At 33.0% G+C, this 108,169-nt stretch carries 100 protein-coding genes, 4 tRNA genes and 1 other RNA gene (1 of these 105 running past the window's edge); 55 read left to right on the top strand and 50 right to left on the bottom strand.

Going from position 1 to position 108,169, the window contains the following annotated elements; genetic code table 11:
- The first annotated feature begins 229 nt into the window (after nucleotides 1–229).
- Together A9G07_RS04265 and A9G07_RS04260 are read left to right on the top strand one after the other, a co-directional pair.
- The gene (locus A9G07_RS04265; protein ID WP_065734154.1) at nucleotides 230–907 is read left to right on the top strand and encodes a hypothetical protein; all 678 of its coding nucleotides are present in this window, start codon (nucleotides 230–232) and stop codon (nucleotides 905–907) included.
- Nucleotides 908–1,477: 570 nt separating this feature from the next.
- On the top strand, nucleotides 1,478–1,828 hold the full coding sequence (locus A9G07_RS04260; protein ID WP_065734153.1) for a hypothetical protein: 351 nt from the start codon (nucleotides 1,478–1,480) through the stop codon (nucleotides 1,826–1,828).
- 222 nt (nucleotides 1,829–2,050) lie between these two features.
- Here the strand turns inward: A9G07_RS04260 and A9G07_RS04255 are convergent, their stop codons facing one another.
- Nucleotides 2,051–3,106 (bottom strand): bifunctional transcriptional activator/DNA repair enzyme AdaA, encoded by a 1,056-nt coding sequence (locus A9G07_RS04255; RefSeq protein WP_065734152.1) that lies wholly within the window; start codon nucleotides 3,104–3,106, stop codon nucleotides 2,051–2,053.
- 301 nt (nucleotides 3,107–3,407) lie between these two features.
- On the opposite strand from A9G07_RS04255, the gene A9G07_RS04250 reads away from it, so the two are divergent.
- Nucleotides 3,408–4,058, top strand: coding sequence for a DUF421 domain-containing protein (locus A9G07_RS04250; protein WP_081299555.1), 651 nt, complete (start codon nucleotides 3,408–3,410; stop codon nucleotides 4,056–4,058).
- Nucleotides 4,059–4,140: 82 nt separating this feature from the next.
- Here A9G07_RS04250 and ispE read toward each other — a convergent pair whose 3' ends face one another.
- Both ispE and lolB read right to left on the bottom strand, forming a co-directional pair.
- The gene (gene ispE / locus A9G07_RS04245) at nucleotides 4,141–4,980 is read right to left on the bottom strand and encodes a 4-(cytidine 5'-diphospho)-2-C-methyl-D-erythritol kinase (protein WP_065734151.1); all 840 of its coding nucleotides are present in this window, start codon (nucleotides 4,978–4,980) and stop codon (nucleotides 4,141–4,143) included.
- 11 nt (nucleotides 4,981–4,991) lie between these two features.
- Nucleotides 4,992–5,612, bottom strand: a complete 621-nt coding sequence (gene lolB / locus A9G07_RS04240; protein WP_065734150.1) for a lipoprotein insertase outer membrane protein LolB — start codon at nucleotides 5,610–5,612, stop codon at nucleotides 4,992–4,994.
- Between the two features lie 150 nt (nucleotides 5,613–5,762).
- Between lolB and hemA the strand changes: the two genes are divergently transcribed.
- From hemA to A9G07_RS04215, 5 genes are all read left to right on the top strand, one after another.
- Nucleotides 5,763–7,034 (top strand): glutamyl-tRNA reductase, encoded by a 1,272-nt coding sequence (gene hemA, locus A9G07_RS04235; protein WP_065734149.1) that lies wholly within the window; start codon nucleotides 5,763–5,765, stop codon nucleotides 7,032–7,034.
- A gap of 30 nt (nucleotides 7,035–7,064) precedes the next feature.
- On the top strand, nucleotides 7,065–7,313 hold the full coding sequence (locus A9G07_RS12175) for a DUF1289 domain-containing protein (protein WP_065563430.1): 249 nt from the start codon (nucleotides 7,065–7,067) through the stop codon (nucleotides 7,311–7,313).
- Nucleotides 7,314–7,426: 113 nt separating this feature from the next.
- Nucleotides 7,427–7,669 carry a zinc ribbon domain-containing protein gene (locus A9G07_RS04225; RefSeq protein ID WP_065563429.1) on the top strand — a complete coding sequence of 81 codons (243 nt, stop codon included), beginning with the start codon at nucleotides 7,427–7,429 and terminating at the stop codon, nucleotides 7,667–7,669.
- A 99-nt stretch (nucleotides 7,670–7,768) separates the two neighbouring features.
- A tRNA-Leu gene (locus tag A9G07_RS04220) sits at nucleotides 7,769–7,855 on the top strand.
- A 136-nt stretch (nucleotides 7,856–7,991) separates the two neighbouring features.
- Complete coding sequence (locus A9G07_RS04215) at nucleotides 7,992–8,786, top strand: acid phosphatase (protein WP_081303342.1); 795 nt, start codon at nucleotides 7,992–7,994, stop codon at nucleotides 8,784–8,786.
- Nucleotides 8,787–8,851: 65 nt separating this feature from the next.
- Here the strand turns inward: A9G07_RS04215 and A9G07_RS04210 are convergent, their stop codons facing one another.
- Nucleotides 8,852–9,733, bottom strand: a complete 882-nt coding sequence (locus A9G07_RS04210) for a LysR family transcriptional regulator (protein WP_065734148.1) — start codon at nucleotides 9,731–9,733, stop codon at nucleotides 8,852–8,854.
- A 154-nt stretch (nucleotides 9,734–9,887) separates the two neighbouring features.
- Here A9G07_RS04210 and A9G07_RS04205 point away from each other — a divergent pair, with 154 nt between their 5' ends.
- Nucleotides 9,888–10,850: an aldo/keto reductase gene (locus A9G07_RS04205; RefSeq protein WP_065734147.1), complete on the top strand. Its 963-nt coding sequence runs from the start codon at nucleotides 9,888–9,890 to the stop codon at nucleotides 10,848–10,850.
- 121 nt (nucleotides 10,851–10,971) lie between these two features.
- On the opposite strand, the gene A9G07_RS04200 is transcribed toward A9G07_RS04205, so the two are convergent.
- Both A9G07_RS04200 and A9G07_RS04195 read right to left on the bottom strand, forming a co-directional pair.
- The gene (locus A9G07_RS04200) at nucleotides 10,972–11,724 is read right to left on the bottom strand and encodes a hypothetical protein (RefSeq protein WP_065734146.1); all 753 of its coding nucleotides are present in this window, start codon (nucleotides 11,722–11,724) and stop codon (nucleotides 10,972–10,974) included.
- Between the two features lie 29 nt (nucleotides 11,725–11,753).
- Nucleotides 11,754–12,518 (bottom strand): hypothetical protein, encoded by a 765-nt coding sequence (locus A9G07_RS04195; RefSeq protein ID WP_065734145.1) that lies wholly within the window; start codon nucleotides 12,516–12,518, stop codon nucleotides 11,754–11,756.
- 284 nt (nucleotides 12,519–12,802) lie between these two features.
- On the opposite strand from A9G07_RS04195, the gene A9G07_RS04190 reads away from it, so the two are divergent.
- The 3 genes from A9G07_RS04190 (at nucleotide 12,803) to A9G07_RS04180 (ending at nucleotide 15,991) form a co-directional block, all read left to right on the top strand.
- Nucleotides 12,803–13,627, top strand: a complete 825-nt coding sequence (locus tag A9G07_RS04190; protein ID WP_065734144.1) for a MetQ/NlpA family ABC transporter substrate-binding protein — start codon at nucleotides 12,803–12,805, stop codon at nucleotides 13,625–13,627.
- 172 nt (nucleotides 13,628–13,799) lie between these two features.
- Entirely contained in the window at nucleotides 13,800–14,762 is a 963-nt protein-coding gene (locus tag A9G07_RS04185) for a hypothetical protein (RefSeq protein WP_065734143.1), read from the top strand.
- A gap of 329 nt (nucleotides 14,763–15,091) precedes the next feature.
- Entirely contained in the window at nucleotides 15,092–15,991 is a 900-nt protein-coding gene (locus tag A9G07_RS04180; RefSeq protein ID WP_081299517.1) for an endonuclease/exonuclease/phosphatase family protein, read from the top strand.
- Between the two features lie 75 nt (nucleotides 15,992–16,066).
- On the opposite strand, the gene cmoB is transcribed toward A9G07_RS04180, so the two are convergent.
- Together cmoB and cmoA are read right to left on the bottom strand one after the other, a co-directional pair.
- On the bottom strand, nucleotides 16,067–17,035 hold the full coding sequence (gene cmoB, locus A9G07_RS04175; protein WP_065734142.1) for a tRNA 5-methoxyuridine(34)/uridine 5-oxyacetic acid(34) synthase CmoB: 969 nt from the start codon (nucleotides 17,033–17,035) through the stop codon (nucleotides 16,067–16,069).
- A 34-nt stretch (nucleotides 17,036–17,069) separates the two neighbouring features.
- Nucleotides 17,070–17,840 carry a carboxy-S-adenosyl-L-methionine synthase CmoA gene (gene cmoA, locus A9G07_RS04170; RefSeq protein WP_065734141.1) on the bottom strand — a complete coding sequence of 257 codons (771 nt, stop codon included), beginning with the start codon at nucleotides 17,838–17,840 and terminating at the stop codon, nucleotides 17,070–17,072.
- Nucleotides 17,841–17,872: 32 nt separating this feature from the next.
- Between cmoA and A9G07_RS04165 the strand changes: the two genes are divergently transcribed.
- A complete protein-coding gene (locus A9G07_RS04165) occupies nucleotides 17,873–19,024 on the top strand; it encodes a metallophosphoesterase (protein ID WP_065734140.1) in 1,152 nt (383 codons plus the stop codon).
- A 14-nt stretch (nucleotides 19,025–19,038) separates the two neighbouring features.
- Nucleotides 19,039–20,127 (top strand): ribonuclease D, encoded by a 1,089-nt coding sequence (rnd, locus tag A9G07_RS04160; protein ID WP_065734139.1) that lies wholly within the window; start codon nucleotides 19,039–19,041, stop codon nucleotides 20,125–20,127.
- A 40-nt stretch (nucleotides 20,128–20,167) separates the two neighbouring features.
- Here rnd and A9G07_RS04155 read toward each other — a convergent pair whose 3' ends face one another.
- Nucleotides 20,168–20,860 carry a 5'-methylthioadenosine/adenosylhomocysteine nucleosidase gene (locus A9G07_RS04155; protein WP_065734138.1) on the bottom strand — a complete coding sequence of 231 codons (693 nt, stop codon included), beginning with the start codon at nucleotides 20,858–20,860 and terminating at the stop codon, nucleotides 20,168–20,170.
- A 102-nt stretch (nucleotides 20,861–20,962) separates the two neighbouring features.
- Here A9G07_RS04155 and A9G07_RS04150 point away from each other — a divergent pair, with 102 nt between their 5' ends.
- Both A9G07_RS04150 and A9G07_RS04145 read left to right on the top strand, forming a co-directional pair.
- Nucleotides 20,963–21,733 (top strand): SDR family oxidoreductase, encoded by a 771-nt coding sequence (locus A9G07_RS04150; protein ID WP_065734137.1) that lies wholly within the window; start codon nucleotides 20,963–20,965, stop codon nucleotides 21,731–21,733.
- A 27-nt stretch (nucleotides 21,734–21,760) separates the two neighbouring features.
- Complete coding sequence (locus A9G07_RS04145) at nucleotides 21,761–22,630, top strand: co-chaperone YbbN (protein WP_065734136.1); 870 nt, start codon at nucleotides 21,761–21,763, stop codon at nucleotides 22,628–22,630.
- A 169-nt stretch (nucleotides 22,631–22,799) separates the two neighbouring features.
- Here A9G07_RS04145 and map read toward each other — a convergent pair whose 3' ends face one another.
- Nucleotides 22,800–23,588 carry a type I methionyl aminopeptidase gene (map, locus tag A9G07_RS04140; protein WP_065734135.1) on the bottom strand — a complete coding sequence of 263 codons (789 nt, stop codon included), beginning with the start codon at nucleotides 23,586–23,588 and terminating at the stop codon, nucleotides 22,800–22,802.
- Between the two features lie 208 nt (nucleotides 23,589–23,796).
- Here map and rlmC point away from each other — a divergent pair, with 208 nt between their 5' ends.
- From rlmC to A9G07_RS04110, 6 genes are all read left to right on the top strand, one after another.
- Nucleotides 23,797–24,951 carry a 23S rRNA (uracil(747)-C(5))-methyltransferase RlmC gene (rlmC, locus tag A9G07_RS04135; protein ID WP_141677469.1) on the top strand — a complete coding sequence of 385 codons (1,155 nt, stop codon included), beginning with the start codon at nucleotides 23,797–23,799 and terminating at the stop codon, nucleotides 24,949–24,951.
- A 263-nt stretch (nucleotides 24,952–25,214) separates the two neighbouring features.
- On the top strand, nucleotides 25,215–27,410 hold the full coding sequence (locus tag A9G07_RS04130; protein ID WP_065734134.1) for a TonB-dependent hemoglobin/transferrin/lactoferrin family receptor: 2,196 nt from the start codon (nucleotides 25,215–25,217) through the stop codon (nucleotides 27,408–27,410).
- An 89-nt stretch (nucleotides 27,411–27,499) separates the two neighbouring features.
- Nucleotides 27,500–29,158, top strand: coding sequence for an ABC transporter ATP-binding protein/permease (locus A9G07_RS04125; protein WP_141677468.1), 1,659 nt, complete (start codon nucleotides 27,500–27,502; stop codon nucleotides 29,156–29,158).
- A 45-nt stretch (nucleotides 29,159–29,203) separates the two neighbouring features.
- Complete coding sequence (locus tag A9G07_RS04120; RefSeq protein ID WP_065562842.1) at nucleotides 29,204–29,731, top strand: HugZ family pyridoxamine 5'-phosphate oxidase; 528 nt, start codon at nucleotides 29,204–29,206, stop codon at nucleotides 29,729–29,731.
- 200 nt (nucleotides 29,732–29,931) lie between these two features.
- Nucleotides 29,932–31,494: a glutamate--cysteine ligase gene (gshA, locus tag A9G07_RS04115; protein WP_065734133.1), complete on the top strand. Its 1,563-nt coding sequence runs from the start codon at nucleotides 29,932–29,934 to the stop codon at nucleotides 31,492–31,494.
- 1 nt (nucleotide 31,495) lies between these two features.
- Entirely contained in the window at nucleotides 31,496–32,275 is a 780-nt protein-coding gene (locus A9G07_RS04110; RefSeq protein WP_065562840.1) for an endonuclease/exonuclease/phosphatase family protein, read from the top strand.
- On the opposite strand, the gene A9G07_RS04105 is transcribed toward A9G07_RS04110, so the two are convergent.
- From A9G07_RS04105 to rnhA, 3 genes are read right to left on the bottom strand one after another with little or no spacing between them, the layout of a single operon-like run.
- The gene (locus tag A9G07_RS04105) at nucleotides 32,256–33,506 is read right to left on the bottom strand and encodes a transglycosylase SLT domain-containing protein (RefSeq protein ID WP_081303339.1); all 1,251 of its coding nucleotides are present in this window, start codon (nucleotides 33,504–33,506) and stop codon (nucleotides 32,256–32,258) included. The genes A9G07_RS04110 and A9G07_RS04105 overlap by 20 nt on opposite strands.
- A gap of 42 nt (nucleotides 33,507–33,548) precedes the next feature.
- On the bottom strand, nucleotides 33,549–34,277 hold the full coding sequence (gene gloB, locus A9G07_RS04100) for a hydroxyacylglutathione hydrolase (RefSeq protein WP_065734131.1): 729 nt from the start codon (nucleotides 34,275–34,277) through the stop codon (nucleotides 33,549–33,551).
- 40 nt (nucleotides 34,278–34,317) lie between these two features.
- A complete protein-coding gene (rnhA, locus tag A9G07_RS04095) occupies nucleotides 34,318–34,791 on the bottom strand; it encodes a ribonuclease HI (RefSeq protein WP_065562837.1) in 474 nt (157 codons plus the stop codon).
- Between the two features lie 158 nt (nucleotides 34,792–34,949).
- Between rnhA and dnaQ the strand changes: the two genes are divergently transcribed.
- The 3 genes from dnaQ (at nucleotide 34,950) to A9G07_RS04080 (ending at nucleotide 36,330) form a co-directional block, all read left to right on the top strand.
- Nucleotides 34,950–35,681, top strand: coding sequence for a DNA polymerase III subunit epsilon (gene dnaQ, locus A9G07_RS04090; RefSeq protein WP_065562836.1), 732 nt, complete (start codon nucleotides 34,950–34,952; stop codon nucleotides 35,679–35,681).
- A 123-nt stretch (nucleotides 35,682–35,804) separates the two neighbouring features.
- Nucleotides 35,805–35,881: transfer RNA gene (locus A9G07_RS04085), tRNA-Asp, on the top strand.
- Nucleotides 35,882–35,967: 86 nt separating this feature from the next.
- Nucleotides 35,968–36,330, top strand: a complete 363-nt coding sequence (locus tag A9G07_RS04080; protein ID WP_065734130.1) for a YbaN family protein — start codon at nucleotides 35,968–35,970, stop codon at nucleotides 36,328–36,330.
- A gap of 95 nt (nucleotides 36,331–36,425) precedes the next feature.
- Here A9G07_RS04080 and A9G07_RS04075 read toward each other — a convergent pair whose 3' ends face one another.
- A complete protein-coding gene (locus tag A9G07_RS04075) occupies nucleotides 36,426–37,478 on the bottom strand; it encodes a dihydroorotate oxidase (protein WP_065734129.1) in 1,053 nt (350 codons plus the stop codon).
- A gap of 513 nt (nucleotides 37,479–37,991) precedes the next feature.
- Here A9G07_RS04075 and A9G07_RS04070 point away from each other — a divergent pair.
- From A9G07_RS04070 to A9G07_RS04060, 3 genes are all read left to right on the top strand, one after another.
- Nucleotides 37,992–40,763, top strand: coding sequence for a flavocytochrome c (locus tag A9G07_RS04070; protein WP_065734128.1), 2,772 nt, complete (start codon nucleotides 37,992–37,994; stop codon nucleotides 40,761–40,763).
- Nucleotides 40,764–40,792: 29 nt separating this feature from the next.
- The gene (locus tag A9G07_RS04065) at nucleotides 40,793–41,752 is read left to right on the top strand and encodes an FAD:protein FMN transferase (protein WP_065734127.1); all 960 of its coding nucleotides are present in this window, start codon (nucleotides 40,793–40,795) and stop codon (nucleotides 41,750–41,752) included.
- A gap of 91 nt (nucleotides 41,753–41,843) precedes the next feature.
- The gene (locus tag A9G07_RS04060; RefSeq protein ID WP_065734126.1) at nucleotides 41,844–43,304 is read left to right on the top strand and encodes a DASS family sodium-coupled anion symporter; all 1,461 of its coding nucleotides are present in this window, start codon (nucleotides 41,844–41,846) and stop codon (nucleotides 43,302–43,304) included.
- Nucleotides 43,305–43,350: 46 nt separating this feature from the next.
- Here the strand turns inward: A9G07_RS04060 and A9G07_RS04055 are convergent, their stop codons facing one another.
- From A9G07_RS04055 to A9G07_RS04040, 4 genes are all read right to left on the bottom strand, one after another.
- Nucleotides 43,351–44,874, bottom strand: coding sequence for a Ppx/GppA phosphatase family protein (locus tag A9G07_RS04055; RefSeq protein ID WP_218059991.1), 1,524 nt, complete (start codon nucleotides 44,872–44,874; stop codon nucleotides 43,351–43,353).
- Between the two features lie 10 nt (nucleotides 44,875–44,884).
- On the bottom strand, nucleotides 44,885–46,942 hold the full coding sequence (ppk1, locus tag A9G07_RS04050) for a polyphosphate kinase 1 (protein ID WP_065562829.1): 2,058 nt from the start codon (nucleotides 46,940–46,942) through the stop codon (nucleotides 44,885–44,887).
- A gap of 112 nt (nucleotides 46,943–47,054) precedes the next feature.
- Nucleotides 47,055–48,467 carry a pyruvate kinase PykF gene (gene pykF, locus A9G07_RS04045; protein WP_065562828.1) on the bottom strand — a complete coding sequence of 471 codons (1,413 nt, stop codon included), beginning with the start codon at nucleotides 48,465–48,467 and terminating at the stop codon, nucleotides 47,055–47,057.
- Nucleotides 48,468–48,798: 331 nt separating this feature from the next.
- Nucleotides 48,799–49,218: an META domain-containing protein gene (locus A9G07_RS04040; RefSeq protein WP_065734124.1), complete on the bottom strand. Its 420-nt coding sequence runs from the start codon at nucleotides 49,216–49,218 to the stop codon at nucleotides 48,799–48,801.
- A gap of 73 nt (nucleotides 49,219–49,291) precedes the next feature.
- Here A9G07_RS04040 and hrpA point away from each other — a divergent pair, with 73 nt between their 5' ends.
- Nucleotides 49,292–53,161: an ATP-dependent RNA helicase HrpA gene (hrpA, locus tag A9G07_RS04035; RefSeq protein ID WP_065734123.1), complete on the top strand. Its 3,870-nt coding sequence runs from the start codon at nucleotides 49,292–49,294 to the stop codon at nucleotides 53,159–53,161.
- A 49-nt stretch (nucleotides 53,162–53,210) separates the two neighbouring features.
- Here hrpA and A9G07_RS04030 read toward each other — a convergent pair whose 3' ends face one another.
- From A9G07_RS04030 to A9G07_RS04020, 3 genes are all read right to left on the bottom strand, one after another.
- Nucleotides 53,211–54,254: a YdgH/BhsA/McbA-like domain containing protein gene (locus A9G07_RS04030; RefSeq protein ID WP_065734122.1), complete on the bottom strand. Its 1,044-nt coding sequence runs from the start codon at nucleotides 54,252–54,254 to the stop codon at nucleotides 53,211–53,213.
- A gap of 47 nt (nucleotides 54,255–54,301) precedes the next feature.
- Entirely contained in the window at nucleotides 54,302–55,015 is a 714-nt protein-coding gene (locus A9G07_RS04025) for a helix-turn-helix domain-containing protein (RefSeq protein WP_065562825.1), read from the bottom strand.
- Between the two features lie 324 nt (nucleotides 55,016–55,339).
- A complete protein-coding gene (locus tag A9G07_RS04020) occupies nucleotides 55,340–55,759 on the bottom strand; it encodes a phage/plasmid replication protein, II/X family (protein WP_081303338.1) in 420 nt (139 codons plus the stop codon).
- Nucleotides 55,760–55,855: 96 nt separating this feature from the next.
- Between A9G07_RS04020 and A9G07_RS04015 the strand changes: the two genes are divergently transcribed.
- Nucleotides 55,856–56,053, top strand: a complete 198-nt coding sequence (locus A9G07_RS04015; protein ID WP_065734120.1) for a hypothetical protein — start codon at nucleotides 55,856–55,858, stop codon at nucleotides 56,051–56,053.
- A 420-nt stretch (nucleotides 56,054–56,473) separates the two neighbouring features.
- Here the strand turns inward: A9G07_RS04015 and A9G07_RS04010 are convergent, their stop codons facing one another.
- From A9G07_RS04010 to A9G07_RS03985, 6 genes are all read right to left on the bottom strand, one after another.
- Nucleotides 56,474–57,415: a zincin-like metallopeptidase domain-containing protein gene (locus A9G07_RS04010; protein WP_141677467.1), complete on the bottom strand. Its 942-nt coding sequence runs from the start codon at nucleotides 57,413–57,415 to the stop codon at nucleotides 56,474–56,476.
- Nucleotides 57,416–57,418: 3 nt separating this feature from the next.
- Nucleotides 57,419–57,703 carry a hypothetical protein gene (locus A9G07_RS04005; RefSeq protein ID WP_065734118.1) on the bottom strand — a complete coding sequence of 95 codons (285 nt, stop codon included), beginning with the start codon at nucleotides 57,701–57,703 and terminating at the stop codon, nucleotides 57,419–57,421.
- Nucleotides 57,704–57,923: 220 nt separating this feature from the next.
- A complete protein-coding gene (locus A9G07_RS04000) occupies nucleotides 57,924–58,865 on the bottom strand; it encodes a zincin-like metallopeptidase domain-containing protein (RefSeq protein ID WP_065734117.1) in 942 nt (313 codons plus the stop codon).
- Between the two features lie 3 nt (nucleotides 58,866–58,868).
- On the bottom strand, nucleotides 58,869–59,153 hold the full coding sequence (locus tag A9G07_RS03995) for a hypothetical protein (protein WP_065734116.1): 285 nt from the start codon (nucleotides 59,151–59,153) through the stop codon (nucleotides 58,869–58,871).
- 263 nt (nucleotides 59,154–59,416) lie between these two features.
- On the bottom strand, nucleotides 59,417–60,361 hold the full coding sequence (locus A9G07_RS03990) for a zincin-like metallopeptidase domain-containing protein (RefSeq protein WP_065734115.1): 945 nt from the start codon (nucleotides 60,359–60,361) through the stop codon (nucleotides 59,417–59,419).
- Nucleotides 60,361–60,645 carry a hypothetical protein gene (locus tag A9G07_RS03985; protein WP_065734114.1) on the bottom strand — a complete coding sequence of 95 codons (285 nt, stop codon included), beginning with the start codon at nucleotides 60,643–60,645 and terminating at the stop codon, nucleotides 60,361–60,363. Before A9G07_RS03985 ends, A9G07_RS03990 begins: the two co-directional genes overlap by 1 nt.
- Nucleotides 60,646–60,815: 170 nt before the next feature.
- On the opposite strand from A9G07_RS03985, the gene A9G07_RS03980 reads away from it, so the two are divergent.
- The gene (locus A9G07_RS03980; RefSeq protein WP_065734113.1) at nucleotides 60,816–61,043 is read left to right on the top strand and encodes a hypothetical protein; all 228 of its coding nucleotides are present in this window, start codon (nucleotides 60,816–60,818) and stop codon (nucleotides 61,041–61,043) included.
- A gap of 5 nt (nucleotides 61,044–61,048) precedes the next feature.
- Nucleotides 61,049–61,882 carry a zeta toxin family protein gene (locus A9G07_RS03975; protein ID WP_065734112.1) on the top strand — a complete coding sequence of 278 codons (834 nt, stop codon included), beginning with the start codon at nucleotides 61,049–61,051 and terminating at the stop codon, nucleotides 61,880–61,882.
- Nucleotides 61,883–62,208: 326 nt separating this feature from the next.
- Here A9G07_RS03975 and A9G07_RS03970 read toward each other — a convergent pair whose 3' ends face one another.
- From A9G07_RS03970 to thrS, 10 genes are all read right to left on the bottom strand, one after another.
- Nucleotides 62,209–64,149, bottom strand: coding sequence for a peptidase U32 family protein (locus tag A9G07_RS03970; protein ID WP_065734111.1), 1,941 nt, complete (start codon nucleotides 64,147–64,149; stop codon nucleotides 62,209–62,211).
- A 101-nt stretch (nucleotides 64,150–64,250) separates the two neighbouring features.
- Entirely contained in the window at nucleotides 64,251–65,120 is an 870-nt protein-coding gene (gene htpX / locus A9G07_RS03965) for a protease HtpX (RefSeq protein ID WP_065734110.1), read from the bottom strand.
- 205 nt (nucleotides 65,121–65,325) lie between these two features.
- An RNA gene (gene ffs / locus A9G07_RS03960) (signal recognition particle sRNA small type) lies at nucleotides 65,326–65,421 on the bottom strand.
- Between the two features lie 141 nt (nucleotides 65,422–65,562).
- Nucleotides 65,563–65,856 (bottom strand): integration host factor subunit alpha, encoded by a 294-nt coding sequence (locus A9G07_RS03955; protein WP_034882129.1) that lies wholly within the window; start codon nucleotides 65,854–65,856, stop codon nucleotides 65,563–65,565.
- Between the two features lie 5 nt (nucleotides 65,857–65,861).
- Nucleotides 65,862–68,249, bottom strand: a complete 2,388-nt coding sequence (pheT, locus tag A9G07_RS03950; protein WP_065734109.1) for a phenylalanine--tRNA ligase subunit beta — start codon at nucleotides 68,247–68,249, stop codon at nucleotides 65,862–65,864.
- 16 nt (nucleotides 68,250–68,265) lie between these two features.
- Nucleotides 68,266–69,249 carry a phenylalanine--tRNA ligase subunit alpha gene (gene pheS, locus A9G07_RS03945; protein WP_065734108.1) on the bottom strand — a complete coding sequence of 328 codons (984 nt, stop codon included), beginning with the start codon at nucleotides 69,247–69,249 and terminating at the stop codon, nucleotides 68,266–68,268.
- A gap of 204 nt (nucleotides 69,250–69,453) precedes the next feature.
- The gene (gene rplT, locus A9G07_RS03940) at nucleotides 69,454–69,807 is read right to left on the bottom strand and encodes a 50S ribosomal protein L20 (protein ID WP_024496189.1); all 354 of its coding nucleotides are present in this window, start codon (nucleotides 69,805–69,807) and stop codon (nucleotides 69,454–69,456) included.
- A 31-nt stretch (nucleotides 69,808–69,838) separates the two neighbouring features.
- Nucleotides 69,839–70,036, bottom strand: coding sequence for a 50S ribosomal protein L35 (gene rpmI, locus A9G07_RS03935; protein ID WP_034882133.1), 198 nt, complete (start codon nucleotides 70,034–70,036; stop codon nucleotides 69,839–69,841).
- A gap of 83 nt (nucleotides 70,037–70,119) precedes the next feature.
- Nucleotides 70,120–70,659 (bottom strand): translation initiation factor IF-3, encoded by a 540-nt coding sequence (infC, locus tag A9G07_RS03930; protein WP_065562102.1) that lies wholly within the window; start codon nucleotides 70,657–70,659, stop codon nucleotides 70,120–70,122.
- Nucleotides 70,660–70,686: 27 nt separating this feature from the next.
- Complete coding sequence (gene thrS, locus A9G07_RS03925; RefSeq protein WP_065562103.1) at nucleotides 70,687–72,612, bottom strand: threonine--tRNA ligase; 1,926 nt, start codon at nucleotides 72,610–72,612, stop codon at nucleotides 70,687–70,689.
- Nucleotides 72,613–72,886: 274 nt separating this feature from the next.
- Between thrS and A9G07_RS03920 the strand changes: the two genes are divergently transcribed.
- Nucleotides 72,887–73,612 carry a hypothetical protein gene (locus A9G07_RS03920; RefSeq protein WP_081303337.1) on the top strand — a complete coding sequence of 242 codons (726 nt, stop codon included), beginning with the start codon at nucleotides 72,887–72,889 and terminating at the stop codon, nucleotides 73,610–73,612.
- A 93-nt stretch (nucleotides 73,613–73,705) separates the two neighbouring features.
- Here the strand turns inward: A9G07_RS03920 and recO are convergent, their stop codons facing one another.
- On the bottom strand, nucleotides 73,706–74,398 hold the full coding sequence (gene recO, locus A9G07_RS03915) for a DNA repair protein RecO (protein ID WP_065734106.1): 693 nt from the start codon (nucleotides 74,396–74,398) through the stop codon (nucleotides 73,706–73,708).
- Nucleotides 74,399–74,548: 150 nt separating this feature from the next.
- Here recO and A9G07_RS03910 point away from each other — a divergent pair, with 150 nt between their 5' ends.
- The 15 genes from A9G07_RS03910 (at nucleotide 74,549) to A9G07_RS03840 (ending at nucleotide 87,791) form a co-directional block, all read left to right on the top strand.
- Complete coding sequence (locus A9G07_RS03910; protein WP_065562106.1) at nucleotides 74,549–76,177, top strand: Na+/H+ antiporter; 1,629 nt, start codon at nucleotides 74,549–74,551, stop codon at nucleotides 76,175–76,177.
- Complete coding sequence (gene ubiT, locus A9G07_RS03905; protein ID WP_065734105.1) at nucleotides 76,178–76,684, top strand: ubiquinone anaerobic biosynthesis accessory factor UbiT; 507 nt, start codon at nucleotides 76,178–76,180, stop codon at nucleotides 76,682–76,684.
- 260 nt (nucleotides 76,685–76,944) lie between these two features.
- A complete protein-coding gene (locus A9G07_RS03900) occupies nucleotides 76,945–78,006 on the top strand; it encodes an alpha/beta fold hydrolase (RefSeq protein ID WP_065734104.1) in 1,062 nt (353 codons plus the stop codon).
- 232 nt (nucleotides 78,007–78,238) lie between these two features.
- Nucleotides 78,239–79,675 (top strand): exodeoxyribonuclease I, encoded by a 1,437-nt coding sequence (gene sbcB, locus A9G07_RS03895; protein WP_065734103.1) that lies wholly within the window; start codon nucleotides 78,239–78,241, stop codon nucleotides 79,673–79,675.
- A 106-nt stretch (nucleotides 79,676–79,781) separates the two neighbouring features.
- The gene (locus A9G07_RS03890; protein ID WP_081303336.1) at nucleotides 79,782–80,225 is read left to right on the top strand and encodes a CidA/LrgA family protein; all 444 of its coding nucleotides are present in this window, start codon (nucleotides 79,782–79,784) and stop codon (nucleotides 80,223–80,225) included.
- On the top strand, nucleotides 80,222–80,911 hold the full coding sequence (locus tag A9G07_RS03885; RefSeq protein ID WP_065734102.1) for a CidB/LrgB family autolysis modulator: 690 nt from the start codon (nucleotides 80,222–80,224) through the stop codon (nucleotides 80,909–80,911). The genes A9G07_RS03890 and A9G07_RS03885 overlap by 4 nt, the downstream gene beginning before the upstream one ends.
- A 1-nt stretch (nucleotide 80,912) precedes the next feature.
- Nucleotides 80,913–81,560 carry an ElyC/SanA/YdcF family protein gene (locus tag A9G07_RS03880; RefSeq protein WP_065734101.1) on the top strand — a complete coding sequence of 216 codons (648 nt, stop codon included), beginning with the start codon at nucleotides 80,913–80,915 and terminating at the stop codon, nucleotides 81,558–81,560.
- 293 nt (nucleotides 81,561–81,853) lie between these two features.
- Nucleotides 81,854–82,582 (top strand): arginine ABC transporter ATP-binding protein ArtP, encoded by a 729-nt coding sequence (artP, locus tag A9G07_RS03875; RefSeq protein WP_065562112.1) that lies wholly within the window; start codon nucleotides 81,854–81,856, stop codon nucleotides 82,580–82,582.
- Between the two features lie 29 nt (nucleotides 82,583–82,611).
- Nucleotides 82,612–83,346, top strand: coding sequence for a transporter substrate-binding domain-containing protein (locus tag A9G07_RS03870; protein ID WP_065562113.1), 735 nt, complete (start codon nucleotides 82,612–82,614; stop codon nucleotides 83,344–83,346).
- 84 nt (nucleotides 83,347–83,430) lie between these two features.
- On the top strand, nucleotides 83,431–84,201 hold the full coding sequence (artQ, locus tag A9G07_RS03865; protein ID WP_218059990.1) for an arginine ABC transporter permease ArtQ: 771 nt from the start codon (nucleotides 83,431–83,433) through the stop codon (nucleotides 84,199–84,201).
- A 9-nt stretch (nucleotides 84,202–84,210) separates the two neighbouring features.
- Nucleotides 84,211–84,888 (top strand): arginine ABC transporter permease ArtM, encoded by a 678-nt coding sequence (gene artM, locus A9G07_RS03860; protein ID WP_065562114.1) that lies wholly within the window; start codon nucleotides 84,211–84,213, stop codon nucleotides 84,886–84,888.
- Between the two features lies 1 nt (nucleotide 84,889).
- Nucleotides 84,890–86,725, top strand: a complete 1,836-nt coding sequence (uvrC, locus tag A9G07_RS03855) for an excinuclease ABC subunit UvrC (protein ID WP_065734100.1) — start codon at nucleotides 84,890–84,892, stop codon at nucleotides 86,723–86,725.
- A gap of 107 nt (nucleotides 86,726–86,832) precedes the next feature.
- Nucleotides 86,833–87,387: a CDP-diacylglycerol--glycerol-3-phosphate 3-phosphatidyltransferase gene (gene pgsA / locus A9G07_RS03850; protein ID WP_065734099.1), complete on the top strand. Its 555-nt coding sequence runs from the start codon at nucleotides 86,833–86,835 to the stop codon at nucleotides 87,385–87,387.
- 221 nt (nucleotides 87,388–87,608) lie between these two features.
- Nucleotides 87,609–87,696 (top strand) — tRNA-Leu (locus A9G07_RS03845).
- A 19-nt stretch (nucleotides 87,697–87,715) separates the two neighbouring features.
- Nucleotides 87,716–87,791, top strand: a tRNA-Gly gene (locus A9G07_RS03840).
- Between the two features lie 222 nt (nucleotides 87,792–88,013).
- Here the strand turns inward: A9G07_RS03840 and A9G07_RS03835 are convergent.
- From A9G07_RS03835 to A9G07_RS03820, 4 genes are all read right to left on the bottom strand, one after another.
- Entirely contained in the window at nucleotides 88,014–88,475 is a 462-nt protein-coding gene (locus tag A9G07_RS03835; protein ID WP_065734098.1) for a hypothetical protein, read from the bottom strand.
- A 240-nt stretch (nucleotides 88,476–88,715) separates the two neighbouring features.
- Entirely contained in the window at nucleotides 88,716–89,006 is a 291-nt protein-coding gene (locus tag A9G07_RS03830) for a hypothetical protein (protein ID WP_065734097.1), read from the bottom strand.
- A 251-nt stretch (nucleotides 89,007–89,257) separates the two neighbouring features.
- The gene (locus A9G07_RS03825; RefSeq protein WP_065734096.1) at nucleotides 89,258–89,941 is read right to left on the bottom strand and encodes a DKNYY domain-containing protein; all 684 of its coding nucleotides are present in this window, start codon (nucleotides 89,939–89,941) and stop codon (nucleotides 89,258–89,260) included.
- A 469-nt stretch (nucleotides 89,942–90,410) separates the two neighbouring features.
- Nucleotides 90,411–90,791: a VOC family protein gene (locus A9G07_RS03820; RefSeq protein WP_065734095.1), complete on the bottom strand. Its 381-nt coding sequence runs from the start codon at nucleotides 90,789–90,791 to the stop codon at nucleotides 90,411–90,413.
- 126 nt (nucleotides 90,792–90,917) lie between these two features.
- Between A9G07_RS03820 and A9G07_RS03815 the strand changes: the two genes are divergently transcribed.
- The gene (locus A9G07_RS03815; protein ID WP_065734094.1) at nucleotides 90,918–91,877 is read left to right on the top strand and encodes a helix-turn-helix transcriptional regulator; all 960 of its coding nucleotides are present in this window, start codon (nucleotides 90,918–90,920) and stop codon (nucleotides 91,875–91,877) included.
- 17 nt (nucleotides 91,878–91,894) lie between these two features.
- Here the strand turns inward: A9G07_RS03815 and A9G07_RS03810 are convergent, their stop codons facing one another.
- Both A9G07_RS03810 and A9G07_RS03805 read right to left on the bottom strand, forming a co-directional pair.
- Nucleotides 91,895–92,749 carry an aldo/keto reductase gene (locus tag A9G07_RS03810; RefSeq protein ID WP_065734093.1) on the bottom strand — a complete coding sequence of 285 codons (855 nt, stop codon included), beginning with the start codon at nucleotides 92,747–92,749 and terminating at the stop codon, nucleotides 91,895–91,897.
- A 460-nt stretch (nucleotides 92,750–93,209) separates the two neighbouring features.
- On the bottom strand, nucleotides 93,210–95,540 hold the full coding sequence (locus A9G07_RS03805; protein ID WP_065734092.1) for a TonB-dependent hemoglobin/transferrin/lactoferrin family receptor: 2,331 nt from the start codon (nucleotides 95,538–95,540) through the stop codon (nucleotides 93,210–93,212).
- A gap of 365 nt (nucleotides 95,541–95,905) precedes the next feature.
- Here A9G07_RS03805 and A9G07_RS03800 point away from each other — a divergent pair, with 365 nt between their 5' ends.
- Both A9G07_RS03800 and A9G07_RS03795 read left to right on the top strand, forming a co-directional pair.
- Complete coding sequence (locus tag A9G07_RS03800) at nucleotides 95,906–96,352, top strand: LexA family protein (RefSeq protein ID WP_065734091.1); 447 nt, start codon at nucleotides 95,906–95,908, stop codon at nucleotides 96,350–96,352.
- Complete coding sequence (locus A9G07_RS03795) at nucleotides 96,349–97,608, top strand: Y-family DNA polymerase (RefSeq protein WP_065734090.1); 1,260 nt, start codon at nucleotides 96,349–96,351, stop codon at nucleotides 97,606–97,608. Before A9G07_RS03800 ends, A9G07_RS03795 begins: the two co-directional genes overlap by 4 nt.
- Nucleotides 97,609–97,719: 111 nt before the next feature.
- Here A9G07_RS03795 and A9G07_RS03790 read toward each other — a convergent pair whose 3' ends face one another.
- Genes A9G07_RS03790 through A9G07_RS03780 form a run of 3 tightly spaced genes read right to left on the bottom strand, consistent with a single transcriptional unit; the run spans nucleotide 97,720 to nucleotide 102,735 of the window.
- A complete protein-coding gene (locus A9G07_RS03790) occupies nucleotides 97,720–98,850 on the bottom strand; it encodes an ABC transporter permease (RefSeq protein WP_065734089.1) in 1,131 nt (376 codons plus the stop codon).
- 5 nt (nucleotides 98,851–98,855) lie between these two features.
- Complete coding sequence (gene rbbA / locus A9G07_RS03785) at nucleotides 98,856–101,654, bottom strand: ribosome-associated ATPase/putative transporter RbbA (protein WP_141677466.1); 2,799 nt, start codon at nucleotides 101,652–101,654, stop codon at nucleotides 98,856–98,858.
- Between the two features lie 13 nt (nucleotides 101,655–101,667).
- Nucleotides 101,668–102,735: an HlyD family secretion protein gene (locus A9G07_RS03780; RefSeq protein WP_065734088.1), complete on the bottom strand. Its 1,068-nt coding sequence runs from the start codon at nucleotides 102,733–102,735 to the stop codon at nucleotides 101,668–101,670.
- 519 nt (nucleotides 102,736–103,254) lie between these two features.
- Between A9G07_RS03780 and argE the strand changes: the two genes are divergently transcribed.
- Nucleotides 103,255–104,412 (top strand): acetylornithine deacetylase, encoded by a 1,158-nt coding sequence (gene argE / locus A9G07_RS03775; protein WP_065734087.1) that lies wholly within the window; start codon nucleotides 103,255–103,257, stop codon nucleotides 104,410–104,412.
- 45 nt (nucleotides 104,413–104,457) lie between these two features.
- Here argE and A9G07_RS03770 read toward each other — a convergent pair whose 3' ends face one another.
- On the bottom strand, nucleotides 104,458–104,805 hold the full coding sequence (locus A9G07_RS03770; protein ID WP_065734086.1) for a winged helix-turn-helix transcriptional regulator: 348 nt from the start codon (nucleotides 104,803–104,805) through the stop codon (nucleotides 104,458–104,460).
- A 107-nt stretch (nucleotides 104,806–104,912) separates the two neighbouring features.
- On the opposite strand from A9G07_RS03770, the gene A9G07_RS03765 reads away from it, so the two are divergent.
- Complete coding sequence (locus A9G07_RS03765; protein ID WP_065734085.1) at nucleotides 104,913–105,473, top strand: NAD(P)H-dependent oxidoreductase; 561 nt, start codon at nucleotides 104,913–104,915, stop codon at nucleotides 105,471–105,473.
- A 383-nt stretch (nucleotides 105,474–105,856) separates the two neighbouring features.
- On the opposite strand, the gene rnz is transcribed toward A9G07_RS03765, so the two are convergent.
- Nucleotides 105,857–106,774: a ribonuclease Z gene (gene rnz / locus A9G07_RS03760; protein WP_065734084.1), complete on the bottom strand. Its 918-nt coding sequence runs from the start codon at nucleotides 106,772–106,774 to the stop codon at nucleotides 105,857–105,859.
- A 6-nt stretch (nucleotides 106,775–106,780) separates the two neighbouring features.
- Nucleotides 106,781–107,008, bottom strand: coding sequence for a YccJ family protein (locus tag A9G07_RS03755; RefSeq protein ID WP_065562077.1), 228 nt, complete (start codon nucleotides 107,006–107,008; stop codon nucleotides 106,781–106,783).
- A gap of 76 nt (nucleotides 107,009–107,084) precedes the next feature.
- Between A9G07_RS03755 and yaaA the strand changes: the two genes are divergently transcribed.
- Entirely contained in the window at nucleotides 107,085–107,852 is a 768-nt protein-coding gene (gene yaaA, locus A9G07_RS03750; protein ID WP_065734083.1) for a peroxide stress protein YaaA, read from the top strand.
- A gap of 7 nt (nucleotides 107,853–107,859) precedes the next feature.
- Nucleotides 107,860–108,169: the 5' end (the start) of an AEC family transporter gene (locus A9G07_RS03745; protein ID WP_065562079.1), read on the top strand. It continues 644 nt past the right edge of the window; only the first 310 of its 954 coding nucleotides appear in the window; its start codon is at nucleotides 107,860–107,862; its stop codon lies off the right edge, out of view.

Genomic DNA, 108,169 nt, shown 5'->3' with positions numbered 1-108,169 from the left:
CTGAAACTGGCTTATATATTAGCCTAGACCCTATAAAACTTGAAGGATACAACCCAAATTTTTATGCAAATGTGTATGATTCGAATACGATGGTTGATCCTCTGGGGTTGGATTTACATCATATTATACTCAATCAGATATTTAAGGAATTTAGAAAAAATTTAGAATGGTAGTTGTTATATACAAAATGTATCTAAAAAAGCACAAAATTTAAATAATATAGAAAAAAATGAAATATAAAAAATTCGATGTTTCTTATGATCCAGTAATTACTGGAATTAATAATGGTGGAGCACAATTAAAATTAAAAGAAAATAAATCTTTCATCTCTAAAGAGGAAAAAAATAAATTTAACAAATATATTGATGAGAATTTAAATAATAGAGACAGAGTTTTTTTAAAAACTTTCAAATCTATTAATGAGGAACAAATATCTTCAATAAAATATTATCCAACGCGAAAAAAAATAAAAAGAACAGATTTTATAAGTTATTTGCCTTATGAATTTGGATTAAATTATATAATTTCAGAAAAGGCTTATGATGTAATTAAAATGTATAAAATCCCATCATTATTAAATAAAATTAATATAGGTATTGAAGGATGGGAAAATGATAAATTTTATTTGATAGGTTTTCCGATGATTCCTGATACCGAAATAGATTTAAAAAAATCCATTTTTTATGACACACAAAGAAATGAAAAAGTTAACTTCAAAAGTTATCAAGATTATAACGAGATAAATTTTAATCTAGTAGCATTGAATCTATTTCTACTTAATAAGTATCATTATGATATTATTAATATACAAGGAAAAGGTATGTTTTTTTCAGAAGACCTAATTTATGCATTAAAAGAAAATAATATTATTGGTTTTGAAATTAGAGAAATTATTTTAGAAAATTAGATAATACATTAATAACTAAATAAAAAAGCCTACTCAATGAGTCGGCTTTTTAAATTTAGAATATTATTCAACTGGTCTAAAAGTTCTCATTCCGAATTAGGGAGTAAGGATTTAACAAGCAAAAAAAGGTTATAAAAATCTAACGTAGAATGGCAGAGAGTAAGTCCTTTACACTCCGTTTCCGCTAAAAGGTCTGTTTACTCGATAATACAAATAGAGTTAAGCATAAAACCTAAATTCTTGTCATCAGGAATCAATAAGATTTGGTAAATTAGTTAAGAATTCTTGAGGATTAATGAGTAAATTTATACCTAAATACGATTTAGAAAAAGCACCAGCTAAAAATTAGTTCCTAAAGCAGGGTTATACAATAAAAAATCTTATAACAAACACTGTAATTTCAAGGAGTATAAAAGGAATTAATAAGGCAAAAATTTATTAGCTAGAGACATTAAAGAACTTAAAAGAGTATATCCAGATATTCCAAATTCAAAGCTAAAAGAACTCATAGCGTTTAAAGAGATGTAAACTGAAGCGTTTAAAAAAGCCTGAAATAAGATGAAAATAAATATGAACGATGTAGAATTTGTAAATAATATAATTTTAGAAGTATTAAAAAATAATTTAGATCAGTATAAAGTTAATTTGAGTAATTTGGATAATAAACAAGATGAATTACCTGAAGGGGAATGGAAAAATGGAGTATCTCTTTATAATAAGTTAGATGTAAAAGACAAAGATAAATTTATATCTTTTTTAAAATTATCAATTACAGATACAATTTCTAATTTATTAGGTATTATTGACGGTGTCAGTTATCTGAAAGGGCAAGAGGAAGATTTCCAATTTTTATATAAAGGAAAAAAACTTAATGGTAATCTACAGGATATATTTTTAGAGGAAATAGAAGATGAAAGTTAATAATTAAATTATAACATTGGAACATGAAACGGGGCTTTATCATAATTAGTTACGATATTATAATTCTGCAACCAGCTTATATATTAGCCAAGACCCGATAAAACTTGAAGGAAACTATTATTTTCATGGTTAAGAATCCTCAATCCTGCAGTTCTCATCAATCCTTTTAATATACTCTTTTAACTTCGTTAAATTAATCTATTTTTTAGATAAAAATAGTTATTAATTTGAGAGTGTATCTGATTTTATGATTCTATTTTCATGTTCAATTAACCATTTTTTTCTTTCTAATCCACCACCATATCCAATAAGTTCTCCATTTGTTCCGATTACTCGATGGCAAGGTATAATGATCGCAACTCGGTTATAACCATTTGCGCTGGCTACGGCTCGGATTGCTTGTGGTTTATTAATCTTTTGCGCTTGTTTTTTATAGGTGGTTAATTCGCCATAAGGAATTTGCTTTAAGCAATCCCAAACGGTTTGTTGAAATAACGTACCTGGGGTATGTAAGGCAATGGTAAAATCTTTTCTTGTTCCCTTAAAATATTCGGCAATTTGAACTTTAGTTTGTTTAATATGTTCATTTTCACCAAATATAATCTTCATTTTAAGTAGAGATTGTAGTTGTTCAAATTCGGTTTCTAGCATTCTTCGATCTACAAATTCTAGTAGACAAACTCCGAGACTAGTTGCGCAAACAAACATTGGACCGAGCGGGGTATTAAAACGGTCAATTAAAATGATATCTTGTTGATTGTTAGTTGAAGGTAATTTTTTCATGATTTTTTTGTAGGTGTAACCAAATCCACTTAAGGAGTTGTAGCCGCTATCCATTGCTGTATTAATCACATTTTTTCCTGATTTTAATTCTTGAAAAGCATTGTTAATTCGATACATTCGTTGATAGGCATGGAAGGTGATCCCATAATGTTTTTTGAACCATCTGCGAATAATTTCAGGGCTTAATTGATTTTGTCTTAATTGATAATCGGTAATCTTATTTTTAGGATTATTGCTAATTAATGATATTGCTTTAATTATTTCGTTAGGTGCAGCGTTTTCAGTGGGTCTACATATTTTGCAAGGTCGATAACCCGCATCAAGCGCTGATTTGAATGAAGAGAAAAATTCAACATTTTCAAATTTTGGTTTTCTGGCTCGGCATGTAGCAATACAAAAAACTGAAGTGGTTTTAACACCAGTATAGAAAACTCCAACATAACTTTCATCTTTTTCAAGTAACGCTTTGTAATAAATTTCTTTTTGATTAAGCATTTTTTATCTTAATTTTGAACTGTTAAATGATGGATCAAGCTTATTAAAAAAAGCTTTTGTTTCGCAAAATTGACAACTATTTTTATTCAATCTTTTATTATATTTTTTATCAATATGAAAAAAATAGATTGATAAATTGATCAATATCAATCTAATATTAAAGCGTCACTCAATTACTCACGATTTATATAATCAAATTTTCTAATTTATTAAAATCTCTTCTAAAATTTTATAGGTTTTCAGTATTAACTTTAATATTTATTGTTTTACTAGCTTAGGTCTTTAACATTTGGAGAGTACTATGCTTAACTATCTGGATTTTATTATTATTGCTTTAAAGTTATTGGTTGTTTTTATATGTATTGTTTTATTTCTAAAAATAACAGGTAAAACTTCACTGTCGCAAATGTCGAGCATTGATTTTATAGGGAATATGATATTAGGTGGGATTGCTGGTGGAATTATCTATAATCCTAAATTGACCATATATGATTTTATTGTTGTCTTGTTGATGTGGACAGCAATCATGTATACCTCTAATTATTTAAAAAAACGAAGTCAAAATGCTAAAGCCTTTATTGTTGGTAATCCAATTATATTAATGGATCATGGAAAATTAAAATTAGATGCTTTCACCTCGATTAATTTAGATTTGGCTAGTTTTGCAGTACTACTCAGAATGAAGAATGTTTTCAACATTCATTGTGTTGAAAAAGCTATTTTGGAGCCTAATGGGCAATTATCAATAGTTAAAAAAGGGGATAAGGACATATCCGTCATTGTATTAGAAAACGAACAACCCGTTGATAATGTTTTAGAGCAACTAGGTAAAGATGAAAAATGGTTAAAATCCGCGTTAGCTGATCAAGGTTATAAAAGTTTTGAAGGGCTTTATTGCGTTGAGTATTATGATCATCATCTTTTTGTTATACCAAATGATGCTATACACTAAGGTTGGGACTTTTTCGATTTTATGGTGATTAACCATATAAATTAGTTATATTTATATGGTTAATCATGTTAAGCAAAATTAATTAATCTGCATACAGCGGTGATAAGTTTAGTGATTTAGTTATAAAGTTTTTGACTGAGAGGGACTTCAGCTCATTTTGTATCGACAATGCTTGTTCTTTAGAATCACAACGAGTGAAAACACATGCTCCTGTCCCAGTTAGCCTTGTTGGAGCAAATTTGGACAAATACGATATAAGCTGATCGACTTGAGGATAACGTTCACGCACAATAGGTTCACAATCGTTAGTAAACTTATCAAAAGGAAATGACATTAATTGTTCAATAGTTCGTTTAGGTGTGTCACGCTGTAATTTAGGATCGTTAAATACTTTAACTGTTGAAATTTCAATATTAGGACAACTAACTAAATACCAATATTGAGGAATATCAACTTGTTGAAACTGATCGCCGATACCTTCAGCAAATGCTGAGTGACCATAAATGAAAATAGGCACATCGGCTCCAATTGAACTGCCTATTGTTATTAAAGTTTGTTGCTCAATATTTAAATTCCATAATTGGTTTAAAGCAACAAGAACTGTTGCAGCATTGGAAGACGCACCGCCAAGTCCTCCTCCCATTGGGATCATTTTCTCTATAGCAATATCCACACCGAGTTCACTATTATTTGCATAGGATTTTAACCGCTGAGCTGCAATAGTGATTAGATTTTTATCTTCAGGGACTTGTTCAAATTGAGTTAATAATCTTATTTTACCATCATTGCGAACATTAAAAGTCAGTTTGTCGCAAACATCAATAAACTGGAATAATGTTTGTAAATTGTGATAATTGTCTGGACGACGTCCAGTAATGTATAAAAATAAATTTAATTTAGCTGGCGATAACCAATGTTTCATATTCTGTTCCGTTAGTTTAACGTCCAGTTGCTAATTTTTAAGCGAATAAGTTCATCATCATGTGAAAGTTCAATGATGGCGGGTAAATCAACTTTTTTATTTTTGAAAGTATAAGTTGCATAGCTCAAAATCTTTAATGTCCATTTATTGTTATTTTGCATAAAAGATGTTGATGCAAGCCTACCTGAGTTATCTAATTTATCTGTTTGGTTATCATCAGAAAAGCCTTTTAACCAATTATGTAAAGAGTTAAGAGGAATGTTGATGTTAGAAACTTTTTTCATTAATCTTTCAATATTAACATCATTATAACGTCCACCATTTTTATCCACTAATTCGGCATAGTTTGGTTCCGACTTTAGTGTTAAAATATTGGTGCCTACAGGTGTCGTTAATTTGACCTCATAATTATCTTGTGATTGTTGAATAATAAGGAAACGACCATAGTTTTTCGTTTTTGTTCCAGTATGAGCAATACTACCATTAACCTTAAAAGAATTAATTTGTTCAAGTATCTGTTTATGGCTTTGCCATTGTTGCTCGATTGATGCATTAGATTGGTATTTTGTTGTTTGACATGCAGTAATCATTAATGGCAATATAAAAAGTAACGCAAATTTGATTTTTGTCATAAAATAACTCTTAAATGGTCAAAAGTAGGGCATATTATAGCTGATAATTTTGCGAATAAGAAAAAGTAACTGTAATTAACCTTTATTATTTTTTTAGCTATAATATTTAAATTTAGACGCTTTATAAACTATTATAAAAGAATCAATGCAATGTCTATTACAGTATTGGGTGTAAACCATAAAAGTGCGTCAGTCGCTTTAAGAGAAAAAATTGCTTTTTCTAATGAGATTATTGATAAGGCATTATACAGTCTATATCAGCATCCTTTAATTACTGGGTGCGCCATTTTATCAACTTGTAATCGCACAGAAATTTACCTAAGTTATGAGGATGAGGCAGATTTTTTTCGAGTAAAGCAATCTGTTGAAAATTGGTTAGGACAATTTCATCACGTTGATTTGGATGTTTTTAATAAGTCACTATATTGCTATGAAGGCCAGAAAGCTGTCGAACATCTTATGTCTGTTGCTTGTGGTATTGATTCGTTAATTATTGGTGAGCCTCAAATTCTTGGCCAAGTAAAACAAGCTTATAATTTTGCTCAACAAAATAATTGTTTGTCAGTTCAGCTTGAAAAACTCTTTCAATCTATCTTTCATGTAGCAAAAATTGTTCGGACTGAAACTAATATTGGAGCAAATACCGCTTCGGTAGCTTACGCGGCGTGTTTAGTTGCGCGTGATCTTTTCTCTGATGTGTCTGAATTAAGTGTAATGCTAGTGGGAGCAGGTGAGACCATTGAGCTTATTTCTCGCTACTTAAAGCCTCATGGATTCAAACATGTTATTGTTGCTAATCGAACAAGAGATAAAGCGCTAAAATTAGCATCTATTATTGATGCTGAGATCATCTCTTTACCCGATATTGCTAATCGACTCAAAGAGGTTGATATTGTCATTAGTTCAACTGCTAGTCCTTTACCTATTATTGGCAAAGGGATGGTTGAACGGACACTACATGAACGAAATAATAATCCAATGTTATTTATCGATTTAGCCGTTCCTCGTGATGTTGAGTCAGAAATTAGTCAACTCGAAAATGTTTATCTTTATACTGTTGATGATCTGCAACAAACCGTTCAGAACAATCTAGAACAACGGATTATTGCCGCCAATGAAGCTGAATATATTATTCATGAGCAAGCTGAGTTGTATATCGATTGGCTAAAAACCAGACATGCTGTTGAATATGTAAAGCAATATCGCCAGAATGCACAAGTTATTAAGCGTGAATTAGAATTAAAAGCGTTAAAAGCAATTAAACAAGGTGCCAATATTGATGATGTATTTTTTGAGTTTTCACATAAATTGACTAATAAATTGATTCATGCACCAACACAAACTTTGCTTGAAGCGGCAACACATGATTGTGATGATTGTTTTAAAATATTAAGTAAAGGATTAGGCTTAAAAGAGCTTTAATAGTTGTTGATCTTCATAGGAAGAGATAGATTGGATCAAATTGAATTTTTTGACATACAAAGCCCATGTAGACGAGTATGTGAGACAGATAAGCAAGGTTATTGCATCAAATGCTTTCGTTCCAGGGAGGAAAGATTCAATTGGTTAAAATTTTCAGATGTTCAAAAACAAGAAATTTTGCGATTATGTAAGCAAAGGGCATTAAGACGCCGCTATCAATTATTACAACAACAAAATAATAATCAAATAAATACTGCACAAATCGATTTCACTTTCTAATAAAAAATAGCCATTCTTATATATCTTGTATTCAATCTAAACTCGGAGTAGCATTTTTATTCAGGTTAAGTCGATTTATTTTAATTACCTGCAAATTAATTGGAATTTAAAATATGAAAATGTGTATTGCTTGTGGTATGCCAATGACAGCTATTGCTGATTATCCTTTACATGATTTGTCGAAAAACTACTGTAAACATTGCGCTCATTCAGATGGTTCAATGAAAACCTTTGATGAAAAATGGCAAGAAGTTACTCTTAAATATTCAAATAACCATAATGTTGATTATTTAGTGGCAAAAGAGACCGCTTATACTATTTTAAAAAAATTACCTGCTTGGAAACGTAAATGGTAGTAGAAATTTTAGGCAACTAACTGCGTTTATAATAATATCTGTTGCAGATATCACAAAGCTTAGTATAATTGCCAACGTTTACTTATTTACACTTCAGATGCCAGTGTGGCGAAATTGGTAGACGCAGCGGATTCAAAATCCGCCGCCCTTAAAAGCGTGTCGGTTCGAGTCCGACCACTGGCACCAATAATAGATCATATTTCAATTGCTCACCCAAATCCTAAAAAATTAATACTAAATAAAGTTATTATTATCATCAAAATTTTTCCAAGTTCTCCGAAGTAAGCCTGTTTAATCATTAATCTGGTAATAGGAGTAAAATATGGCAGAAAAAATAAATGTTAGAAAATTGACAATTTTCATTTCAACACTCTACTGTTCTTTAATATTTTCTTCATCATTATTAGCTTTTCAAAAAGGATCAACCGAAGACTTTCTTGGTCATGAAGTTGGGGTTACATATCATACTGCCGATCAAGCCGTTAGTAGTAAAGAATACTTGCCTATTTATCCTCAAGAAGGTACGCCTGAATTTGAAGCAGATAAGATTGCCTATTTACATGGTTATAATCTTAAAGATACTGATCGCTGGAAACAAGCAACAAAGGATGCTGATTTGCATACGGCAAATGTAGCTGAAATTTTTTCTGAACCTTTAGGTATTACAATATCACCCGAAACAACACCCACTTTATATAAAATGTTTGGTGATTTATTGGTTGATTCTGCTGATAATGCCACTAAAACGGCTAAAGAGTTTTATATGCGAAAACGTCCTTTTGTCTATTTTGGTAATCACTCTTGCCAGCCTGTTGATGAAGAAGAACGATTACGTCAAAATGGTTCATTTCCATCAGGTCATACCGCTTATGGTTGGACATTAGCTTTAGTTCTAGCTCAAATTTCACCTTCACATGCTGAAGCGTTAATCAAACGAGGCTATGAATTTGGTCAAAGCAGAATGATTTGTGGGGCCCATTGGCAGACCGACGTAAATGCCGGTAGAATGGTTGGGGCAGTGGAGTACTCAAAATTACAAACTATCCCACAGTTTCAAGAAGATCTTCGCAAAGCAATTGACGAAGTTAATCATCAATATAGTTTATTAAAAAATTGATAGGCCATTTTGGAAAATTAAAAAGGCAGTATTACTGCCTTTTTAAAATATAAAGATTAATCTAATTAAGATTTCAATGCATCTAAAACAAGTTTAAAAACATTTGAATGGCCTTTACGGCTTGGATAATAGATATAAAATGGCTCATAGGTAATTGAATAGTCGCTTAATAATTCTATAAGTCTTCCAGTTGCTAATTCATTTTTTACATCAGGATAACCAATCCAACAAATACCTAAGCCATCAAGTATCGCCTGTTTTCTTAAATGATTATTGATGGAGAAGTGAGTAGAGGGGTGATATTGAATAATATTACCGCTATTAGTAAATTCCCAAATTGTTTCCATTCCATGTTGGCTTGAAACTTTTTTGCCAATTAAAAGATGTTGATCTAAATCACTTATCTGTTTAGGCTCTTTTCTCTGCTTTAGATAATCAGGACTAGCAACTAGGACCATTCGCAAAGGATCTGATATTTTTACAGCAACCATTTCTTTAGCAAGGTCATTCCCAATTCTACAACCCATATCAAAACCATCTTTAACGATATCGACTAGATTATTGTCACATTCAATTTCAATCTTAATTTGTGGATAGCGTAAGGAAAATTGACTTAATTTAGGATATATAAAGTTTTCAATCGCAATATTTGATGCGTTGATCCTAATTGTACCTGATGGCGTATCTAAATAATCGCCAAGTGCGTTAACTTCTTCATTTATCTGTTTAAATAGAGGCGCTAGTTGTTTATAAAGTTGTTCACCAGCTTCAGTTAGTGAAAGACTTCGAGTTGTACGATTAAATAGCCTGAGATTTAATCGAGTTTCTAAATTCCTCATACTATGGCTTAATGCGGAAGAGGAAACTCCCAAAGATTTAGCTGCTCCAATAAAGCTTTTTGCTTCAGCGATAGTAATAAAGTAATTGAGTTCATTATAGTTATGCATAATATATAAAATTAATGAATTTAATTCATGATACTATAAATGAATACCCTGTTTATCTCAATAAAAGTTATCTCTAAAATAATATTATCAAAATTGACTTTTTATCAATTTATTAAATTATTTAAACGATTCTGACATACTGAGGAGTTATTGTATGGATTATATAAAATTAGGTACTTCTGATATTGAGGTCTCCAGGTTTTGCTTAGGATGTATGAGTTTTGGTGATCCTGCCAGTAAAATGCATGACTGGACACTTAATCCCGACCAAAGTGAAGCCATCATTAAACATGCTTTAGATCTAGGTATTAATTTTATTGATACAGCTAATACTTATTCAAGTGGAACTAGCGAGGAATATGTTGGAAGAGCATTGAAACGAAATATCGCTAGAGATAAAGTCGTTTTGGCCACTAAAGTCTATTTTAACGAAGGACACCTGTCTAAAACAGCTATTGAAAGAGAAATTGATGGATCGCTCAAACGATTGGGTACCGATTACGTCGATTTATACATAATTCATCGTTTTGATTATAGTACACCGATTGAAGAGACCATGGCGGCATTACATCATTTGGTCGAGATAGGTAAAGTCCGAGCATTAGGTGCATCGGCAATGTATGGTTATCAATTTTATAATATGCAGCTGGCAGCTAAGCAAAATGGTTGGACTCAATTTGTTTCAATGCAAAATCACTATAATTTATTATATCGGGAAGATGAAAGAGAGTTAATTCCGATCTGTAAGCAATTCCATGTTTCATTAACTCCTTATAGCCCATTAGCAGCTGGTAGACTTTCCCGATTAGAATGGAAAACCGATACGTTGCGAAGTAAAACTGATAAAGTCGCTATTGCCAAATATGATAGTACGCAACAAATAGATAGAGAAATTGTTGTAAGAGTAAATGATATCGCACAAAAATATGGTGTAACCATGACGCAAGTTGCGCTAGCATGGCAATTTGCTAAAGGCGTTGCATCACCTATCATTGGTGCAACCAAAACGCAATATTTGGATGATGCAGTCGGCGCGTTAAAAGTTTCATTAACTAAAGATGATATTGCTTATCTTGAGGAACTTTATATCCCCCATGTTATTATGGGAGCAATCTAAAAATATTGTTTTTTAACTGTTTTTTAGAGCTCACTAACCCTCGATATTATATTTGAAATATCGAGGGTTAAATAATAAATTGATTTTAAATAATATTTAAATGACTTTTTTATCAATTTAATCAAAAGTATTCCAAAGTTCGTAAATAAAAATGCGTCGTCACTTTATTTGGACCTAAACAATATTCTTTAGTCCAATCGCCGTGCTGATTATAATCACCATAAGAACACTCTTCCTTCATCTCAGCTATTCTTTGATTGTTTTCATCGAGTACAATTTTGCCTAATTCAATTTTGTAGTCGTATTGAATTCTTTTACTCAATTGTTTTTTATCATTATAAAAATATTTATATTCTCTTAAAACAACGATAAAACTGTCATTTTCATTGTATTTTTGACCAATTTCTATAACCCTTTTAGAAACAAGATCGTTTTCATAATCAACTTGGCTAATTAAATCCAAGTCATGAATTGAATCTTCAATTTTTATTACTCGTCCCTTAGAATCATAATCTACCAATAATTTATTATTTTTTTTAGCATCCTGATAAGAAAGAGTGTTTTTTGCTTGATCAAAATTAATATCAAGATTCAGGTTCTTATCCTCAGTTTCATAAGTATATTTCCCATTTTTATAATCAATAACAAATTTATAATAATCTAAAGTCATTGATTCAATAAGTCCATCGGTATTTGCCGTTAAAGTTACAGGATTATCCCCTTTTATTGACTGCTCTTTAATTGGAATGGAATAGGGGGCTAAATCTATACCGGCATGAATTAAATAACTATTTTCAACGGCTATATTGGGTGTATGATTATCTTTACATCCAAATAGCGCTAAACTTATAAGAAGAATTATTTTGATTTTCATTATTATACTCCTATTTATTTACTTAAAGGTTAATATTCAATTTCACGTAAAACAAAGAAACTGAAATTTTCATTAGGCTTTAAGCAATAATATTTCGTCCAATCACCAAATTGATTAAAATCATAAAATTGGCATTCTAATTTTTGGTTATTTTTTGTTATATAATCATCTAAATAAATCTTTTTTTTATCAATTTGATGATGATTATTATAAAAATATTCCACTTCATTTTTTGACATTAGTTTTGTTTCATCATTTTCTTTAATTGTGGTTTCTTCAATGATTTTTTTCAAATTATTTTGGTCATAAAGAAATGTTGATACGAAGGTAATAAGATTGGGATCAGTTTTTTTTGTAAGCTTAATCAATCTTTTTTGCTCATCATAATTAGCATACCAAGCAATAGGTAGTTTTGCTTCATGAATTTCGGTCATATTCTTGTCATTATCAAATTTTATATAAAATTCTAAAAGAAATTGATCTTGTTGCGAGAAAATCATTAAGGATTTTTGGTAATCAATATCTATTTTGACTGGAAATTCTTTATCTGATGATTGATTAAAAGTAGGTTTAATTTCGGGTGAAACAACAGAGGTAATAAAACCTTGCTGATTTATAGTAAACTCTTGGTTTATGCTACCAGATAATATTTGTTTTTTTATTGGTTTGGAAAATGGTTTAAGTTCAGGAGCTTGAAAAAATAAGTAATTGTTATTAATAGCTTGCTCATTATCACTCTTTGGGTTACAACCAATTATCAAAAATGATAAAAAGCAAATGATAGTTTTTTTCATTATGATCCTTATGTTTAAAATCTGGCCCTAATCCTAAGGATACCATTATTTTTTTAATATAATAAGGACATTGAACTCAAAAGCTTAATAATATTAAGGATACTAGTTTAACTAATTTATTGATATCCTATTTTCTTAGCAATATTTTAATCTTATTTCACATATTTCCAATTTGAATATAGATATAATTTTTTCGTATTATCCCAATAGTTATTCACCGACTATAATGACTCAATAGTCGTATCAGAATATGTTCGACTAATTTATCTTAATAGGGAGTGATAATGAAAAAATATATTTACCTGTTTATATTATTAGGATTTACATTAATTGGGTGTGACAACAAGTCAGATTCAGCTAAAAACAACCAACAAGAGAAGAAAGAAATCGTAGTTGGTTTGCCACCAAGTATGCATAATATAATGATGGAAAAAGTCGTAAAACCCGCTTTAGAACAAGAAGGTTATAAAGTTAAGATGGTAAATTTCAGTTCATTAAGGGATTCAAATACCGCTTTAGTTGAAGGAAGTATCGATCTTAATGCCGCTCAACATCAATCTTATTTAGATGTATATAATAAAGAAACTAAGAGTGATCTTGTTTCTTTAGTTCATATTCCTTCAATATCCGCGGCGCTTTTTTCACAAAAACAACATTCAATAAATGAAATTGCTGATGGACAGACAATTCTTATTCCGAATGACCCATCAAATAAAGCCCGTTCGTTACAATTATTACAAAGTTTGAATTGGATCACCTTAAAACCTGAAAGTGAAGCAGGAACGTTAGATTTAAATGATATTGCCGAAAATAAATATAATTTAAAATTTAAAGCAATATTATCTGAAATTATTCCTAGAACGCTTAATGAAGTTGATTATGCCATAATGCCTGGGGGAATAGCATGGTTAAGTCATATTCCTGCAGATAATGTTTTAGTTCAAGAAAAGTTAACTCCGAATCTTGAATTAATGGTCGTAGTTAAGAAAGAAAACTTAAATACCAAGTGGGCGCAAGATGTAAAAAAACTTTATCAATCAGATCAGCTTAGAAAATTTATTAATGAAGATCCTGACGCTAAAGGTCGCTTTATTTGGCCACAGCAGTAAATCTTTCCAAGATATCCTAATTACTATTAGGATATTTTTCATATTTTATATAACTGCTTTCAAACTTTGATTAGTTCAAAAACTATTTTGTAAAGCAATTTAAAGATAAATAATTCATTTATTTTGATTTTTCACCATGATAAAATTGTTATCTCCCCAATTATGAATATAAATGAATGTGATGAAAAAAATTCAATTACCCATTTTAATTGTCTGTGGCGTTATGCTTTGTAGCTGTTCCGATGAACCTAAGTCAGTTGTTCGTATGATTGATAATCCCACTGATAATGAAATTGTAGTAGCCATTGATGGTAAAGAACTCGCTATTCCGGCTAACTCTAACACTACCTATACTTTTGAATATGGTAAGCATAATTTAGCTTATAACAATGAGTCGCTCGATTTTATCGTTAAACCAGCTAGGTTTCCTAATGATGGTTTTATTAATCCTACACAAAGCAACTATATGTTTCATACCTATATCTACGCTACTGAAAATACCAGTGACGAAGATTATGATAAGTTATATGAAAAATCTTTACGAAAAGTCTCCATTATTATAAATGGTGTAGAAGAAGAAGTTGAACTACCTGTTAAAGTGATAAATGATGTTTTTATCGAAAGGGAAGATAATACTTGGGACTATTCAATCAACCAGGAAGCCCCTAATGAACTTCCTAAAAAATTTAAAACCAAAAAAGATATCCAACTTCCTAGAATTAAAGTCTATCGTGAAAAAGATTATATCACCTTATTAAAAAATGAATTTTTTGAATCCAATGAAGATCCAGAGACAGGATTTGAAGTAAGTTTTCCTAATAAACCAGTAAAATTTGCTGAGATTGAGCAATACGTATTCCCTAAAATTAATTTGGGTAGAATTGAATGTGATGCTGGTAAAAAATATTTAGCAGACACATTAGATAATTGGAAACAACTTTTCACTTTAAATGGTGATGACTTTGCTAGTAAGTATAAAAAATTAGGTGGAGAGGAAGGCATAAATTCTTTAAGAAAATCTGATGAACTTTGTCCTAAAGAAATAGATCCAAATATGACTTATTACCAAGCATATGGCCCATTTGAAAAATTTTTAAATTTTACCCAAGATACTAATATCTATATTATCAAATAAATTTTAGTCATTGTGTAATTTATCACTACAATAATTATAAAAGGCATAATATTATTATGCCTTTTATTTTATCAATAACCGTTATTCTGAATTTATTGAATTGTATTTATATTATAAAAAAAGTTGAGGAGCGGGGTTTTTGAAGTTTCAAAATCGCAATTATCCAATCTTTATATTCACAGATCATGCTCCTTCCTTGAATAAAATTCGAATCGCACGAATTGTAGATAATAATATTGACCTAAATCACATAAATCATAAAAAGAATTTTGATTAAAATCGAATCAATATAATATTTATAGTGAGTTAATAAAATAAAGGAATATCTTATGAGTAAAACTAGATTGAAAATTGCAGCATTAATTGGTGGTATTATTTTTAGTGCTTCAAGTGCTTACGCATCAATTGATGATGTTAAGCAACTTAAAATCATCAGTTATAATGTTTATAACGGGATGAAGTTAGATGAGAGCGAAGGCAAGCAGAAATATATTGATTGGGCAAAAGCTCAAGATGCCGATATCATTGCCTGGCAAGAGATGAATTTCTTTACTCGAGAAAAACTTGAAAAATTTGCAGCCAGTTATGGTCACAAATATGCTGTTCTGTTAAAAGAGTCACCAGATGATCCTGCATTTTTCCCAGTTGCCATTACCTCAAAATATCCTATCGTAAATGTGAATAAAGTGGTTGATAATTTATGGCATGGAGCGCTGTTTGCAGATGTTGGTAATTATCATTTTGTGATAACCCATATGAACCCGTTTTGGACGGCTAAGCGTATCGATGAAATTAATTTGATTATAGATTCAATTAAATACAGTCGTGATCCTAATGGAAAATGGATAATCGCGGGGGATTTGAATTCATTCTCTCCAGCAGATAAACCTGATTATGATAAAAGCACGCTTTTAGAAGATATAAAAGAAAAACAGAAGAAAAGACCAATTCTTGATAATCTGGTAAATGGCCAATTAAGCTATACCGTTCAACAAAATCTACTTGATGCGGGTTATATTGATGCATTAAAGATAAAACACAAAGAATTTATCTCAACCGCACCAACTAAAGTCTTTTATGATCAAGCATCAGTACCATTACGTTATGATTATATCTATGTCTCACCACCACTTAAAGAAAACGTGATTGATGTTAAGGTACTCAAAGATGATTTTACTGATAAGTATTCAGATCACTACCCAGTTCAAATGATTATAAAGAATAATTAATATCATCTATAGAATTAAGAACAAAACGGGCATAAGCCCGTTTTTTATGTTAATTGATTCGATAAGATCAATACACTATTTTCGGGCAACAAATACCGCTCGTATTGGAGCAGGGTAACCTTCAATCGTTTTGCTCAAATCGTTCGGATCAAGAAACTCAGCTAATGAGTCAGATTCCATCCAGTCTGTTTTGCGCTGTTCATCTAAACTGGTTTTCGATATATCAACCATTTTTATCTCTTTAAAACCACATTTATGTAGCCAATTTATCATGGTGGGGACAGATGGGATGAAATAGACATTTCGCATTTGAGCATAACGTTCACCTGGCATTAATGCTTGGTGTTCGACTCCCTCAATAACCAGGGTTTCAAGCACTAATTGTCCACCATCAACTAATTGATCTTTCAATTGGTAAAGATGATCAAGTGGCGAACGGCGATGATATAATACGCCCATTGAAAAAACCGTATCAAATGCATTTAATTTTGGCAGTTCCTCAATTCCTAAGGGTAGTAAGTGAGCTCGTTGATCATTACCTAATAGTTTTCTTACTGCTTCAAATTGGCATAAATAAAGCGCCATTGGATCAATACCAACGGCAAGTTTAGCTCCTGCGCCAACCATTCGCCACAAGTGATAACCACTATTACAACCAACATCGAGAACTGTTTTGCCCTCTAAATTTTCAATGTGATTAATTAGTCGTTCCCATTTCCAATCAGAACGCCATTCTGTATCAATATCCACACCATAAAGATGAAAAGGGCCTTTACGCCATGGCATCATGGTTTTCAATAATTGGGTGATTCTTTGCTGTTCCCCTGAAGATAACGGTTGCTCAGTTTTAGCCGTTACGCTGTGTAAGAAGTCGATTTGAAAAGGGATAATTGCTGGCAAGTGTTTAATGCTATTTAACCATTGGCTAAAACGGTTATCTAAATTTTGCTTTTGCCAATTAGCTAGTTGTGCTGGTAATACTTCAAGCCAATTTTTAAGCTTATTTTTTGCGATAATTTGGTAAAAATCACCAAAATCAATCATTCGTTATTCCTTTGTAATTGGGTTAAATCTGATGTTATTTTATAGCAATGATGGAACCGAAATTAAAACATTGAAACCAGGTATCGACATGTTTAAATCCTGCTTTAGCAAGACGCTGTTTATGGGTTTCAATAGTATCGGTAAGCATAACGTTTTCAAGCATATTCCGTTTTTGGCTAATCTCTAGTTCACTGTAACCATTCGCTCGTTTGAAGTCATGGTGCATGTTAAATAATAATTCATCAACACTCTTATCATTAAAACTAAATTTTTCAGATAGCACTAATATGCCATTAGGGATTAATGCTTGGTAGATATTATTTAAAACACGTTGACGATTGTCTGGCGTTAGAAATTGCAAGGTAAAATTTAGGACAACCATTGAAGCATTTTGCATATTAATATTGCAAATATCTTCACATATAACATCAACAGGTGTAGTTGATTTATAGGCATCAAGGTGTTTTTTACATCGTTCTACCATTGGTAATGAATTATCAACGGCAATGATATGGCAATTTTCTTGTTTGATATTCCGACGAATTGCAAGTGATGCAGCGCCTAGCGAGCATCCCAAATCATATATCATTGAATTGGGTTGAACAAATCTTTCAGCCAACATGCCTATCATTGAGATTATATTCGAATAACCAGGAACAGAGCGTTGCACCATATCGGGAAAGACTTCGGCAACTTTTTCATCAAAAGTCCAATCGCCTAATTTATCAATTGGTGTTGAAAATAACTGATCTTTTTTGCTATTCATAAAAGTTATTGGTGCTATAGGATCTAATTCTGTTATCATACCATTTTTTGCTTTCGATTGTTCGGATAATTATGACATTTGTTGATTTTATAGCCATTTTTGCAACGATTGTTATTAGTGTGTTTGTTACATTCTATTTTGGTAAACGTTGGCAGTTTTGGTTTAATTTGAATTTAAAAGGTTACTTTCGAATTATTTATTGGGTCACTGTCTGTTTTGCCGGATTATCATTAATTTTTGCTAGATTATTAGATGGTTTTATACCTTCATATATACATCTTTCTTTAATCTCCATTTCTGGATTGATGATTTGTAGCGTTTTTATAGCTACTATTTTTGATATCACTTATTGGTTTAGTAAAAAAAGATTAAAACCCAATCTATGGATTAAGGTTAGCTTTATTATTGCTGTTGCAGCGCTGTTTTGTTTTGGGCATGAAATGGCGATAAATCCTCAAATTGTCCATTATAAAGTTGAAATTAATAAACCTGCTCATGTTGAGCATTTAAGAATTGTTCAACTTTCAGATATTCATATCAATGAACATACGTCTACCAAAATGATTCAAGAAATGGTCGAAAAGGTAAACGCTTTGGAACCCGATTTTATTGTGATAACGGGGGATACACTGGATAAAAGTTTAAAGCCTTTTTTAGAAGATGGCTTTGATAAGCAGTTTCAACAATTAAAACCCAAATATGGTAGCTATATTATTTTTGGTAATCATGAATATTTAGGAATTAATGACGCTAATAATCGTGAAGATGATATTATTAATGCCTTCAAAAAAGCAAATTTGAAAGTCTTAAAAGATGACATAGTCTATCTTGATGAAGTTGGTATAACATTGATAGGGCGGGATGATTTTTCTTCATCTCGGTATGATATTAAGCGTGCTTCATTATCTGATTTAATCCTGTTTACTGATACCGAGAAACCTATAATCTTGTTAGATCATCAACCAAGAAATATTGATGAAGCCGCTGAACAAAATGTAGATTTGATGCTATCTGGACATACACATGGTGGGCAAATTTTCCCGGTTAATATTTTAGTTGCCATGATGTATAAAAATGCTAAGGGAATTTATCAAGATACTAATCATCATTTTACCAGTATCGTGAGTAGTGGTTATGGGTTTGGCGGGCCGCCAATACGATTAATGACCCGTTCTGAAATTGTTGTAATAGATGTATCATTTGCAAAAAAATCGACCTCTTAAATAGGATTCATATTTTGAGTTATCAATATATTACTACTGATGAAGAATTATCTAGTTATTGTTTAAAAATTGCGAACAGCAATGCAATCGCATTAGATACGGAATTTGTTCGCACGCGAACATTTTATCCTCAATTAGGACTTATTCAGGTTTTTGATGGTAAACATGCAGCATTAATTGATCCAGTTAATATCAACAATTGGCAGGATTTTTTAGCTATTTTAGCCAATCCTACAATTGAAAAATATTTTCACTCTTGTAGTGAGGATATTGATGTGTTTCTTTCTACATTTAACTGTGTACCCACTCCAATTATAGATAGCCAAATTTTGGCATCATTCCTAGATAATCCTGTTAGCAGTGGCTATGCTAGTTTAGTTAATAAATACCTAGGCATTGAATTAGATAAAAGCGAAACTCGAACAGATTGGTTAAAACGTCCTTTGACTGAAAAACAATGTGAATATGCGATTAATGATGTGTTATATCTCTTCCAATTAATGGAAATTCTAAAAGCTAAACTCACAACTAATCATTATTTAGATGCAGCTTATCAAGAATGTCAAAGTGCGATTGCCCGTAAATGCAAGCCGTTTGATCCTAAAGATGCTTACCTAAATATCGGAAATAGCTGGCAATTAAAAGGTGACAGCTTAGGACAATTGGCTAAGTTAGCATTATGGCGATACCAATTAGCCAAATCTGAAAATATTGCATTAAATTTTGTTATACATGAAGCTGTTTTATTTAAGATTGCCCGTTTCCAACCTTCGTCGTTAGCTGAACTTGATAAATTAGGAATGAAAGGGAAAGAAGTTCGGCTATATGGTCCAACCATTTTGGAAATATTGCAGGAACCTATACCGAATATTCCACCAATTAAACGAATGAATAGTTATCCAAATTACAAAGAAACTTCTGATTTATTAAAGCAAATCACTGAAAATATTTCATCACAGACTGGACTTAGCCGTGAATTAATTATATCAAAACGGTTAATCAATCAATATATAAAATGGAAAATAGATAAAAACGAAAGTATGCCTGAAATATTATCTGGGTGGAGAAAACCACTATTTGAACAATATGGCTTATTAAATTGATCAATATCTAGGGTGTCAAATGAAATTGACACCACTTTATTTAAGCAAGTTCACTTAGCATCGATTCAACAATTTTAGATGATTGAGCTGCGGCTAACTTTAAAAAGGATTGAAAATCAATTGCTGATTCATTATCCCCATTGTCTGAAATCGCTCTAACCACTACAAAAGGAACTTTAAATAACCAACAAACATGGCCGATCGCAGCAGCTTCCATTTCAACGGCAATTGCGTCAGGATAAGTTTGCTTAATTCGTTCTAGATTACTTTTTCCATTAATAAAAGCGTCTCCACTACCGATTGAACCAGCCACGGCATTGACACCATGTTTTTTGATACAAGCTTCGGCTAATGATCGATAGTTTTCATCAGCAGGAAACGAAACAGGGCAACCAGACATTTGGCCCGGCTTATATCCAAAAGCAGTTAGATCCACATCATGATAAAAAACATCTTTTGATACAATAATATCACCGATACTGAGCTTAGTTGAAAGCCCACCAGCTGAGCCAGTGTTAATTACCGCATCAACTTGGTAATTATTTAAAAGCAGGGTAGTTCCGGATGCCGCAGCTACTTTACCGATACCTGATTGTAATAATACGATGTCGCAATTAGCAATTTTGCCAATGTGAAAATCACACCCTAAATGATGTTCTAATTGATAATCAGTAATTTGACTTTTTAGTATTGCAACTTCTTCTTCCATTGCTGCGATAATAGCAATTTTCATAAGGACCTCTAGGTGTTTATTAGCCGTATATTTGTTTTAAATGTGCTATCATAATTGCCATAAGTGAACTTGACAATAAATGAATCATAACGGAGATAAAATTTGCGTACAATTTTTATAACAGGTTGCTCAAGCGGTATTGGCTTGATTTCAGCAATAGCATTAAAAAAGCGAGGTTATCGTGTTATTGCTTCTTGCCGTAAAGTTGAAGACCAAAAAAAATTAGTCGAGCAAGGTTTTGAAACCGTTCTTTTAGATTTAGATGATCCTGACTCTGTTACTCAAGCTGCACAAGAAGTTTTAACTTTATGTGAAGGAAAATTATATGCTTTATTTAATAATGCCGGATTTGGGGTATATGGTCGATTAAACACCATCAGTCGATCGCAGTTAGAATCACAGTTTTCAACAAACTTTTTTGGTGTACATCAATTAACTCAATTATTGTTACCGGCAATGCTAGATCAAAATGAAGGAAGAATCATTCAAACAAGCTCTATTGTTGGAATTGTTGCAACCCCAGGGAGAGGTGCCTATTCGGCCAGTAAATACGCCTTAGAAGCATGGTCTGATGTATTAAGGTTAGAATTAGCTAAAACGAATATAAAGGTTTGTTTAATCGAACCTGGCCCATTAAAAACCTATTTTTCAAATAATGTGAATCAAACCGAAAAAGAGAATATTGTAAAAAATCCACCAATTGCTAGACGTTTTACCTTAGCTCCCGAAGCTGTTTTACCCTATCTTTATCATGCATTGGAGCACGATAAGCCAAAAATACGTTACAGGGTAACTAAAGTAACGAAGTTAGCAGCGATAGCTAAACGTTTGCTTCCCGACAGATTAATGGATAAAATTTTAGAAAATAAGTAATAAATTAAATTATTCATAGGATAAATTATGTCAAATCAATTTATTTTTGATGTTAACGAACAGAATATTCAAGAAATTGTCGAAAAATCGACAAATACTCCCGTGTTATTCTACTTTTGGTCACCAAGAAGTCCAAATCATCAAGAGATGACAAACACGCTAACAAAATTAGCGACAGAGCATCAAGGACAATTTATTTTAGCCAGCGTAAATTGTGATGAGCAACAAATGCTTGCAGCACAATTTGGTTTAAGAGCGATTCCAACAGTTTATATGTTCCAAAATGGGCAGCCAGTTGATGGTTTTCAAGGTCCACAAAGTGAAGATCAAATTAAAGCATTTTTAGCCAAAATCTTACCTAATGAAGATGAATTAAAACTTGTTGAAGCTCAAAAATTATTTAATGAAGGGTTATATGACCAAGCTTTACCTTTATTAAAACAAGCATGGACGACGCTAACTGATCACTTAGGCAAACCAAGATCAGATATCGCATTAATGTTAGCTAAAGCGCAAATTGAACAAAAGCAACTTAACGATGCTAAAGAAGTTTTAGTAACAATTCCGCTACAAGACCAAGATTCCGCTTTTCATGGATTACAAGCTGAGATTGAGTTACTTGAACAAGCGGCAAATTCACCAGAATTACAGCAGTTGCAAGCTGAATTGGCAAAACAGCCTGACAATATTGAATTAATGATCCAACTTTCATCACAATTGATGCAAGTAGGGCGACACGAAGAGGCTTTAGAGCTACTATTCAAACCGTTAACAAAAGATCTAAATGCGGGAGATGGTCAAGTTAAGAAAACATTACTTGATCTGTTAGCTGCATTGGGTACTAATAACGCTTTAGCTAGTAGTTATCGTCGTAAGCTTTATACGCTGCTATATTAAGAAATACTTAATTGAATTCTGGCGATGGTAAAAGCTTGGCATTAATTCCTAAAAAATTTTATGAGCTTCTATCGAAACTTTGGAAAGTTAAAAGATATCAAAAGAAAGTTGATAGATTAGAAGGATGAAATGAAGAGATTCAACAGTTTTGTTGAATCTCTTTTTTTATTTAATGTTCGATAATACGAGGAAAGTTTTCGTTACTACGAAGGGTTAAAACCTCAACCCCGTTATCGGTTACTAAAATAGTGTGCTCATATTGAGCTGAAAGTCCATGGTCTTTAGTTTTAACGGTCCAACCATCTTTCATTGTGCGTGTACGCCAATCGCCAGTATTCACCATCGGTTCAATCGTAAAAGTCATACCTGGTTTTAAAATTACGCCACCATCATCAGCATCATAATGTAATACTTGAGGTTCATCATGATATACCTCACCAATACCATGACCACAATATTCACGAACTGAAGAGAATCCAAATTTATCAACATATTTTTGAATAGCTTTACCGATTTCTCTCAATCGAATTCCTGGTTTTATGATTTCAATCGCTTCGTATAAGCTCTCTTGAGTAACTTGGCAAAGTTTTTCGCCTGCAACAGTGGGTTTACCTGCAATGTACATTTTTGAAGTATCCCCATGATAACCATCTTTGATCACAGTTACATCTATATTAAGAATATCACCATCTTTTAATTTTTTATCAAAACTTGGAATACCATGACACACCACGTCGTTAATGGATATACAACTTGTATGTTTGAATCCATGATAACCAATATTGGCAGGAATAGCTTTTTGTACATTTACAATATGTTCATAACAAATTTTATCGAGTTCACCAGTACTAATTCCTGGTTTAACATACGGCTCGATCATCTCTAAAACTTCAGCAGCTAATTTGCCTGCAATACGCATTTTTTCAATTTCGGCGGGAGTTTTTAACTTAATAGACATTAACGTGTTCCTGTAATTTTAATGGCAATATCCTATCATATACCGTTGTTTCTTTAAAGCATAGCGGTGGATAATTCCTCTTGATTAAAAGTTTAAATTTTACGAAAAAAAAGTTGAGGAACGGGGTTTTTGTGTATAAAAAATGAAAACTAATACAGCTTGAAACCGTTTAATTATATAATAAAACATTATAAAAAAAGGTTTCAATATGATGCAATGTAGCTATTATCAAGAAAAAAAATGTTTGTCTTGTCATAAAATTAATCAACCATATCATTCTCAATTAACTGAGAAACAAAGTCATTTGTTGGAGAAATTAGCTGATTTTAATCCTAACCAAGTTAACGATCCGTATGCGAGTCCTGAATCAGGGTTTCGTAATAAAGCTAAAATGGCAGTGCTGGGTACGGTTGAAAAACCAATTTTAGGCATTCAAAACGGTAATGATGCGATTGATTTGTGCGATTGCCCGCTTTATAGCTCGAACATGCAAAATATTCTAAAATTGGTTCGTACTTATATTCGTAAGCAAGGATTAGTTCCCTATAATATCAACAAGCGAAAAGGGGAGTTAAAATTCGTTATCATCACAGAAAGCATTATTGATAATAACAGCCATTTTATGCTGCGATTTGTATTGAAATCACATAAATTTGTAGAAAAAATTAAAAATAGTTACCACAACTTGCAAATAAATAACTTAGAAGTTGTTACTATCAACATCCAACCTAACCATGCAGCGATATTAGAGGGGGAAGAAGAACTGATTTTAACCGATAACCCTTTTTTAGCGTTCCAATTTAATCAGATACCTTTATATATTAAATCTAAAAGTTTCTTTCAAACAAATAGTTACATTGCAGAAAAACTCTATCAAACGGCTAGTGATTGGGTGGCAAACTTAAATGTTAACTCAATATGGGATCTATTTTGTGGAGTAGGTGGTTTTGGTTTGCATTGTATTGGTCATTCTAATAATGAAAAGATCCAATTGACTGGCATTGAAATTAGTTCTGATGCCATTGAGTGCGCAACAAAATCCGCTGAAAAACTTGGTTATGATAAACTCGATTTTAAATCGTTAGATGCCACTAAATATGTAAACAATGAACAAGGTATCCCTGATTTAGTCTTACTTAATCCTCCAAGACGCGGGGCTGGTAAATCACTCATTCAATACTTAGATAATATAAAACCGAAATATATATTATATTCAAGTTGTAACTTAGCATCTATGGTAGAAGATTTGCAGCTTTTAAGCGATTATCAAATGACTAAAGCCCAATTGTTCGACATGTTTCCGCACACTTCACACATGGAAGTTTTGGTTTTGTTAGAAAAAATACAGATAGTTATTTACTGATTTAGGCTATTAATGACTAATATTTATATTAATAACTATTGGTCTAGATTTGCTTCTCTATTCAACCTCATTGATATTAATCGCTCATTTTAATATTTTAGCCTCTCGCATTAAAGCTAATGATAATCATTATCTAACATAAATGATAATTATTCTCATTGATCATATTTTTTATTTTTGTTAGATTAATTAGTAAAAAATGATAATTATCAAATATTGGGTATTAATTTGAGCAGTTTATTAATATAACTTTGTGGTGAAAAATGAAAATAAATAAAATCTTTTTAACCGTTTTGACTGCTTCAATATCCTTCTCAGTATTTGCTGCTGATGATGAATTGGAAACTATGACGGTTACGGCTAGTAGACAAAAAAGAGCCAAATTAGCTATTCCAGAAACCGTTGATGTCATCTCTAGAAAGAATATAGATGATCATCAAATGTCAACAATGGAAGATTTAGTTAGATATTTACCGGGAATATCAGTTAATCGGCAAACTTCAGGGACCGACCCTTTTGGTAATTTAGGCAGTATTAGAATACGTGGTATGGCGGGTAACCGTATTCAAATGCAAGTTGACGGTTCAAGAGTGATTGAAAGTATCCAAGACGGCAATAGAAATTTTATTGATTTAGCAAATATAAAAGCTGTTGAAGTCATTCGTGGACCTGGCTCGGTATTATGGGGGGCAGATGCTGTTGGTGGGGTAGTTGCGTTTAAAACCATAGATCCTAGTGATTTACTTAAAGGTAAGTCTTATGCTGTTCGAGTAAGTGGCGGTTATGATAGTTTAAATAAACAAAATACCAAAACGAGTATGTTAGCGCTTGAATTGATGCCTAACTTAGAAGGATTGATCAGTTTTAGTCGAAGAGATTACCAAGAAACCAAGTTAACTAAAGCTAAAGCAAATGGCGGTATTTGGGGCTGTCCACGTGGCGCAGATGCTATTAAATGTAATAAATTAAATCCGTTGGATGCTAAAGCTGAAAATATGTTAACCAAATTGGTTTATCATAATGATACTCGAGAAACAAAGTTAGCATTTGAGAATTTCCGTTCTAATTCGTATGTAAAACAAATGTATGATTATGGATTACAAACCAATGGAACATTCAACGAGGATTATCGAAGAACACAAATTCAAACTCGTAAAAGGTTTGCGATTGATGATAGTTGGACTCCCGAAATAAGCTTTATCGATCAAATCAAGACCATGTTCTCTTACTCGCCGCAAGAACGTTATTTAAAATCGCATCGTCAACAAAAAAATCGAAGACAAACACCGATTTATACTTATACCACGAATGATTATAAAGAAAAGTTTTGGCAGTTGGATCTTCAGTTAAATTCAAACGTTGATTTTTTCAATACAACGCATGATTTAATTTATGGTTTTCAAGGGGATATTACCCGTAGCAATTATCGTAATGAGAGCACAAAAAATGGCGTAAAAACCATAGGTGGCGGATTTAATTTTGCTAACGCTAAAACGCAGCGTGCAGATATTTATCTTCAAGATGAATTTCACTTTATATCAGAAAATTTAAAAATTAAACCGGGTTTACGATATGCAACGTATAAAATTAAACCCAATACGGATAGCCATTATGCGGTGGTTAAAGGCAAAGAACCTCGTGATTTGAGTTCACATCGCCTCATTCCGCAGTTAGGCATATTATATAACATCACTGATCAATACTCTGTTTATGCCCGTTATGCTGAAGGATTCAAAATGCCAACGGCTCAACAGCTTTATACCTCATTGCCTTCGGTAACGATGAATCTGATTCCTAACCCTAAACTAAAACCAGAAAAAGTGAAATCTTATGAGACCGGCATCAGAGGCGATTTTTCAGAAGGTTGGTTTAGTGTAGGCTTATTCAAAGCTGATTATAGCAACTATATCAAGAATTTCATTCGGGTTGGACCGAAGGATTATACCTACAAAAATTTATCCAATGTTAATCTATGGGGAATTGAAACATCGGGTGAGTGGCATTTTGCGCCAAATTGGACTTTGAATGCTTCAAGCTCATATCAATATGGAAAAAAACAAGATTCCCCCGGTGATAAAAGAACTTATTTTAATGAAGCCATGCCTCTGCAAGGTAATATCGGTTTGAAATGGAATGTTCCCGATTTTAATTTTGATACTGAAGTCGTCGGCACTTTTTCCAAAGCGGTATCTCACGTTTCTAGGGATAAATCCTCATCAGATGAAATATTTAAGCCAAGCGGTTATGCAGTCTATGATGCCTATTTAAATTGGCACCCTAGCAAAAATATTACTATTCGGGGATCGGTGTTAAATATATTTGACCGCCGTTATTTTAAATGGCCGATGTTTAGTAGTTATTATAAAAATCCACAAAATAATGTAAAAGTGACGAATCCTATCGAGCTTCAAACCGCACCGGGAAGAACTTTTGCAGTTAGTGCGGTTATTAATTTTTAATCATTAAAGTTAAATACTTCTGTCAAATTGATAATTGGCAGGAGTTGATTTAGAAAAAGGCAGTTTTGAGAGTATAAGTTGTGCAAACATTGAAAAATATAATCTTGCTTATGAAGCTTTGCTTCAAATCAAGACAAGGTAAATATGGTTATTGTTATGCTTTAATTATTATTTGTTTAAATATTGTTTTAATTAAAATTAGTCTTGAAATGATTAATTGGAATAAAAACTTTTTTAATGCATTAGAAAAATATGACATGCAAGGCGTTATAACCCAATTAATCGTTTTTATGTTGTTAACTATTTTGGGGGCAATAACTTACTTAATAATTGAATTTTTAAGAAAAACCTTAGTGATTACATGGCGCAAGGTTTTAAATGATTCGATACTTGATAAATGGCTGAATGACAAGGCATATTGGTTTTTAAATCAAGACGAAATTGATAATCCTGATCAACGTATTTCCGAAGACTGCCTGCTATTTATTGAGCGATTAACAAATGAAGGCTTTTCGCTGATTACTCAATGTATAGGCCTGTTTTCCTATTTTATGCTTCTATGGAAAATTACCGATAATTTTGTTTTAAATTTTAGTCGATTCAATATTGATATAAGTATTTCTCATTATTTAATTTGGCTAGCACCTATCTATGTATTATTCACTTCTTGTATTGCCCACATGCTGGGGCGCCCCTTAAAAAACGTGTTAATTGAACAACAACACTTAGAGGCAAATTATCGCTTTGTCTTAACTCGATTTCGTGAATCGAAAGAGGCAATCGCGTTAGCGAATGGTGAAAAAGTGGAGAAACAACAATTTGAACAGCATTTCAATCATATTATCAAAAATTGGTATTTATTAATTAAACGACAACTTATTTTAGGCTGTTTTACACGGCCTTATTATTTAACGGTGTTAAGTGTGCCTATTTTCTTTTCTCTGCCTATCTATTTAATTGGTAAAGTTAGCTTAGGTTCTTTAATGCAAATTAGTAAATCATTTAGTAATGTTGTGACTAACTTGTCTTGGTTTATTTTCAATTATACTAAACTTGCCGAACTTATTGCATGTAGTTATCGTTTAACCCAGTTTTTTGAAAAAGCTAATCAAGCTGCTCATCAATATCAATCAGCTAGCCAATTAGAGATTAATCAAGATGCATTTTCGATTGAAGATTTAACTATAAAAAAACCGGATGGCACTGTTTTATTAACACTACCCAATCTTTATCTTAATAAAGGCGATTCGGTTGTTATATCCGGTGCATCGGGTATCGGTAAATCAACATTTTTCAAAGTAATTTCTGGCCTTTATCCCAATTTTGAGGGGATGATTAAAATGCCAAAATTAAAGACATTATTTTTATCGCAAAATGCCTATTTTCCGGTTGGGGGATTAGCTCATGCAATAAGCTATCCGCAACCTTTGTTTGAAAAAGATTTAAGTTTGATTAAGCAACTTCTATTAAAAGTTGGTTTTTCTACAGAATTTATCGATAGAAATTTACTCAGTGATAATTTAAAAACACTTTCCGGTGGTGAAAAGCAACGACTAATGATTGCAAGAATTTTAATGCATAAACCTGATTGGATTTTTATGGATGAAACAACCAATGCGTTAGATAAGCAGTCAGAAAAACAATTGCTGAAATTGTTAAAGACAAACCTACCGACAAGTAGTTTTATTATAATTTCTCATACTGATATTTCGAACTATTTTGATAAATGCATCCAATTGAATTTATAACAATGAAGTTAATAAGTTAACTGAATAGACAAACAAGGAGTAATTATGGCTGAGTCCAAAAATGATGTTGTTGAAAGTACAATAGAAAATTTACATGAAACAATTCGCACAATTATATTATCAACAATGACTAAAAATGGTGAAGTAGATACGAGTTATTCACCTTATTTTTTTGATGGAAAAGATTATTACGTTTTAATATCAGATCTCGCCCCTCATAGTCAAAATATGAAAGATAATGCAAATCTCTCTTTTTTAATTATTGATGATGAATGCAATACCAAGAATATTTATGCTCGTAGACGACTATCGTTCCGTGCAACAACAAGCATTGTTGAAAGAGAATCTGAGCTTTTTGATAACATCATTGACCAACTTGCTAAAAGGGTAAGTAAAATGGTGTATATGTTAGCGGAAATGAAAGATTTCAATTTGTTTAAAATCACACCAACAGTCGGTAGATTAGTTTTAGGTTTTGGAAAAACCTATATTGTTGATCATCAGAATAATCTTATCACACCGGTCGATGAGGATTATGTCGCTAATCAAAAAATTGAACAAGCCAATAAATAAGCTGATTCATTAGCAAAGTTACTAACCATTATCTATCTAGTAGATAATGGTTTCTTATTTGTGACATTCTATTAGTTTATATTATTTTGTATATTGATAGATTTCTATTTTCTTTTTAATAGTCACAAAACAGCCTATATAAACCATTAAACTATGCTAAAATTAAGCCAATTTAAACTGAATTTAGGAAATATAAAATTATGATTCCTGATGTTTCTAAAGCACTCAATTGGTTGGAAAAACACTATACAATTTTACAAGGCATTCAACGGGGTGTTGAACGTGAAACGCTCAGAATTTTACCAGACGGCTCTTTAGCAAAAACACCTTTTCCTAATAAAATTGGTTCAGCATTAACTCATCCTTGGATAACAACCGATTTTGCTGAGTCGATGCTTGAATTTATCACGCCGGTTAATACGAATATTGATTATATGCTCACGTTTTTGCGTGATTTACATCGTTATGCTAGTGTCAGTATCGGCGATGAGATGATGTGGCCATTAAGTATGCCTTGTTTTGTGGCAAATGAAGACGATATTATTTTGGCGCAATATGGCTCCTCAAATGAAGGGCGTTTTAAAACGGTTTATCGAGAAGGATTGAAGAATCGTTATGGCGCAATGATGCAAACCATATCCGGCGTGCATTATAACTTCTCTTTGCCTATGGCATTTTGGCAAGCTCGGTTTGGGGTGAAAAACGCCGAAGAAGGAAAAGCGGTTATTTCTGAAGGTTATTTTACTTTAATACGTAATTATTATCGATTTGGTTGGGTGATTCCTTACCTGTTTGGCGCATCACCTTCTATGTGCTCTTCATTTATTCAAGATAAGCAAAAAGCTAAAGCATTTATAGAACAAACCAATGGTAACTGCTTTTTGCCTTATGCAACTTCATTAAGATTAAGCGATATTGGTTACACCAACAATGCCCAGAAACAATTAGGTATTACCTTTAATCATCTAGATACTTATGTTGAAGGATTAAAACGTGCCACCCATGTCAAATCAGATGAGTTCAGTAAATTAGGCATTAAAGTTAATGGTCATTATCGACAACTAAATGATAATGTTTTACAAATTGAAAATGAATTTTATGCACCAATTCGTCCTAAACGAGTTCCTAGAGCAGGGGAGTTACCTTCAGATGCCTTATTACGTGGTGGAATAGAGTATATTGAAGTACGTGCGCTTGATGTTAATCCATTTTCACCAATAGGTATTACTGAGGAACAGATCCGCTTTATTGATCTATTTTTGATATGGTGTGCGTTAGCGCCAGCGCCTGAAATGAGTAGTGCCGAACTTGAGTGTACAAAATTAAATTGGAATCGGGTTATTATGGAAGGGCGTAGACCGGGTCTTGAAATTGGTATCGGCTGTGATAGTTATCGTGAGCCATTATCGAAAGTCGGCCACGAATTATTTAAAGATTTGCTCCGTGTTGCTGATGTATTGGATCATCAAGATGATAAACAACATTATCGTAAAGTTTGCGAACGGCTTGATCTGATGTTTGACCAGCCTGAATTAACACTTTCAGCAAGAACGCTTGAGGCTATCAGCGATTTAGGTACTGCTAAATTTGGCTTAGTTTTAGCAACTCAATATAAAAATCAGCTTAGTTCAGAACCTTTGCAATTATTGACTGATGGTGATTTTGTTCAGCAAAGAACTATGTCAATTGAAAAGCAACAAAAGAAAGAACAGAATGATACTTTGTCATTTGATGATTATTTAAAAGAAAAAATGAACGGTTAAAATGTTTAAACATCGAGACTATACACTACGATATCAAGGAAATAGTAGTGTTGAACTGATATTACCAAACCATAAGATAGTCAATGATGAACCACTAATTGATCAATCATCATTCTCGGTTTTGGTTTGGAATATTTTTAAACAGAAAAGGGCTGATTGTATTAAAATTCTTGAGCAATATGCTAGCCAATCCAAGTTAATGCTATTACAAGAAGCCCAAACAACACCACAATTATTGAATTTTATATCTGCGAATAACAAAGTTGCCGATCACGTACCAGCTTACTGCTTTAATGATATTTTTGCTGGAGTTATGACTATAACTGATTCAGCACCGACTAAAATATTATCGTTTAGAGAAAAAGAGCCATTTATTCGGGTACCCAAATCAGCTCTAATTACTGTTTATCCAATTAAAAATTCTACTAAACAGCTGTTAGTTGCCAATATTCATGCCATCAATTTTAGTATTGGCGTAAAGATATATCGTCAACAGATGTATATGTTATTAAATTATATTAAGCAACATGATGGACCAGTGATTTTGGCAGGTGATTTTAATGCATGGAGTCGGCAACGACTGAATTTACTCTATCATTTGACTCGATCAATAAATCTTAAACCGGTTAATTTTGCTATTGATATTCGAAAAACGTTTTTAGGTAGGCCATTGGATTTTATTTTTTATCGAGGTTTGAAGCTTGATGCGGCTAAGATAATTAGTACAGCCGCATCGGATCATAATCCATTATTAGTCAATTTTAAAATGAATTCGAATTGACTAAATTAATTGTTAATACATCACCTTCTTTTACTCGTCCATTTTTTAATTTATTCCATTGTAAAAGATCGGTGATTTTCACTCGGTAATTCCTCGCAATGGAATAAAGATTATCACCAGCTTTAACTTGGTAAGTAATCTGTTTTTTGCCATTACTTAAAATAGATTTAGCATCTTTAGCATTTACTGTACTGTATTGAATTGTCGTTGATTTAATTTCAAACGGCATATTGTTATGTGGCACATCTTCTAAAAGCTCAGTTACTTGACTAGTAACTAAATTCTCATTTTTCAACTTTTTGAATAGTTTATTTGCATGAGAATAAGGAACTAATAGATGAAAAGGGCCATTTACAGTTTGTTGCACATAACCGGCATTGTATGTCATTAAATCATTTAGTGATAATCCAGTATATTGCGCTATTTTAGACAATGAAATGTTTTTAGACATATCAATTCTAACTAAAGAGTTTTGATAATTACAATCCGGTAGTTTAATTCCATAACGTTTATTGTTTTTAACAATGTCGATAATAGCTAATATTTTTGGCACATAATGCATTGTTTCTTGTGGTAAATCTAAAGACCAATAGTCAATAGGTAGCCCTTTAGCTTTATTTTTATCAATCGCTCGTTGAATTCGACCTTCACCTGCATTATATGCAGCTAATGTTAATAACCAGTCGCCATTAAAGCGGTTATTAAGATTTTGTAAAAGAGATATAGCTGAGCTGGTTGAAGCAATTAGATCGCGACGTCCATCAAAACTACTGCTACGTTTTAAACCATATTCTTTAGCTGTAATTGGCACAAATTGCCATAAACCAGCCGCTTGAGCAGGCGAGGTAGCTAAAGGGTCATAAGCACTCTCAATTAATGGAATTAAAGCAAGTTCAACCGGTAGCTTATTTTTTCGTAACTGATTAATGATGTAATATACATAAGGTTCAGATCGTAATGCAATATTTTCAAATCCCTGTGGATTACGCAGTAAACGTTCTCTTTCCGCGACAACTCGGCTGTTGTTCGGAACATTTACGTTAATTTGAGTTAGCATGTAATGCCAAGGATTTTGCGTGACTGAAGCGTAATTAACACCACCACTTTTAACGCTAGAATTAACTATTGATTTAGAATTGTATGGTTTTGAGCCAGAAGTGTATCGCGACCCTTGGTTTTGACACCCGACTAAAAAAGCACATAACACTGTAAATATTAATAATTTTTTCATTAGATTATAAGTTAGGACATTAATTTAAACGACTTATTATACCTAAAAAATGTCCTTTTGGCTCCTAAAAAAAGCAAACAGTTCTAACTCATTGTTACAATTGAATTTGTTTTGTAAAGATTTTTCTTTACACCGTAAAAATAAGTTAATCTGTTTTTCTTTGGTTAAAATAGAAGGCAAAGTAATTTTCTTTTTGCAAATATAATTATAATATTCATGAATAACTTTATCATGTGGAACCATCATTTGTGCAAAGTTCAAATTAGCTTTAGTATATTCGTGTCCTGCACAAATAAACGTATCATCAGGTAGTCGCTTTAAATTATTAAGCGAGCTTAGCATTTGCTTATAATCACCCTCAAAAATTCTACCACAACCAGCAGACATTAAGGTATCACCACAAAATAGATATGGTCGGCAATAATAAGCTAAATGTCCTAATGTGTGTCCCGGTACTGAAATAATATCAAATTGAAAATCAGCAATTGATATTTTATCTATATTATCTAGATAGTTAATCTGCAAATTAATTTCACTAGGCCCATAAACTTCAATATCGGGATAAAATGCTTTTAGCTCTGTTACCCCGCCAGTGTGATCGATATGGTGGTGAGTTAGTAAAATTGCAAGGGGTGACAAGTGATGTTTTTTTAGATAACTAATTACAGGGGCAGCTTCACCTGGGTCGATAATAACAATTTGTTTATCGTTGTTTTCCAACAACCAAATATAATTATCTTTTAGGGCCGGGATAACATGTAATCGATACATAGTTATTATACCTTCTTAGTTATCTAACTGTTTTTTGTATTCAGTCCTTTAATGATGCTTCAAAAATAGTATCGTGTAAAGTTGGGGATTCGGCTTGATTTTTAGCAATAATATCACAACGCTCATTTTCGATATGACCAGCATGACCTTTAACCCAAATCCATTCAATAGTATGTGATTTAGCTATTTCATCTAAACGTTGCCACAAATCAACATTTTTAACAGGTTGTTTATTTGATGTTTTCCAGCCATTTTTTTTCCAGCCATGAATCCAATTCATAATGCCATTACGTAGATATTGGCTGTCAGAATACAGTTGAATTTGACACGGTTCTTTAAGAAGCTCTAAAGCAACAATTGCAGCTAATAATTCCATTCGATTATTGGTGGTTTTAAAATAACCTTGAGCTAATACTTTTTCTGTTTGTTTATATTTTAAAATTGCGGCATATCCACCGGGACCAGGGTTACCCAAACAAGAACCATCTGTGAAAATTTGAATTTTTTTTAACATACTAAATAAACTTTGCCTATTGAATAAAATTTAGAATTAAATAATGTGATGTTGTGTAATTAGTGGCGAAAACACTGTAGGTATCAACATCAGCGCATTTTGGTGTTAGACTATACCATTAATTATTAAATTTCCCAATTTTAGAAGAAGAGTATAACGTGATAACACATTCAACACGTCAAATTGTATTAGATACTGAAACAACAGGTATGAACCAAGACGGTAATAATCACTATGAAGGGCATAAGATTATTGAAATTGGTGCTGTTGAGGTATTAAATCGGCGACTAACTGGCAATCATTTCCATGTTTATATCAATCCAGAACGTTTAATTGATGAAGAAGCCTTTAGAGTTCACGGTATAAGTGATGAATTTGTTAAAGATAAACCAATATTTAAAAATATAGCACATGATTTTATAAAATTTATTGATGGTGCTGAATTAGTCATTCATAACGCATCGTTCGATGTCGGATTTATGGATTATGAATTTCGTCTTTGTGGTTTAAATTTTAAAACAGCTGAACATTGTATTGTTACTGATACACTAGCTATGGCTCGGCGGCTTTTCCCTGGTAAACGAAATAATCTAGATGCACTATGTGAGCGTTATCAGATTGATAATTCACATCGTACACTGCATGGCGCTTTACTTGATGCTGAGATTCTAGCTGAAGTTTATTTAGCAATGACAGGGGGGCAAACGACGTTAGCATTCAGCGCTGAAGATAATCCATTATCAATGTCAAATAATACCGTCAAGAAAATTGAACGTAATGGAACTCCTTTAAAGATTATTAAAGCAAATGAATCTGAACTCTCTGCTCACGAGTCAATTTTAGAAAAGATTGATAAAAAAAGTGGCGGGGCATTATGGAAAGCACATTAAAGTACATTAATGATTGTTTTCTATTCAATTGAACTTTATTTTTAAAAATTTTATTGACGAAAATAAAAATAATCTTTAACATCACGCCTACTTTGATGTTCCACATTAAAGTATCTAAAAAGCGGAGCGGTAGTTCAGTTGGTTAGAATACCTGCCTGTCACGCAGGGGGTCGCGGGTTCGAGCCCCGTCCGTTCCGCCAATTCTTATTTTTCTTTATACTTTCCTTGTTTATTATAATTGTGCTATCTTCGATATCCTATGAATATTAATTAAATTGATTTAGACATGCTAAAAAAATCGATATTTGTTGTTCTAGGTGGAGTTTCTTTTGCTTTAGGAACTATTGGTATTTTTATTCCTTTGTTACCTACAGTACCTTTTTATTTACTTACTGCATATCTATGGTTAAATAGTTCAGAGCGCCTCTATAACTATTTTACACAAACTAGTTACTATCAAACTTATATCCAAAAAATGCTAATTGAAAAGAAGGCAACCAGGTCAAGTTTATTTAAGATGTTGGCAATGGTGTTTGTTGTGCTACTTATTCCTTTTATTATTTTTAATTCTTTACATGTTAGAATAATCTTAGCCACTGTTTTTTTTGCTCATGTCGTTTTTGTCTACTATTATTTTAATAAAAAGTGATCAATATAAAGGTTGAAATTAAGAGAAAACAGGGTAAATAAGTTACCCTGTAACAAAAATATTAGCTCTTTATTGCGATGTATTATTTTTGACTATTATTTCAAACTCTTTTTTATTTCAATAGCAAGTAACGGATTCCACATCGCACCTGTTGCACTCATTACAGCATCAGCACCATTTTTTATAAATTGATGATAATGTTCACTGTTACTAACTCCACCAACACCTATAATTGCAAATTTTAAATCCATTTGTTTACGATATTTATAGAGTCGACTAACCATATCTAAGCCAGCCCAACGAATTGCATCGCCACAGATACCGCCTTCTTTTCGGTTTTCACCTAAAGCTGGATGACCATTTGCGTCAACAGGTTTTGCTGACAACGTATTAATCGCGCTTAACCCATCAACTATATTTCCAATACGAGTTAATAATGAAACGATTCTTTCATCATCTGGGAAGTAAGCTAATTTCAGGATAAGAGGACGGTCAGGTACAGCATTTTTAATTTCTTTAACAATTCTTTCAACTCTATCTACATCAAAGCAAAGTAATTTACTTGCACCTTCATTCGGGCAACTTAAATTAGCTTCTAAAATTGGTGCATTGGTTTCTCTTACTAATTTAGCGGCTAATGCATAATCTTGTTCAATCACTCCATTACCTTGAGTTCCTTGGAAGCTACCAATAACACATTGTCCTGGACCAGCAGCTTTAACAGCATCAGCCATATCTGGTTGCCATATATCTGGAGCAAATGATGGAACCCCAAATGAATTAGTGATTGAAAGAGGTTGGCTATAATTAGTATCAGCTAAAACTGTGTCTAAATTACACGTAAGTTTACCTTTCGGATGAACAGATAAAACATTAGGTAACGGATGGCATTTGTGTAATTTTGTTCTTACCGTTTTATATACACATAAATCGAATCCATAAGCAAATGCTGCTTTAATATAATTTGCATTTAATAAAGGCCCAGCGGGTTGGCCAAATGGTAAATTAACATCAACATTTAAGAATTTGGTTGGTTTAGTTGAAACTTTTTCTGCTTTATCTAATTCTGCAAAAAGTCCAAAAGGTCCTTTAGCATAATTATCTTCATAGCTAATACTTGGGTTATAAAAAGGGATCAAAGGTTTCATGGTATCTCCTGTTTATGGCTGTTCTGGAAGTGGTATTGTTTAGTAATTTGATATAAAATTGGAAGGTTGAATTTATAGATATAAAAAATCCTCCATAAAGGAGGATGAATATTCAAAATAAAAAGACAATTCAATTTTATTATTGGTTTATTTGTATGGACCACAAGCATAATCAAATTCTCTTTTCTAAAATTGGTAAGCATTTTAGTCGAATAAAAATAAAGTACAAGTGATAGAAGTTAAAAAAATATAAGTAAATGAAATAGTTATAGTGTTTTTTTTTAGACAGGTTTATGCAGTATTGTACGCAAACACTTTCAAAATAACATAAAAAACAGACAATTCTTTTTGTTATATCCATAGATTGTTTTATAAATTATTAATAAATTTGAATAAATTTTTGTCGAAAAAATGATATTTTCCGACTAATGAAACTTATGTAAGTGGAGAAGAAAAATTTCGGATGTTATGATCCACGTTAACATTTAAATATTAATGATTAGGTAATGAAATATGAAAAACGAAGATATTTTTAAACCAGTAATCTTACCCAATGGTGTTTCCCTAAAAAATCGTATTATGATGGCACCAATGACTACTTGTTCAGGGTTTTACGAAGGTTCTGTTACGCATGATTTAATTGAATATTACCGAGCAAGAGCGGGTGAAATTGGCACTATTATTGTTGAATGTGGATTTGTTGACAATAAAGGGTTAGCGTTTCCCGGTGCGATTGGTTTAGATAATGATGATAAAATAGAAGGATTAGCGAAGATCGCTAAAGCCATTAAAGAGAAAGGTTCCAAAGCAGTTATCCAAGTTTATCACGGTGGCCGTATGGTTGAGCCTAAACTTATTGGTGGACAATCGCCAGTTGGGCCAAGTGCGATAGCTGCACCACGACCAGGCGCAGCAACCCCAATTGAATTGACGGCAGATGAAGTTGATGAAATGATTGATAAGTTTGGTCAAGCTGTTCGTCGAGCGATCCAAGCTGGATTTGACGGAGTCGAAATTCATGGCGCTAATACCTACTTAATTCAACAATTTTACTCACCTAACTCAAATCAACGAACTGATAAATGGGGTGGTAGCCGTGATAATCGAGCTCGATTCCCATTGGCTGTTTTAGATATTACTCATAATATGGTTAAAGAGTATGCCAACCCTGATTTTATTGTTGGTTATCGTTTTTCGCCGGAAGAATTAGAAGTACCTGGAATTCGTTTTGATGATTCGATGTACTTACTTGAAAAATTGGCTGAAAAGGGACTTGATTACGTTCACTTCTCTATGGGGGCGATCTTAAGACCATCTATTGTTGAAACTAATGATCCAACGCCTTTAATTAATAAATATGTTGCAATGCGATCACAGACATTAGCTAAAATTCCGGTTGTTGGTGTAGGTAATGTGGTTAATATAAGTGATGTCGAAGCCGCTATGGATAACGGCTTTGATCTGGTTGCAGTTGGTCGGGCATGTATTGCTTACCCTGATTGGCTTAGTCGAGTCGAAAAAGGGGAGAAACTTGAACTTTTCATCAATAGTGATAAACGTGAAGAACTCAATATACCTGAGCCACTATGGCACTTTTCATTAGTTGAAAGCTTGATTCGTGATGTGAATCTTAATGTAAAAAAATTCAAGCCGGGCAATTATCAAGAAAAGGTTAATGATGAGTCTTATGAATACTTAATTAATGTTGAATTAGGTAATGACTTTGTTAAAGACATGCAATTGCTCAATGCTAATGATTTTGATAGTGAAGTGGTCAACAACTTTTCTGAAATCAAACATCGTATTATTGACTCTAATAGTCCTCACGTCGATGCAATTTCCGGCGCGACATCACAATGTGAAGCGTTCAAAAAAGCCGTAACGAAAGCTATGGCGAAATCAAATAAAGAAGCTATCCTTGCAGAGGGTGGTGATCCTAATGATAAAGCTTATGATGTGGTGGTTGTTGGTAGTGGTGGCGCTGGACTAGCAGCCGCTATTCAAGCACATGATTTAGGAGCAAGTGTAGTTGTGGTTGAAAAAATGTCGGTTATTGGTGGCAATACAAATAAAGCTTCTGCCGGTATGAATGCAGCTGAAACTAAATTCCAAAAACTTAAAGGCATTGTGGACAGTAAAGATCTGTTCTATAAAGAAACCTTAACAGGTGGTAAAAACAAAAATAATCCTGAGTTACTTCGTTATTTTGTTGAAAATGCTCCTGATGCCATTGACTGGTTAGATAATAATGGTATCGAACTTAGTGGTATCACAACAACGGGGGGCATGAGCATTGACCGTACGCATCGCCCGGCAAGTGGTGCTGCTGTTGGCGGATTTTTAATTAGTGGATTGCAAAAAAATATCAACCGACGTGGTATTGAAGTTATGCTTGATACCAATGTAACTGAAATATTAACTGAGAATCATAAAGTTGTCGGAGTTAAAGTCAGTGAAGAAGACGGCTCCGTTCAAACGATTAAAGCCAAAGCGGTTATTATTGCTACTGGTGGATTTAGTGCAAATCGTGAAATGGTTGAAAAATATCGACCAGATCTGAAAGGATTTGTTACTACTAACCATAAAGGTGCTACTGGTTCCGGAATTATGATTCTAGAAAAACTGGGAGCAGGCACAGTGGATATGAAAGAAATTCAGATTCATCCAACTGTTGAGCAAACAACTTCGTATTTGATTTCCGAATCAATTCGTGGTGGCGGGGCGATACTGGTCTCCCAAAAAGGGCAACGCTTTGTCAATGAGTTAGATACTCGTGATAAAGTTTCAGCAGAAATTATTAAATTACCGGAGCATTATGCGTATATTCTATTTGATCAACAAGTACGTAATGAAAACAAAGCTGTTGAAGAATATGTATCACATGATTTAGTCGTTCAAGCTGATACGATTAAAGATCTTGCTGATAAACTCTCAATTGACAGCAATACTTTATCTCAAACTGTTGAGCGTTATAATCAGTTCGCTGAAACAAAACGTGACGAAGACTTTGGTCGAACAACTGGTATGCGACATCCTATTAACAAAGGACCATTTTATGCGATTAAGATTGCTCCGGGTGTGCATCATACTATGGGTGGGGTAACGATTAATACCGATACTCAAGTTTTAGATACGGATAAACATGTAATACAAGGCGTATTTGCTGCTGGCGAAGTGGTCGGTGGTGTTCATGGTGCCAATCGTATCGGTGGAAACGCTGTTGCTGATATCATTATATTTGGTATGCAGGCAGGTAGAAAAGCCACTGATTACATTAATCATTAATTGACTAATATGACTTAAGCTTGTTTAAAATGCTTAATTCAAGCCATGAATATACTCAAGTATTAATGGGTACCACGGTTTCATTAACGCTTTATGAGCCTAATGAAGCCGTAGCTCATAGGGTGTTTCACACCATAAAATTACTTGAAGATAAATTGACCGTTAACCGCCGTCATTCAGAAGTTATGTCGATTAACGCTGCTGCGGGTAAACATCCGGTTATCGTTAGCCGTGCTGTGTTTTCGCTTATTGAGCAAGCTTATAAAATCAGTTTAATGCCCAATAGTTGTTTCAATTTTGCTATTGGTCCTTTAGTCAAATTATGGAAAATCGGTTTTCAAGGCCAGCAAGTTCCCTCCCCACTGCAAATTTATGATCAGCTATTATTAACCGATCCTAACGAAATTGAGCTTGATCCTAAAACTTGTGCAGTTTTTTTGAAAAAAAAGGGAATGGAAATTGATTTAGGTGCTATAGCCAAAGGCTATATAGCAGATGTGGTTAAAGTAGTCTTACAGCAAAATAACATACATCAAGCTATTATCAATTTAGGTGGTAACGTCTTAACTTTAGGCAAATCACCTTTAAATAGGAATGGCAATTGGCAAATAGGTTTGAAAGAGCCATTTTCACTCAACAATGAACTGGCCGGGATTATTCAAGTTAACAATAAATCTGTTGTTACATCAGGGATTTATGAGCGTTACTTTACCTTAAATAATCACCGTTATCATCACATATTCAACCCTTCAACCGGTTACCCGTTAGATAATGAATTAGAAAGTGTAACGGTAATTTCAGATACGTCGCTTGAAGGAGATATTTTTTCAACTATTCTCTATGGATTAGGGGTTAAAAAAGCTAGTAAATATTTGATTGAACATCCGAATTTATCAGCCATATTTGTTTTAAAAAATAAAACAATCGAACTAGTTAATACTGATAATTTTGCTTTTCAGCTAATTAGCCAACAATATGTTTTACATTAACATTTTATTGGAAACGAAAAGATTTATATCAAACTGAATCGTTTTTATTATGAATTAAATTAAGTCATTTTTAATTAAAAAGGAAAATACTATGAACACAGTGAAAAAACCACCTGTCAAATGGTTACCGCTCATAATTATTGCTGTTATTTCAGCAATATTATGGGAACTTGTTTCTCCGCCTGAAGGAATTAGTATTGAGGGTTGGCAAACCAGTATCATCTTTGTTGCAACTATTGCCTGTATTGTTGCTGAAATTATGCCAATTGGTGCAATTGGATTATTAGCGATAACAGTTTTTGCGGTTCTAAGACCATCAGGGGCTGCAACAGCGACAGAGGCGATTAAAATTTCATTAAGCGAATTAAACAGTAGCCTTATTTGGCTTATCGTTATTGCTTTTATGATAGCACGTGGTTTTATCAAAACAGGGTTAAGTAAGCGTATAGCTTATTATCTAGTTAAACTTTTAGGTAGAAATACATTAGGTTTAGCCTATGGCCTGTCGGTAACGGATATGGCATTAGCTCCAGCTATTCCTAGTACGACAGCTCGTGCTGGCGGTGTGATTTATCCAATCGCTGAAGCATTAGCGATCAATTTTAATTCAAATCCAAAAGATGAATCAAGAAATCGTATTGGCACTTTCTTAATGTTAACTATTAGTCATGTAAATGATATTACATCGGCAATGTTTTTAACTGCCTTTACCGGCAACTTGTTGGCAGCCAAATTAGTAACAAGTCAACTTGGTATTACTTTAGGCTGGGGACAATGGTTTATGGCGGCTATTGTACCTTGTTTAGTCTCATTTATTGTTATTCCTTTAGTTATCTACTTTTTAACCAATCCTGAACTTAAAAAGACACCAGAAGCGCCTAAATTAGCCACAGAAGAACTTAAAAAAATGGGGGCTCTGACCTTTAAAGAACTTATTATGGGTTCAACTGTTTTATTACTGTTAGGCTTGTGGATTTTTGGTAAAAACTTTGGTATTGATTCAACTACTACTGCATTTATCGGCTTAACAATTTTAATTTTAACCGGTGTACTTAGCTGGGATGATATCAAAGGTGAAAAGGCTGCTTGGGATACTTTAATTTGGTTTGCAGCATTACTGATGATGGCGGGACAAGTCAATAAACTTGGCGTAACTAAGTGGCTAGGCGATACAATTGGTAATGCGGTTAAAGGTCACTTAGGAGATAGTAGCTGGGTTTTAGTCATTGTTATTTTGTGTGTAGCCTATGTTTATCTACATTACTTCTTTGCGAGTGGTAATGCGCATATTGCTGCTTTATTCCCAGTATTTTTAACGGTTGCTTTAGCGCTCGGCGTGCCGCAAATGATTGCCATTTTTGCATTAGTTATTTGTACTAACTATTTTGGTTCGATTACCCAATTTGCTAATGCTCGTAACCCGTTACTGTTTGCTGAAGGCTTTGTACCGGTTAAAACATGGTGGAAAGTCGGTTTCATTTGTAGCGTAGTAAATTTAATTATTGTTTTCACTATTGGTATTTTATGGTGGAAAATCATTGGATTAGGCTAAAAGTTTAGCTATCACCGCCAGTTTAACTGGCGGTTTTTTTGAGTGATTAAAACATTTCAATCGATAATTTCCAATCATTAACCGATTTCCAATATTTCTGCTCCTGCTCTAAATCAAGCAAGATTAACTTATTATTTTCAACAAACTTTTCGTTGAGTTCTATCGTCAGTTTGCTCAATTTATCACTGTTTAATTTTAATCTAAATGCAGTGAGATCCAGATCGTTATTACGCTGGTTATTAAATAAAACGGCAAGCCGCAAAATCTGCAATAACGAGATGATATGTTTGTATTCGAATAAACTAAAATAGGGCAGTTCATCAATGTTAATTGACTTTCGGTGATAACGTACAAGGGTAGACAATAAAAGTTGTTGTTCTTCGTTGAATCCTGGTAAGTTACTATTTAACAGAATATAACTCGAATGTTTGTGAATTGATGAAAAATTTATTTTCAGTCCCACTTCATGGAGTTGCGCTGCCCAATAGAGGATAGATTCTAAATGTTGCGGAATATTAGTCGAAGTTTGCATTTTCCATTGTGCAAAAAGATACTTTGCCGTTTTCACCACTTGTTTGGCATGACGCTCATCAATGTTGTAATGCTGAGAGAGTGATTCGGCTGTTGTTTGTCTTATATCTCGATAATTTGGACCATCAATAAGTTCATACAAAACTCCTTCACGCAATGCGCATGGGCTAAATTGAAGCTCTTGTAACCCTAATGCATTAAAAACGCCACTAAAAATGGCTAACCCGCTGACGAAAACGTTTTTTCTTTCTTCTGAAAGCGATGGATAGTCAATATCATGAAAAGACTTGAATTCTAAAATATAACTGATTAAATCATCCAAACGTTTAGGCGTAATGATTCCATCGCTGACACCTAAATCTAATAATATTTTGTAAATACTTTTGATTGTGCCGGAAGTACCAAATGCGACACTAATATTTTGTCTTTTTATTGTGGTAATAAGATTTTCAATTTGTTGTTCAGCTGCCAGTTTAGCTCTTAAAAATGAATATCGGTCAATGGTCTTTTGTGGAAAAAATTGCTTAGTGTAAGTAACACAGCCCATTGGTCGACTTGCCACAATAAATGGTTTGAGATCGTTTCCTCGACCTATGGCAATTTCAGTCGATCCACCACCAATATCAATAACAAATTTGGTATCTTCTTCGGCGGTTGATTCGGCTGTCATGGTACCTAAATAGATTAAACGGGCTTCCTCTTGTCCGGAAATAATTTCAATTGGGTAGGGTAGAACCTTAGCCGCTTCGGCTAGAAATTTATGCCGATTGGTGGCGATACGTAACGTATAGGTTGCAACAATTCGAACATTTTCCGGGGGAAATCCATTCAACCGTTCAGCAAAGAGTGCAAGGCATTCTATACCTCGTTTAATACTTGACTCACTTAGCTCATAGAATTCATTTAAACCGGTAGCTAAATGAATATTTTTTTTATTTTTGTAAATAATTTGTGTTGCACCATCAATACAACGTGCAATGACCATATGAAAACTATTCGAGCCTAGATCAATAACAGCATATTCATCATATTTATTCACGTTCAAATCCTTAACTTGCTGATTCTAATTGTTTTAGATAATCATAAATTGCACGTTGTGCTCTTACTTTCTTTTTATTTCCTCTTTGGACGTAATTGTTCATATTATCTTTATCGATAATTCGAGCTTTGACATTATCATTACACTGAATATTGAAAATATTATGAATAGTGGATTTTAATGTCAGATCAAATATTTTTACGCCAACCTCAATCCGGTTATCAAGATTTCTAGGCATCCAATCGGCAGATGATATGTAGGTATCTTTATTACCGTCATTTTCGAAAATATAAACTCGAGCATGTTCGAGATATTGGTCAACAATACTGGTTACATAGATATTTTCACTTAAATTAGGAATTTGAGGAACAAGTATACAGGTGCCTCGCACAATCATGCGTATTTTCACTCCAGCACAAGAAGCTTTATAGAGTTGATTTATCATCTCTTTATCAGTTATTGCATTGAGTTTGAGATAAATACCAGAAGGTTTCCCGGCTTTGGCATTATTGATTTCTCGTTCAATGAATTCATGAAAGCGTAATCGTGTATTTTGTGGTGAAACTAATAAATGGTGAAAAGTTACCGGTTTAAATGGGTTTTCAATAAAGTTAAATACTTTGATAACTTCATCGGTAATCGCGGGGTCAGCCGTTAATAATGAAAAATCTGTATAAATACGTGCAGTTTTTTCATTAAAATTACCTGAACCAATATGAGCATAACGGACAATTCGATCGTCTTCTTTACGATCGATTAAGAATAATTTGGCATGAATTTTAAGTTTTGGTTGTGAATAGATAACTTTTATACCACTACGAATTAACCTTTTAGCCCATTTTATGTTTGCTTCTTCATCAAATCGAGCTTGCAGTTCTACCACTACTGTGACTTTTTTACCGTTGTTTGCTGCATTTATAGCAGCATGAATAAATCTGGAGTCTTTAGCTACTCGATAAATATTCATACGAATATGGGTAACAGCAGGATCAAATGACGCTTGTCGCATAATTTCAAGCACATGTCCAAATGAATAGTAAGGATAATAGAGCAATACATCTCGGTCTTTTATTGTTGCAAAAGCATTTCTGAATTTCTTGAATCGATTATAAGCAAGGCTTGGTAAGCGTTTATTAAGTAAGTTTTTGACACCAAGATCTGGAAAATTTGCTAAATCTTTGAAATTGGGATAACGTCCACCAGGCATTGCATCTTGTTCAGTTAATCTTAGTTTATTTATTAATAATTCAAATAATGCCTTTGGCATGTCTTTTTGATATGTAAAACGAACTGGCTGAGCAGTTAACCGCTGTTTCAAACCCTGAGACATTAACTCAAGTAAACTATCAAGTTCAGTATTTAATTCGTATTCAGCATCACGATTAATATTTATAGAATAAGCATTTAATTCTACCGCATCAAAGAAGACTTTAAAAATATCCGCTAAACAATAACGTAAAATGTTATCTAAAAAAATAATTGATTTATTTTTAGTTGAAACTTCTGAAGGTAATAAAACAAACCGAGGCGCATTATCTGTAGGAAGTTCAAGTAATGCATAGCTAATACTATCTTTACAGATAATTTCAACTGCTAAATAAGCATGATCATCTTTTAAAAATTGAATCAACTCAGTATGGCTATCTAACAAAATAGGGGTAATATACTGTCTTAAATTTTGCTTATAATAATTTTTTATCCAAGTTTCTTGATAAGTGGTAAGTTGCCTTTCATTTATTAGGAAAATCTGATTCCTTGCCATTTCTAATAATAGCTCGTTATAAAGCTGATCAAATTGTAATTCAAGTTGAATGACTTTTTGATTAACCTGACGCAATAAATGTTTAGCATTAGATGTTGCTTGAGCTTGTTCTTGCTCAATAAGGACATATTTTTTTAAATTTGCAAATTGGACTTTATAAAATTCATCAAGATTACTTGAGTAGATACCTAAAAAACGGATTCGTTCTATGAGAGGATTACTTTCATCAGCAGCCTCTTGTAACACCCGTTGGTTAAATGATAACCAACTTAGTTCTTTAGGTAAATATACTTTTTCTATTATCATTTTTTGTAATGCCCATTCCACTAATTTGATTTATTACAGAATAACGTAAGATAAAAAAAAAGCTAGCATATAGCTAGCTTTTTATCATTCATTTAAACAAAATTAAAGGTGATTAGATGCGGTGAACAGAAGTTGTGTTAGTTGTTCCGCTTGGAACTAATGCACCTGATACCATAACAATTGTATCACCTTGTTTTACATTACAAATTTTAACAGCCATTTCTTTACCTAAACGGTAGAAATCATCTGTTGAATTAATTGCATCAATTAAAATAGGTTCAACACCTTTAGATAAGGCAAGTTGATTGACAGTTTTTTGGCTTGAAGATAGAGCCAAAATACGAGCTGTCGGGAAGTAATGACGAAGTTCACGAGCTGATTTACCGCTACGAGTAGCAACAACAATTAATGGTACATTTAATCGTTCTGCGATTTCAACAGCACCACAACATACAGCAGCAGTAATACGTAATGTTTCTTCTTTTGTGGTTAGCTCTAATTTAGCTGGGATAGTACCATCAGTACGCTTACAAATAGTAGCCATCACATTAACTGCTTCAAATGGATATTTACCTTTAGCACTTTCGCCAGATAGCATAACAGCGTCTGTACCATCAATAATTGCATTAGCAACGTCACCAGCTTCAGCACGAGTAGGACGTGGGTTTTTGATCATTGAATCTAACATTTGAGTTGCAGTAATAACTGGTTTTGAAGCTTTATTACATTTTTTAATCATCATTTTTTGAGCAAAAATAACTTCTTCAACCGCAATTTCCACACCTAAATCACCACGAGCAACCATGATACCATCAGATGCTTCTAAAATTTCATCAAAGTTATCTAAACCTTCTTGATTTTCGATTTTAGAAATGATTTTGATTTCTTCACCGCCGTGAGCTTTAAGATGAGCACGAATATCTTCAACATCAGAACGTTTACGGATAAATGATGCTGCAATAAAATCTACACCTTGTTCACAACCGAAAATTAAGTCATTTTTATCTTTTTCAGCTAGTGCAGGTAATTTGATTGAAACACCAGGTAAGTTAATACCTTTATTTTCACCAAGGTCACCGTTATTTAAAACTTTACAAATAACTTCGTTACCTTTGATTTCTTGAACGTCCATAGCGATTAAACCATCATCAACTAATACACGGTTACCTGGTTTAAGATCTTGAGCAAATCCTTTATATGTAACGGCTACACGTTCTGAATTACCAACTACATTTTCATCAGTAGTAAAAGTGAAAGTTTGGCCTGCTACAAGTGATACATCGTTTCCACCTTCAAGCTTAATAGTACGAATTTCTGGGCCTTTAGTATCTAACATGATGGCAGCTTTTAAGCCTGTTTCTTGCATTACTTCACGTAAATTTTTGATTCGATTACCATGCTCTTCATAATCACCATGAGAGAAGTTTAAACGCATTACATTCATGCCTGCATTTAATAATTTAGTTAGCATCTCTTTTGATTCTGATTTTGGTCCTATGGTACAAACGATTTTTGTCTTTTTCATAATATTATCTACTAGTTGTTAAAGTTAATGTTCAAATTTAAATAAATGGTTTTAAATATAAATATTTAAACAAAAAAAACCAATGCCAGTGCATTGGTATAAAAAGGGAAGAGTAACTTTAAAAAGTTACTCTTATTAAAAGCAATATCTAAAGAATTTAGTAATCTCATCAATATAAGCCATTCTTAAAAACTTTTTTTATTATAGTCTTAACGACATTTTAAATAAAGTTTTTTATCAAAAAACTAGACATCAATTGAGATAGAAAAAAACTAAAACATTTTTTTGGTTAAATTTTTACCAAGTTTGTGATAAAAAATGTCTTTTTAAATTACATTAAATCTTTAAGTTGATAAATTAGTTCAATATCTTTATTTTTTAAAGTCAATAGATCTTTGTCCAAACTGACTGATGCTCCGTCTTGAATTAATTGAGCGATGGTATCATCTAACTTACTCAATTGCTCATCATCACAAGCCATTTTTGCCATACTAACACCAGGGCCTTTGATCGTTTCGTTTTCCAATTCTACTTTTGCAACAAAGCGATTACACATTTTTCCATAAATATTCATGTTTTCACCAAATTCAAGCTCAGCGTTTTTATCTGTTGAAATATCTTGACCATTGGCTTTAATCAATACAAAGCGATGATGCATTAAATCTTCAGCTTTAACGCTCTTAGATTCACCACAACCAGTCATCACGAAAGTTCCAGTAAAAAGCATTATTAATAGTAAAGTCTTTTTCATCTTAACTCCTAATAGTTGGCTAAATTTGATATAATCAGTTTAATTAAAATTTAATAATTACATTTTACTCTTTATGTTAATTCAACAGCAAATTAAATTTTTTCAATCAATGACTTTCTTAGATCAACACAAAATAAGAAAGCTTTCAAACAAAAATCAAAATTTAGATACCATCGAACAAGCGATTGCTCAAGCTGTTGCACATTATAATGTTCGATTACAATCGTTACCTAAAGATATCGATTTTCCAGATAATCTACCAGTAGTTGATAAGAAAGAGGCGATAGCTGAAGCAATTAAAAATAATCAAGTTGTAATTATTGCCGGTGAAACAGGTTCAGGAAAAACGACACAAATACCTAAAATATGTTTGGAACTAGGCTTAGGTGTTAAAGGTTTTATTGGCCATACCCAACCGAGAAGGTTAGCAGCTCGTTCAGTTGCCAATCGTATTGCTGAGGAATTAAAAACAGAAATAGGCAACTTAGTGGGCTATAAAGTCAGATTTTCTGATCATGTCAGCGAAACTACTTTGGTGAAATTGATGACTGATGGAATTTTACTGGCAGAGATTCAGCAAGATAAATTATTACTTCAATACGATACTATTATTATAGATGAAGCTCATGAACGTAGTTTAAATATCGATTTTATTTTGGGATATTTGAAACAATTATTACCTAAACGTCCTGACTTAAAAGTCATCATAACTTCAGCTACAATAGATGTTGAACGTTTTTCAAATCATTTTAATCATGCCCCAATCATTGAAGTTTCAGGTCGAACCTATCCTGTCGAAGTTAGATACCGTCCAACAATTCTTAATGATGATTATGGAAATGACAGAAATAATGATTTTCAGCCTATTATAGATGCAATCGATGAATTATCTTTTGAAAGTAATGGGGATATTTTGATTTTTCTTACAGGGGAGCGTGAAATACGTGATCTGGCTGATACGCTAAGGAAAATTGAACTGAAACATACTGAGATTTTGCCTTTATATGCTAGATTATCAGCATCTGAACAAAACCGTATCTTTCAATCACACAGTGCTCGAAGAATTATCTTAGCTACAAATGTGGCTGAAACATCCTTGACCGTTCCTGGTATTAAATATGTTATCGATCCTGGTTTAGCAAGAATTAGTCGTTATAGTTATCGGACGAAAGTTCAACGATTACCAATTGAACCCATTTCTCAAGCATCAGCGAATCAACGAAAAGGGCGTTGTGGTAGAACTTCAGATGGTATTTGTATACGTTTATATGATGAACAAGATTTTTTATCTAGACCTGAATTTACTGAGCCTGAAATTCTTCGAACCAATTTAGCATCAGTTATATTACAAATGACTTCATTAGGCTTAGGTGATATAGCGGCTTTTCCATTTGTTGAAGCACCTGATTCTAGGTATATCCGTGATGGTATACGATTATTAGAAGAATTAGGTGCAATTTATACTAAACATCATCATTATCATTTGACTGAGATAGGACGAATTTTATCTCAATTACCTATTGATCCTAGATTAGCTAGAATGCTAGTTGAAGCTAGACGGTTAGGTTGTATAAAAGAAGTTATGATTATTGTGGCAGCACTATCAATACAAGATCCTCGAGAAAGGCCATTTGATAAACAGCAAGCTTCTGATGAGAAACACCGTAGATTTGCTGATAAAGAATCTGATTTTATATCACTTATCAATTTATGGAATTATGTAACAAATCAACAAGCCGATCTGTCGGGTAATCAATTTAGACGGTTGTGTAAAAAAGAATATCTTAACTATCTTAGAATTCGAGAATGGCAAGACGTTTATACACAAATTAGACAAACCATTAAACAACTTGCTTTTCCGATTAATAGTCAATTAGCAGATTATCGTTCACTGCATACTGCGTTATTAAGCGGCTTATTGTCACATGTTGGTATGAAAGAAATTGAAAAACATGAATATACTGGTGCTCGTAATATTAAATTTGCTATATTCCCTAATTCAGCCATCTTTAAAAATCAACCAAAATGGTGTATAGCTAGTGAACTTGTTGAGACAAGCCGTCTATGGGGTAGAACGGCTGCTAAAATTGAAGCAGATTGGATTGAACCATTAGCAAAACATCTAGTTAAATATAGTTATAGTGAGCCTAGATGGTCTAAAAAGAATGGGACAACTTTAGCCAATGAAAAAGTAACTTTATTCGGTCTACCAATTGTTGCAAACCGCATAGTTAATTATAGTAAAATTGACCCAGTACTAAGTCGTTCCTTATTTATTCGGAATGCTTTGGTTGAAGGTGATTGGCAAACTAATCACCAGTTTTATAAACAAAATCAGAAATTAATCAATGAAGTTGAGGATCTTGAACATAAATCTCGTCGTCAGGATATTCTGATTGATAATGATGATCTTTATAATTTTTATGATGAACGAATAGACAAATCAGTTATTTCCGCAAAACATTTTGATACGTGGTGGAAAAACAAACAAAAAATAGACCCTGATTTTTTAAATATTGAAAAAAATATGCTGATTAAACAATCAGCTCAACCTGTAAAAATAAACGATTATCCAGATTTTTGGTATCAGAATAACTTGAAATTACCTTTAACTTATCAATTTGATCTAGGTAATGTACGTGACGGTGTAACAATTTCTATTCCGCTTAATATATTAAATCAAATAAAAGATACAGGATTTGATTGGCAAGTACCTGGATTTCGTTATGATTTAGTTATTGCTTTAATAAAATCATTACCAAAATCTTTACGCAAAAGCTTAGTTCCTGCGCCTAACTATGCTGAGGCTTTTTTAAGTAGAGTTAATTCAATTGAACATCCATTACTTGAAACATTAGAAAATGAATTTAGGAAAATGACAGGTATAAAAATTCAGCCAACTGATTGGCAATTAGAACAAGTACCAGATTACTTAAAAATGAATTTTAGTATTGTTGATAATGGACGAGAAATAGCTTTTGGCAAAGATCTAATGATGATTAAAGAACATCTTAAAACAGAAGTTCAAGAAGCATTATCATCGCTGACTCAAAAAAAATCTGTCAAAATAGAGAAAGATAATATTATTGATTGGAATTTTGGTCACTTACCAAGTATTTATGAAGAAAAACAAAATAATTATACAGTTAAAGCCTATCCAGCCATCATTGATAATCAAAACTCGGTCAGTATTAAACTGGTTGATTCACTTGAGGAACAAAAAAGATTAACCAAGCTCGGGATTAGACGATTGTTGATTTTAAATATTCCATCTCCAATTAAATATTTGCACGAAAAGTTACCAAATAAATCTAAATTAGGCTTATATTTTAATTCATTCGGTACAGTTCTTAACCTTATTGATGACTGTATTGCCTGTGGAATAGACTACTTGATTAAGAAGTACAATCAGAAAGTTAAAAATCAAGAACAATATCAAGAACTGTTAGGTTATACCAAAGAGCATATCAATGAAATTGTAGTGGATATAGCTAAACAAGTGGAATCAATTTTAACTCTCCATTTTAATATTAATAAAAAACTTAAAGGCCGTATCGATTTGTCTTTAGCATTTGCGTTATCTGATATCAAAGCGCAGCTAAATGAGCTAGTTTATAAGGGTTTTGTGGCAAAAACTGGTTATAACAAACTCCATGATATTTATCGCTATTTAACTGCTATAGAAAAACGGATAGAGAAGTTAGGAACTAATGTGGCTAAAGATAGACAGTCGATGAATATAATAGAAGAAGTGAAAAACGAATATCAAAGTTGGTTTAATAGTTTGTCAGAAAATCAAAAATCATTGAATGATGTTACGAATATTAAATGGATGATAGAAGAACTTAGAGTTAACTTATTCGCTCAACAACTCGGCACACCGTATCCAATTTCTGCAAAAAGGATAAAACAACAAATAGAAACTGTATCTTCTGAATTATAGAATATAATTATAAGGATAAAAAAGAAGGGCGCTTATGCGCCCATTTTGATTATTTGTAAAGATCTACAAATACAGTGATGTTTGGCCCTTTAGAATCATGAGCAACTCGAGCAATATGATAATATTTAGCCCCAGCTTCTATTGCTCTTTTTCCTGCTTGATATGAAATTTCCTGATCAGTAACGTAGTAACCTCTAAATTTCAGTGTATCAAAGGCAACCATTTTAGCCGCAGTTGCATCGTTAATTTCCTGAATTTTTCGCCCATCAGGAAGAGTGACAGTGTAACGAGTTACTCTTTGAGGTTCAGTGGCAACGGTACTTATTGTTTCTGTATTTGATGTTGTTGTAACTTTATTAGTTGCAGCAGAATTTGTTGTAGTTTTATCAATTACTTTATTATTAAATTTATCTGCATAATATTTCTCGTTAAATGCAGAAGGGGAGTAATAACCAGGTTTTTCAACCTGCATTGCAGCTTCTCCACCTTTAGCTAATGCTAATTGACCCGCTTCAGAATCGTAAGGAATAGCATTTTCAGGTTGTAATTTACGTTCAGGAGCATCTTTTTTAAATAAATAAGCAGCTACTTGAATATTACTGCCTAATTCTGAACGTGAATCTATGTAAAAGCCATATGCACCTTGCGCTGATGCTTCTTTAGCAATAGCTTGATTTACATCATAATCTGTCGGAAAGTATCCACGAATACGCACAATGTTAAATGGTTCTAAGCGAATTGCTTTAGATTTTGGATATTCGTAAACACCTTCAAATTTACGTAAAGTTTCTGGTTGTTCTAAAGCTTTAGGTGCGTCTGCTTTATATAATTTTGCATAAACGATACGCAAAGTATCATTAGAAGGGCTGATATTTGTTGTTGTTATGTAAAAAGAAGCAGCTCCTTCATTGTCTGCAGCCTTTGACATAGCCATAACATAATCGCTATCAGTATAAAAAGCACCTCGAATCGTAATGCTTTTAAAAGATTGCATGCTGTTTGCTTGTTCTTCAGTTAATTGCTGAGCAGCAAAAGAACAAAATGGAATAAGCGCAACAGTTGTAGCGATAATTGTTTTCTTGAAACTTAACATATAAAAAACCTTACAATGAATTTTTAGTTATTTTAGCATAAATAAATTTAATTTCCTAAATCTATTAAAGCTTCCAAGTTATTGATATAAATATATTTACCTTTAGCTATTAAAATATTTTGCTCTTGTAATTTTGATAAATTACGACTTACAGTTTCAATCGTTAATCCTAAATAATTAGCTATTTCAGCACGGCTCATTGCTAGTTTTATATTTAAAGAAGAATGTCCTCTTTGCTGATATCGAAGGTAAAGAGAATAAATAAAGGTGGCCAGACGCTCATCTGATTTTTTCTGAGAATAGCAAAGAACCAATTTTTGATAATTATAAATGTCAGCACTTAATAATCTAAAGATTAAATCTCTAACATTCTTATTAGTATCAATTAATGTCATTAATTCATCATAATGCAGTTCACAGATTAGTGTGTTACTTAATGCCTGAATGTTATTGTTATAAACTTTGGTTGAAATGGCATCTAAACCAACAATATCTCCAGGTAGATAAAATCCATTAATTTGTTCATTATTTTCAGAAGTTGTGACAAATGTTTTAAGTGCACCGGAATGAACGATGAAGAATTTTTTAAATGGCGTTTTTGCTTTAACTATTATTTCGCCTTTTGAATAAGATCTTTTGCGTTCTAAAACACTACTTAATGTATTATTGAGTAACATCGGAATACAGAGCCCACCGAGACTGCATAATTCGCACGGAACAGAATAACTATTGGAACGTAATGTCTTATAAATACTATGCATAATATCCTAAATACAAGGGCTGTTGATTTGAAGTGATAAGGTTACCATATTTTGTCATAAAACAAAAATTGACCAATTTTTTTTTGTATTTCTATTCAATAAAAAGAAAAGAAATAGAAAATCACTATTAAATTTTTAAATAACTACACTAATTAATTAATCTAAACAATATAAATGAATTCTTGATAAAAGAATAGTCTTATAAAGATTTAGAATTGTTAATAGAGGGTGAGTGGCGAATAAAATGAACTTAATTGATTTAATACACCTTATTTAACATAATATAGATTATGCGCACCAATATAGATTTATAAGAGAAGTGCGTTAAACAGCTTTTAAAAATTCTAAATTTTTTGGATCATCATAAAATGATGTTGGTTCTACATACCAACTCGGACGCTGACAATTAAAATCAATATTTATAACTCTGCACATCGGAATTACATTATTTTTCTGTTGTTGTAGATTCTGTAATTGCATCTTGCTTAATCCAATCGATAAAAAATCTTGTTCGTAACGCCAAAACGTTTTACGATCCATGGAATTTTTAACGAATTGATAACCATCATTCAATAACGACCGATAAAACGAATAAATTTTATTTGACTTCGAATATGAGATTTTCCCTGTTCTAGTAACAGTAAAATAACTATCATTTAATAATGTTCGTATACGTTTATCATCATAAACATTCATATCTGCACCTTTTATAACAGACAATATATCCTTAAAAGCTATTTCCATAATTCTCTAATAATATTAATGCCATTTTTTTGATTATCCTTCTGATATTTAATAATATACAATACTGCATAAACCAAAAGACGTTTAGGAGTTAAAATGACAACGCAAAAACCAAAGAGAACTAGCCTAGCAATAAGCGCAGAAAGAAAACTAAGAATTGAAAGATTAGCAGTAGATTTAAGTTACAGAATAGGAAAATCCATTTCATGGACAGAACTAGCAACGTACATACTAGATAATTATGCAAAAGATGCGGTACAAGATATTATACATTCTGACAAAAAAATAAAATAAAGGCTAAAATGTGTCAAAATGACACAAGGTTGAACTATTATATATAGTTCAACCTTACACTAAATAAATTCTGTGAAAATATAAAAATGAAAAATAGAGACCCTAAAAATCTTTGGTACAATCCAAAGCTATATCGTTCTAAAAAAAATAACAACAATAACACACATGACACACCAAGATATTTAATCTTTGCCGTTGGGTTTTGTGTAGGGTTTTATATATGTCATAGTTTTTTTTAGTTCGCATAATCTGCCGTTATGCTAAATTCTTGACTGTTAGCCACCTGCGGTGGCCAACATTATACAGCCTACGAATTAAACATAACGGTATTAACATTATGCGAACTGATTTTTTATAGAAATTATTAATTTCTATAAAATTTCTAATTCCAATAAAGTAATTGTGACGATAATATATCGTTTAATCTCCCAACTCCATACCTTGCGATATTATTTTCTGATCAATAATAGATTTTTCTGCTAAATTTTTTCCTGAAGTCTCTAATGTCTGGTTTAAAATTTTACTTGATATTGTCGTGTGCTGTTTTTTAGCCGTTAAGTATTTGCTTTTTGTTAACGCCAATACCTTATCTGATTCAGTCAATGCTGTGCCTAATTCTGCCTTTTGAACCTCTTTATCGTCCCCAAATTTGCTTAAAAACTCTTTTAAATAAGATAAATTATATGTTTTATTACTATTAACATTTGTTAATTCACAAAGCTTTATTGCTGAAGTTTCGGCGACTAATTCATCTCGTTTGGCAAAATTTATTGCTTGCTCTTGTGTTTTGGGTATTCGTCCCAATTCCCGACTGGTTGAATGTCCGATTTCATGAAAGATATCGTTATAGTATGCTTCGGCAGTCTTATACTGGGATTTATCGGGCATATGGATAGTATGTGATTTGGCATTATAACGAGGATTTGATGTGCTGTTATGTAACACCTTAACCCCCTGACTTGCTATAAATTGCTCGACTTTTAAATTTTCCTGCCACTGTTTTTCTGGCTTAATTTCAGGCGGCAGTTTATCAAATGAAGTTTTATCTAATTGTTCAACGTTATAAAATTTAATATTTCGTAATTTTTCATTATTTTTATATAAATCACTTTCAAAAAAGTTATTTTTTTCATCCGACTTTATTTGCAAATTATGAGTTTGTATTTCATCCTCAGTTAACCAGCGAGTCTCTGAAAAGCCTTTTTGATGTCCTTTTTTATATAACCACTCTGCTTGATATATTTCTTGAGTATAAGGGTTCTTGGGAAAGTTTGCATTAGTTTGTGTGAAGTTCGAAATCTTTTGATTATTATCAGTTTGCTGTATCTGCTCGAAAAGTTGATTAATATTATCTACTTTCATCATTTACATCTCAATAAGCCAACTGTCTTCTAACCCTTCTTTTATATAATCTCTAACAAAATTTAAGGCTACAATTTTTTCATAATAGTCATTAATTTTAATCCAATCCTCATCATAAAAAGCTAAACTATCTTTATATTTTTCATAAATATAAGATGTTAATTCATCAAGCTCCTGAAGATAATTGTTATACTGTTCTTGTGTAATTAAATTTAATTCTAATGCGTATTCAAACTCATTTTTCATGGTACTTTCAATTGTTTCTACTCGTTCTTTTTGGTCTCGCATCTTGTATTCCTTAGGTAATTTGGTGATATTAATAGCTGAATTATAACCAAATTTTTTAGGGCATCCAAGCAAAAAGGCTCGCTAACTGTGTGACTGCGACTTTCGCTTTGCTATTGACATTATCAACACTATTCAATTATTAACATAAAAAGTAAATAACAATGTGTATAAAAATTAATGAGTGAATTTCGATAAAATAATTGTGACGATAATTTATCGTTTAATCTCCCAACTCCATACCTTGCGATATTATTTTCTGATCAATAATAGATTTTTCTGCTAAATTTTTTCCTGGAGTATCTAATGTCTGGTTTAACATTTTACTTGATATTGTCGTGAGCTGTTTTTTAGCCGTTAAGTATTTACTCTTTGTTAACGCCAATACCTTATCTGATTCAGTTAATGCCTTGCTTAACTCTTCCTTCTGAATATCTTTATCGTCCCCAAATTTGCTTAAAAACTCTTTTAAATAAGATAAATTATTGGTTTTATTACTATTAATATTCGTTAATTCACAAAGCTTTATTGCTGAAGTTTCGGCGACTAATTCATCTCGTTTGAAAAAATTTATTGCTTGCACAGGTGTCGTTGGTGTTCGTCCCAATTCCCGACTAGTTGAATGTCCGATTTCATGAAAGATATCGTTATAGTATCCTTCGGCAGTCTTATACTGGGATTTATCGGGCATATGGATGGTATGCGATTTAGCATTATAACGAGGGTTTGACGGGCTGTTATGTAACACCTTAACCCCCTGACTTGCTATAAATTGCTCGACTTTTAAATTTTCCTGCCACTGTTTTTCTGGCTTAATTTCAGGCGGAAGTTTATCAAAGGATGCTTTATCCAGCTGCTCTACATTATAAAATTTAATATTTTCATGATACTGATTATCTTTATATAAATTACTTTCAAAAAAACTCTCTTTTTCGTCCAGTTTAATCTGTAAATTATGAGTTTGTATTTCATCCTCAGTTAACCAACGAGTCTCTGAAAATCCTTTTTTATGTCCTCTTTCATATAACCGCTCTGCTTGATATATTTCTTGAGTATAAGGGTTCTTAGGATAGTTTGCATTGGTTTGTGTAAAGTTCGAAATCCCTTGATTATTATCAGTTTGCTGTATCTGCTCGAAAAGTTGATTAATATTATCTACTTTCATTATTTACATCTCTATAAGCCAAATTTCTTCTAAATCTTCTTTTGTATAATCTCTGACAAAATTTAAGGCTACGATTTTTTCATAATAGTTATTGATTTTAATCCAATCTTCATCATAAAAAGCTAAACTATCTTTATATTTTTCATAAATGTAAGATGTTAATTCATTGAGTTCTTGTAGATATTTATCATACTGTTCTTGAGTAATTAAGTTAAACTTCAATGCATATCTAAACTCAGCTTTTGTCAATCTTTCAATACTGTAAACTCGTTCTTTTTGGTCCCGCATACTGTTCTCCTTAGGTTGTTTTGGTGATATTAACGGCTGAATTATAACCAAATTTTGGAGGGCGTCCAAGTGGAAAGGCTCGTCATGCGTTCCTTAAGTATAAAACTTGGTGGGTTGTCGATAGTTCACTGCGTGACTGCGATCTTCTCTTTGCTATTGACATTATCAACACTATTCAATTATTAACATAAAAAGTAAATATCAATGTGTATAAAAATTAAAGAGTGAGTTCCGATTAAGTAATTATGACGATAATTTATCGTTTAATCTCCCAGCTCCATGTCTTGCGATATTGTTTTCTGGTTAATAATAGATTTTTCTGCTAAATTTCTCCCTGGAGTATCTAATGTCTGATTTAACATTTTACTTGATATTGTCGTGAGCTGTTTTTTAGCCGTTAAATATTTACTTTTGGTTAATGCCAATACTTTATCCGACTCAGTTAATGCCTTGCTTAACTCTGCTTTTTGAACATTTTTATCGTCACCAAATTTAGCTAAATTAAACTTAATATAAGCTAAATTATTATTTTTATTCGATGCAATTTGCGTTAAATTACAAAGTTTCATCGCCGATGTTTCGGCGACTAATTCATCTCTGGGTGTAAATAATCTTTTCTGTTCATTTGTTTTCGGTATTCTGTCTAATTCCCGACTGGTTGAGTGTCCGATTTCATGAAAGATATCGTTATAGTATCCTTCAGCAGTCTCATACTGGGATTTATCGGGCATATGGATGGTATGTGATTTGGGATAATAACGAGGATTTGATGCGCTGTTATGTAACACCTTAACCCCCTGACTTGCTATAAATTGCTCGACTTTTAAATTTTCCTGCCACTGTTTTTCAGGCTTAATTTCTGGTGGAAGTTTATCAAAGGAAGCTTTATCCAGCTGCTCTACATTATAAAATTTAATATTTTCATAATACTCATTATCTATATATAAATCACTTTCAAAAAAGTTATTTTTTTCATCCGGTTTTATCTGCAAATTATGAGTTAGTATTTCATCTTCAGTCAACCAACGGGTCTCTGAAAACCCTTTTTGATGACCTATTTCATATAAATCTTCTGCTTGATACACTTCTTGGGTATAGGGATTTTTAGGGTGATTGACATTGGTGGGGTCAAAATTTGAAACCTTCTGATTTTTGGCTGTCTGCTCTATCTGCTCAAAGAGATTATCTAAATTATCAAGCTTCATCATTACATCTCAATTAGCCAAATTAGCTCTAAATTATTTTTAGTTCGAGCACGTACAAAATCTAAGGCTACAATTTTTTCATAGTAATTATTTATCTTATCCCAATCATCAGGATAAAAACTTGGGTCATCTTTATACTTTTCATAAATATATGATGTTAATTCATTGAGCTCCTGGAGGTAATTATCATGTTGTTCTTGTGTAATTAAATTTACCGCCAAAGCATGTCTGAATTCATTTTTAGTCAATCTTTCAATACTGTAAACTCGTTCTTTTTGGTCTCGCATACCGCACTCCTTAAGTAGTTTTGGTGATATTAACGGCTGAATTATAACCAAATTTTGGAGGGCTTCCAAGTGGAAAGGAAAGCATAGAGAGCCTTTTCATTTGGACGCCATTAAAAATATATTCTATAATCTAAACTGTTTATAAATTTAATACAGAAAAGGAAAAGTTTATGGCGACTTTTGACGAAAAAGAGTTTTTATGGGAAGAAATGTATAACAGTGTTCGAATTTGCATTTCAAAAGCAAAAGGCTATGGCAATGAATATACATCAGATATGTTAGAAGATATTAAAAAATTAAGAGAATTTAGAAAAAAAATTGCAGATACTTCTTATGCAGAAATTGATTATGAAGCTGCATTAAAATTTTTCCAGTTAATCGAAAATAAATATAAGTAATTAATATGAAAAACAATGAACAATTATCCCATGTATCTAATCAAGAAAAGAATCATATCGTTAATGACATATGGATTGATATTCATATAGAACAACCCGAATTGACATCACAACAAAACCCCAAAGCTTATGTTGTAGGTGGACAACCAGGAGCTGGTAAATCTACCTTTACAAATAAACTTCAAACTGAATACAGTAATAATATTCTAATTATTGACTTAGATTCTTATCGAGAACGTCACCCAAACTACAAAACATTGTATGAAAAATATGGCAAAGAATCTTCAGAATATACACATCAATTTGCAAGTGAAATCAAAGAAGAAATACAAAAACGAGCTATTGATGCCAAGTATAATATTATTATTGATGGCACACTCAAAAATATAAATAAAGCAGAAAAAAAAATTAATGACTTAAAAAATAATGGTTATAGCATTGATGTATTGATTCATATTTGTCCAAAAGAGGTAAGTTGGCAAAGTGTTAATATTCGTTATGAAAAGGCTTTAAAACAAGGACGTATCCCACGCTATGTTCCTAAAAATGTGCATGATCAAGTTGTTGAAGCTTTACCCGTTAATGCGAATAAACTAAGTCAATCAACGCAAATTGAATCATTAACCGTTTATAATCGACAAGAAAAAATTTATGATTCCAAGATTGATAAAGGTTTACCATCTGTATCTATTCAAAATGAAATTAATAAAGATGAAAATAAACTATCACAAGATGAGAGCTTTGCTAAACTACTTCAAACTGCTAAGCAGAATGTGGCAAATAAAAAATCGATCAGACAAATAAAAGATAACGAAAAAGATAACGATATGGAAAGATAATGTAGATACATTTTTAAGTAATTTAAGTTTATTTAAAATAAACAATCAATCTATTGATTTTATTAGTTAAATTAATTTAGTATACATAATGTGAAATGCGTTGTGTTGAGTAACTCAGTATATTAATTTGTTATAGGATTTATCACTTATTTTCAATTATTACTTACCTAATTAATTATATTTAATAAAATCATAATATTAAAGTTCAAATAATCTATATTATGTTAAACAATAACATTATTACGAACTAAAATAACACCTTTTGCATTACTATTTATCGCTAATATTTTTTATTAATTAGATATAAATTCCTAATAATCAACATGTTAATTATTATTTGTCAGTAAAATAACTTCACTACCAAGTACTGGGATTTTTAAAATATGTTTTTTGATTTTGCCCCAAACCTGCATTTCACAAGCTTTACAGTTGAATTTTAAAATTAATTCTTCATTATTATTTTGAATTAATTTCATTGGTGTTACTTTAGTTTTAACTCCTTGAATCCCTTTAGCTTGTTTTGGACATAAATTAAATGCAAATCTTAGACAATGCTTTGTAGTCATTAAAGGAACGTCATCTTTAACTTCGTGAGCTTCAAATGCACTCTCGATTAGTTTTACACCATGTTGAGCATAAAATTCACGAGCTTTGTGATTATAAACATTAGCTAAAAAACTTAATTGTTGTTCAGGATATATCGGTATTGGATTTACTTGAGGTTTACGAATATTTCTTCGATAATTATTTAATCGCTCTAGAGTTAATTTATCAATAATATCTCGTCTTAACTGATTTAATTGACTGTTGGGAACAAAATAAGCTTGGTTTAAATCTATAATTAACTCCGCTAAATAATAGGTTGTCTGACCTAACTTAGATAAACTATCTCTTATATTATTGAGAGCTTTATCCTGTTGCTTAGCTAACTCAAATGGGCCTTTCAATTCAATTTTAACGCAACTACCCTCTTCACTCGATGCAATTAACTCCAAACCGTTTGCTATATTTTTAAGCCTAAATGTTACACCGATACGACGGCAACAAGATTCTTTTAATAAAATTTGTTGCCAATTATGATCTAAATTGCGATTAATTTGATAAGGTAATTTTATAGAATATAATGCTTTAGGTATTTCATTAGGAAATACTTGATAATGATTATTACCAATTTTTTCTACTTTATCAGCTCTAAAACCTATAATTTCCCTTTTGATTAAAACATTTAATCCATCACCATTAGTTAACGCTTGTTCTGATTTTATTACGATAGATTGTTTAGTAATTTTTATAATTTCACCAATTGTTAAGCCAATAAATTTGGGTGAATCAAATGCACCAATATTGGCTTGTCTACCTCGAACAAAATAATCGGTAGATCCTCTGTGGAATGTTCTATTTGGATCCGGGGTAAAAAAGTGTTCAGTTTTGCCACTCGATGCAGCAACAAAATCTGTGTTTTTTTCTAAAATATTATCTAATTTTTTACGATAAAATGCGGTTATATTTTTAACATAACTCAAATCTTTGTATCTGCCTTCAATCTTGAAAGATCTCACTCCGGCTTGTATCAACTCTATTAAATTATCAGACTGATTATTATCCTTCATTGATAAAAGATGTTTTTCATAAGCGACGATGCGACCTTGTTCGTCTTTTAATGTAAATGGCAATCGACAAGCTTGAGAACAGTCGCCTCGATTAGCGCTTCGACCCGTTTGTGCATGAGAAATATAACATTGACCAGAAAATGCAACACATAATGCGCCATGAATAAAAAATTCAATATTTGCATCAATTTGTTGATGTATGTTTGCTATTTCGGTTAAATTTAATTCTCTCGCTAAAACTATTTGAGAAAAACCTACATCGGAAAGAAATTTAGCTTTTTCTGGCGTTCTAATATCCATTTGGGTACTAGCATGTAAATCAATTGGTGGGATATCCATAGCTAATATTCCCATATCTTGAACTATCAAAGCATCCACACCAGCATTATATAATTGCCAAATTAGTTGTCTTGCAGCTTCAAGCTCATTGTCATGAAGAATTGTGTTTAAAGTTACAAAAACCTTAGCGTAAAAATGATGAGCAAATTCTACTAGTTTAGCAATATCACTTACTGAATTACCAGCATTATGACGAGCACCAAATTGAGGACCGCCAATATAAATAGCATCAGCTCCATGTAAGATAGCTTCTTTTGCAATTTCTATATTTTTTGCGGGGCTAAGTAATTCTAATTTAGTAGTGTGTTGCCTATACATGAGAGATTCTCTGAGAAAATATTAGGATGGTATATTAAATTTTAATCAAAAAATGGCAAATACAATTAATATTTGCCATTGAAGTTTTTAAATATTATTTATTAAAGAATATTAGATTGATTACGCAATGCTTCAATACGTTTATCTAAAGGTGGATGAGATAAGAATAGTTGAGAAAATCTTGCTTTCTTCTCACCATTAATACAGAATGCCAAAATTGATGCTTCTTCACTTGGCTCATGACTCAATTTTAATTTTTCTAAAGCAGCAATCATTTTAGTAGACCCTACTAATTTCGCTGAGCCTGCATCAGCATGAAACTCTCGATAACGTGAAAACCACATAGCAATGATGCTTGCTAAAATACCAAATACAGTTTCAAAAATCATTACGATGAAATAATAAGCAAAAGTAGATAATCCTTCACTTCTATCTTCCAAAGCTTTTGTTACGATTGAAGCAAAAATTCGTGAAATGAAAATAACAAAAGTATTAAGTACACCTTGTAAAAGTGCCATTGTCACCATATCACCATTTGCAACGTGACTCATTTCATGTCCAATTACAGCTTCCGCTTCATCTTGAGTCATAGCGGCTAAAAGACCCGAGCTAACAGCTACGAGAGAATTATTTTTAGTTGCTCCGGTTGCAAAAGCATTTATATCTTCTGCTTGATAAATCGCAACTTGTGGTGTTTTTAATTTCAATTCATTTGCTTGACGATTAACTACATCTAAAAGCCATTGCTCTTGAGCGTTGCGAGGATTAGTAATTATTTTCCCACCAACAGAACTTAAAGCCATTCTTTTAGATAAAAGAAGTGAAATAAAAGACCCACCAAAACCAAATATAGCTGCAAATATAAGTAATCCTAATGTACTATGAGCATCAACGCCACAAATACTTAAAATAATACCAAATACAAACATAACAGCTAAGTTAGTTAGGATAAATAATCCAACTCGCATCATAAATAATTCCTCATTACTGTTTTTCTAATATGAATAATTTTACTTAAGAAGATAAATAAAATTTGATATATGATCGCAAAAATGTTGCATCTCTACAACCTCTTTAATATGAAATTTTGAAAGGATAAATTAAGTGACTATTTAATAGCCATTAAAGACAATGGTAAGTTAATAGCAATATTAATTTAGAGAATTTTGGAGGAGACCCTATCAGCCACATCCCACACACATATTTTTTACTTTGGCTGCTTCCTTCCGGACCTGACCTGATGAGCAAAAAAATGTTGCAAGAGGACCCATAGAGCCTCCATTGAAGAGGCGTTATTATGCTTTAATTAACAAATTATTACAATATTTATAACGAAAAAAGAACTAACCTTCCTGTCTTGTAATAACAACAGAAAGGCTATTACATATCAAACGAAATTTAAAAAATGTTTAACTATAGAGTTAAATTTTTCTCAATTCGTTCTCTAAATTTAATACCTGGTCTAAATGTGACAACTCGACGAGCTGAGATATCAACACTTTCGCCTGTTTTTGGATTGCGACCTGGTCGTGAATTTTTATCACGAACAGCGAAATTACCAAATCCAGACAGTTTAACAGGTTCACCTTTTTCTAAAGCAACACGAATTTCTTCGAAAAAAAGTTCAACTAGGACTTTAGCTTCTTGACGATCAATATCAAATTTATCGGCAAGACGATCTGCAATATCAGCTTTAGTTAATGTCATAATTATTATTCTCTTAATAGGGCATTGAAACGGTTTTGTAAAGCAATAACACACTTGCTTACAATGTTTGTTATATCTTCTTCTTCTAGTGTACGTGATTTGTCTTGTAAAATCAAACTGATAGCAAGGCTTTTCTGATCTTTATCTATGTTTTCACCTTGATATACATCAAATAAATTAACTCTTACAAGTTGTTCACCACCAGCATGTTTACACTCAGAAATAATATCTGCTGCTGGTATTGTGTTAGATACAACTACAGCAATATCTCGCTTATTAGACGGATATTTAGATAACTCATGAGCAACTGGTACTCTTTTATCATTAATTTTATCTAAATTTATTTCAAAAACAAGCGTTTTACTATTTAAAGATAATTTTTTTTCAATTTCTGGATGTAAAACACCAAAATTACCAATAAGCTCGCCATTTAAGTAAATAGCAGCACTTTGTCCAGGATGTAATGCATCAAGCTCTGATTTCTGGTATACAATTTTTTCATTACAACCTAAAAGAGAAAATAGTAACTCTAAGTCCCCTTTCAAATCATAAAAATCAATATTTTGTTTAGGTAATGACCAATGCTCTTCATAAAGAGTGCCAGTAAGAACACCAGCAAGCATCAATTCCTGGCGAACACCAAATTCACATGAATCATCTGGAATAAAACGTAAGCCAGTTTCAAATAATCTCATCCGAGATTGTTGACGATTTTGATTATATATTACAGCATCTAATAACCCTGACCATAATGATAAACGCATAACAGACATTTCACTCGAAATAGGATTAGGTAATGTAATATGATGCTGCTCTGGGTGAAGAAGTTGTTGAATTTTAGGATCAACAAAACTATAAGTCACCGCCTCTTGATAACCTTTATCTACTAATAAATTTTTTACTCTAGACAAAGGGACTATATTTTCAGGTTTTGGCTTCATTACAGATTCTATTTTCAGATTCACATTAGGAATATTGTTATAGCCATAAATTCGAGCAACTTCTTCAATTAAATCCTCTTCGATTTGCAAATCAAATCGCCAACTTGGTGATTTAACAGTCCAAACATTTTCATTATAAGAAACTTCACAGCCCAATCTAACTAAAATGTCTGTAATTTTTTGAGTTTCAATTACATAACCTATAATTTGATCCACTTTATGTCTACGTAGTTGAATTGTAGCTTGAGAAGGAAGCTCTTTTTCGTTTGTAATTTCAGAGATAGGACCTACATCACCACCACAAATATCAACAATTAATTGAGTTGCTCTTTGCATAGCAGATAATTGTAAATAAGGATCAACACCACGTTCATAACGGTGAGAAGCTTCAGTGTGTAAACCATATTCACGAGCTTTACCAGTTATTGCCAATGGTGCAAAAAAAGCTGATTCAAGGAAGATATCTTTTGTGGAAGTTGTTACGCCAGATTTTTCTCCCCCCATAATACCAGCCATTGCTAATACTTTTTGATGATCGGCAATAACGAGTGTTTTATCGTTTAGTTTGACTTCATTCCCGTTTAATAAAACAAGTTTTTCATCTTGATGAGCATAACGAACAATAATTCCTGAATCGATTTGTGCCAAATCAAATGCGTGCATCGGATGACCTAATTCTAATAACACATAATTAGTAATATCGACAATGGCATCAATTGAGCGAATACCACCACGGCGTAATTTCTCTTTCATCCAAAGTGGTGTTGTTGCATTAACATCAATATTTTTTATTACTCGACCAAGATAACGTGGCGCAGCCTTAGGTTCATTTATTTCAATTGACACAGTATCAGCAATAGTTGCTGGAACACTTTCAATATTAAGTTGTTTCATTGGAATATTGTTAACTGCAGAGATATCTCGGGCAACACCAATGATACCAAAACAATCAGCCCGATTAGGCGTAACACTAATCTCAATCATAACATCATTAAGATTTAGATATTCTCGGATATCTTGCCCTAAAGGTGCATCATCAGGCAATTCAATAATGCCACTATGATCTTCAGATATTCCTAATTCAGAGTAAGAACAAAGCATACCTTCTGAAGGTTCACCACGTAATTTAGCGGCTTTAATTTTAAAATCACCTGGTAGAACAGCCCCAATTGTTGCACAAGCAACAGTTAAACCCTGACGACAATTTGGTGCACCACAAACAATATCCAGTAATTCAGGCTTGCCAATATCGACTTTAGTTACACGGAGCTTATCGGCATTAGGATGTTGTTTACACTCAACTACCCTTCCAACAACGACACCTGAAAAATCACCAGCAACTTTTTCAACATCATCGACTTCTAGTCCAGCCATGGTTAATTGATCGGCTAACATTTCGCTACTAATTTCTGGATTGATCCATTCACGTAGCCAACTTTCACTAAATTTCATGTTTTGATCTCCAGAATTAATTAAATTGTTTTAAAAAACGTAAATCATTTTCAAAGAAAGAACGCAAATCAGTGACACCGTAACGCAACATAGTTAACCTTTCAATTCCCATACCAAAGGCAAAACCATTATATATTTCAGGATCTATTCCAACATTACGTAATACATTAGGATGAACCATACCGCATCCTAAAACTTCTAACCATTTGCCATTCTTAGCCTTGATGTCCACTTCTGCTGAAGGTTCTGTAAATGGAAAATATGCAGGTCTAAATCTAATTTCCATATTATCCTCAAAAAAACAATGAAGAAAATCATGCAATAACCCCTTCAAATGGGTAAAACTTACATTTTTATCTATCAATAACCCTTCCATTTGGTGAAACATTGGCGTATGCGTTTGATCATAATCATTACGATAAGTTCTACCTGGAGCAATGATTCGGATTGGCGGTTTTTGATTTTCCATTGTTCTTATTTGAACTGTAGAAGTTTGTGTGCGTAATAAACGTTTTGCATCAAACCAAAATGTATCGTGATCAGCACGTGCAGGATGATGAGCAGGAATATTTAATGCATCAAAGTTATGATAATCGTCCTCGATTTCTGGTCCAGTCTCAACAACAAAGCCCAGTTCTCCAAAAAATTCAACTAAACGATTAATTGTCTTAGTAACTGGATGTAAACCACCTAATTCTAGCGACTTACCTGGTAATGTAATGTCAATTGTTTCATTTGCTAATTTTGCATTAAGAGCCTGACGCTCTAAAAAGTTACGCTTCTGATTTAATAACTCAACAACTTGTTGCTTAGCATCATTAATTTTCTGACCTACAGCGGGGCGTTCATCAGCGGGAACATCACGTAAAGAAGCCATCTGCATTGTAAAATAGCCTTTTTTACCAAAATATTCCACTCGAATTTGTTCTATGGTATTAATATCATTAGCATTTTCAATAGCGGATTTGGCATTGCTTACCAGTTCAACTAATTGAGACATACAGTTCTCCTGCTTATTGTTTATTACATAAAAAAAGCCTCTTCTGAGGCTTTTATAATTATTTTTCGTTTTTTATTTGCCTCACGAACGAATAGCATTATTGAAGCTAAAAAAGAAACGAAAAATAACTAAATTCATAATTAACTCTTAAATAATCTTTTTATAAAACATAAAAGCCGAGATAACTCGGCTCTTATAAAGCTATTAAAGTGCAGCTTTTGCTTTTTCAACTAATGCAGCGAATGCATTTTTATCAAATACTGCAATATCTGCAAGGATCTTACGATCGATTTCAATTGAAGCTTTCTTTAAACCGTTGATGAAACGACTATAAGAAAGACCACATTGACGAGCAGCAGCATTGATACGTACAATCCATAATTGACGGAATTGACGTTTACGTTGACGACGGTCACGATAAGCATATTGTCCTGCTTTAATTACTGCTTGGAAAGCAACACGATATACACGTGAACGAGCACCATAATACCCTTTTGCTTGTTTTAAAATTTTCTTGTGACGTGCACGAGCAATAACACCACGTTTAACACGAGCCATAAACTATATCCTCTAAAAAATTAATCAATAATTAAGCGTATGGAACACACGCCACTACTAAACCTAAATCGCCTTTTGACACAGTAGTCAAACCACGTAAATGACGTTTACGCTTAGTTGATTTTTTAGTTAGGATATGGCTCTTGTTAGCTTGTTTATGCTTAAAGCCACCAGAAGCTGTTTTTTTAAAGCGCTTTGCTGCGCCTCTTACAGTTTTAATTTTAGGCATTTTATAAATTTCCACTTCGCATTGTTAATAAAAATAAAATAATGGTGTAATTTTCAGAAACTAAAAATTAACTTGGAAAACCATTACTTTTTCTTCGGCGCTAACACCATAATCATTTGACGACCTTCAATCTTAGTTGGATAAGATTCAATAACCGCCAAATCAGCTAAGTCTTCTTTAATGCGGTCAAGCATTTCAATACCTAACTGTTGGTGAGCCATTTCACGTCCACGAAAACGCAACGTAACTTTGGCTTTATCGCCATCTTCAAGAAAGCGTATCAGGCTGCGGAGTTTTACCTGATAGTCGCCTTCGTCTGTACCAGGTCGGAATTTAATTTCCTTAACCTGAACAACCTTTTGCTTCTTCTTCTGTTCTTTTGTTGCTTTACTCTTTTCATAGAGGAATTTGCCATAATCCATAATTCGACAAACAGGTGGCTCTGCATTAGGACTTATTTCAACTAAATCCAACGTTGCTTCTTCAGCTTGTTTTAAAGCTTCATCTAAGCTAACAATACCGAGCTGTTCACCATCGACGCCGGTTAACCTCACCTCGCGAGCTGTAATCTCATCGTTAATTTTGTGCGCGCGTGTTGACTGAATTCGCTTACTGACTTTAATATCTCATTCCTCCAAAGTAATTTATCATTAATTCATCTGTTCTAATGAACGACTATGAATTTCATTAAGCAATAATTCTATAACATGTTTCACTTCAAAGCTACCAAGATCTTTACCTTGGCGTGTTCTAACTGAAATTGTTCCTGATTCCATTTCTTTGTCTCCACAAACAAACATGTAAGGAACACGTTTTAGAGTATGCTCACGAATTTTAAACCCTATTTTCTCATTTCTCAAGTCTGCTTTTGCTCTAATACCAACTTTTTGTAATTGGCTGGTTAATTGTTTCGCATAATCAGCTTGATTATCGGTAATATTGATAACGGCAACTTGTAATGGTGCTAACCAAGTTGGGAAGAATCCTGCACAATCTTCAGTCAAAATTCCCATAAAACGTTCCATCGAACCTAAAATCGCTCGGTGAATCATAACTGGAACATGACGTTCATTATCTTCACCTACATAAGTTGCATCTAATCTTTCTGGTAACATAAAGTCGAGTTGGACTGTACCACATTGCCATGCACGGCCTAAGCAATCATGAAGCGTAAATTCAATTTTTGGCCCATAAAATGCACCTTCGCCAGGTAAATACTCAAATTCAATACCATTTTCAGTTAAACATTCTGCTAAATCTTTCTCTGCTAAGTCCCAAGTTTCATCTTTACCAATGCGTTTTTCAGGACGAGTTGATAATTTAACAGTAATATCTTTGAAACCAAATGTGCTATACATGTCATAGACCATTTTGATACAGTTATTAACTTCACTGCGGATTTGGTTCTCAGTACAAAAGATATGTGCATCATCTTGGGTAAAACCGCGAACACGCATTAAACCATGTAATGAGCCTGACGGTTCGTTTCGGTGACAACTACCAAACTCAGCCATTCTTAGTGGTAAATCGCGATAAGATTTTAAACCTTGATTGAAAATTTGAACGTGCCCTGGGCAGTTCATCGGTTTAATACAGTATTCACGATTTTCAGATGAAGTAACAAACATCAACTCTTTATAGTTACCCCAATGACCTGTTTTTTCCCATAAAACCCGATCCATCATAAATGGACCTTTCACTTCTTGATAATCGTATTCTTTTAGTTTAGTGCGAACAAAAACCTCAAGTTCACGGAAAATAATCCAGCCATCGTTATGCCAAAACACCATACCTGGTGCTTCTTCCTGCATATGATACAAATCTAGCTGTTTACCAATTTTACGATGGTCTCGCTTAGCTGCTTCTTCTAAAAATTGTAAGTAACTATCAAGTTGTTTTTTATCAGCCCATGCTGTGCCATAAATACGTTGTAACATTTTATTATCACTATTACCCCGCCAATATGCTCCAGCAATTTTTTGTAATTTAAAATGATGGCAAAAACGCATATTCGGCACATGTGGCCCGCGGCACATGTCAATATATTCTTCATGGTGATAAAGTGCAGGAGTAGAATCTTTTGGAATATTTTCATCTAAAATAGCAATTTTATATGGTTCATGACGCTCCCAGAATACTTCTCTAGCACGTTCCCAACTTACTACTTCTTTTATAACTTCATAATCTTTCTTAGCCAATTCATGCATACGCTTTTCTAAAGCATCAAGATCTTCCTGAGTTAGAGAGTGATCTAAATCGACATCGTAATAAAAGCCGTTATCAATCGTTGGACCAATTGCCATTTGCGTATTTGGCCAAAGTTGTTTAATTGCATGTCCTAACAAATGAGCGCAAGAGTGACGAATTATTTCAAGCCCATCTTCATCTTTTGATGTAATAATAGATAAAGTTGAATCTTGCTCAATTAAATCACAAGCATCTTTACGTTCACCATTTACTCGCCCAGCAATACATGCTTTGGCAAGACCAGCTCCAATACTTTGAGCAACTTCTAAAACAGTAACAGGCTTATCAAATTGACGTTGACTTCCGTCAGGAAGAGTAATAATTGGCATAATAAATCCTTATAACAGTGGTGCGCCACACGAAAGCGCACATGCGTACATAAAAAATAGTTGTGTATACTACCACTTATCTTAAGGATTTTAAATAGAATATCGAGGGTTTATCACAGATTTTATTATAATAATTTAATAACACTTAATTAGTCATAATTAATTATAAATAGCTGAAATAAAACATAGCCAGTAAAAAAATATTATATATAATAACATAATGTATTAAGATAAATATGTTTAACTACATAATATATAAAGGAATATGAAAGTAATGCATACAAAATATTTTATCGCTATTTTATCTTTATTAACTTTAATTGTAACTGGATGCCAATCTCATCGTAATAGTGATGTTGCATCATCTAATACAGAAAGTGCTAATAAAAGCTTAGGGACTCAATGGGGAGATGGCATTGAATCGCATGTTCAACAAGTAAGTATGAAACGTACCGGTTTTTACCCTATTGATGTTATTACTATCAATTATTCAGCACATCAATATAATGGAAAAGCAATTTCAGAAGTTATGTTGAATAATGGTAGAGTTGGTATGACTTTCCTTGATGATCGTGGCAAAAAATGGCCATTAACTAAGCAAAATAACAACGTTAAGTTACAAGGTAAAGTAGGACAAAGCTACCGATTATTCTATCGTAATTACTCTTCTAATACCTATGAAATTGTAGCAACTATTGATGGATTAGACGTTATTAATGGTAAAGCTGGTTCATTATCAAACAATGGCTATATTTTAAGACCACATGACACACTTGTGATTGAAGGCTTCCGTAAAAGTAATAATGAAGTAGCTGCTTTTACTTTTTCTGACAGCTCTAGTGCTTATGCTAATCATAATAGTGAAGGTTCAGCAACAAATATAGGTGTAATAGGCACGGCAATATTTCAGTTAGAAGATAATAGTAGAAACTATCAAAAATTAAGTCCAAATGCTTTTCCTGCTGATAATGGTAATTATGCCAAACCTCCGGTTTATTAATTTATGATTAATCATCTTTCCGTCAACATTGTTGACGGAATAGATCTGATACATTTTACATAAAGTCCCTTTTAAATTAAGTTAAAAGACAAATTATATTTTTAAAAATAATTCTCTACTTTTAAATGGTTTTGCACCAACATAAGGTTTTAACGCCATCCTGGTAAAACGTTTTGCCGCTTTAAGTGTATCGATATTGTGAAATTGCCTTTTCCCTAAAGCTAAGACTTCTTCACCAGTGAAAGCGGTACTATTTTGTAACAAACTACAAATAAAACCTTTTTCTGAAATATATTGATAATGCATAGATTCAACAATATCGTCACCTGTTGCACTGCAATGAAAAAAATCAACGTGATAGCCCAAATTTTCAAGTAAGGCCAATTCAAATGCTCGTAACACGTTTTCAGCAGGAACTTGTTGGGCTAATTGTTGTATACTTGCTAGATAATCATCAAACAACGTAGTTATTTCGGTTTCGGCGACTAAAACACGGTGTAATAGTTCATTTAAATAAAAGGCGCTATATAAATAAACAGAAACAAGAGGTAAAGTAAGGGAAACAGCCTCAACTTGACGTAAAGTTTTTATTTCTCCATGACCTGAATATTGAACAATTAGTGGAGTAAAAGGTTGTAAAACACCTTTTAATGCAGAGCGTTTACGCCTAGCACCTTTTGCTAAAATGGTTATTTTCCCAACATTTTCAACGAATAAATCGACTAGCAAACTGCTTTCACTGTATGTTCTGGTATGTAATACAAATGCTCTTCGCCAATTTTCCATCTAACCTGCCCATCAATTAAATTATTACTTTTTTTGATCAATAATAGAGATTGCTTAAAATTTGAGTGATTTTATACAATTTTAACCTGAAATATTCTTAAAAATCCTATATAATAGATAACTATATATGGGATAACTAAAAGAGTAGCTATGGAACTATTTTCAACAATATTACTAATAGTATTAATTGTATCACTTTCTGGTGTCATTATAAAAATGTTACCAATACAGATCCCATTGCCTCTAATGCAAATACTACTAGGTAGTATTCTTGCCGCATTAGGTATTTATTTAGAGTTTAACTCAGACCTATTTCTTGTATTGTTCATTCCTCCTTTACTATTTGCTGATGGACGTAAAACTTCTGTAAAAGATTTTGTCCATAATGTACGAGAAATTGTAGGGCTAGCCTTGGTTCTAGTGGTTATATCAATTGTTGCTCTGGGTTACTTACTACATTGGATGCTACCAGATATTTCAATGCCAGCCGTATTTGCATTAGCAGCAGTATTATCACCTACCGATGCCGTCGCACTTAGTGGTATTGTCGGTAAAGGACGAATTGAAAAAGAGAAGATGGAAATCATTGAAGGTGAAGCCTTAATGAATGACGCTTCTGGCCTTGTTTCCTTAAAATTTGCACTTGCAATTGCAGCGGGTGCATTTGAATTCAACTTATTACAAATCAGTATATCCTTCTTTGTGGTTGCTTTAGGTGGATTAGCTGTTGGGGTGATATTCACTTGGTTATATGCTCGTATTTTGCGTAAAATAAACCAACTAACAAACAATGATCCCGCAATCCAAATCGTACTATTATTCTTACTACCATTTGCCGCTTATATCATTGCTGAAGAATGTCACTGTTCCGGTATTTTAGCTGCAGTAAGTGCTGGTATGACAGTTAACCACTCAGGAATGATGCGTAATGCACCTTTAACAACTCGCTTACAATCTGATAGTGCATGGTCAATGTTAACGTTCGTATTCAATGGATTTGTTTTTGTTCTATTAGGTATTCAGCTTCCAAGTATTTTAAAAAATACATTTGCTGAAAACCAAACCGATGCATCAATTGAATTATGGCAACTATGCTTAATTGTATTGTTTGTTTTTATAGTATTAATGGGCACTCGATTTGCTTGGCTTTGGGCTATGAAAAAAATGCCAACAATGCCATTTGGCACAAAGCGTCCATTAGCATTTAATTCATATACCACACGTGATTTATGGATATCTACTTTTGCTGGTGTCCGCGGAGCGATAACACTAGCCGGTGTATTATCTATTCCAATAACCATTGCGGGCAGATATCAACTAGTATTTATTGCTGCTGGTATTATATTAGTATCATTAATATCCGCTATTATCATGTTACCAATTTTATTACGAGGTAGTGTGATCTTGGATAACTCCGAACAAGACAACGAAATATTAACCGTAAAAGGACAAATGGCTGAAGAAGCTATCGTTAGTCTTGAAAAAATGCAAACTAGCCTTTTACAAGAAACGTCTGAAGAAGGCCTAGATCAAGAAATTATCCACGAAGTTGGTTCACGTGTTATAGGTTCATTAAGACGTCGAACTGGCTTAAAAGATTTAGAACAAAAAGCTCTTGAAGCTGAAAATCTAGAAAGACGTATGCGTTTAGTCGCAATTGGGGCGGAGCGCACCGCATTACTTCAAATGAAAGTTCGTGATGAAGTTAGTGAAGAAGTTTTCGAGCATCTAAATACCGATTTAGATATTTATGAGAAGATGATCTCTGGAGATGCGTAAATGATTGGCAATAAACACCAATTTCTAGGAAGAATTCATTCACAATTTGTCGATAAAGCGCCACAAATGTTGGGTATGACATTACAATGTATACCCTTTAGCCTTAAAAAAAGAGCTATTGAACAATTATTACAATTGCAATTCAAACATTCACTTGAAGATGGCGAGCTAGATTTTTTAGAAAATCGTTGGCTCAAAATCCAAGTTATCGATCTTCAATTAGTCTGGTTTGTCAGCTTAATTGATAACAAACTTGTGGTTAGCCGCGAAGAAATACCTGATGTAAGCTTCATCGGCAATGCCAATGACTTAATAATGATAGCAACTAGACGGCAAGATCCTGATACATTATTCTTTCAACGTCGACTCATTGTTGAAGGCGATACTGAATTAGGGCTCTATGTGAAAAACTTGATGGACTCGATTGAAATCGAAGCTATGCCAAGGTTCTTAAGATTAACTCTCGAAAAGCTAGCTGATATCATCGAAAGCGCACCCAAAGACTAAAAATTCTATTAAATAACTTCAAGAAAGGGAATTGATAATTCCCTTTTTACTAACTTAAAGAACTTTCCGTTTATACTTAAAATTCATATTCAAATTTAATTATTTAATGTAAATAAACGTATTTTTATTGGATGACTATCATTTAATAAATTATTATAGAAACTAACGTTGGAAAAAATTCATTCAACGTAAATATTACCTTCCTATCCTATCTCTTACACATATGATTCATAACGTAATTATGAAGGAGAGAGCCACATATGAATAATATAAAAAAAGCGCTACTATTTTTTATTTTTCTTGTTTTCGCATCGCAAGGATATTGTTCCGAGTTCTATAACCGAAAAGAAGGTGATTATATTATTGAAAAATTTAAATTTAATGATGGTAACACAATTCAAAATTTGAAAATTCATTATGTCACTATCGGCGACCCTAAAGGAAAGCCAGTATTAGTTTTACATGGCACAACTGGCAATGGAGATTCAATGCTTAATGACAGTTTTGGTCATGCCTTATTCGATAAAGGAATGCCGTTGGATGCTGAAAAATATTTCATAATATTGCCTGATGCTATTGGTACAGGTCAATCTTCGAAACCCTCTGACGGTTTGAAAGGAAACTTTCCTCATTATGATTATACCGACATGGTTAATGCTCAATACCTACTTTTGAAAAAAGGTTTAAATATAGATCATCTTGAACTTATTATTGGTAACTCGATGGGTGGAATGAATACATGGCAATGGGTAACTATGTATCCTAATTACATGAAAGCAGCAATTGCAATGGCAGCAACCCCTGCGCCAATGTCTAGTCGAAATTGGATAATGAGAAAGATGATCATTAATTCAATTAAAGACGATCCTGATTGGAATAATGGCTTTTATAGCAAACAACCTGAAAAATTCCAAACTGTTTATAATTATTACGATATCGCGACTAACGGAGGTGATATTGCCTGGCAAAATAACGCTTATAACACCCAGAAAACAGAAGAAATATTAGCAAATAAGTTAAAAGAACGAACAACAATGGACGCGAATGATTTTTTATATCAATGGGATGCTGCCAGAAACTTTGATCCAACAAAAGAGCTAACAAAAATTAAAGCATTTATGTTAGTTATCAATTCAGAAGATGATGAAAGAAATCCACCAAACACAGGTTTAATGGAAAAAGCCCTCAAGGATGTTGTTGCTGCTAAATATTATCTAATTCCAGCAAGTGTTAAGACCCGAGGCCATGGTACAACCATGAATGCTGAATTATGGATAGAAGAGTTAAAAATATTTCTAAAAGAACTCGATAATTATTACTAATTTAGGAGGATTAGAAAAGTGAATATATTATTATATTCACTTTTTTATTTGAGCTTATCTTCCAATAATTATATTTTATCCCACATTACTCTCATTAAATCTGATATAATATAAAATATATAACTATCGATATTTAGTTAATATTTTTCAATATCAGACTTAAATATCATCCTAAAGCCGATAAACAAAACAGCTTGATTTAATAAATTTAAATACAAAAAATTATAGAATAATGAAAAATAATTCACAGCAGATAACCTTTTATTTTCACGATTATGAAACTTTTGGCATAAATCCAGCTTTAGATCGCCCTGCTCAGTTTGCTGGTGTTCGAACTGACAGTGATTTTAATATTATTGAAGAACCTTTAGTCATCTATTGTCAAATAGCCCAAGATTATCTTCCCAATCCTGAAGCTGTGCTAATAACTGGAATAACGCCACAAAAAGCAAATCAACAAGGTATATGTGAAGCCGAATTCACCAAACAAATACATGAAGCATTTAGCCAACCTAACACGTGTATCTTAGGCTATAATAATATTCGTTTTGATGATGAAGTGACTCGCAACATCTTATACCGTAACTTTTATGACCCTTATGCTTATAGTTGGCGAAACGGTAATTCAAGATGGGACCTACTAGATGTCGTCCGAGCTTGTTATGCATTAAGACCGGAAGGGATTAATTGGCCAATAAATGAATCTGGTTTCCCTAGTTTTCGATTAGAAGATCTCACTAAAGCTAATAATATTAAACATGAACATGCGCATGATGCTATGTCTGATGTCTACGCCACCATTGCGATGGCAAAATTAATTAAGCAAGTACAACCAAAGTTATTCAATTACTTCTTCACACTACGTAATAAAAATAAAGTTGTCGAGCTTATCGATATTGCCAACATGACGCCAATAATTCACGTTTCTGGCATGTTAGGTAGTTATCGCGGTAACATGTCATTAGTTAGCCCTATTGCATGGCACGCAAATCAAAAAAATGCAGTGATTGTTTGTGATCTTACTGGAGATATCGATTCACTGATTAATTTACCAGTCGAAACTATTCGAGAGAAACTCTACACTAAAACTGAAGATCTTGATGTTGATGAACAACGTATCCCATTAAAACTAATTCATATTAACAAATGCCCAATCATTGCGCCATTGAGCACACTATTACCCGATAATGCAAAACGTTTCGATCTTGATAAACAAAAATGCTTAGAAAATCAACAAAAACTACTGGAAAATCAAAGTTTATTACAAAGTAAAATGCGTGAACTATTTGGCATGGATAATGAATACTCAAATAACAATAATGATGTCGATGCACAAATATATGCAGGCTTTTTAAATGGAAATGATTTATTAAATTGTGAAACGATTCGAACTACTCCCCCCCAATTATTAGATAGTTTATCGTTAACTTTTGATGATCCAAGATTAGCAAAATTACTGTTTCGTTATAAAGCTAGAAACTATCCAGAAACGTTAACTGAACAAGAGTTACGAATCTGGCAAGATCATTGTCGTGACAAACTAGATGCAACTAAAGTTCAAGATTATATGCAAACCCTTGAACAACTTGCTGAGATTTATATACAAAAACCTGAAAAGCTGGCATTACTAAAACAACTATATCAATATTGTCATTATTTAGTTGGATAATTAAATGTTACGGGCGTATCATATACGCCTGTTCAAAGTACAATGCCATCTCTTACTATAGAATTGGTAATCATAATTTAAGTTTTAAACAATTAGCATTTAATTTATGAAACACTTTTTAGCCAAACATGCAACCATTAAGCATCGACTTTATTCTTTATACTACACACTATTTAGCTACGGTCGAGGCTTGATTATCCTAACCATTTGCTTATGGGCAGGAAATGTCGTATCTGCAATCTTACCAATCATGATCCCTGGAAGTATTATTGGTTTATTGATTTTGTTCATTTTATTAACTTTTCAATTAATACCAACGTGTTGGATAAAAAATAGCTGTAATCTTTTCATGCGATACATGACGGTACTCTTTATTCCTGCGGCGATGGGGATAATGGATAATTATTCATTACTCTTAGATAATTGGATACCGATAATTTTTGCTAGTGTTGGTGGTTCAGTTATTGTCTTATATTTAACCGCTTTTTTAACTGAACATCTGCATAAAAAAGTCGTTAAAACCTCCGATAATAGGGAGAACCAATCATGATATGGATGCTACCATTAACCGTTTTGGTTTTTTTAATTATTAGAAGAATCTCATTTAAAATTAAAAATCCGTTATTTAACCCATTAGTCATTTCGGTTATTGTATTAATCCCTATTTTATTAATAACAAATACCGAGTATGTTGAATATATTAAAAACGTAAAAATTATTAACGATCTACTTCCTTACTCTGTCATTGCTTTGGCTTATCCTTTATATGAACTCATTCCACAAATAAAAGCCCGTTGGAAGTCAATCATGATTATCACCTTCACTGCCTCCATAGCGTCTATGGTAACCGGTGTGTTTATTGCATTATGGTTAGGGGGTAGTAAAGAAATTGCTGCATCAGTATTACCTAAATCAGTGACAACAGCCATCGCGGTCACCATCGCTGGTAATGAGGGTGGCGTTCAATCAATCGCTGCATTATGCGTAATACTTGTTGGAACACTAGGCGGTATTTTTGGTCATCAATTATTGAACGTTGCTAGAATAAAAACCCCTTCAGCAAGAGGATTATCAATTGGTGCAGTATCTCATGCTGTAGGTACAGCGCGTTGTATTGAAGTCAATTATAACGAAGGGGCTTATAGCTCCCTATCTCTAGTTTTATGTGGTATTATGACCTCATTAACAGCACCATTTTTATTCCCAATAATGGTATTTATTTTTGATTGGTTTTAGTATGAAGTTAAAAAAACTTATTGCTTATTTTATTGCTTTTTTTTCATTACTACTTGCCTTAGTAATTGGACTCGACTTTTGGATAAGCTATAAGACAGCACCTTACATTTATCACGATGAAAACAAACTTCCCTACCGAACAATTGGTGTTGTATTAGGAACATCTAAATATGTAAAAAATGGCGGAATCAATGGTTTTTATCGCAGCCGAATAGATGGTGCGATTGATCTCTATTGGCAAGGTAAAGTTGATTATTTATTGCTTAGTGGAGACAATGCGCAATTAAATTATAACGAACCCATTATGATGCAGAAAGATCTCATAAAAGCAGGCATCCCTAAAGATGCCATTGTGTTAGATTTTGCTGGATTTAGAACCTTCGATTCAATTGTTCGTGCAAATAAAGTCTTTGATGCAGATGAATTTACTATTATTACTCAAGAATTCCATTGTGAACGAGCAATGTTTATTGCGTTAGCGCAAGGTATTCAAGCTCAATGTTTTGCTGTCCCTGCCCCCAAAAGCATGAAGTTAGTTCGAATTAGAGAGATGTTTGCACGAGTAAGTGCTTTTATTGATCTTTACATCCTGAACAAAGAACCTAAATTTCTTGGTCCTACCATCCCAATCATTAATAATCAAAATTAATAACATTATATAAATCTAAAAAAAAGTTGAGGAACGGGGTTTTTGAACTAAGTATATGGTCATATATCTCACATTATTATTTAATCTTCATGTTTTTTATAATTCTAAGTACTGATAATTATACAAACAACTTGATACAACACTAAAATAACGACAATAAAAAAAGTTGAGGAGCCGGGTTTTTAGCTTAAAAATCAAGCTAAAATATCGTTGTCTAATAATTTAGATTGCATTTTTATGCAAAAAAAAGTAATATTTAGTCAATTAAAATTTAAATAGTTTATCTAATACTAATGAATATCGAATTAAACCATATTAACTGTTTTTATGGTAAACATCAGGCATTAAATGATGTCTCTTTATGTTACCCTTTAGGTGAAACAATTGTTTTACTTGGTCAGAGCGGTGCAGGTAAAAGTTCTTTACTGAAAGTGTTTAACTTACTTGAAATACCAACGTCTGGTGAAATGACAATTGCGGATTCACATTTTGATTTTTCAAAAAAGATAAGTGAATCAACTATTCGAACTTTACGCAAAAATGTTGGCATGGTTTTTCAAAATTACAACTTATGGCCACATTTAACTGTTTTAGAGAACTTAATTGAAGCCCCTTGCCAAGTTTTGAAACTATCGAAAAAAGAAGCAAGTGAAAAAGCCATGTCAATTTTGGCTCGCTTACAAATTGATGAAATGGCACATCGTTACCCTCTTCACCTTTCAGGTGGTCAACAGCAACGAGTGGCTATTGCGAGAGCCTTAATGATGGAACCTAAAATTTTGCTATTTGATGAGCCAACAGCAGCTTTAGATCCTGCAATCACATCTCAAATTGCAGAAATCATTAATGAACTGTCACAGACAGGAATTACACAGATTATTGTTACGCATGAAGTCGATTTTGCTCGTAAAGTTGCTTCACAAGTGATTTACATGGAACAGGGTAAGATTGTTGAACAAGGTCAAATTGAGTGTTTTGCTCATCCAAAAACTGAAGAGTTCAAAGCTTATCTATCGCATTAATATTAATAAAAATCTGATTGGGTGGATATATGAAAAAAACATTACTAGCTATTATACTTGCAGGATCTGCATTTGCAGCTCAAGCAACTGAAACGTTAACCATTGGTACCGAAGCGACTTATGCACCTTTCGAATTTACTAATGATAAAAACGAAATCATCGGGTTTGATATTGACGTCATGAATAAACTTTGTGATGAAATGAAAGTAACTTGTAACATTGTAAATCAATCATTTGATGGATTAATTCCTAGTTTAAAAACTCGTCGAATCGATGCGGCTATTGCTGGTATAGATGTTACACCTGAACGTCAAAAGCAAGTTGCATTTACTAAAATCTATTATGATGATAGCTCAATCCAATTTGTTACATTAAAAGATTCCTTAACTAGTCTTGACCAGCTAAAAGGTAAGAAAGTTGGTATTCAAAAAGGTACAACTTACTTAAAATATTTAAATGAAAAATATCCTGATGTTAAAGCAGTAAGCTATGATAGCTACCAATTTGCTTTCTTAGATTTAAAAGCTAAACGTATTGATGCTATTGTTTCAAGCTCTTTTGTTGCTGGTGAATGGTTAGGTAAAGATGCTGATATCGTTGCTTTAGGCGATAAAATTACCGATCATGAATTTTTTGGTGAAGGTTTAGGTATTGCTTTACGTCAAGGCAATGATCAATTACTTGAACAATTTAATCAAGCAATCGATAAACTAAAAGCAAATGGCGAATTAGATGCTATTTATAAAAAATGGTTTAGTAAATAATTATTAATAACAAAATCAGTTCTTATTTATCTCGCCGCATATTCTGCGGCGAGTTTATTTTTTAAATTTAACTACGGTTCTTTTATGTCAGAATTTTTTGCACACGGTATAGACTTGTTACTCTCTTCTATGGATGGGTATATTTTGCCGCTTACGAAAGCTACCGCGATTACGTTATCATTAGCATTTGTATCGTTAGTCGTTGGAATGTTTTTTGCGTTCATTTTTACTATTTTAGAATCAGTACCATTCAAACCCGTTGCATGGCTAATGTCGCTATTCAATTTAACCATTCGAGCTTTACCCGAATTATTAATTGTGGTTGCGATTTATACTGGTTTACCACTGCTATTGATGGCATTAGATGATGGCTTTACCGTTCCTCTCGGCTTTACATCGTTTACCGTAAAAATGAGTATTCATAATACCCAACCGGACCCATTTTTATGCGGTGTTTTTGCTTTATCATTACTCTACGCTGTTTATGCCTCACAAACGTTACGCGGTGCATTTAAAGCGATTTCAAGCGGACAAAAACAGGCAGCTCAAGTTTTAGGATTAAGCAAATCTCGAACTTTCTTTCGTATTATCATGCCACAAATGTGGCGACACGCATTACCCGGTTTGAGTAACCAATGGTTAATCTTATTAAAAGATACTGCCCTTGTTTCAGCAATCGCGATAGATGATTTAATGATGCAAACCAAAACAATAGTTGCCCGAACCAATCAGCCTTTTTTATGGTACTTTGTTGCGATGATTATTTATTTAGTGATATCAATTTTAAGTCAAAAAATTATTTCACGTATTGAAAAACGTGCAACCCATTTTGAACCATCAGCCAATAGTCAGTAAGGTTATTTTATGTCTGATAATTTTATTTTTTATCTAAAAATCATTCTTCAAGGTCTACCTGATACATTAAGTCTAAGTATATTCGGTATATTAACGGCTGGTATTTTGGCTATTGTTTTTTCATGTCTTTTATCGTTAAATTCTAAGCTATTAACGAAAACAATTCGCGCTTATATCATTATTTTTACTGGTTCACCATTATTAGTACAGCTGTTTTTAATCTATTATGGACCATCACAATTTGGTGAATATTTAAGTAAATTTCCTGCTTTTTATGATTTTATTTCTTCACCTTGGTTTTGTGCTTATTTAGCTTTAACGCTTAATAGTGCCGCTTATACTACACAAATATTTTATGGTGCATTAAAATCTGTTCCACAAGGACAGTGGCAAGCATGTAGCGCTTTAGGTATGAACAAAAGACAAACTCTTAAAATTGTCATGCCATATGCATTAAAACGTGCTCTTTCTACTTATTCTAACGAAGTCGTTTTTGTGGTAAAAGGTACAGCCTTAGCTTCAATGATTCCTGTTATGGATTTAATGGGATATAGTAATGCATTAAATGGTGAATACTATGACTTCTCAATTTTTATGGTTGCAGGGCTCATTTACCTCTTGATAAATGGTATTTTAAGCACCATTATGAGGATAATAGAGAAAAAAGCCCTCACCTTTGAAAACTAATATGAGCCAATTTGATACAGCATCTTTTCTAAAAACAGTCCCACATAAACCAGGTATCTATCAAATGTTTAATGATAAAGATACCATTATTTATGTGGGAAAAGCGAAAGATCTCAATAATCGCTTAAAAAGCTATTTCAATAGCAGTAAAAAAACGATCAAAACCGATCGATTGGTAAGTCATATTCATCGAGTTGAATTTACCATCACCAATACAGAGACTGAAGCATTATTACTCGAACAAACTTATATCAAAAAATATCAACCCAAATACAATGTATTGCTCAAAGATGATAAAAGCTACCCGTTTATCAAATTAAGTAAAGAAAGACATCCTCAATTGTCTTTGTATCGAGGTGCAATTAATCGAAAAAAAGATGAGTTTTTTGGCCCTTATCCGAGTGGATATGCGGTAAAACAAATTCTTGCCTTATTACAAAAAACATTTCCAATAAGACAATGTTTAAATAGCACTTATCGTAACCGAACTCGTCCTTGTTTACAGTACCAAATCAAACGCTGTTTAGGGCCTTGTGTACCAGGCTTAGTTAGCGACGAAGATTATAATGAACAAGTTAATTATGTAAGGTTATTTCTCTCCGGACAATCAGACCAAATTTTGCAAAAAATTACTGCGGATATGCAAAAAGCCAGTAGTGAACTTAATTTTGAAAAAGCAGCCGCATTACGAGATCAGCTACAAGCGATCAAACACATAAATGAAAAACAAGCTATCTATAACAATAATGATAATTTAGATGTGATTGGTTTCCATTACGAACTCGGCTTAGCTTGTATCTATGTACTCTTTATTCGAAATGGTCAAACATTTGGACATCGTTCTTATTTTCCAAAAGTACCATCTAATACTGAACTAGAAGAAGTGATCGAGACATTTTTAGGACAATTTTATTTACAAGGAAATCAAAATAGAAATATTCCGAAGAAAATTCTTCTCAATTTTTCATTATCTGACAAGCAAGCAATGGAAGATACTTTATCTATTGTCGCTGAACATCAAGTAAAAATAGTTGATGAACCAAAAGGTGATAATCTTAAACTATTAAATATTGCAACAGTTAATGCTCAAACTGAAGTAAAAAATAAACTACTCGAAAACTCAACCATTAAACAACGATATGATGCACTAAAAGAGTTTTTGGGCATTGATAAAATCAATCGAATGGAATGTTTTGATATAAGCCATTTTATGGGTAAAAACACAATTGCATCTTGTGTCGTTTTTGATGATAAAGGTCCTGTTAAATCTGAGTTTCGTCGCTACAATATAAATGGTATCACGCCTGGAGACGATTATGCGGCAATGGAGCAAGTCTTAACCCGTCGTTATAGTAAGAAAGATCTTCCTGAAGATAAGATCCCAGACATCATCTTTATAGATGGAGGAAAAGGTCAACTTAACCAAGCGTTAAGGGTTTTTGATAATTTAGATGTAAACTGGGATAAAAACCACCCTATTTTAATTGGTGTGGCCAAAGGTGCTGAACGTAAAGAAGGATTAGAAACACTATTCTTTGAAGCTCATGGAAAAGGATATTATCTGGATTATCATTCCCCTGCTTTACTGCTTATTCAACAAATTCGAAATGCATCGCACGATCATGCAATTGTTGGTCAACGTAAAAAAGGCGTTAAGCAGTTAACTGACAGCGCTTTAGAGCATATTGAAGGCGTTGGTGGAAAAAGGCGGCAAGCATTACTCAAGCATTTTGGTGGGCTTAGAGAGTTGAAAAATGCCAGTATAGACGAAATTGCACAAGTTCAAGGTATTTCAAAATCATTAGCTGAAAAAATTTATCTAAATTTACAGCAATAACGCATTGAAAAATTAACATTTTTCAGGCAACATAATCAATGAGAAAACCCTGTTTTTTTAATTGTCGCTAACCATTTGATTAATAAAACAATATGAGCTAATGTCACATGAAAATTAACTTACCTACATTCTTAACATTATTTCGAGTAATACTGATTCCATTTTTTGTGTTGGCATTTTATTTAATCCCTCATGAATGGTCAGGCTTTTTTTCGGCATTAATCTTCCTAATAGCCGCAGTTACAGATGTTTTTGACGGTTACCTTGCCCGCCGATTAGGTCAAACGACTAAATTTGGTGCTTTTTTAGATCCTGTTGCCGACAAAATAATGGTAACAATCGCATTGGTACTTATAACGCAATATTATCAAGCGTGGTGGATTTCTATTCCTGCAATAATAATCGTCTCTCGTGAACTTATTATCTCTGCATTACGTGAATGGATGGCTGAAATTGGCAAACGAGGTAATGTTGCAGTATCTTCAATTGGCAAAATTAAAACAATTGCTCAAATGACAGCATTAACTTGGTTACTTTGGCGTCCTTGCGATCTTGTTATATATGCGGGGCTAGCTGCACTTTTTTTAGCCACAATTTTAACGTTAGTATCCATGTTCCAATATTTATGGATAGCGCAAAGTGACTTATTAGATGAAGAATAATTTATCAAAAAGTCGATAATCGTTACTTTTAGTGTAATTTTGTTATCTTCTGTAAGTTCACAAAATTACACTTCTCAATCCCCAAAAACTCAATATTAAACCAACAATAAGCTAAACATTGAGCAATTAAACAATTAATCCAAAATTTATGTTGACTGAAATCTCAAGATAGGTAAAATGCACTGCATTCAAAGCGGATTACCTTACGTAATAAGTTTTGAGCCCGGGTGGTGAAATCGGTAGACACAAGGGATTTAAAATCCCTCGGCCTTTTTGGCCGTGCGAGTTCAAGTCTCGCCCCGGGCACCATTTAAAACACTTCTCTTATGCGGGAATAGCTCAGTTGGTAGAGCGCAACCTTGCCAAGGTTGAGGTCGCGAGTTCGAACCTCGTTTCCCGCTCCAATATCGCGTTTAAACACTTCTCTATACCTAATTAATTCATTAAGAAATAGAATGTTTTATGTTCTATCTGTCTATAGAGATTTTTATTAATATCGATACATTTAAAATAAAATGAATTGTTACTTGTATGAGTATCTATTTTGTTCCTTTATTACCCAGTAATAAATCTCTATCTATTACTCGGTTGTTTATGTTATTTATTTTAAAGTAATAATTATTTTATTATTGAATCATATCATCAAGTTCGTGGCTGATGCAGTCGGAACTCTTTAATGATAAATGATAATTTTCAACTAAAAATAACTGTTTTGATTTGAAATATCCTTCAAAATAATAGATATAACATATTGAGTTTAGACCCTGTTGTTTTTTAAATTTTTCCTCATCTGTTTTATTTGCAAATATTAGATCTACGTCTCTTCCAATTAAATTATCATCTTCTGGCTTATCAATAGCATAAGATAGTTCTTGTGAAAGATCGCTATCTTTACCATCCAAATCTAAAGGTTCTCTATCTTTTAAATGATTACTTTTTATCGACAAATTATCTATTTTAAAGATTTTATATGGTGGGCATTCACAGGCATAAAGCATATCAACAACATATAAACCAACTTTTCCCTGTGGATAATTATCTTTACATCCAAATAAAGTAAATAATAAGATATACAATATTTTTTTCATTTTTTTATAATTTCCTCAATATTTAGCCAGCATTTTTGAGTTGTATAAGCCAAAACATTCTGCCAATAGCTCTTTTTTCATCTCATCGTTGTTGTTGAACAGATGTTTTCCCATCACCATTTATATTTGCTTTCGTGAATAACCAACCTATTGTTTTTTTAAAATTCCCCACCACTTCAAGTGGGTAATTTTTGCCTTTATAGGTCTTATATATGATATCGTTTTTTGATGTGTTTTTGGTCAAAAATATACAACATCTTTATTTCCAAATTTATTCCTCGCCCAGTCCTCATTTTCGATTATTGGATAATATTTTTTTAATTTTTCATAAAATTCATCATTAGGTGGATAGGCTTCTTTATTTTCATTATGGCCATAGACTTCTTTATAATTTATACAATAAGCATTTTTACCCTTTATTTTTAAAGTATAAACATAAATTTCTTGGTAACGATTATATCTTAAATCTGTAGGAGTATATTTTTGATTGAGTAAATATTTGTATATATCATTACATAGTTTATTATTCACTGAAGTCGCTTTATTTTTCTTGCTTCATAAAATAGTTTAATACAATTTTTTCATCATTAATTACTCTTAAATTCCATCAAAGATGTGTGTGATATTTAAGGGAATCACCGTATGGTAACTAGATTTTCCAATCTGAATATTATCCTTCAGGTTCCATTCCAGACCGACAAGTATAAGCTTAATTTTTCCTGAGGGATAAAAACTATCTTTAAACACTATCATCCATATTTTTATTAATGTAAGAAATGTTATTATCCATCACCAAAATATTGTTCTCTCAATGCTGGATCTGTAAAAAATAATTTATCGTCAAATATTTTATCAAACTCTTCACGACTTTTTAGAGGCTTATCATTAATATAAATATAATTTTTATCTAAACCGATCGTTTCTTGCCATTCGGACTTACGTATCGTCTCTTTTCTCGTTCTAAACGTATTAACATCGGCGCCTTCTATTTTTCTTCCACCGGAGTAGATTGCATTTTCAACACGTAAGTAAACTCCACCTAATACTGCATAATCTGAAGATGAGCCAGCTATAAAAAGTTCACTATTGACTTGAGAATAGCAGGTATAAATATAGATATAGTGTTTATCTTTGAAATAATACTCACTTTGCATACCTTCGTTATATCTTAGATAGTAATTATTATTAATCTTTTTTCTATCCTCTATGTCATTAAACAGCAAATCAAATGTTTCTATATCAATTGTTTTGCTTACGGGTTGATACTTTTTCGTTTTTGGATTATAAATTGTTGAATAATAGAGTGTATCTGTTGGTTTTTTTGCACACAATGAATTAGGAATTTGAATATTCCATTCGTTACCATTCTTAACAAGAAATGTAGAACGAGTTTTTGTAACAGCATTATCGCAGGCTGTTACCAAAAAAATGGATAGTAGATAGATGATTATTTTTTTATTTTTCATAATTGGTTGATACTAAATATCTCTCCTTGATAATAGTCATTCTTTCAACTTTTACCAAACCAAATTCCCTTTTCATATGATAATGAAAAATCATTAGGAAAAGTCCAACTCACTTGTTTAAGTGTCAGTTATATAGTATTTAATTTTTCTCCGTCTACCATTATTTGTATATTCTGGAATTTCATTTATTTTTTATAAGATGATATATCAGAATTATGAAAATTAAAGAAATAACTCTTATATTTTTCTTGCTCCTGATAGCTTCGTCTTTTTTATCAGGCGCCATAATCCATTCTAAAAAACTGACATTACCACAACTTTCAAGGAGCAATTTAATCTTTTCGCTGCTTGTCTCGCCATTAGGTTTGGTGGTGGAGCCAGTCAGTTTTTTAGAATTGTAGCTTCATTTTAAGATGACTTAAATAAATTTTTTAAAGCACCAATTGTTTTAATTTCTTAAGATAATTTTTTATTCAAACTTTGAAGTATCGGTAGCACAAACACGGAGTCGATGACCATCAGGATCATTTCCTACAAATGTGTATCCGAAATCGAGCATTTGAGGTTCGAGTTCAATTTTGACGTTTAGTTCTTTCCATGTCGCATAAATCTCATCTACTTCATTTTTTGTTACATCACTAAATGACAGCTCAAATCCCCCATAATGATTAGGTGCCTTTGGTGTTATTTTATCGGCCTCTTGAAGTCCCAAAATAAAACCATCATTCAATAAAAATACAGCAAAGCCAGGATAAGTTTTAGCTGGTGGACGCCCTAGTATTTTTGTGTAAAACTCTGTGCTAGCATCGACATCTTTGACATAAACAATAACGCTATTAGGTTTAAACATTTTTCTTTCCTTTTAGTGATAAAAATTAGTTCAATCAATTTTAGTTATCTCTATTTTGATGTAGCATTGCTGACAAGTGTATGTCATATTTAAAATTCAATCTAAATTATTTTGCAAACATAAAGCATGAAAATTAATCGTATAATTACTACCATCATGGTATTGCTACAAAGAGAAAAAATAACTGGTAAAGAATTAGCAGAAAAATTAAATGTATCATTGCGTACTATTTACCGAGATATACAAGTTATAGAGGGAGCGGGAATACCCATTATTACCTATCAAGGAAGTGCCGGTGGAATAAGTATTTTAAAAAATTATAAAATTAGTAAAGGTCTATTCACTAAAGAAGATGTCATTGTTTTATTAAAAGGCCTCAACTTATTATCTTCACCGGTTTTAAAAGAAAGTGAAAATTTAAGAACACTCGAGAAAATAAAGAGTTTTTTATCAGAACAAGAACTTGATGAAGTGACAAATAACTTAAATCAACTTATTGTTGATTTATCGCCTTGGTTTTCTAAACAAAATATTGATAACAAAATATCTATTATAAGACTGGCACTGAAAGAGCAAATGCTTTTATCGTTTGATTATTTAAGTGTTAGGAATAAACAAGCCTCACGTTTAATTGAGCCATATAAACTTATTTTTAAGGAAAAAGAATGGTATTTACAAGCTTTTTGTCTAACTAAAAATGATTTTCGTGTATTTAAATTGTCAAAAATGTCAAACATTAGTAAAACAAACACTAAATTTATTAAACAGACACCGCCTGAAGTGTTCTCTTTATTCCAAACGGATATGAAAAAAAAGATTTTTAAAATAAAACTACTAATAGATGAATCGCTTTTGGAACGTATTTTAGATTTTTGTGACGAAAAAGATATTAAGAAATTAAATGGACATCAGTATCTTGTAGATTTTGACTTTATTGATGATGACTACAGTTATGGCATTTTACTAAGCTTAGGTCATAAATGTATTTGTTTAGAGCCTGAGCATATACGTCACAAACTCGTTGAACGAGCTGAAAAATTAGTTAAATCTTACAAAGAAACTGTCAATCCATTTATCTCAAATTAGCCTCAATAGCTAAAAATTTAAACATCTAATTTCCGGCTGGTTAACCATTTTACTTTTTCCGGATCTCGATGATCAAAAAATTGACTTGTATTTGTATCAAGCGCTGCTATTTGTTGCATATCTTTATCTGAAAGCTCAAAATCCCAGATATCTTGATTTTCAATTATACGCTCTTTACGCACAGATTTAGCCAAGCTTGCAATGCCTCGTTGAGCTAACCAACGTAATACCACTTGCCCTATTGTTTTACCATATTTAACGGCTATTTGACCTAATACCGGATGGGTAAATAAACCATTTTTCCCTTCAGCAAAAGGCGCCCAAGCTTGAGGAGTTATGCTCTCCTTTTGCATATAAGGCACGGCTTCAAGCTGTTGTTGAAATGGGTTAACTTCAATCTGATTTACGGCAGGAATAATAGAATGAAATGCAGTTAAATCAGCTAATCTATCAGGTTGAAAATTACTTACGCCAATAGCACGAGTTTTACCTGCTGAATAAAGCTCTTGCATTGCTTGCCAGGCACCATGAACATCACCATAAGGTTGATGAATTAAATATAAGTCAACATAATCTAATTGCAAACGATTTAATGAACGTTCAAATTGCGCCTTAGCACCATTGTAATTGGCATCTTGCAACCATAACTTGGTCGTAATAAACAATTCTGCTCGATCAATCCCATGTGCACGAATAGCATTACCAACTTCAGTTTCATTTTGGTAACTTGCAGCTGTATCAATCAACCGATAGCCAGAATCAATTGCATCATGTACGGCTGTTTCACACTCTTTCTTATCGGTCATTTGAAAAACACCAAACCCTAAGATAGGCATTTCGATACCATTATTTAATGTTATTGTTTTTTTCATAGCTCATACCTCAGTTATTGTAGTTAGCCTATTATTAAACAGCTTACTACAATGATAAAGTAGGTAAAACAACATGCACTAATGAAAAATTTTCATTAATTAACTTAGGTCTTTTATTGAAATATCACAATATCAAACTTGATGAAAAGCACGATAAGGTCATTAAAAAAAGTGACAAGTAATTTCAATATCGAAAATTATTTAATTTGAGATATGTATGAAGCTATTATAATTTATATATCAATCAGCACTCACACTCCCTCTTTTAATCGTTTAATGCAGATTCAATCGGATGTAACGGATCATATTAGATCTTTTTGAAATGCTTATTATGTGTTTAACAACTCAGTGATTTTTATTGATGCCTTATTTATATAAGGCATCAATACTATTTTTTTAATAGTTTAACCTGCAAGACTTTTTAACTGTTTAAACTTATCAACTTAACGCTAGATAAGTATTAAAATTTATATGAAAAACTTGCTTTAAAGTTGCGTGCTAAACCATAAGTATTTTCACCTAAATATAGTCGATAATCTTTGTTAAATATATTATCAACGGCCAGTTTAACTTCAGCTTTCGGTAAAAATGTTGGCTGCCAGGTTGCAAATAAATTATGTAATGAATAACCTGATGAACGACCTAAACCATACGCCCCAAGATCAGCAAGCCCATCATGATTTCTATCTTCTGACCCGGTTCGATCTTGTTTTCTGACAAATTGAGCATTCCAACCTGCTCTCAAATTCCACTGAGGAATTTTGAAACCAGTAGTTAAAGTTGCTGTACGAGGTGAAATGGTCGCAACATAAGTTTTGTTATGCATCCATGGAGCTTGTGGCGCGGTGTCTCGCTCGCCTTTTTGAATTGAGTACGTTGCACTGGCAAACCAATATTTACTATCATAAAAAGTTTCTAGTTCAAACCCGTTTACCACTAACTTACCGGGCAGATTTCGATAATTAGATTGACCAACGGGGCACAATCTACCGGGGCCACAAATGGAGCGATTAAAACCACGAGTAACAAAAATTTCGTTAGTAACACGCTGTCTAAATAATGTGCTTCGAACTTGTAATTTATCATCATCTAACATTAGATTATTGAAATCGAGGATATTTCCCAATCGGATTGATAAATCACGTTCTTTTTTTAAATTGCGACTGGTTGCAGAGATTTTACCACTACCGCCATTTTTAGGGGTGAATTGGACCTCATAAGTTTCATCAACAGTCGGTGCTTGCCATGCATAACTGATATCACCGAAAAATCCGATATTTTCTGTCGCTTGCCAATATGAACCGAGTCTTGGCGTCCAACCGGTATAGGTAACAGGCGCATAATTGTGTCCATAACGAGGATCGGGATCATTATAAGCTGATGCATAATTTTTCTTACCATGATTACGAACATAATCGTATCGAAGGCTTGGCGTTAAGACAAAATTGCTAATCGATAATTCATCTTGTAGATAAAAACTATAAGTTTGTTGTTTTCCAGAAGGCATATAAGCAGGTTGAAAATAGCCATGATTATAATTTGGTTTCTTCTCATAATTTTTGTAATACATCAAGGTATCACGATCATGCAAATGCACTTGCGCACCAATTTTTAGAAGATTATCAATTGGTCCTGTAGTAAAAATACTGTTATTTTCAAGCTCAACAGTTTTATCAGTATAACTTACCCAACTCTCATTGCCCATGGTACCTAAAGAAGCAACCGGATTATATTTGGCCGGCCTCATATCATGTTGCTTTGTTTTTGAATACGTGGTGCGTAAGGTAAAATCGACTAATGGATTATAAGTTGGTTGATAGTTCCATTTAAATTGCGCTGATTCATCTGTTTGATCACGTTTGACTAATTTTCGTAACCAAGCTGCTCTATATCCATATTTTTTAATTTGGGTAGCAGTTGGTGGCGTCATCTTCTCAACATATTTTGCTGCCCACGGCTGCCATGAATCTCGTTTTGAACGGATACCGGATATCGTGAACGTATGCTCTTCATTAGGTCTAAAATTTAATTTCCCCATATACGTGTCCATATCATCTTCTGAGAATTCAAATCGAGAACCATCCGGTCTTTTAAAATTGCCACTATCGCGGTTAGTGTAGTAAAAAAGCCCATCAAACATATCATCTTTTGTTCTACCGTAAACAGCACTTGTTACCATATTTTGATGATTATTTGAATGGAAACTATATTTAACCAAAGCGCCAACATATTTATCAGGATCGAGTAAATCAATCGCATCTTTAGTTTCCATTGTTACTACCCCACCAAAGCCACCGTTACCGAATTTAACATCGTGCGGGCCTTTATTAACTTCAACCCGTTTAAGTAATTCCGGCTCAACAAAAACCGAACCTTGTTGGTATTTTTGGAAACCTTTTTGTGCACCATCAACAATAATTTTTACATCTTCTACTTTACCAAATCCCCAAATATTTAATGTCTGTCCACCCGGTCTAACCGAACCGGCGGCGCTCACGCCCGGTAATGTGTTGAGTAATTCGGCTACATTATCCGCTTGCTTTTGTTCTATCAAACCAGATGTAAGTGTTGATCGTCCGGCAATAACGCTATTAATTTTTTTCAATTGATCTTGTGATCTTGCTATAACGGTAATCACATCATCAATATCTTCACTACTTACGTTATCTTTATTTCTTTTTATTTGTGATTCTTGTTCATCTTCTGATGAAGTATTTTGGCCACTTGAAGGTTCCGCTTGAAGAGAAAAACTCATACAAAGCAATAATATACTTATTTTTTTATATCCCATACCTAGTTCCTTTTAAAAAGCATAGTTATTAAATAAACACTATTAAATTAATATTACCCACATAAATAGTAATGATAATCATTATCATGTTGGGTTAGGGAGTATAGGTTTTTTGGGTATAAATAAATAGCAAAATTTGAATTTAATTTATCTCTCGATAAATTGAAATGTAACCACCAAAGTCGTTTAGTCAGTAACTTTACTTGTAAAACAACAGATTATCTTTTTTTAGTAATCTATTTTTAATTTTTTACACTCGTTTTTATTGAATTAAGTATTTTATACTGTATATTTATACATATATCTTTTTTTTATGCGAATAGATCTCCGCTATTCGTTTTTTATTGCTTTTTAGGAGTGTTTTCTTGAATAAATATTGTGTTGTTCTTGGGCAAGCTAATAGCTCTCTTGCGACTTATTTGCCTTTAGTTGATACGCCAGTAAGAGCCGGATTTCCCTCACCTGCTGATGATTATTTAGAAACAAAACTAGATTTAACTAGCCATTTAGTTAAGCACCCTAGTGCGACTTATTATATTAAAGCGATTGGTGACTCAATGATTGATTACGGTATTTACAGTGGTGATCTGCTTGTTGTTGACCGATCTTTAGAACCGAAAATAGATGATATTGTTGTCGCGGCTGTTGACGGTGAACTAACTTGTAAGTGTTTAAGTTTTATTAATGGCGAACATCATTTAGTATCAGGCAATAGACTTTATCCACCTATTTCACTAACAGGGAAAGAAGTCCATATTTGGGGAGTAGTCATACATACGATTCACTCCCTACGAAAGCGAGGACATTCATGATTGGGCTAATTGATTGTAATAATTTTTATGCATCATGTGAACGAGTCTTTAATCCCAAATTAGAAGGAAAACCTATTGGTATCTTATCTAATAATGATGGTTGCGTAATCGCCCGTTCTAATGAATTAAAACCCTTAGTACCAATGGGAATGCCTGCCTACAAAATTGAACCCCAAATTAGAAAAAAAATTAAATTATTGAGTTCTAATTATGAACTTTATGGCGATATGAGTCAGCGGGTATTTGATACCGTTCGTCATTATACTGCAGATATTGAACCTTACTCCATCGATGAAGCATTCATCCATTTAAATGGATTTAACAATGTGTTAACTCATTGTCAAAATTTAAAAACAATAGTAAAGCGTGATACAGGTATCCCGGTGAGTATTGGTATTGCACCAACTCGAACGTTAGCAAAATTAGCTAATCATATCGCCAAAAAACAGCCAATTCATCAAGGTGTTTATTGTTTACCGACTAATCGAGAAGCGATAAAGACGATATTAAAGCAATTCTCAATTGAAGATATATGGGGCGTTGGTTGGCGAATTGCTCAACGGTTAAAAGTATTAGATATTCATACCGCTTGGGACTTACATCAAGCTAATTTAAAACAAATTAGACAGTTATTTTCTGTTGTCCTTGAACGTACAGTACTTGAACTACGTGGTATTAACTGCATTGAATTAGATGATTTATCTATACCTAAAAAAAATATTATGACATCGCGTAGCTTTGGTCATTTAACGAGTGATCTATTTGATATACAAGAAGCAATTCGAGTACATGCAAGCCGTGGTGCAGAAAAACTAAGAAAGCAAAAATCAGTTGCTAGTGCAGTACTGGTCTTTTTAAAGACTAATCGATTTCGGCCAGAATTACCTCAATATAATCCATCAATTGTTGTTCCATTATTGTCAACAACTGATGATTCGAGATTAATCATTCATGCCGCTCAAAAAGGATTACAATCCATTTATAAAAAAGGCTTTTTATTTATGAAATCAGGTGTGATGCTACTTGATCTAAAAGCTAAAGATGATTATTGCCAATCCGATTTATTTATTCCTGACATATCAAAAACACAAAAAAGTGAACAGCTAATGAAAACAATGGATTACATTAATCAAAAGATGGGAAAAAATACTATTCACTTAGGCGGTATAAGACAAACCGCAGCTTGGCAAATCAAGCGAGATATGCTTAGCCAGCGGTATACAACTCGTTGGGAAGAGTTACCTTTTGCTAAATAGATAATTAATAATAATTTAAACAATGGATATATTTGATCATTTCAAACAAGTATATCCATATTTTCAAATGCTGAACAAAACCGATTTAAGCTTATGTTCAGCACGTTTATTCTAAGAACCCATATTAACAATTGAACTACGAAAACGTTTAAGCGCAATAAGAAAGAACACACTACCAATAGCTAATAACCAAGCATAAGATGTCCAAACAACACTTAAACCCGCTCCACGATATAAAATTGCCTGCCCTAATTCAACAAAATGCGTTGTTGGTGCAAACAACATGATATTTTGGACTACTTCAGGCATACTTTCACGTGGTGTACTACCACCAGAAAGCATCTGTAAAGGTAGAAGAATCAAAATAAATAACATGGCAAATTGTGCTGTTGATTTGGCAACAGTCGCCATAAAGATTCCAAGTGACGTTGTCACGAATAAATGTAGAGCTGCCCCAATTAAAAACAAGGTAATCGAGCCTTCAATCGGAACATTTAGCCAACCATGAACAACAACTAAGAGTGCCCCCCATGTTGAAACAAGCACGACAAGCCCCATCGACCAAACTTTTGATATCATGATCTGAAGTGGTGTAACTGGCATTGAAAGCAAGTGATCGATAGTACCATGTTCACGCTCCTTCATTAAAGCTGCGCCAGTTAAAATAATCGACAACGTGGTCACAATATTGATGATTTCCATAACGGAACCAAACCAAGAACGGGTCAAGTTTGGATTAAATGCAGCATGAACTTCAATATTCACCGGCAAACTGGTGGGTTTGTCGATTTGATTGAAATATTTTGTTATTTCGTTGGTCACAATTTGGGTAATATAACCATTCCCAACAAAAGCCTGCCCCATTCGTGTTGCATCAATATTAAGTTGAATTTCTGGACTTTGATTATTTAACACATCGCGTTGAAAGTTAGGCGGAATATTCAATGCAAAAGTATAACTATCGGTATCCATACCTCGATCAACTTCATCCATAGAGTTTAGTTTTACCGGTTGGTTAAACATGGGTGGATAAAACGCCGCAATAATTTGTCTGGATAATGGCGAATCATCTTCATCAACTACCGCAATCGACGCATGATGAAGCGAGTCTGAAGTTGCTGTTGCTGCAGTATAGATATCAAGCGTAAAACAGTAGGCAATTAACAGCAACATAATTGGATCACGAATCAATCCCCATAACTCTTTAATGCCTAAGCGATAAATATTAATAAAACTTTGCATAATATCTATCCTTCTTGTTTCTTGAGGAGGAATATACTTGCACCAAGTATAATCGGTATGGTGATCAGCAAGGCAAATATTGAGTTATGTAAATCAAAAAATCCTAATGCCTTATTAAAGACTCCTCGAGCAATAATAAGCATATGGGTTGTTGGATAAACTTCACCAATATATCGTCCACTACCTTCTAAAGATGCAACCGGATTAAGCAAACCAGAAAATTGTATCGCTGGTAACATGGTACCAACACAGGTTAAAAAGATAACCGCAATTTGACTGCGTGTAACTGTCGAAGCAAGTAATCCAAAGCCTGTTGCAATAATACAATAAGCTAATCCAGCCAAACACAAAGTCAACAAGCTGCCTTTAATTGGTACGCCAAATATTGTAACCGCCATAAGCAGCAATAATAAAAAACTAAGCATCGAAATCACAATATATGGAACCTGCTTACCTAATAAAAATTCAGTTTTGGTAACAGGCGTAACATATAAGTTAATTATCGACCCCATCTCTTTTTCACGCACTACGGATAGTGCAGCTAACATCGATGGAATCATTAATAATAAAATAGGAATAACCGCAGGTACCATAGCTTGTAAACTTTTGATATCGGGATTATAACGATATCGAGTTTCGATATTTGCCAATGAACTTGATGTTGTTCCGGTAGTCATTTTAATTTTGTCACTTAACCAAGCAAGATGCATTCCTTGTACATATCCTTTAATCGTATCGGCACGCAAAGGCATTGCACCATCAATCCATATTCCAATACTAACCGGATCACCACGTTGAATATCTCGACCAAAATTTGGTGGAATCTCAATAGCTAATGCTATCTCATTACTTCTCATCCTATGATCCATATCATCATAATCAAGGATTGGCGGTTTCTCGATAAAATAGCGCTTAGATCCAGAAAGATTGGTAATATAATTTTGACTGGTAATAGTTTGATCACGATCTAACACCGCAAAATTTAAATCTTCTACATCCATGGTGATGCCATAACCCATTACCAACATTAAGATCGCAGATCCAAGAAGTGCTAACAAAGCACGTAATGGATCGCGAGATAATTCTAAAGTTTCACGCCACATACACCCAATCATACGAGTTAAGCTAAATCCCTGTAGGTGAGCATCTTGCGTTGTATTAGCTTGTTTATTGGTTAAAGTTTTAGGCTCTTCACTTGCTTTTTCATCACTATGGGTATCATCTGCACCAGCATCAACTAAATAACGAATAAAAGCTTCTTCCAGCGTTTTAGCATTTTTGGAATGGATGATATTATCAGGAGTATCACTGGCTAATACTTTACCTGCATGCATAAGTGAAATCCTATCACAGCGTGCCGCCTCATTCATAAAATGGGTAGTAATAAATACCGTAACTTTATCTTTTCGGGAAAGTTCGATAATTAAACGCCAAAAGTCATCCCGAGCAATGGGATCAACCCCGGAAGTCGGTTCATCTAGGATAAGAATCTCAGGATTATGAACCACCGCAACAGATAAAGAAAGTCTTTGCTTAACCCCTAACGGTAGACTATCTGGTAAACTTTTTAATTCATTTTCCAAGCCAAAACGCTTAACTAACTCCTCAACTCTTGCTGGAATTTTGCTTTCTTCAATACCAAATAGACGGGCATGTAAAACTAAGTTTTGTTCAACCGTTAATTCACTGTAAAGCGAAAAAGCCTGAGACATATAACCTAAATGACGTCTAACATTAATATCACTTGCATCAACCGGTTTACCAAATAACCAAGCTTCACCTGAGGATATTGGTAATAACCCTGTTAACATCTTCATCGTTGTGGATTTACCGCAACCATTAGATCCTAAAAAACCAAATATTTCGCCTTGTTTGATTGAAAAGTTAACATGGTCAACCGCAACAAAATCACCAAATTGCTTGGTTAAACCTTTTGCCTCAATCGCCACTTGTAAATCTTTATTTAAATCTAATGGGGGAATTTCAACCGATTCATAACCTTCTCTAGCATCTTCTGGCATCAATTGAATAAAGGCATCATCTAAATTATCTTTACCTGTTTTAGCTAATAAAGCTTGAGGTGTGCCTGTTTCAAGAATCTTACCGCCATACATTGCAACCAGCCAATCAAAGTTTTGCGCTTCATCCATATAAGCTGTTGCAACAATCACGCTCATTTGTGGTCGTTGTTCACGAATTTTATTGATTAATTGCCAGAATTGCGCGCGCGAAAGTGGATCCACCCCCGTTGTTGGTTCATCAAGAATAAGTAAATCAGGATCATGAATCAAGGCAGAACATAAGCTGACTTTTTGTTTCATCCCTCCAGAAAGGCGACCAGCGGGTCTAGATAAAAAAGGATACAACCCAGTGCTTTTAGTTAACTCATCAATACGACGTCGCCTTTCAGCAGCATCGTTACCAAATAAACGAGCAAAAAATTGCAAATTTTCTTCCACTGAAAGTGTAGGATAAAGGTTTTTCCCTAATCCTTGTGGCATATAAGCAATACGGGTACAGACGTTTTTACGATGGGATTTATCTTTCATGTCACCATCTAAAACATAAACTAATCCCTCTTGAATGACATGTGCGCCCGCTATTAATGATAATAAGCTAGATTTACCAACACCATCAGGACCAATTAGTCCCACCATACATCTAGGCGGGATGGCAATACTAACATCATTAAGCGCACACGTTTTTTTATAATGTAACGATACATTACTTACATTTACAACAGCATCATCAATGGCCTTACCTTCAGCAAGTAACGTCAAATCCTTTTTATTTGACTCTGACATATGCTATCTCCAATTATTTAGTTTGGCATTTTGCAACATCAGATAAACCTGAAGGCCACTCCGTATTAGGATCTAGTCTTACCCAAGCCACACCAGGAAGGCCGGTTTTAACATGAGTTATATAGCATTTTAACAATTCTGGGCTTAATTGTGCTTTTACTCTAAACATGAGTTTTTGACGTTCATCTTTAGTTTCAACAGTTTTAGGCGTAAATTGCGCAACGCTCGAGACAAATGAAATTTTGGCTGAAATTGCTTTATTGGGTAAAGCATCAAGAACTAATCTTACTTCGTCACCAATTCCGACTTTACCTGCAATTGTTTCTGGCAAAAAGAACGTTAAATAAACATCTGAAAGATTAACCAGATTTAGCACTTTACCGCCTGAAGGTAAAACTTCACCTGGTTGAGCAATTCGATATTGAATACGTCCATCAACAGGCGCAGTTAATGTACTGTCATCAATATCCGCTTGGATTTGATTAATATTAGCTTGCGCTACGTTTATAGCTGATTTAGCACTTTCTACTCCGGCTTGTGCAGCTTCAATAGCTGCATCGGCAGCAGTAACTTGTGATTTAGCAGAGTCTAATGCTGCTTTTGCACTATTTACTTTAGCGGTATCATCATCAAATTGTTGAACTGAAATTGCCCCTTTTTGATAAAGGGCTTTTGTTCGTTCTAAATGCTTATTGGCAATATCTAAATCACTTTCTCTTTGAGTAACGCCAGCTAAAGCAGCCACTTTATCACTCATTTTTAAGGCAACTTGAGCTCTAGATGTCGCTTCATTACTTAGGGCTTGTCGATATTGCGCTTGAGCCTCATTTAACTGAGCTTGTAACGTATCGGTTTGCATAATAACTAACGGTTGACCCGCTTTAACAAAATCACCTTCATCAACATTAATTTTTTCAATTCTACCGGCTAACTTAGCAGAGATATTGATTTCAGTTGCTTCGATACGTCCATTACCGCTAGTAAAATCTGAACCATATCCATCAGGCTTAAATTGTTGCCATAAGATAAATCCAATAGCAACAACTACAACTGCGATAATAATCCATTTTTTATTTATCATGAATAACACCTATTCTAAAATAACAATTTATAATAAATATTAACGAAAAATTTAATCGTTATAATCCATTTATTTTCAATTTACGCATAATAGCAAATGTTTTTTACAAATAGAATCGACACTAAAAGTAAACGCAGTAAATGCTAAAAATCAGTAAATTGCTATTTTAGAAAAGTTAGCATTAGAAGAGAATCACCATAAATCTTTCTAATTCGAGCTAAAAATGTGTTATCTCAGCTAATAAGACTGTTTAATAAAGTATTGGTCTCAACTTTAAATGGAAAGTGATGTACATTTACTAATATGGCAACCTAAAATAATTTAATCTTCACTTTCTATTATTTTATAAGTGATTAATAATTAATTTTTTAATTCATGCTGATATAAAATAAGCTATCATGTAAACCATTTTGAATTAAAGTATTTTGAATTTTAGTATTTTGCATTCTTGTTTTAACGCAAAGCGTATTAAACAAAGAATGATTAAAGCTAAACGTTATTATTTAATAAGGTGAATTTATGGCAATCCCCTCTTTTTTGACAATATATAATGAATTGATATCCACTCCAACTATCAGTAATGTCACCAACGAAAAATTGGATTATTCCAATAAACCTTTAATAGACAAATTAGCGACATGGTTTGCAGATTTAGGATTTATTGTTGATGTTCAAGCCGTCCCTAACACACGTCATAAATTCAATATGCTGGCAACTTATTCAAATAGTGAAAATAAAAGCCAAGGAGGCCTATTACTAAGTGGCCATACCGATACGGTTCCTTTTGATGATGGACAATGGACTAAAGATCCATTTAAGTTAACGGAAGATAATAACAAACTTTACGGATTAGGCACGGCTGATATGAAAGGATTTTTTGCCTTTATACTAGATGCTTTGCGAGATATTGATCTAAAAAAACTCACCAAACCAATTTATGTACTAGCCACCGCAGATGAAGAAACCTCAATGGCTGGTGCTTCATTTTTTGCCAAACAAACTCAATTAAAACCTGATTGCACCATAATTGGCGAGCCTACTTCATTAATTCCTATACGAGCTCATAAAGGATTTATCTCCAATTCAATAAAAGTGATTGGAAAATCAGGTCACTCAAGCGATCCAGACAAAGGTATTAATGCTATAGAAATTATGCATTTAGTCATTGAACGTCTATTAATCCTTAAACAAAAATTCAAAGAACAATATCATAATGAAGGCTTTAGTGTCCCTTATCCAACTCTAAATTTAGGTGTAATTCATGGCGGTGATGCAGCAAACCGAATATGCGGGTGTTGTGAATTAATTATTGATATAAGAGTATTGCCTGATAATGATGTTGATTCGATTTATAACGCATTATGCGAAACATTAAAACCCGTTATGGATAAATACCCTAATCGTATTTCAGTAGAATATGAAGTATCACCCATTCCAGGATATGAATGTAAAAAAGATCACCCTGCATTGCAGCACATTGAAAATTTAGTGGGTCATCAAGCACAAACTGTCAATTACAGTACTGAAGCGCCTTATTTAAATCAAATTGCGCCAACCATAGTATTAGGACCAGGCTCTATTGAACAAGCTCATCAACCAGACGAGTTTATTTCAATGGACTTTATAAAACCAACAAAATTAACGATAGAAAATTTGATCAAAGATTTCTGCCTCTAATCATATAAAAACGCCGACATCGTCGGCGAATAAAATTGCTTTAAATTAGGATAATTTGTCATCTTTATGGTTATTTCCCCATTGGCAAAGCATATCTAAAATCGGCACCAAAGATTTACCTCGGTCCAATAACCCATATTCCACTTTAGGGGGAATTTGCGGATATTCTTTTCTGAAAATCAATTTATCCCTTTCCATCTCTTTTAAAGTATTACTTAGCGTTTTAAATGAAATGTCATTAATACTTCGTTTAAGTTCATTAAATCGCATTGATGGTTGATTTTCGTTTAACCAATAAAGAATAACAATCTTGTACTTTCCTCGAATCATTGAGAGTGTGTAATTAAATCCACTATTCTCAAAATGATCTTCGGCACAATGATGATTTTCCATGTTTACACTCTCCCTAAAGATAGTACATAACTGTAATTACCGTACTTTAAAAATAATTGTATCAATACTATGATGACTCAATTATAAATAGATAAGAGATATTTACAATGAAACGGACTTTAGTGATTATTGCTCACCCAGATTTAGCTTCTTCAAATGTTAACCGATGCTGGTTTAATAAATTAAATCAATATTATGATCAAATAACCTTACATGATCTTTATTCACACTACCCCTCACATAAAATAGATCCGAGTTTTGAGCAAAACTTAATTGAAAATCATCAAAACTTAGTTATTCAATTTCCAATATATTGGTTTAATTGCCCGCCATTATTAAAACAGTGGCTGGATGAGGTTATGACTTATGGTTGGGCATTTGGTTCTTCAGGAAACAAATTAAAAAATAAAAAAGTAGGATTAGCGGTTTCGGCGGGGATAAAGGAAGCTGATTACTGCGTATCTGGACATTATAAATATACGCTCGAGCAAATTCTAAAACCATTCGAATTAACAATGAATTATGTTCAAGCTGATTATCAGCCCATTTTTGCGATTTATGGCGCGAATAATGAGCCAGATTACCCAGATAAAATCACACAAAACGATATAGAAAAAAGTGCCGATAATTATGTAAATTGGATGAAAAAATTAGGGATATTAATTTAGAATTTATCACTAAACTTTCTTAATACACCTTATTAAGAAATATCCTTGCCTAAAAGATAATAAATATAGCGCATTTTATTCAAGATCTCCCAAGGAGATTTATTAATCTTATTCTGTATAGAATAATAAGACGGTATAGACTCCTTGATATTATTTACAAAATCGAGGCTTTCGAAAATTCATTATCTTTTTAACATAGGGTGTTAACTCATACAGAATCAGCTAACTGGCAAGATTGGCTCATCATACTATATTTGAAAAAAAGCGACGGTATAGACTCCTCAATCTTTTTTACAAAATTGAGGCTTTTTAAGATGAATTATTTTTTACCAAGGAAGCTAACTTATACAAAATCAACTAGCCGACAAGATTGGCTCATTTTACTATACTTCAAAAGTAGCAAAGTCAGTTGCGATTTCAGTAGGTGCAAAAATATTCCTAGCCTCATTGACTAATTTTGTTTTGTCATTCAAGCTATAGCGAGGACTAATATGCGTAATAATAAGGCGCCTAGCATGAGCTTGTTTGGCAATAGTTGCCGCGTGTACAGTTGTGGAATGTCCTCGTTCAAGCGCCTTTTCTTCAAGAGCTTGCTCTTGGGTTGCTTCATGGATTAACAAATCGACATCCTGAGCTAAATCAATTGAAGCCTGACAAGGAATGGTATCGCCTAAAATAGCAATTTTTTTACCTTTTCTAATGGTTTCTAGATAGTCCTTACCATGAATAATCCTACCATCTTCTAACGTAACAGTTCGACCTTCTTTTAAATCACGATAAAAAGAACCAATGTGAATGTTATCCTTTTTTAACTTATCAATGTCCAATGACGCTGGCAGATCTTTTTCTATAATCCGATACCCAAAACACGGAACACGATGCGCTAATAATTTGGCTTCAACGCGAAACTTATTATCCTCAAAAACCAAACCATCTTGCTCAAGTTCAATAATATTTAAAGGATAAGTCAGCCAAGAATAACTAATATCAATAACAGTTTGAATAAATTGCTTAATGCCTTTTGGACCAACTAAGGTCAATGGCGATTGGTTTTGCATCAAAGAACGAGTTGTTAACACGCCAGGTAAACCAAACAGATGATCACCATGTAAATGTGTCAAAAAAATCATCTCTAATTTAGCCAGACTAAATTTGGCCTTTTGCATTTGCATTTGAGTCGCTTCACCGCAATCAAAAAGCCATAAACGCCCTCTTTCCTGCCGGAGATCAAGCATAATACTGCTAACATTGCGTTCAGCTGTTGGTGACCCAGCACTCGTTCCTAAAAAAGTTAATTTCATAAAAGATTAAACATTTTTGCGCTCAATGGTTTGTTCACCCCAGAAGAGTTTGTCTGCTTTAGTTTTGGAAAAAGCGAGTTTTAAGACTTCATCGCTACCTTCTTCCCAAATTTGCTCAGCGAGTTTTTCATCATTTTTAGCTAATTCAAAAATAGCTTCAGCTATCTCAATAGAAGTTTCACGAATGCTGGCCCAAGATCGAATTTCATGTATTTCTTTTTTGGTACTATTCATATTTGTTCTCCTTATTTGCTAAGATTAGATGTAAAATAAACCCAATTGGTACAAAACACAATAGGTGGTATTTTTTATGCTAACAATTATTTCTCCATCCAAAACGCTTGATTATCAAACGCCTTTAATTACCAAACAACATAGCTTACCCGAATTTTTAGAATCCACTAAACAACTTATTGATATTTGTAAAAAACTTAGCAGTGATGACTTGGCTAAACTAATGTCGATCAGCCCAAAACTTGCCACTACCAATTATGAACGTTTTCAGAACTGGCATACTGACTTCAATTTTGATAATGCAAGGCAAGCTATTTTGGCTTTTAAAGGTGATGTTTATGAGGGTTTGCATGTAGAAGATTTTAATGATGCCGATCTAAAATTTGCACAATCTCATTTACGCATTTTATCAGGATTATATGGCTTGTTACGACCACTTGATTTAATTCAACCCTACCGTCTAGAAATGGGTATTCGCCTTAAAAATGGTAATAATACTAATCTATATCAATTTTGGGGTGATAAGTTAACAGAGTGTTTAAATCACGAGTTGGTAAAATCAACCAATCCAACGTTAATTAATTTAGCTTCTAATGAATATTTCAAAGCAATTAAACAACTCAAAGCGAAGGTTATTCAACCCATCTTTTTAGATAAAAGTAAAAATGATTATAAAGTGATCAGCTTTTATGCTAAAAAAGCACGAGGTTTAATGAGTCGATTTATTATAAAAAATAGCATTAATAACAGTGACGATATTAAAAGTTTTAATTTAGAAGGCTACCAATTTGATTCAAAACGCTCAACTGAATTAGAATGGTACTTCACCCGAAATCACGCATAAAAGTAACATGGAATTTCTAATCACATTATGGCAACAGTTTTTAACTACATTGCCTCTGTTCGTTTTGATTTTATTAGGCTACATAGCAGTTAGAGCGGGTCGTTGGCAAAAAACGGTGACCGATAGTGTTACCAAATTTACGTTTTATATTGCCTTCCCAATTATGTTATTTCAGATTATGAGCCATTTTTCAGAGCATTCTGAAATTGATGCCAATCTTTTGTTGGTCTTTTTTGGTGGCTCATTTATTGTGTTTGCATTGGGCTGTTTTATTGCGGTTAAATTTTTCAAACTCAATGGCTCGCAAAGTACCATGT

The organism is Gilliamella sp. wkB72, from assembly GCF_001693745.1.
Lineage (GTDB): Bacteria > Pseudomonadota > Gammaproteobacteria > Enterobacterales > Orbaceae > Gilliamella > Gilliamella apicola_E.
This window is presented reverse-complemented; position numbering and strand designations above follow the sequence as displayed.

Coding starts and splice junctions, on each gene's coding strand:
- A9G07_RS04265 (WP_065734154.1), top strand. CDS start 230: ATGAAATATAAAAAATTCGATGTTTCTTATGATCCAGTAATTACTGGA.
- A9G07_RS04260 (WP_065734153.1), top strand. CDS start 1,478: ATGAACGATGTAGAATTTGTAAATAATATAATTTTAGAAGTATTAAAA.
- A9G07_RS04255 (WP_065734152.1), bottom strand. CDS start 3,106: ATGCTTAATCAAAAAGAAATTTATTACAAAGCGTTACTTGAAAAAGAT.
- A9G07_RS04250 (WP_081299555.1), top strand. CDS start 3,408: ATGCTTAACTATCTGGATTTTATTATTATTGCTTTAAAGTTATTGGTT.
- ispE (WP_065734151.1), bottom strand. CDS start 4,980: ATGAAACATTGGTTATCGCCAGCTAAATTAAATTTATTTTTATACATT.
- lolB (WP_065734150.1), bottom strand. CDS start 5,612: ATGACAAAAATCAAATTTGCGTTACTTTTTATATTGCCATTAATGATT.
- hemA (WP_065734149.1), top strand. CDS start 5,763: ATGTCTATTACAGTATTGGGTGTAAACCATAAAAGTGCGTCAGTCGCT.
- A9G07_RS04225 (WP_065563429.1), top strand. CDS start 7,427: ATGAAAATGTGTATTGCTTGTGGTATGCCAATGACAGCTATTGCTGAT.
- A9G07_RS04215 (WP_081303342.1), top strand. CDS start 7,992: ATGGCAGAAAAAATAAATGTTAGAAAATTGACAATTTTCATTTCAACA.
- A9G07_RS04210 (WP_065734148.1), bottom strand. CDS start 9,733: ATGCATAACTATAATGAACTCAATTACTTTATTACTATCGCTGAAGCA.
- A9G07_RS04205 (WP_065734147.1), top strand. CDS start 9,888: ATGGATTATATAAAATTAGGTACTTCTGATATTGAGGTCTCCAGGTTT.
- A9G07_RS04200 (WP_065734146.1), bottom strand. CDS start 11,724: ATGAAAATCAAAATAATTCTTCTTATAAGTTTAGCGCTATTTGGATGT.
- A9G07_RS04195 (WP_065734145.1), bottom strand. CDS start 12,518: ATGAAAAAAACTATCATTTGCTTTTTATCATTTTTGATAATTGGTTGT.
- A9G07_RS04190 (WP_065734144.1), top strand. CDS start 12,803: ATGAAAAAATATATTTACCTGTTTATATTATTAGGATTTACATTAATT.
- A9G07_RS04185 (WP_065734143.1), top strand. CDS start 13,800: ATGAATGTGATGAAAAAAATTCAATTACCCATTTTAATTGTCTGTGGC.
- A9G07_RS04180 (WP_081299517.1), top strand. CDS start 15,092: ATGAGTAAAACTAGATTGAAAATTGCAGCATTAATTGGTGGTATTATT.
- cmoB (WP_065734142.1), bottom strand. CDS start 17,035: ATGATTGATTTTGGTGATTTTTACCAAATTATCGCAAAAAATAAGCTT.
- cmoA (WP_065734141.1), bottom strand. CDS start 17,840: ATGATAACAGAATTAGATCCTATAGCACCAATAACTTTTATGAATAGC.
- A9G07_RS04165 (WP_065734140.1), top strand. CDS start 17,873: ATGACATTTGTTGATTTTATAGCCATTTTTGCAACGATTGTTATTAGT.
- A9G07_RS04155 (WP_065734138.1), bottom strand. CDS start 20,860: ATGAAAATTGCTATTATCGCAGCAATGGAAGAAGAAGTTGCAATACTA.
- A9G07_RS04145 (WP_065734136.1), top strand. CDS start 21,761: ATGTCAAATCAATTTATTTTTGATGTTAACGAACAGAATATTCAAGAA.
- map (WP_065734135.1), bottom strand. CDS start 23,588: ATGTCTATTAAGTTAAAAACTCCCGCCGAAATTGAAAAAATGCGTATT.
- rlmC (WP_141677469.1), top strand. CDS start 23,797: ATGATGCAATGTAGCTATTATCAAGAAAAAAAATGTTTGTCTTGTCAT.
- A9G07_RS04130 (WP_065734134.1), top strand. CDS start 25,215: ATGAAAATAAATAAAATCTTTTTAACCGTTTTGACTGCTTCAATATCC.
- A9G07_RS04120 (WP_065562842.1), top strand. CDS start 29,204: ATGGCTGAGTCCAAAAATGATGTTGTTGAAAGTACAATAGAAAATTTA.
- gshA (WP_065734133.1), top strand. CDS start 29,932: ATGATTCCTGATGTTTCTAAAGCACTCAATTGGTTGGAAAAACACTAT.
- A9G07_RS04110 (WP_065562840.1), top strand. CDS start 31,496: ATGTTTAAACATCGAGACTATACACTACGATATCAAGGAAATAGTAGT.
- A9G07_RS04105 (WP_081303339.1), bottom strand. CDS start 33,506: ATGAAAAAATTATTAATATTTACAGTGTTATGTGCTTTTTTAGTCGGG.
- gloB (WP_065734131.1), bottom strand. CDS start 34,277: ATGTATCGATTACATGTTATCCCGGCCCTAAAAGATAATTATATTTGG.
- rnhA (WP_065562837.1), bottom strand. CDS start 34,791: ATGTTAAAAAAAATTCAAATTTTCACAGATGGTTCTTGTTTGGGTAAC.
- A9G07_RS04080 (WP_065734130.1), top strand. CDS start 35,968: ATGCTAAAAAAATCGATATTTGTTGTTCTAGGTGGAGTTTCTTTTGCT.
- A9G07_RS04075 (WP_065734129.1), bottom strand. CDS start 37,478: ATGAAACCTTTGATCCCTTTTTATAACCCAAGTATTAGCTATGAAGAT.
- A9G07_RS04070 (WP_065734128.1), top strand. CDS start 37,992: ATGAAAAACGAAGATATTTTTAAACCAGTAATCTTACCCAATGGTGTT.
- A9G07_RS04065 (WP_065734127.1), top strand. CDS start 40,793: ATGCTTAATTCAAGCCATGAATATACTCAAGTATTAATGGGTACCACG.
- A9G07_RS04060 (WP_065734126.1), top strand. CDS start 41,844: ATGAACACAGTGAAAAAACCACCTGTCAAATGGTTACCGCTCATAATT.
- ppk1 (WP_065562829.1), bottom strand. CDS start 46,942: ATGATAATAGAAAAAGTATATTTACCTAAAGAACTAAGTTGGTTATCA.
- pykF (WP_065562828.1), bottom strand. CDS start 48,467: ATGAAAAAGACAAAAATCGTTTGTACCATAGGACCAAAATCAGAATCA.
- A9G07_RS04040 (WP_065734124.1), bottom strand. CDS start 49,218: ATGAAAAAGACTTTACTATTAATAATGCTTTTTACTGGAACTTTCGTG.
- hrpA (WP_065734123.1), top strand. CDS start 49,292: ATGTTAATTCAACAGCAAATTAAATTTTTTCAATCAATGACTTTCTTA.
- A9G07_RS04030 (WP_065734122.1), bottom strand. CDS start 54,254: ATGTTAAGTTTCAAGAAAACAATTATCGCTACAACTGTTGCGCTTATT.
- A9G07_RS04025 (WP_065562825.1), bottom strand. CDS start 55,015: ATGCATAGTATTTATAAGACATTACGTTCCAATAGTTATTCTGTTCCG.
- A9G07_RS04020 (WP_081303338.1), bottom strand. CDS start 55,759: ATGGAAATAGCTTTTAAGGATATATTGTCTGTTATAAAAGGTGCAGAT.
- A9G07_RS04015 (WP_065734120.1), top strand. CDS start 55,856: ATGACAACGCAAAAACCAAAGAGAACTAGCCTAGCAATAAGCGCAGAA.
- A9G07_RS04010 (WP_141677467.1), bottom strand. CDS start 57,415: ATGAAAGTAGATAATATTAATCAACTTTTCGAGCAGATACAGCAAACT.
- A9G07_RS04005 (WP_065734118.1), bottom strand. CDS start 57,703: ATGCGAGACCAAAAAGAACGAGTAGAAACAATTGAAAGTACCATGAAA.
- A9G07_RS04000 (WP_065734117.1), bottom strand. CDS start 58,865: ATGAAAGTAGATAATATTAATCAACTTTTCGAGCAGATACAGCAAACT.
- A9G07_RS03995 (WP_065734116.1), bottom strand. CDS start 59,153: ATGCGGGACCAAAAAGAACGAGTTTACAGTATTGAAAGATTGACAAAA.
- A9G07_RS03990 (WP_065734115.1), bottom strand. CDS start 60,361: ATGATGAAGCTTGATAATTTAGATAATCTCTTTGAGCAGATAGAGCAG.
- A9G07_RS03985 (WP_065734114.1), bottom strand. CDS start 60,645: ATGCGAGACCAAAAAGAACGAGTTTACAGTATTGAAAGATTGACTAAA.
- A9G07_RS03980 (WP_065734113.1), top strand. CDS start 60,816: ATGGCGACTTTTGACGAAAAAGAGTTTTTATGGGAAGAAATGTATAAC.
- A9G07_RS03975 (WP_065734112.1), top strand. CDS start 61,049: ATGAAAAACAATGAACAATTATCCCATGTATCTAATCAAGAAAAGAAT.
- A9G07_RS03970 (WP_065734111.1), bottom strand. CDS start 64,149: ATGTATAGGCAACACACTACTAAATTAGAATTACTTAGCCCCGCAAAA.
- htpX (WP_065734110.1), bottom strand. CDS start 65,120: ATGATGCGAGTTGGATTATTTATCCTAACTAACTTAGCTGTTATGTTT.
- A9G07_RS03955 (WP_034882129.1), bottom strand. CDS start 65,856: ATGACATTAACTAAAGCTGATATTGCAGATCGTCTTGCCGATAAATTT.
- pheT (WP_065734109.1), bottom strand. CDS start 68,249: ATGAAATTTAGTGAAAGTTGGCTACGTGAATGGATCAATCCAGAAATT.
- pheS (WP_065734108.1), bottom strand. CDS start 69,249: ATGTCTCAATTAGTTGAACTGGTAAGCAATGCCAAATCCGCTATTGAA.
- rplT (WP_024496189.1), bottom strand. CDS start 69,807: ATGGCTCGTGTTAAACGTGGTGTTATTGCTCGTGCACGTCACAAGAAA.
- rpmI (WP_034882133.1), bottom strand. CDS start 70,036: ATGCCTAAAATTAAAACTGTAAGAGGCGCAGCAAAGCGCTTTAAAAAA.
- thrS (WP_065562103.1), bottom strand. CDS start 72,612: ATGCCAATTATTACTCTTCCTGACGGAAGTCAACGTCAATTTGATAAG.
- A9G07_RS03920 (WP_081303337.1), top strand. CDS start 72,887: ATGCATACAAAATATTTTATCGCTATTTTATCTTTATTAACTTTAATT.
- recO (WP_065734106.1), bottom strand. CDS start 74,398: ATGGAAAATTGGCGAAGAGCATTTGTATTACATACCAGAACATACAGT.
- A9G07_RS03910 (WP_065562106.1), top strand. CDS start 74,549: ATGGAACTATTTTCAACAATATTACTAATAGTATTAATTGTATCACTT.
- ubiT (WP_065734105.1), top strand. CDS start 76,178: ATGATTGGCAATAAACACCAATTTCTAGGAAGAATTCATTCACAATTT.
- A9G07_RS03900 (WP_065734104.1), top strand. CDS start 76,945: ATGAATAATATAAAAAAAGCGCTACTATTTTTTATTTTTCTTGTTTTC.
- sbcB (WP_065734103.1), top strand. CDS start 78,239: ATGAAAAATAATTCACAGCAGATAACCTTTTATTTTCACGATTATGAA.
- A9G07_RS03890 (WP_081303336.1), top strand. CDS start 79,782: ATGAAACACTTTTTAGCCAAACATGCAACCATTAAGCATCGACTTTAT.
- A9G07_RS03885 (WP_065734102.1), top strand. CDS start 80,222: ATGATATGGATGCTACCATTAACCGTTTTGGTTTTTTTAATTATTAGA.
- A9G07_RS03880 (WP_065734101.1), top strand. CDS start 80,913: ATGAAGTTAAAAAAACTTATTGCTTATTTTATTGCTTTTTTTTCATTA.
- artP (WP_065562112.1), top strand. CDS start 81,854: ATGAATATCGAATTAAACCATATTAACTGTTTTTATGGTAAACATCAG.
- A9G07_RS03870 (WP_065562113.1), top strand. CDS start 82,612: ATGAAAAAAACATTACTAGCTATTATACTTGCAGGATCTGCATTTGCA.
- artQ (WP_218059990.1), top strand. CDS start 83,431: ATGTCAGAATTTTTTGCACACGGTATAGACTTGTTACTCTCTTCTATG.
- artM (WP_065562114.1), top strand. CDS start 84,211: ATGTCTGATAATTTTATTTTTTATCTAAAAATCATTCTTCAAGGTCTA.
- uvrC (WP_065734100.1), top strand. CDS start 84,890: ATGAGCCAATTTGATACAGCATCTTTTCTAAAAACAGTCCCACATAAA.
- pgsA (WP_065734099.1), top strand. CDS start 86,833: ATGAAAATTAACTTACCTACATTCTTAACATTATTTCGAGTAATACTG.
- A9G07_RS03835 (WP_065734098.1), bottom strand. CDS start 88,475: ATGAAAAAAATATTGTATATCTTATTATTTACTTTATTTGGATGTAAA.
- A9G07_RS03825 (WP_065734096.1), bottom strand. CDS start 89,941: ATGAAAAATAAAAAAATAATCATCTATCTACTATCCATTTTTTTGGTA.
- A9G07_RS03820 (WP_065734095.1), bottom strand. CDS start 90,791: ATGTTTAAACCTAATAGCGTTATTGTTTATGTCAAAGATGTCGATGCT.
- A9G07_RS03815 (WP_065734094.1), top strand. CDS start 90,918: ATGAAAATTAATCGTATAATTACTACCATCATGGTATTGCTACAAAGA.
- A9G07_RS03810 (WP_065734093.1), bottom strand. CDS start 92,749: ATGAAAAAAACAATAACATTAAATAATGGTATCGAAATGCCTATCTTA.
- A9G07_RS03805 (WP_065734092.1), bottom strand. CDS start 95,540: ATGGGATATAAAAAAATAAGTATATTATTGCTTTGTATGAGTTTTTCT.
- A9G07_RS03795 (WP_065734090.1), top strand. CDS start 96,349: ATGATTGGGCTAATTGATTGTAATAATTTTTATGCATCATGTGAACGA.
- A9G07_RS03790 (WP_065734089.1), bottom strand. CDS start 98,850: ATGCAAAGTTTTATTAATATTTATCGCTTAGGCATTAAAGAGTTATGG.
- rbbA (WP_141677466.1), bottom strand. CDS start 101,654: ATGTCAGAGTCAAATAAAAAGGATTTGACGTTACTTGCTGAAGGTAAG.
- A9G07_RS03780 (WP_065734088.1), bottom strand. CDS start 102,735: ATGATAAATAAAAAATGGATTATTATCGCAGTTGTAGTTGTTGCTATT.
- argE (WP_065734087.1), top strand. CDS start 103,255: ATGGCAATCCCCTCTTTTTTGACAATATATAATGAATTGATATCCACT.
- A9G07_RS03770 (WP_065734086.1), bottom strand. CDS start 104,805: ATGGAAAATCATCATTGTGCCGAAGATCATTTTGAGAATAGTGGATTT.
- A9G07_RS03765 (WP_065734085.1), top strand. CDS start 104,913: ATGAAACGGACTTTAGTGATTATTGCTCACCCAGATTTAGCTTCTTCA.
- rnz (WP_065734084.1), bottom strand. CDS start 106,774: ATGAAATTAACTTTTTTAGGAACGAGTGCTGGGTCACCAACAGCTGAA.
- A9G07_RS03755 (WP_065562077.1), bottom strand. CDS start 107,008: ATGAATAGTACCAAAAAAGAAATACATGAAATTCGATCTTGGGCCAGC.
- yaaA (WP_065734083.1), top strand. CDS start 107,085: ATGCTAACAATTATTTCTCCATCCAAAACGCTTGATTATCAAACGCCT.